The organism is Aureivirga marina, assembly GCF_015767265.1.
Lineage (GTDB): Bacteria > Bacteroidota > Bacteroidia > Flavobacteriales > Flavobacteriaceae > Aureivirga > Aureivirga marina.
This window is the reverse complement of sequence record NZ_JADPIB010000001.1, coordinates 173,014-288,356: the sequence shown is the minus strand read 5'-3', so window position 1 is coordinate 288,356 and position 115,343 is coordinate 173,014. Positions and strand designations below refer to the sequence as shown.

The window sequence follows — 115,343 nt, the reverse complement described above, 5'->3', positions numbered from 1 at the left end:
AAAATCGAATGGAATCTAAATAGTTTTTGAGCATTTGATAAGCTTCTTCATCTATATGAAAGAAAACTCCTCCTAAATTGATATTGACTGTTTTATTCATTTTCGTTTGTTTTTTCTTTGGTTAGGTTATCTACAGCAGTTGTTAATTCTGTCCATGTATTATGTAATTCGTTTAAAAAGTTATTTCCATTTTTAGTTAAAGTATAATACTTTCTTGGTGGTCCAGAAGTTGATTCTTCCCATCTATATGCAAGTAAACCTGCGTTTTTTAATCTTGTCAATAATGGATAAATAGTGCCCTCAACTACAATCATTTTAGCTTCTTTTAATTGTGCCAAAATTTCGGTTGTATATGCGTCGTTGTCTTTTAATAGAGAAAGAATACAATACTCTAAGACTCCTTTACGCATTTGTGCTTTTGTATTTTCAATTTTCATGTGTTCATCATTTTGTTTTATGATTATTTAAAAATGGAAAGCGAAAAAGGATATTTAAAATAATAACCATTATTGGCCTTCATACTTGCGTTTATCATTAATATTCCCACTATTATAAAGGATAAAACAATTGCGATTGTATAAGGAACTACGCCTAATCCAAATGTTAAAAATATTAATGGATATGAAAGAACTCCTGCTACTACATAATAAATAGAAATACTAGCCTGAAAGTTCAAAACATCTTTTCCATGTTGATTAATGAAAAATGATTCATCTCTTTTGATTAACCATAGAACTAAAGGAACTATGATATTTCCAAAAGGAATTATCAAACCTAAAAAGGCTGATAAATGTATAATTCGTGCAAAATTTCGTTCGTTCATAATTTCTTTTTCTTTTATTGTTATACAAATATATATATTTTAAATAGTATTATGCAAAACATAGTACTATAAATTAACATAATATTAACATTTGTTAAGAATTGTATCATCCATATTTTTTAGTTAAATTGTGCTTTAAATCAACGTATTATATGGAATCAGCAGCTTTAGTTAAACAGTATAATAAATTTTTAATGTGGAAAGTACCTTTGGCTTATATTGCCGGAGTTCGTATAAAAACCATTGAAAATTCAAAATGTATCGTAGGAGTGAAGTTTAAATGGTTGAATCAAAATCCATTTAACTCTATTTATTTTGCAGTTTTGTCTATGGCAGCTGAACTTTCTACAGGAGTTTTAGTTTTAAAGAAAACACAAGACACTAAAAAATCAGTTTCTACATTAGTTATTTCTCATCAAGGAGATTTTCTTAAAAAGGCTAAGGGTAGAATTACTTTTGTTTGTGATAATGTGGAGGAATTAGATAAAGCAATTCAAAAAATGATAGACACAAATGAAGCTGTTACAGTGAAAGTGAATACTTGCGGATACAATGAAGAAAACCAAATGGTTGCTTCTTATAGCTTTTTATGGAGCTTAAAAATCCGTTAATTATATGATAAACTTTAATAAAAAAAGCGATGATCTTAATTAGTCATCGCTTTTTTAAATTTATTTTTTTTCTTCTTCTTTAATTTCCTTGATAAAAGATTCTAATTTTTTACCATAAACAGAACTTTGCACTTTTGGATTTAAAGATTTATAAATAGAATCTAACCAAACAGGTTGGGCATCGTATAATTCTGTTAAAACCAAATAAGGAGCTACATCAGAATCTGTATTTTTAAAAGCAAAATTCAAAGTATATTTATATCTTCTTAAAACTAAAGCATCAAAATCTTTATTTAATTGTTTTAATTTTGCTGTATCTTTTTCTTTCTCTGCTTCAAATTTACTTTTGATAAAATCTAATCTTCTATCATTAAATTTCTTTGTAATCTTTTTATAATCATTTAAAATATCTTGCGCTTTAGAACCAGTGATTTTTGCAGAAGTTGCAAAACGGTCTAATTTACTTTTGATATTTATAACTCCATAATCACCAAAAAACTGAATTTTTTCTTCTGGAGCTTCTTTAAGAGTGATAAAGAAAACCTGTGGAGATGTGATATCAGCAGCTAACTGAAATTTCTCTTCTCCTTTTGAAATAGTAGTAGAATCAATATTAACTAAAGCATCATTTTCTATTTTTTGTAAGTACACAGTTCCTTTCTTTAATCCATTAATTTGTGCATTTACAACCATGTTCCCTTCCTTTTTACTACTTCCAGTACAACTAATAATTAGTATACTTAAAAATGCAAGAACAAAAATTACTCTTTTCATGATATTTATATAGTTTATTTTCTAAATTAAAAAATTAAGGTGAAACAATTCGCATTAATTCTGCTGTTAATAATGCTCCATAAGTTCCAACAACATAACCAAAAACGGCTAATAAAACTCCAACAGTTGCTAAAGAAGGGTGAAATGCAGAAGCTACAACAGGTGCAGAAGCTGCTCCACCAACGTTTGCTTGACTTCCTACAGAAAGGAAAAAATATGGAGCTCTGATTAATTTTGCTACAAGAATTAAAAGTCCAGCATGAATTGCCATCCAAATAAATCCAACACCAATTAAACCAGGATTACTAAATACCGTATTTAAATCCATTTTCATACCAATTGTTGCTACTAGAATATAAATAAAAACACTTCCGATTTTACTTGCACCAGCTCCTTCATAATTTCTAGCTTTTGTAAATGATAATGCAATTCCACAAATTGTTGAAATCGTTATCATCCAAAAGAAAGTAGAACCAAAAGAAGATAAAGCAGAACTTTTATCACTGACAGCTTCAAAATTATCTTTCAAGAAAGTTGTGATATTTTCCGCTCCAAAATGTGCCAATCCAACAGAACCAAAAGCAATAGCTAGAATTACCATATAATCAGTTAAAGAAGGATTTCTTGCAATAGAAGCAGCATAATTTGAAACTTTTGTTTTTAAATCTTCAATAGCTGTTGTATCAGCTTTTAACCATTTATCAATTTTATCTGTTTTTCCAATTCCAAGTAAAATAATTGCCATCCAAACATTTGCAACAACAATATCTACTACAACCATTCCACCATATTTCTTAGGATTATATTCATAAATCTCTAACATTGCAGCTTGATTAGCTCCTCCACCAATCCAACTTCCAGCCAATGTTGCTAATCCACGCCAAACAGCATCTGGTCCAGCTCCACCCACGGTTTCAGGACTAAAAAATGAAACGATTAAAATAGCAATTGGTCCACCTATTACAATTCCGATAGTTCCAGTAAAGAACATGATTAATGCTTTTGGACCTAAGTTAGCAATAGCTTTTAAATCGATACTTAATGTCATTAAAACTAAAGAAGCAGGTAATAAATATCTACTAGCAATAAAATAAGTTTGAGAATGTTCAGCAGAAATAATTCCAGAAGTACTTAAAATTGCAGGAATAAAATAGGCCATTAAAAGTGCAGGAATTATTTTATAAAATTTATTCCAAGGACCTTCTTTTTTTGATGAAGTATAGAATATAAATCCTAAAGTAAGCATTAAAATACCAAAGACAATAGCATCATTAGTAATTAAAGGTGTAACAGATTCCGTATTTTCCATTTTTGTTATTGAAATTTAGGCGAAAATATAAAAAAAGTAGTAAGTTGCAAGGATTCTTTGCCGTTATATATGTTAAATAGTTGGTTTAGAATTGTTTTTTTAAAAAAAAAGGAATGTATATTTGTACGCACAAAACTCGAGAAAATGAAGATTAAATTACACGTATTATTTTTATTATTTGCAATTCAAGTATCCGCACAACAGGGGGGAATGTGGATTCCATCATTGTTGAATGGATTTAATGAAAAAGAAATGAAATCATTGGGGATGAAGATGAGTATTTCTGATATCTATGATGTAAATCATTCTAGTTTAAAAGATGCAATTGCGCATTTTGGTGGAGGATGTACTTCGGAAGTGATTTCTGATCAAGGTTTATTATTAACAAATCATCATTGTGGTTTTGGAGAAATTCAACAACATTCTTCCATTGAAAATGATTATTTAGAAGATGGATTTTGGGCAATGACAAAAGCAGATGAATTACCGAATCCAGATTTAGAAGTTACTTTTATTAAAAGAATTGAAGATGTTACTGCTGAGGTTTTAAAAGGAACGGATGGAATGGCAGATTCAAAAACGAAGACAGAAATTATCAACAAAAATATTGAAAATTTAAGTAAGACTTTTTCTAAAGAAAATTGGCAAACTATTGAAGTAAAGTCTTTTTTTGAAGGAAATCAATATATTTTATTTGTAAAAGAAACATTTACAGATGTTCGTTTAGTTGGAGCTCCACCTTCGTCAATTGGAAAATTTGGTTCGGATACAGACAACTGGGTTTGGCCTCGTCATACTGGAGATTTTGCTTTATTTAGAATTTATGCAGACAAAGACAATAAGCCAGCTGCTTATTCAAAAGACAATGTTCCTTATAGACCAAAACATCATTTACCTGTTTCTTTAAAAGGTGTTCAAGAAAATGATTTTACAATGGTTTTCGGATTTCCAGGAAGAACAAATGAATATTTACCATCTGTTGCAATTGACCAAACGGTTAATGTATTAAATCCTGTAAAAATTGAAATTAGAGAAAACGCACTTAAAATTGTAGATAATTTTATGCGAAATGATAGAGGTATTAAATTAAAATATGCTTCTAAATATGCAAGTATTGCTAATTATTGGAAAAAATGGATTGGTGAAACTCAAGGAATTGAAAAAACTGATGCAATTCATGCAAGAAAACAATTTGAGAAAGAATTCCAAAGAAGAGTAAATGAAAATCCGGAATTAGCTGAATATAAGAATTTACTACACGATTTTAATTTATTATATGCAGATATTCAAAATGTTTCTATCGCTAGAGATTATTGGATCGAAGTTGCCTATTGGAATGTTGAATTATTACAAGTTTCTTTTAGGTTATACAGGTTAGAAAAAGCTGCTGAAAGAGGAGAAGAAGCATTTGAAAAATCAAGACAACAAACTTTAAAAAGATTAGAAGGTTTATATAAAAACTATTTGGCAAAAGTAGATCGTCCAGTTTTTGAAAAGTTATTACAACTTTATATTACTAAAATTCCTAAGAAATATTTAAATAAAGAATTAGAAGGGATTAATTATAAAGCATTGTCAGATAAGATTTATGCGCAATCTGCTTTAGTTTCTTATGAATCAATTAAAAAAATGCTTTCTGGAACTTCTGCTGAGGTAATTTCGAAAATAAATAATGATCCTGGATATGAATTAGGAAAGATTTTATCAAAGCAATATTTTGAAGTAATTAATCCTGATTATATTGCTTTAAAGCAACAGATTTCTAATAAACAGAAAGAATATATGAAAGCTTTAATGAAAGCTTTTCCAGATAGACACTTTTATCCAGATGCAAACAGTACATTACGTGTTTCTTATGGACAAGTAAAAGGTTATTCTCCAAGAGATCCTATTTACTATCAACCAGTGACACATTTAAGTGGTGTAATGGAAAAATATGTTCCTGGAGATTATGAGTTTGATGTACCTCAGAAATTACAGAAATTATATAAGGAAAAAGATTATGGAATATACGGTTATGATGATAAAATGCCAGTTTGTTTTATCGGAACTAATCATACAACAGGAGGAAACTCTGGAAGTCCTGCAATTGACGCAGAAGGAAATTTAATTGGATTAAATTTTGACAGAGTTTGGGAAGGAACAATGAGTGATATGAATTTTGATCCTGAAATTTGTAGAAATATTATGGTGGATGTACGTTATGTATTATTCATTATTGATAAATATGCAGGAGCAAAACATTTAGTTGATGAAATGACTTTAGTGAATGTTCCATCAAAATAATTATAAAAAAATACAAATAGAAGAGGCTATCAGAAGATGATAGCCTTTTTTTATTATAAAATCAGTGATATTTTTTAGAAACGCTATAGCTAAACGTTAGTTTTTAGTTGAATCTCGTAATAAGAATTGTAATTTATAAAAACGAGTGTAGGTATTTGTTAAAAAATGACAATAAAATAATCTTTTAAATGAAATATTTTAAATTATTAGCTCGGAATTATTAAAAATATAATTTAAAGTATATTTTTTTAACCTTTTCTTTTATATTTGTCTTGCTTTAACATAAACTTAAAAATGAAAAAACTACTCCTATTATCTTGTTTATTTATTGTTACACAAGTTTCTGCTCAAAGAGGTGGAATGTGGTTGCCTTCTTTATTAGAAGGAATTAATGGAAATGAAATGAAATCTTTAGGAATGAAGATGGAGCTTTCAGACATTTATGATATTAACAATTCGAGTTTAAAAGATGCTGTTGTACAATTTGGTTATGGTTGTACGGGAGAATTTGTATCGGATGAAGGATTATTATTCACAAATCATCATTGTGGACTTGAGCAAATTCAAGATCATAGTACATTGGAGAATAATTATATTGAGGATGGATATTGGGCAAAGAATTTAAATGAGGAACTTCCAAATTCAAATTTATACATCACAATTATTAAAAAAATTGAAGATGTTACTGACAAAGTTTTTCAAGGAATTTCAGATAATGTACCATCACATGAAAGAGAAAAACTTGTTAGACAAAATATAGCGAAAGTTAAGAGTGCAACAAAAGTAGAATCTTGGCAAACTATTGAAGTAAAACCTTTTTTTGAAGGAAATCAATATATTTTATTTGTTAAAGAAACTTTTGAAGATGTTCGTTTAGTTGGAGCTCCACCTTCATCAATAGCAGAGTTTGGAAAAGATACAGATAACTGGACATGGCCAAGACATTCAGGAGATTTTGCATTATTTAGAGTTTATGCTGATAAAAACAATAGACCAGCAAAATATTCAAAAGATAATGTTCCTTATAAACCAAATCATTTCTTACCAGTTTCAAGTGGAGGAGTGGAACAAGGAGATTTTACAATGGTATTAGGTTTTCCTGGTAGAACGAATGAATATTTAACTGCAAGAACAATTGATCTTACAGTAAATAAATTAAATCCAATGAGAATTGCTATTAGAGAAGATGTAATTAAAATTTTAGATTATGAAATGCATCAAGATCCAAGATTAAAAATAAAATATTTATCTTCTTTTAATAGTATTACCAATGATTGGAAAAAAATGGTAGGAGAAAGTCAAGGTATTGAAAATACTGAAACCATTAAAAAAAGATTAGAAGAGGAAAAACTATATGTTGAAACAGTTAAGAAAAAAGGACTAAATGAATATGCTAATTATATTCCAGAAATCAATAAGATTATGGATAAGGATGAAAAGTATTTAGTTACAAGATATGCTTTTTTGGAAAGTATGATTTATACAAATAGTCAATTTGCATTTTTATATAGAATAATCAATTTCGAAAAATTAATGCTACATGAAAATGAAGAGAATATTTCAAGAACGAAAGAGAACTTAATTCAAAGTGCAAAATATTTCTATAAGAATTATGATCCAAGAATAGGGAAAATGATTTCGGAGAAGTCGATTAGAAATTATATAAAATATACTCCAAAAGAATTTTTACCACCTATGTATGAAAATTTAGACATTGATAAGACATTGGATGAGATGTTTAATAACTCTAAATTTCATAGTTATGATGGATTTAAAGAAGTTATGACTGGAAATTCAACTGAAATAATCTCTAAATTAAGAAAAGATCCAATTTATGCACATTTTAGAGCTGCTTTTGATTTTTATTTCGCAAATATTGTGATTGAAACAAGAAAAAACAGAGATGAATTATTAAAAGTGAAAAGAAAATATGTGAAATCACTTAAAGAAGTATTCCCTAACGATCGTTTTTCTCCAGATGCAAATAGCACTTTACGTATTGCCTATGGTCAAGTACAAGGATATTCGCCAATTCCTGTTTTTACATATGAGCCATTTTCTTATTTAAAAGAAGCTGTTAGAAAATATGTTCCTAATGATTATGAATTTACTTTACCAAAGAAATTATTAGATTTATATAAATCTAAAAGTTATGGTGAATATGCTGATGCTTCTGGTCAATTGCCAATTTGTTTCTTAGCATCAAACCATACTACACAAGGTAATTCTGGTTCTCCAGTTGTAGATTCAAAAGGAAATTTAATTGGAATTAACTTCGATAGAGTTTGGGAAGGAACAATGAGTGATATTGAATATTCTCCTGATTTATGTAGAAATATTTCTGTAGATATGCGTTACGTTTTATTCGTAATTGATAAATATGCAGGAGCAAAAAGAATTATGGATGAATTAACAATTGTTAATCCGAAAAAATAATAAACGAAATATTTAGTGTTCAATAAAAAAGCTCAGTTCATTTATGACTGAGCTTTTTTAGTTTTAATTATTTAAAACATTATCTTTTAAAGAACTTAGTTTTTGTGTGATATTCTTTTTAGCTTCTTGAATCATTTTTCTTTTAGAAGGAAGCTTTTTACTTTCAAACTTTATCCTTCCTGATTTTGTAGAAAAATATTCGAAATCAGTTATGAAATATGAAATTTTATTATCTGAAATTGTAAAAGTAACTTGATGCCCAATCATTCCTTTTTTAATCAGTAAATCTGTTCTATAATTTCCTTTTATTTTAATAATTCCAGCTTCTGAATTTCTCCTTTTTACTTCATGTCTTAAATCTTTATAACCATTTTTAATCCACTTCGAAGCGATTTCAAAAAGTTTTTCTTTAGGAACATTTTCAAAAACAATTTCTCCTTTTTGTTCATATTTTTTTGTTTTAGGATTTAAATTGAAATTTTGTCCAAATGAAACAAAAAAGACAAGTGAAAATAATAATGTAAATACTGTTTTCATACGTTAAATTTTATAATGATTTTTCTCAAACTTAAATCATTATAATTTGATTAACAAAAAAACACTTAAAAAATTAAAATTCTAATGCTAAATTCATTTGTGTATTAACCATTTTCTTTTGAAATAAAAGTAATGGATTTGGGCAGATATTTTTCCATGTAGACCTCTCATTTTTAAAGGCTACTCCAGGAAAATTTGTAGTATTTCCTAATAAATCTAAAATGACTTGAAAGTGCAAATGTGGAATCCAATTTCCATTTTCATTATCATGTCCAACATAACCAACAATTTCTCCTTTTCTTATTCGTTTTCCAATTCTCAAAAAGTTTAAAGAATCTCTAGTCATGTGTCCATACAAAGTATAAAAAACAAAATTACGGTCAGCTCTATGTTCTAAAACAATTGTAGGTCCATAATCTTTTTCTGCTGCATTGTTATGTAGAATTACAACTTTTCCATCAAAAAGTGCATGTACTGGTGTATCTTCTTTAACCCAAAAATCTAAACCAAGATGAATTGAACGATAGGAATTATCATTAGAATTTTTATATGCTTTTGTATCATAAACACATCTTTCTTCTAAATAACCTCCCGTTATAATTGAGTCTGGAAATTTCTTTTTATACTTTGTTAATTCAGTTTTAGCAACTCGCTTATTATTATATCTTTTTACATCCCAATTGCTATTAACACTCATGTCAATAAAAGCATAATCATTTTTATTTAGCGTAGGAAATAAGTCGCTAATTTCTTGACTATTTTTTAAAGCCCATTTTTTAAATTTATAATAATTAGGGTGTGCTGGGAAATCGCATTTTTTTCTGAAACTGTAAATAACAAAATTTGGATTTAATTCATAAATCGATTTTAAAGCAATCCAAATAGATTCTACTATTTCTTGTAGTTCTTTATTATTAGGATTTTGTTCTAAATCAATTTTAACTTTAACCAAATTTATAATTAATCGCATGCTTATTAAAGAAGGTAAGTGATTGATTTCATTTTCTTGAATTAAAAGCTTTTTATGAAATCCTTCAATCATTGGTAAAGCTATTCGCAATACATCTTTTTTACCATAAACTGCATATGCAATAGCGACTGCTAATTCATTTATAAGTGTAGAATAAATTGCATTTTTATAATTTACAACTGCAAAAATGCTTGGTTTTTCATCAATATTTTCAACTAAGATATTTTCATCATGAATATTGTTATGAATTATACCTTTTCGAAGTTTTTGAATTTCTTCTAATTCTCCATTGAAATTCTCTAAAAAATGAACCAATTTTTTTTGTTCACTTTTATTAAATAAAGAGAAAAAATTTTTTGTCCAATTTGCTTCTAAAATATCTAAATCAAACTTTCGATGCGCTTTTATATGATCAAACCCAGATAAAGCTTTAATAGATAAAGCACATTGTTTTCCTAGTTTTTGATATAATTCTACACTTTTTTCAGAAATATCTGACCAACTATTTCCTTCTAAATAAGTTAAAAGACGAACTTTATGTTCATTTGCAAAATCATCTATAAAACTACTAATCGGACTTCCATTCACATCTAAAATTGCAATTGGCGTATTTAGCTTTTTATTTGTTGCTTGAAAATATTGTAGAAGTTGTTGTTGATAATCCAAATAACCATTATCAACTGTAGTTTTACTGATTTTTAAAAGATATGTTTCATAATTTTCCGTAGTGATTTTAAAATTGAAATCGATATCCTCATACAATTTGGTAGCATGACCAATGACTCCATATAAAGTATATAGAATTTGTTCAGCATATCTTGTATCAATTTGAAACTCTGTGTAATCAGTATTCATTTTTCACTACCATTTTGAGTGCTCTAAAATAATGGGAAAGTTTAATAATAGCAAATGATTATAATTCTATTTTTCATATAAAATGATAATCTTTTCAAAATTTATTTTCTTTAAATGATACTTCTAAATATCTATTTAATTTCAAATAAAAAGAGGAAACTTTTGATATGTTTCCCCTTTTATAGAATTTAGTTAAAGATTTCTTTAAAATAGTGAATTTAAGTTGAAGATATTAATTCACAATGTACGAAAGTCTAATTTAAATGTTCCATCTTTAACAAATAAACTTCAACAAGTCTATTATTTTTCATAATTCTCTTCAAAGATAAAATTACAAAACGTCAAAACACGTCGATACAAAATTCTAGAATCAAAATAAAAAATTGTAAAACTTAATGGAAAGAATTACTTTTGTTCAACTTTTAAAATAATTAATATAACACAGTTTCAAGAATAACTGTTTTAGATAAACTACATACTTAGAAATGGGAAGAGCATTTGAATTTAGAAAAGCAAGAAAAATGAAACGTTGGTCTGCTATGGCTAAAACTTTTACAAGAATCGGTAAAGATATCGTAATGGCTGTAAAAGAAGGAGGACCAAATCCAGAGACAAACTCTCGTTTAAGAGCTGTGATGCAAAATGCCAAGGCAGCAAACATGCCTAAGGATAATGTAGAACGTGCAATTAAAAAAGCAACAGATAAAGATACTGCAAACTATAAAGAGGTTTTATTTGAAGGATATGCTCCTCATGGAATTGCAATTGTTGTAGAAACTGCAACGGATAATAATAATAGAACTGTAGCAAATGTTCGTGCTGCTTTTAATAAATGTAATGGAACTTTCGGAACTTCAGGTTCTGTAATCTTTATGTTTGATCACACTTGTAATTTCCGTGTGAAAGCTGAAGATATTAAAATGGATTTAGAAGAATTCGAATTGGAAGTTATCGATTTTGATGTTGAAGAAGTTTTTGCTGATGAAGATGGTGTAATGATTTATGCGCCATTCGAGAAATTTGGTGCAATTCAAAAATATTTAGAAGAAAATGAAATTGAAATCGTTTCTTCTGGATTTGAAAGAATTCCAACAACAACGAAAAAACTTTCTGAAGAAGAGCAAGCTGATGTTGAAAAGCTTTTAGAAAAATTAGAAGATGATGATGATGTACAAAATGTATATCACTCAATGGAAATGTAATTTATAATTTCTTGAATATATTATAAAAAATCTCCTTTTTTTGAGGAGATTTTTTTATTTATTTAATGTTTTGGAATAATCTTTGTTTATTAATTAGCAAATTGATTTAAATTCAAACAACTAAATGTTTATTAAATCCAACGTGTTTTTGCGTTGGATTTTTTTTGTTTCTGTTTCTATAAATTGTGAAATAAAATATATTTCTTTTGGTTTTTCAAATCGATTTAAAGATTCTAAAGATTTTATTTTTAAACTTATTTCTTGTTTTAATTTTTCTGAAAATTCTGCTTCAATTATTAAAACTAATTTTTCTCCTAATTTTTGATCAAAAACTCCAGAAACAAAAAATCTTACATTGATAAATTCAGATAATTTTGCTTCAATTTGTTCTGGAATTAATTTTATTCCTCCGCTATTTATTACAGAATCAAATCTACCTAACCATTCAAAATACGAATCGTCTATAATATTTACTAAATCATTTGTAATAACAATTTCATCAGAGATTTTTGGTGCATCAATAACCAAACAATTTCTTTCATCTGTTTTAATTTGAATATTCGGTAAAACTTGATAAAAAGAATCTTTTTCAGTCTTTAGATTATTTAATTTTTTTGCAGCAATGTGTGTAATTGTTTCCGTCATTCCATAAGTTGCATAAATTTCTGAAGAAATTCCTTGAATTTTTTTCTGTAATTCAGGAGAAACTGCTCCGCCACCAATAATTATTTTTTTAATTCTTGAAATGTCTTGTAAACTTTCATGAAGTTGTAACGGAACCATTGCCCCGAAATCAAAAATTTCAGTTGTATTTTTTAAAGGATTTGCTTCTGGAGAAACAATTGTCAAATCCCAACCTAAAACCATTGTTCGAACAAGCATCATTTTTCCTGCGATATAATCGGCAGAAAGATTTAATAAAGCTTTTGTATTTTCTGGTAAATCAAAGAAAAGCCCTGTTGCTTTCGCACTTTCAATCATTTGTTTTTTCTTTAAAGGAATTAATTTTGGAACTCCAGTAGAACCAGAAGTTTTTACTGTAATTATATCTGAAGAATCAAACCAATTTTTTAAAAAATTAGAAATATCTTTAGGTAAGTTTTCTGAAAAAAGTAAAAGTTCTTCAATGGAATGGAATTGTTTTCCTTGAATTTTAAATTTTAAATTGGAAGGATGAAACATAAGCTTTTCTTTGAAATTTTTCCAAAGATAAAAAGAGTTGTTTTATTATTTATAAAGTTAATGTTAGAAAGTTGGAACTTAGACTTCGTTTAGTTGCTTGATTTTATTTCGGAGATTGAGCTGAGTCGAAATCAGATTGTAATATATTGAGATTTTTTGAATTTTATTTGGGACTTCGACTTCGCTCAGTCACCTTAGTTTGAGATGTAATTAAAATTTCTCTCTTGAGAATTTTTTTGGATATGATAGTATTTTTAAGAAAAAAGATTTTTATAAAATCGTTTGTAATTATAAAATCTTCGGCTTAGGGATTGCAGCGACATCCTTTTGCTGCTTGCAGATTTGCAGCAAAAGATATAGCGGAAAGCCCGACCTTTTCTTAGACGAAGTAGAAGAAAAGGGAAGCTTCAAAAAAGAAAAATTCAAATTAATCTCTTGGGCCGTTATTTCCTCCGTTTGTATCTTCAAAAAATCCAAAATCCATATTATCTGGCTCAATAAATAGACGTAATCCATTGTTTTCACAACGAATTCTATACATATCTTCTTCATTTAATTCAAAATCAAAAAGACGAATATTTTCCACAATTCTATTTGGATTTTTAGAGCGAGGAATAACAATAATTTCTCGTTGAATCATCCAGCGAAGTGCAATTTGTACAGGAGTTTTTTGATATTTTTTAGCTAAATCATTTAGTGTTTTATTTTCTAATAAATCTTTTACTTTCCAGCTCATTAAAGGAGCGTATGCAGCAAGTAAAATATCATGTTTTTGGCAATATTCATTTAGAAAAATATTTTGATAACCAGGATGGCATTCCACTTGATTGACAGTTGGTTTTATAGAAGTATGTTTTAAAAGAAGGTTAATATGATGAATATTAAAATTAGAAACACCAATTGCTCTAATTCTACCTTCTTGATATAAATGTTCCATTGCACGCCAAACTTCAAGAATCCTCTCATAAGTTCCAGGCCAATGAATTAGATATAAATCGATATAATTTGTTTGTAAATTTTCGAGAGATTGCTCAAAAGCTCTTAATGCATCATTATAAGTTTGATTTGAATTCCAAAGTTTTGTGGTTAAAAACAATTCATTTCGTGGAAGTTCTAAATCTTTGATTGTTTTTCCGACAACATCTTCAATTTCATAAATAGTTGCTGTATCAATATGTCGATAACCAGCAGCATAAGCATTTTCAATAACATCATGAATTGTATTTCCTTCCAATTGCCAAGTTCCTGTTGCAACAGAAGGAATTTTTACACCATTATTCAAAGAAAAATTTGTAATCTCCATAACTTGAGTTATTTATAATTGGTTAAAGGTAAGGAAAACAGAAACTTAAATAAATTTGAAAATGATAAAGGTTTGTAAAAATTCTTTTTAAAACTTAGCTAAAAAGAAAAAAGACCACTCTGAAAAGAACGGTCTTTAAATTAGAATATGATAAAATAAACTTATTATTTTTTGATTCTCGCATTTTCCATTTGAATAACGTAAGCTTCAATATATTTTGAAAAAAATGAACTATTCATTTTAGGTGAATATATTTTATTCTCTTTTCTATCTTTTATAAAATAGCTTGAAGTAGGCAAAGCTGTTGCTGTAGAAGTTCCATCTGCATTTTGTCTCCATGTATCAACACTATTTGCATTATAATCAAATAAAAATCTATAGATATTAACATCTTTGTATTTGTCAGAATTTAAATCCGATTCAAGAACAAAAACATATTTTCCATGATATTTCTTTTTTACATGTTTTTTCATGTATTTATCTCTACTAGATCGTCCTTTTAATACACAAATAAGAGTTGTTCCTTCTTGTCCTATTTCCTCAGGAATAGAACCATTTTCTACACTAATATCTTTTTGAATATTACTTCTAACTAATGCTCCACAAGAACTAAAAGTTAAAGATATTAATAAGATGAATGTAAAATACTTTGTGAATTTTGTAATCTTTTTCATAGTTTAATTATTTTCATTAAAAGCGCGAATATATTAAAATTCTTATATAAAAGAAAAAAGACCGCTCTTTTCAGAACAGTCTTTTTTACAACTAACTCAATTATAAAAAATACAATACTTACTTGATATCGATGACAGTTTTATCAAGTGGTTTGCGAACTTTCTTTAAGTCTTTCATAAAATCATCTTCAGCTCTAAATCCGATAGGTAAGATTAAAGCAGATTTTAAGTTTTGAGCTTTTAAGTTTAATAATTCGTCATATTTCTCAGGAACAAAGCCTTCCATCGGACAAGAATCGATTTTCTCGATTGCACAAACATTTAAAAGATTTCCTAAAGCAATGTATGCTTGATTTTTAAATGAAGTATGCATTTCATCTCTTGTTTTCTTTGAGAAAGCATCAACTAAATAATCTTTAAAAGGATTTAAAACTTCATCAGGAGTTTGGCGAACTTCTTTTACTAATGAAAAATAAGTTTCGATATCTTCTGTTGTAAATTCATCCTGAAAACAGATAACTAATAAGTGAGAAGCATCTGCAACTTGTCTTTGATTAAAACTATGTTCAACTAAGGATTCTTGGATTTCTTTATTTTCAATAACAACTAATTTAATCGGTTGTAAACCAAAAGAAGTAGCAGTTAGGCTAAAAGCATTTTTTAAAACTTCAATTTGCTCTGAAGTAAGTTTTTTCGTAGCGTCAAACTTTTTAGTTGCATAACGCCATTGTAAACTTTCAATAATGTGCATAATGTTTTCTTTTAGGTTTCAAAAATAAGATAAACTGTAAGTGAAAAAAGGAATTTCTAATTGAATTTTTTTATGAAACTATAATTAGAAGAAATGATTGTTAAAATTTTATAGAATTGTTAATGTAATCTATTGATTGTTAGAAGTAAAATTAAAATTCGTATCTTCTGAGCTATAAAATTAAAACTATGAAAGAAGATTTTTTACATTACGTTTGGAAGTATAAGTTGTTTAATAACCTCATTTTAGAAACAACGGAAAAAGAAAATATTAAGATTGAATTTGTTGGAACACAAAATTTTGATAGTGGTCCAGATTTTTTCAATGCAAAAATGGAAATCAACCAACAACTTTGGGCAGGTAATGTTGAGATTCATTTAAATTCTTCCGATTGGTATTCGCACAATCATGAAACGGATACAAGTTATGATAATGTGATTTTGCATGTTGTTTGGAATCATGATGCAGAAATTTTCAGAGAAAATAATACCAAGATTCCAACTTTAGAATTAAAAGAAATTGTAGCAAAAGAATTAGTAGAAAATTATCAGAAAATTCAATTAAAAAAAGATAAATGGATTGTTTGTGAAAATGAAATTTCTACTGTTTCGGATTTTACATTTTCTAATTGGTTGGAAAGATTGTTTTTTGAAAGATTGGAACAAAAATCATTTGTGATTAGAGAATATTTAGAAAGAACAAAATACGATTGGGAAGCAGTTTTATTTAAAATGTTAGCTAAAAATTTTGGGTTAAAAGCAAATGCAGATGCTTTTTTAAACTTAGCAAACTCATTTGATTTTTCTATTTTAAGAAAAGAAAGTGCAAAACAAGAATGTTTAGAAGCTTTGTTTTTTGGTCAAGCAGGTTTGTTACAAGGCGAATTAGAAGACGCGAATTATAAAAAAATGCAAAAAGAATATGCTTATTTAAGAACAAAATATGGAATCCAACCAATTTTTGAAGGACAAGTGAAATTTTTTCGTTTACGACCTGTGAATTTTCCTACAATTCGACTTTCACAATTGGCAAATTTATATCATACAGAGCAAAACTTATTTTCCAAATTAATGGATTTTACAGAAATTGAAGAATATTATAATATTTTTACAGTAGAAACTTCAGCTTATTGGAAATCACATTATACTTTTAAAACTACTTCCAAAACTCAAATAAAAAGATTGTCAAAATCGTTTATAGATTTACTTTTGATAAATACGATTATTCCTTTCAAATTTGTTTATTTAAATCATGTTGGGAAATTTGACGAAGATGAAATTCTACATTTGGCAAAAAATATTAAAGCTGAGAAAAATTCCATTATTTCAAAATTTGAAGATTTTAATATTGATGCGCAAAACTCTTATGAATCACAAGCTTTATTACAAATGAAAAATTATTATTGTGAAAATCAACGTTGCTTACATTGTCAAGTTGGAGATTCTTTGTTACGAAGGAAATAAGGAATAAAATAAAAATAAAAAGTTCGGAAAATAACCGAACTTTTTTGTTTTAATTTTTAAGTTGATAATTTAAAGGTAACATTTCTCCAATTCGTTTTTCGCTCATATCACCTCCAAAAAAAACTTTATTAGGTGGAGAAATATTTCCGAAAATATCTACAGAGAATGTTTTGTCTTTATCCAAAATTTGAATTACAGATTGTTTGTCATTTTTATACAAAATAGCAATTCTTTTTTCTTGTAATTCGAAAATTGTTTCTTCTTTTGTTTGCTTTTTAGTTTGAATAAAATTTTCAGGATTTTGAAATGTAAATCCATTATGAATAAATTTAAATTTTTGATCTACAAAATTGCCACGAACCAAACTTCGTATGAAATGTAGTTTAGAACCTAAATAATTTTTTTTACGTTTTTTTATGTGTTTTTTCCTTACATTTTGAATATCTGAGAAGAAAGAAGTTCCTGTATAAAGAACTTTTCGAATGTATTTTTTTCCTTTATAACCATTTTCTAACTGAATTTCAAAAGAGATTAAATTGTATTTAAGTTGATAACCAAGAATATTATTCACAATAATAATTGGCTCTTCACAAGAAGCGGAAATTGTATTTTCATCTGAAAAATAGCGAAGAACAATTTTATCTTCATTTAGAATTTTTAAAGAAGAAGAGGAGAAGTTTTTTCCAAGAAATTCTTTTTTAAAAAACCGCATTTTTTCTTCTCTAGACATATTATCAGCATCTAAATTTAATTCGCCTAACTCAAAAGAAGATTCTTCAAGATAAATGTTCATTTCTTTTTTGATGTTTTCAAAAGAAATATAAGAAGTTTGATATCCGAGAATGGAAATAATTAAAGTTGTTTCAACATTTGAAGTATTTGGAATTTCAAAATATCCATTCAAATCTGTAGCATCTCCTAAAGTTGTTCCATCCAAATATGCTGTTGCACTTTCTAAAGGTTTTTTAGTTTTAGCATCAAATACAAAACCTGTGATATTTTGACCATAAATTCCAAAAGAAAATAAGAGGAATAGCAATAATATGTTTTTTTTCATTTCATATTTATTTTACACAAAGATGTTTAAAAAAGAAATGTGTTACAACAAAAATTAATCTAATTCTAGTTTTAAATTGTTTTTAATTTCAGTTAAAACAAAAGAGCTTTGGACATTGGAAATATTTTCAATAGAAGCCAATTTAAACATGATAAATTGTTGGTATTCTTCCATGTCAGAAACAATTAATTTCAATAAATAATCATAATTTCCAGCAATATGATAACATTCCATTACTTGTGGAATTTTTCGAATTTCTCTTTCAAATACTTCTAAGAATCGTTTGGAATGTTGTTGTAAAGAAACTTGACAAAAAACTTCCAATTTTTTTCCGATAAGTTTTTTATCAACAATTGCAATGTATTTTTTGATAAAACCAGTTTTTTCTAAGCGTTTAATTCGTTCATAAGTTGGTGTAGTTGAAAGCCCGATTTTATTAGCAATTTCTTTACTATTTAATTTTGCATTTTCCTGTAAAAGCATCAAAATTTTTTTATCAATAGCGTCCATATAGATTTATTTTCTGTTTTTTAAGAAATTTAAGAATTTTAAAAGTAAATATATTCTTTTATTGTAAAGTAAAATAGGTTTATATTCTAAAAAAAGATATAAATTTTAGTTGATATTCTAAAAAGAATAGATTTGTAGAAAATAAATCTAAGATGTTAGAGCAGAAAGAAGCTAAGAATCAGTTATCTGAGTTATATAAAGAAATAAATGAAACAACGGAAAATTTTATTGGTTATCCAGTTTCAAAAGATTTTGATTATTCGGAATTACTACCTTTTCTACAATTTCCAATGAATAATATTGGAGATCCATTTGGAAAATCAACCTATAAAGTTGATTCCAGAGCAATGGAAAGAGAAGTAGTTCGATTTTTCGCAGAATTATTTCGAATTCGACCAGAAGATTCTTGGGGATATGTAACGAATGGAGGTTCAGAAGGAAATCTTTATGGATTGTATTTAGCAAGAGAATTATATCCAAAAGGAATTGTTTATTTTTCAGAAGATACACATTATAGTGTACAAAAGAATGTAACATTATTAAATATTGATTATGTAATCATTAAATCTCAAGAAAATGGAGAAATCGATTATGATGATTTAAAGAATATGTTACAATATAATAGACATCGCCCTGCGATTGTTGTTGCAAATATTGGAACGACAATGACAGAAGCAAAAGATGATACAAAAATTATTAAAGGATTGATGGAGGAATTAGCAATTCAAAAACATTATATTCATGGAGATGCTGCTTTAGCGGGAGGTTTTGCACCTTTTATTTATCCGCGTCCACATTTTGATTTTGTAGATGGAGTGGATAGTATTTCTGTAAGTGGACATAAATTTATTGGTTCTCCGATTCCTTGTGGTGTTGTAATTGTTAGAAAAGAAAATAGAGATAGAATTGCGAGAAATATTGCATATATCGGAAGTTCGGATGCAACAATTACAGGTTCTAGAAATGGACATAGTCCGTTATTTATTTGGTATGCGATTAAAAAATTAGGATTAGAAGGATTTGAAGATCGAACAATTCATAGTTTGAAAATTGCAGAATATGCTTGTGAACGATTAAATGAAATTGGAATCAAAGCTTGGAGAAATAAAAATGCAATTACAGTAGTTTTTCCTTCACCACAAGAATCTGTTTGTGAGAAATGGCAATTAGCAACAGAGAAAGGAAATTCACATATTATTTGTATGCCGAATGTTACGAAGGAACAAATTGATACATTTATTTTTGATATTGAAAATATGAAATAATATTAGTTTTAACTCTACTCTAATTGTTATAAATTAATATTTTAGGGTAGAGTTTCTATTTCATTTTTTAAGATAACTTTAACCTTTTAACTTTTATTAAAGAAAATTGCTTTGCGAATAATGTAAAATTAATTCGTTTCAAGATGTTTAGATTGAATAATATTTAATTATTTAACATACATTAATATTTTAACATCAAAAAATTTGCCCTTACTTCATTTTTTTAGGATATTGCGTGCTTCAAAAATTTAAAAATACACATTATTTATAGAATTATGAAGGAAAAATTTCTACTAATACTTGCAATTTTTGCGCCCTTTTTAGGTTTTTCTCAAGAAGCTGCAACAGGGGATGTATCAACAGCAGATAAAATTAATGCATGGTTTAAAGGAATAGCTGATCCTGTAGCGAGCGCTGTTTTTTATGAAATTCCAATCGATATTTCAGACAAGATCAAAGGTATTCCAATTGTACTAATCATCTTAGTTTTTGGAGCAATCTTTTTTACAGTTTACTTTAAGTTTGCCAATTTTAGATTAATTGGAACTGCGATTAAATTAATTAAAGGAGATTACGATTATGTTGATTCTCAAACGCCAGAAGGAGAAGAAACAAAAGAAGGAAAAGCAGAAGGAGAAGTTTCTCACTTCCAAGCATTAACAGCAGCACTTTCAGCGACAGTAGGTTTAGGAAATATTGCTGGGGTTGCAGTAGCAATCGCACTTGGAGGACCAGGAGCAACTTTTTGGATGATTATTGCAGGATTCCTTGGAATGGCATCTAAATTTGTAGAATGTACATTAGGAGTAAAATATCGTGATGTTGATTCAGATGGAACAGTTTACGGAGGACCAATGTATTATTTAACAAAAGGATTAAAAGAAAAAGGATTTGGTGGATTAGGAAAAGGTTTAGGTATTTTCTTCGCAATAATGTGTATTGGAGGTTCATTTGGTGGAGGAAACATGTTCCAAGCAAACCAAGCTGCATCTCAGTTTACAAAACTTTTCGACATTTCGGATCCTAATGCAACGTTATACTTCGGAATTATAATGGCTGTTTTAGTTGGTATTGTAATTATTGGAGGAATTAAAAGAATTGGAGCAGTAACAGAAAAAGTAGTTCCATTTATGGCTGGAATTTATGTTTTAGCTGCTTTAGTAATTTTAGGAATGAATATAAGTTCAATTCCAAAAGCATTCGGATTAATATTTGAAGGAGCATTTAGCCCAAGTGCAGCATTTGGAGGAATTATTGGTGTATTAATTGTAGGATTTAAACGTTCAGCATTCTCTAATGAAGCTGGAGTTGGATCTGCTGCAATTGCACACTCTGCTGTAAAAACAAATTTCCCAGCATCTGAAGGAATTGTTGCTTTATTAGAGCCATTCATTGATACAGTAATTATTTGTACAATGACAGCTTTAGTATTAATTATTACAAATGATGCAAATGGATTATTTACATATGGAAATATTGATTCGGCTGATAATGTAATTATGAATGTTACTGGAGAGCATTTAGGAGGAGTTGATTTAACTTCTGTTGCATTTGATTCTGTAATTCCACACTTCTCAATTATCTTAACTGTTGCGGTTGTATTATTCGCATTTTCTACAATGTTATCATGGTCTTATTATGGATTACAAGCGTGGAAATTCATTTTTGGTAAAGGAAAAGTATCTGATATTGTTTATAAAGTAATATTTCTTATATTCGTAGTGATTGGTTCAGCTGCAAGTTTAGGTTCAGTTATTAAGTTCTCAGATTCAATGATTTTCGCGATGGTATTCCCGAATATTATAGGTCTTATTATACTTTCGCCTAAAGTTCGAGATGAACTAGCAAAATATAAAAAAGCATTACTAAAAAAATAAGATAAAATGAAATTAAAAAAATCCCATTTCTGGTATAACAAAAATCAAAGAAATGGGATTTTTTATTTATTGGTATTAATCATTTCTATTCAGGCTTTTTATTTTCTTTTTGTGAATTATAAAAATGAAGAAACTAAAATACCATATACAAGTGAACAATTACTTTTAATAAATGAAATAGATTCACTTCAAAAAATAGCAGAAGCTGAATTAGAAAAAAAGAAAAATACATTCAAACCTTTTAATCCAAACTTTATTTCAGAATATAAAGGATATTTATTAGGAATGAGTGTTGAAGAAATAAAGCGTTTACATGAATTCCGTGAAACAAATAAATATGTAAATTCCGCTTTGGAATTTCAAAAAGTTACAAAAGTTCATGATACACTTTTAGCATCCATTCAACAATATTTTAAATTTCCAGAATGGACACAAAAGAAAAAGAAAGATAAGAAAGAGAGTAATTATAAAAACTATTCTAATTATTCAAAGTCCAATAATCTTCCCCTGAAAAATAATTCTGTTACTATTAAAGGAATTAATTCTATAACAAAAGAAGAGTTACAAAGAATTAATGGAATAGGAGAGAAATTAGCCGAAAGAATTCTTACTTATAAAAATAAGTTACAAGGTTATACTTTTAATGACCAGTTACATGAAGTTTGGGGTTTAAAACCAAATGTTGTTTCTAATTTGTTGGAATATTACCGAGTTTTAGAAAAACCAACGATTTCTAAGGTAGATGTAAATAGTGCTACTTTTAAAGAAATCTTAAAACTTCCATATATCGATTACGAATTGACAAAATTAATTGTAAAATATCGAGAATCTGTTTTAAGAGTAAATACAATAGAAGAATTTAAGAAAATTGACGGATTTCCTATTGAAAAGTTTGATAGAATAGCGTTATATTTGGATGCTCAATAAAAAAACTATGATTGAGTTATTAATTCTAAAATAAGAATACTTATTAAAATAAGAGATATATGAATTTTGATTACACTGAAACGCAAGAGATGATTGCACAATCTATTAGAGATTTTGCTGCACAACATATTACTCCGAATATTATGGAATGGGATGAGGCACAACATTTTCCAGTTGATTTATTTAAAAAACTTGGAGAAATGGGGTTTATGGGAGTTCTTGTTCCTGAAGAATATGGTGGTTCAGGTTTAAATTATCACGATTATGTAAGAATCATTGAAGAGATTTCAAAAGTAGATTCTTCTATCGGATTATCTGTGGCAGCACACAACTCATTATGTACTGGACATATCTTGCAGTTTGGTAATGAAGAACAAAAGAAAAGATGGTTACCTAAATTAGCAACAGCTGAATGGATTGGAGCTTGGGGATTAACAGAGCACAATACAGGATCTGATGCAGGAGGGATGAATACAACTGCTGTGAAAGATGGAGATTATTATGTTTTAAATGGAGCAAAAAATTTCATTACACATGCAATTAGTGGAGATATCGCTGTTGTAATTGCTAGAACTGGAGAAAAAGGAGATTCTCATGGAATGTCTGCTTTTGTGATTGAAAAAGGAACTGAAGGATTTACATCTGGAAAGAAAGAGAATAAATTAGGAATGAGAGCTTCTGAAACAGCAGAATTAATCTTTGATAACTGTCGTGTACACAAAGATAATATGTTAGGAAATGAAGGTGAAGGATTCGTTCAAGCATTAAAAGTATTAGACGGAGGAAGAATTTCAATTGGAGCACTTTCTTTAGGAATTGCTAAGGGAGCTTATGAAGCTGCTGTAAAATATGCAAACGAAAGAGAACAATTTGGAAAAGCAATTGGAAAATTCCAAGCAATCGGATTCAAATTAGCAGATATGGCTACGGAAATTGAAGCTTCTGAATTATTAATTCATAAAGCGGCATTTATGAAAAATGAAGGAAGAAGAATGACGAAAATTGGAGCAATGGCTAAGATGTATGCATCTGAAGTTTCTGTAAAAGTTTCAAATGAGGCAATTCAGATTCATGGAGGATACGGATATACAAAAGATTTCCCAGTAGAGAAATTCTATAGAGATGCTAAACTTTGTACAATTGGAGAAGGAACAACAGAAATTCAGAAATTAGTAATTTCAAGAACGATTTTAAATTCATAATTCCTGATTTTCAATAAAATACAAACACCTTTTAGTAATATAAAAGGTGTTTTTTTATGTGTAAATATTTCAATTTTAGTTAATTAAGATAATTTTAGATAATAAAATTGTTTAAAAGTTTTTAGAATAGAAAAATGTTATATATTTGCAAGCTGAAATTAAAACCTAAAGAGGACGACATGAAAGGAGGTGCAAACATATGTTAATCATCCCAGTAAAAGAAGGAGAAAATATCGATAGAGCGTTAAAACGTTATAAGAGAAAATTCGACCGTACGAAAACTATGAAAACTTTACGTGCACGTAAACATTTCGTAAAACCTTCAGTTGCGAACCGTAAACTAAAAATCAAGGCTCAATATATCCAAAGATTAAGAACTGCGGAAGAGCAAGCTTAATATTTTAGAATATTAACAAACTTATATAAAAATTCCGTTAGCGAATAACAAAGCTATATATTATCTTTGTTATCCTAACGGATTTTTTTATGAGTATTCAACCTTTCATTGATTATCTAAAGCACGAAAAGAAATATTCGTTGCATACTCTGACAGCATATGAAAATGATTTAAGAAATTTTCAAGAAATAGCTTCAGAAATATATAATAAAGAACTAAAAAAACTTACTTATACAGAGTTGAGATTTTGTATTGTAAGTATTGTGAATAAAGGTGTAGAAAACCGAACTACAAACAGAAAGATAAGCGCTCTAAAAGCTTATTTTAAATACTTGCTGAAAACTAATCAGATTTCAGAAAATCCACTTCTTAAACATAAAGCATTAAAAGTATCGAAGAAAATACAAGTTCCTTTCTCTAAAAAAGAAATGGATGAAGTTTTGTCGATGCCAATAGATAAAGAAGATTTTGAGAGTGTTCGAAATCATATGATGATTGAATTATTATATGCGACAGGTATACGAAGATCAGAATTAATAAATTTAACTATAGATGCGATAGATTTTTCCCAAAAACAGATTAAAGTTTTAGGAAAAAGAAATAAAGAACGTATAATTCCATTGTTCGATTCTACGTTAAAAAAGCTAACTACTTATTTATTAGAACGTAATAAAATTAGGAGTAAAAACACCTTTTTATTTGTGACAAAAAAAGGTGAAAAAATGTATGAAATGCTTGTGTATCGTACGATAAATACTTACTTTAGGGGAATATCTTCGAAGTTAAAACAAAGTCCACATATTATTCGTCATTCGTTTGCAACACATTTATTAAACGAGGGAGCAGATTTGAATTCTGTAAAAGAATTATTGGGACATGCTAGCCTAGCATCAACACAAGTATATACGAAAACTAGTCTAGGAAAATTAAAAGAATTATATAACCATGCTCACCCAAGGAGCATAAAAAATCGTTAGAATTATGAAAATATTCATTCAGTCAGTTAATTTCAATGCAGACAAAGATTTAGTATCATTCATTGAAAAAAAAGTAGAAGGGTTAGAAAAATATTATGATAGAATTATCGATGCTGAGGTATTTTTAAAGGTTCAACAAACAAGCGAGAAGGAGAACAAAATAGCTGAAGTAAAAGTGAATGTACCTGGAGATGAGTTAATTGTTAAAAAACAATGTAAGAGTTTTGAGGAAGGTGCTGTATTATGTATAGATTCACTGAAGAGACAATTAGAGAAACACAAAGAGAGACAAAGAGGAACTCACGTGTAAAAAAAATCAAAAAAAAATGAAAAAAAGTTTGCAGGATTAATAAAACGTATTACATTTGCAAACCGTTAGCGATAACGAAATATTTAAAGCTAACGAAAAGCCGATATAGCTCAGCTGGCTAGAGCAGCTGATTTGTAATCAGCAGGTCGTGGGTTCGAGTCCCTCTATCGGCTCAAAATCTTTGAAATAGTTGAAAATAATTTTAGATTATAATGCGGGAGTAGCTCAGTTGGTAGAGCGTCAGCCTTCCAAGCTGAATGTCGCCGGTTCGAACCCGGTCTCCCGCTCTAAGATTTCTAATCTAAAAGAATTTAAACGATTTTAAAGAGTTATAAAAATAGTATAAGAACACTAATATATAACTAAGTATAAAAACTAGGTAATCATGGCAAAAGAAACTTTTGATCGCTCGAAACCACACTTAAATATTGGTACTATCGGGCACGTTGACCACGGTAAAACTACATTAACTGCTGCTATTACTACAGTATTAGCAAATAAAGGACTTTCTGAAGTAAAAGATTTCGATCAAATCGATAACGCTCCAGAAGAGAAAGAAAGAGGTATTACAATTAACACTTCTCACGTAGAATATCAAACAGCTAACCGTCACTATGCACACGTTGACTGTCCAGGTCACGCCGATTACGTAAAGAACATGGTAACTGGAGCTGCTCAAATGGATGGAGCTATCTTAGTAGTTGCTGCTACAGATGGACCAATGCCACAAACTCGTGAGCACATCTTATTAGGACGTCAGGTAGGTATTCCACGTATGGTTGTTTTCTTAAACAAAGTGGATATGGTTGATGATGAAGAGTTATTAGAATTAGTAGAAATGGAAGTTAGAGAATTATTAGACTTCTATGACTATGATGGTGATAACACTCCAGTAATCCCAGGATCTGCTTTAGGAGGATTAAACAACGATGAGAAATGGGTTGATTCTATCATGAAATTAATGGATGCTGTTGATTCTTGGATCGAGGAGCCATTAAGAGAAGTAGATAAAGATTTCTTAATGCCAATCGAAGATGTATTCTCAATTACAGGACGTGGTACTGTAGCTACAGGACGTATTGAAACTGGAGTTGCTAACACTGGAGATGCTGTAGATATCATCGGAATGGGAGCTGAGAAATTAACTTCTACAATTACAGGAGTAGAGATGTTCCGTAAAATCTTAGATAGAGGTGAAGCTGGAGATAACGTTGGTTTATTATTAAGAGGTATCGATAAAACTGATATCAAAAGAGGAATGGTAATCTGTAAGCAAGGTTCTGTAACTCCACATGATAAATTCAAAGCAGAGGTTTATATCCTTAAGAAAGAAGAAGGTGGACGTCACACTCCATTCCACAACAACTACCGTCCTCAGTTCTACGTACGTACAACTGATGTAACAGGAAATATTTCTTTACCTGATGGAGTTGAAATGGTAATGCCAGGAGATAACTTAACTATTACTGTTGATTTAATCCAACCAATTGCAATGAACGTAGGATTACGTTTCGCAATCCGTGAAGGAGGAAGAACAGTAGGAGCTGGTCAGGTAACTGAAATCTTATAATCATAAGATATTAAAATAAATATAAGGGTGCTTCCTTTATAAAATGTGAAGCACCTTTTATAAAATACGGGTATAGCTCAGTTGGTAGAGCACTGGTCTCCAAAACCAGGTGTCGTGAGTTCGAGTCTCGCTACCCGTGCAAAAATGATGTAATATGAGTATTGTAAAATATATTAAAGAATCATTTGAAGAACTTAGTACAGAAGTTACATGGATTTCTTGGTCAGAAGCTCAAAAGTCTACAGTAACAGTAGCATTATTCACAGTAATCTTTTCGATTGCTGTTTTTATTGTTGATAAAGTTTTTCAAAATCTTTTAGAAAATTATTTTAATTTATTTTAATAAAAATTGATATGACTGATTCTGTTAAAAAATGGTATGTAGTTAGAGCAATCGGAGGACAAGAAAACAAGGTCAAAAATTATATAGAGAATGAAATATCACGTTTAGAAATTTCTGACTATATTGATCAAGTTTTAGTTCCAACAGAGAAGGTCATACAAGTCCGTAATGGAAAAAAAATCTATAAAGATAGAATTTATTTTCCTGGATATGTAATGATTGAAGCAAATCTTACGGGAGAAATACCTCATATTATCAAGTCTGTTCCTGGAGTAATTGGATTTTTAGGAGAGACAAAAGGCGGAGATCCTGTTCCTTTGCGTAAATCTGAAATTAACAGATTACTAGGTAAAGTAGACGAATTATCTGTTAAAAATGAAAATGTAGCAATTCCTTACGTTGTTGGTGAAATTGTAAAAGTAACTGATGGTGCTTTCAATGGATTCGATGGAACAATTGAAGAGATTAATGAAGAAAAGCGTAAGTTAAAAGTAATGGTTAAGATTTTCGGAAGAAAAACACCATTAGAATTAAGCTACATGCAAGTTGAGAAAATTTCATAATTGTTACATTAAATAATAATGATATTACGACAGCTTCCACCTAATATGTAATATCTCACAAAAGTTTTAAGAAATGGCAAAAGAAGTAAGTAAGGTAGTAAAATTACAAGTGCGTGGAGGAGCAGCTAACCCTTCACCACCAGTAGGACCTGCTTTAGGTGCTGCCGGAGTTAACATTATGGAGTTCTGTAAGCAGTTTAATGCAAGAACTCAAGAGAAGCAAGGTAAAGTTTTACCAGTTGTAATTACAGTTTACACTGATAAATCATTCGACTTCGTAGTAAAAACTCCACCAGCTGCAGTACAATTATTAGAAGCAGCAAAAATTAAAAAAGGTTCTGGAGAGCCAAACCGTAACAAAGTAGCAAGTGTATCTTGGGATCAAATTAGAGTTATCGCAGAGGATAAGATGGCAGATTTAAATGCCTTTACAGTTGAATCTGCAATGTCTATGATTGCTGGAACAGCTCGTTCTATGGGTCTAACAGTAACTGGAGACGCTCCAAACTAATCTTAATAACGTTTATTAGAGATGGCAAAATTAACAAAAAAGCAAAAGGAAGCTGTAAGTAAAGTTGATGCAACAAAAGCATACAGTTTAGAAGATGCTGCTACATTAGTAAAAGATATTACAAGTGTAAACTTTGATGCATCTGTAGATTTAGCTGTAAGATTAGGAGTAGATCCTCGTAAGGCAAATCAAATGGTAAGAGGGGTTGTAACATTACCTCACGGAACTGGTAAAGATGTAAAAGTTTTAGCTTTAGTTACTCCAGATAAGGAAGCTGATGCTAAAGAAGCAGGAGCTGACTACGTTGGTTTAGATGAATATTTACAAAAAATCAAAGGTGGTTGGACAGATGTTGATGTAATCATTACTATGCCAAGTGTAATGGGGAAATTAGGACCATTAGGTAGAATTTTAGGACCTAGAGGTTTAATGCCAAACCCAAAAACTGGTACAGTAACAATGGATATTGCAAAAGCAGTAAAAGATGTAAAAGCTGGTAAAATTGACTTTAAAGTTGATAAAACAGGAATCGTACATGCTGCTATTGGAAAGGTATCTTTTGATGCTCAAAAGATTACTGAAAATGCAAATGAATTAATTCAAACGATTATTAAATTAAAGCCAACTGCAGCTAAAGGTACTTATATTAAGAGTATTTCTATGTCAAGTACTATGAGTCCAGGTGTTGCAATTGATCCTAAAACAGTTTAATGTTCGTTAAAACTCATTAATTATGACTAGAGAAGAAAAATCAGCAATTATAGAAGATTTAACAGCGCAATTAACTGAAGGAAATATTTTTTACTTAGCAGATATTTCAGGATTAAATGCTCAGGATACTTCGGATTTACGTAGAGCTTGTTTTAAAGAAAACGTACAATTAGCAGTTGTTAAAAATACATTGCTTGCTAAAGCAATGGAAAAATCAGATAAAGATTTTGGAGAATTACCTACTACTTTAAAAGGAAGTACTTCTTTAATGTTATCTGAGACTGGAAATGCTCCAGCAAAAGTAATCAAAGAATTCCGTAAAAAATCTGATAAGCCTTTATTAAAAGGTGCTTATGTTGAAGAAGCTGTTTATGTTGGAGATGACCAATTAGACGCATTAGTAAGCATCAAATCTAAAGAAGAAGTTATCGCGGATATCATTGGATTATTACAATCTCCAGCGAAAAATGTTGTTTCAGCATTACAATCAGGAGGTTCAAAACTTTCAGGTATACTTAAGACTTTATCTGAAAAAGAATAACGAAAGCACAAATACACTAAATAATAATTTTTTTAAAACAAAACAAAATGGCAGATTTAAAAGATTTCGCAGAACAACTTGTTAACTTAACAGTAAAAGAAGTAAATGAGTTAGCTGATATTTTAAAAGAAGAGTACGGAATTGAGCCTGCAGCAGCAGCTGTAGCAGTAGCTGGACCAGCAGCAGGTGGTGAAGCAGCAGAAGAGAAAACTGAATTCGACGTAATCTTAAAAGCAGCAGGAGGTTCTAAATTAGCTGTTGTAAAATTAGTTAAAGAATTAACAGGATTAGGATTAAAAGAAGCTAAAGCAGTAGTTGATTCTACACCAGCTCCAGTTAAAGAAGGAGTATCTAAAGATGAGGCAGAAGGTCTTAAAAAATCTTTAGAAGAGGCAGGAGCTGAAGTTGAGCTTAAGTAAGCTTTTAAGTCTAAAAGACATTAAGGTTTAGGTCTTTGGGTGAATAACCTTTAGACCTAAACCATTTTGCGTATATATTCGTTCTTATATTTTAACAAAATTTTAATCAAAACACTTTGTCCATTGGCAACGAAAAATAGCACTGAAAGAATAAACTTTTCATCAGCTAATTTGACTACTGAATATCCTGATTTCTTGGACATTCAGATCAAGTCATTTCAAGATTTCTTTCAATTACAGACAAAAGCTGAAGTGAGAAGTAACGAAGGACTTTTTAAAACCTTCTCTGATAATTTTCCAATTACAGATACTCGTAATCAATTTGTACTAGAGTTTCTTGACTATTTTGTTGACCCCCCTCGTTATACAATTCAAGAATGTATTGAAAGAGGATTAACCTATAGTGTACCTCTAAAAGCTAGATTAAAGCTTTATTGTACAGATCCTGAACATGAAGATTTTGAAACAATTGTACAAGATGTGTATTTAGGAACTATTCCTTATATGACACATAGTGGTACTTTTGTGATAAATGGAGCTGAAAGAGTTGTAGTTTCTCAATTACACCGTTCTCCTGGAGTATTCTTCGGACAGTCATTCCATGCAAATGGAACAAAATTATATTCTGCTAGAATTATTCCTTTTAAAGGTTCATGGATAGAATTTGCTACAGATATTAATCAGGTGATGTATGCTTACATTGATCGTAAGAAAAAATTACCTGTAACTACTCTTTTCAGAGCTATTGGTTTTGAAAGAGATAAAGATATTTTAGAAATTTTTGATCTTGCTGAAGAGATTAAAGTTTCTAAGAGTGGGTTAAAGAAAGTCTTAGGACGTAAATTAGCCGCTCGTGTGCTTAAAACATGGCATGAAGATTTCGTAGATGAAGATACTGGTGAAGTTGTATCAATTGAGCGTAACGAAATTATTTTCGATCGTGATACAATTTTAGAGAAAGAGCATATTGAAGAAATCGTTGATGCTGGAACTAAAACAATTTTATTGCATAAAGAAGACAATGAGTCTGGAGATTATGCGATTATTCATAACACACTTCAAAAAGATCCAACAAACTCTGAAAAAGAGGCCGTTGAACATATTTATAGACAATTACGTAACGCTGAACCGCCAGATTATGAAACTGCAAAAGGTATTATTGATAAATTGTTCTTCTCAGAGCAAAGATATAACCTTGGTGAAGTAGGTCGTTATAGAATGAATACAAAATTAGAATTGGATGTTGATATTGATATCAAAGTTCTTACAAAAGAAGATATCATTACAATCGTTCAAAACTTAATTAAATTAATTAATTCAAAAGCTGAAGTAGATGATATTGATCACTTATCTAACAGACGTGTTCGTACTGTAGGTGAGCAATTAGCTGCACAGTTTGGTGTTGGTTTATCTCGTATGGCAAGAACAATTCGTGAAAGAATGAACGTTCGTGACAATGAGGTATTTACACCTATTGACTTAATTAATGCTAAAACACTTTCTTCTGTAATTAATTCGTTCTTCGGAACAAATCAGCTTTCTCAATTTATGGATCAAACAAATCCATTAGCTGAGATTACGCACAAACGTCGTTTATCTGCCTTAGGACCTGGAGGTCTTTCTCGTGAAAGAGCGGGATTCGAGGTTCGAGACGTTCACTATACACATTACGGAAGATTATGTCCAATTGAAACTCCTGAAGGACCAAATATTGGACTAATTTCATCTTTAGCTGTTTATGCAAAAGTAAATAATTTAGGATTTATCGAAACTCCTTATCATAAAGTGGATGAAGGACAAGTAAACTTCGAAAATGCTCCTATTTACTTAAGTGCAGAAGAGGAAGAAGGAATGAAGATTGCACAATCTAACATTGCTTTAAATGAAGATGGATCTTTTGTTGATAGTAGAGTAATTATTCGTGAAAATGGAGATTTCCCTGTAGTTGAGCCAACTGATGTAAACTATATGGATGTTTCTGCGAACCAAATTGCATCTATTTCAGCTTCTTTAATTCCTTTCTTAGAACATGATGATGCCAACCGTGCGTTAATGGGATCGAACATGATGCGTCAGGCTGTACCATTGTTAAGACCTGAAGCACCAATCGTAGGAACAGGATTAGAAAGAAGAGTTGCAAAAGATTCAAGAGTACTTATCAATGCTGAAGGAAATGGAGTTGTAGAATATGTTGATTCTAATGAGATTCACATTATCTATGACAGAACTGATGATGAAAAAATGGTAAGTTTTGAAGATGAGATTACTAAATATAAGTTAATCAAGTTTAGAAAAACAAACCAAGGTACTTCTATTAACTTAAAACCAATTGTTAGAAAAGGTGATAGAGTTGAAGAAGGACAAGTTCTTTGTGAAGGATATGCTACGCAAAATGGAGAGTTAGCTTTAGGTAGAAATATGAAAGTTGCCTTCATGCCTTGGAAAGGATATAACTTCGAGGATGCGATTGTGATTTCTGAAAGAGTTGTAAGAGAAGATATCTTTACTTCTATTCATATTGATGAATATTCTTTAGATGTTAGAGATACAAAATTAGGAGCTGAAGAACTTACAAATGATATTCCAAATGTAAGTGAAGATGCTACTAAAGATCTTGACGAAAACGGAATGATTCGTATCGGAGCTGAAGTAAAACCTGGTGATATTCTTATTGGTAAGATTACTCCAAAAGGAGAATCTGATCCTACACCAGAAGAAAAACTTTTACGTGCAATCTTTGGTGATAAAGCTGGAGATGTAAAAGATGCTTCATTAAAAGCTTCACCATCTTTAAGAGGAGTTGTTATTGATAAGAAATTATTCAAGAGAGCTGTTAAAGATAAATCGAAGAGAACTAGAGATAAAGAAGATGTTGCAAGATTAGAAGCTAAATATACTGGTAAGTTTGAAGAGTTAAGAGAGATCTTAATTGAAAAATTATTCACACTTATTAGTGGAAAAACTTCTCAAGGAGTTCAAAACGATTTAGGTGAAGATGTATTCCCAAGAGGTAAGAAATTTACTTTAAAAATGTTAAATGCTGTTCAAGATTTTACACATTTAACTAAAGGAGCATGGACAACAGACGAGGATTTAAATGTTCTTGTTACAGAATTAATCCATAACTACAAGATTAAAGTAAGTGATTTACAAGGAGCTTTAAGAAGAGAAAAATTCACTATTTCTGTTGGAGATGAATTACCATCAGGAATTGTAAAACTTGCTAAAATTTACATCGCTAAGAAACGTAAATTGAAAGTAGGAGATAAGATGGCGGGACGTCACGGAAACAAAGGTATTGTTGCTCGTATTGTTCGTCAAGAAGATATGCCATTCTTAGAAGATGGAACACCAGTTGATATTGTATTAAATCCACTAGGGGTACCATCTCGTATGAATATTGGACAGATTTATGAAACAGTACTTGGATGGGCTGGTCAAAAATTAGATAAGAAATATGCTACTCCGATTTTTGATGGTGCATCAATTGACCAAATTACTGAATATACAGATGAAGCTGGTATTCCAAGATTTGGACACTCTTATCTATTTGATGGAGGTACTGGAGAAAGATTCGATCAGCCTGCAACAGTTGGAGTTATTTATATGATTAAACTTGGTCATATGATTGATGATAAGATGCACGCTCGTTCGATTGGACCATACTCATTGATTACGCAACAACCACTTGGAGGTAAAGCACAATTCGGAGGTCAGCGTTTTGGAGAAATGGAGGTTTGGGCACTAGAAGCCTATGGAGCATCATCAACATTAAGAGAGATCTTAACTATTAAATCTGATGATGTAATGGGTAGAGCAAAAGCTTATGAAGCTATTGTGAAAGGTGAAACAATGCCAGAACCAGGTCTTCCAGAATCGTTCAATGTATTAATGCATGAGCTTAAAGGTCTTGGATTAGACGTTAGACTAGAAGAATAATATTATACTAATTGAGAGTATTATGTATGTAATACTCTCAATTTAAATGAAGAATTTTTACATTTCAATTCGAAACCATATATCATGGCAAAAAAGAACGATAAATACACTGTAAAAAAGTTTAATAAAATCTCAATTGGTTTATCTTCACCAGAGTCTATTTTATCTAGCTCTAATGGAGAAGTTTTAAAACCAGAAACTATAAATTATCGTACACACAAACCAGAAAGAGATGGTTTATTTTGTGAACGTATTTTTGGACCAATTAAAGATTACGAATGTGCTTGTGGGAAGTATAAAAGAATTCGTTACAAGGGAATCGTTTGTGATCGATGTGGTGTAGAGGTAACTGAAAAGAAAGTACGTAGAGATAGAGTTGGACACATCAATTTAGTTGTGCCTGTTGCTCACATTTGGTACTTCAGGTCATTACCAAACAAAATGGGATACCTTTTAGGTTTACCTTCGAAAAAGTTAGATATGATTATCTACTATGAAAGATATGTAGTAATCAATCCAGCTGGAGTTAAAAACTTAGATGGTGTACCATTACAAAAAATGGATTTCTTAACAGAAGAAGAGTATTTAGATATTTTAGAAACTCTTCCAATCGAGAATCAGTATTTAGAAGATTCTGATCCTGAGAAATTCGTTGCAAAAATGGGAGCAGAATGTTTAATTGATTTATTAGCAAATATTGATTTAGATCAATTATCTTATGAATTAAGACATAAAGCTAACACTGAAACTTCTAAACAAAGAAAAACAGAAGCTTTAAAGCGTTTGAATGTAGTTCAAGCTTTTAAAGATGCAAATAAAAATAGAGAGAACTTACCTGAGTGGATGATTATGAAGGCTATCCCAGTAATCCCACCAGAATTACGTCCTCTTGTACCTTTAGATGGAGGTAGATTTGCAACTTCTGATTTAAATGATTTATATCGTCGTGTAATTATCCGTAACAATCGTTTAAAACGATTAATGGAAATCAAAGCTCCTGAAGTAATCTTACGTAATGAAAAACGTATGCTTCAAGAATCTGTTGATTCATTATTCGACAACACAAGAAAATCATCTGCTGTTAAGACAGAATCAAACAGACCATTAAAATCTTTATCTGACTCATTAAAAGGTAAACAAGGTCGTTTCCGTCAAAACTTACTTGGTAAACGTGTAGATTATTCTGCTCGTTCTGTAATTGTTGTAGGACCAACTTTAAAATTATATGAGTGTGGTTTACCAAAAGATATGGCAGCTGAGCTTTACAAACCTTTTATTATTCGTAAGTTAATAGAAAGAGGAATTGTAAAAACGGTTAAATCTGCGAAGAAGATTATCGATAAACGCGAACCAGTAGTTTGGGATATTTTAGAAAACGTATTAAAAGGACATCCAGTTCTTCTTAACCGTGCCCCTACACTTCACCGTTTAGGTATTCAGGCTTTCCAACCGAAATTAATTGAAGGAAAAGCAATTCAATTACACCCATTAGTGTGTACTGCCTTCAATGCCGATTTCGATGGGGATCAGATGGCCGTTCACTTACCATTAGGACCAGAAGCTATTTTAGAAGCACAATTATTAATGTTAGCTTCTCATAATATCTTAAACCCTGCAAATGGTGCGCCTATTACTGTACCTTCTCAGGATATGGTTTTAGGATTATATTATATGACAAAAGAAAGAAAGTCTACTCCAGAATATCCAATCAAAGGAGAAGGATTAACTTTCTATTCACCTGAAGAATTAATTATTGCTTTCAACGAAAAAGCTGTTGACTTGAATGCAGGAATTAAGGTGAAAACTTGGGATATTGATGAAAATGGTGATAGAGTACAAAAAATTATTAAAACTACTGTTGGTAGAGTTTTAGTTAATGAAGTTGTACCAGAGAAAGCAGGATTCATCAACGAGGTATTAAATAAAAAATCTTTAAGAGATATCATTGGTAGAATCTTAAAGGTTACGGATATTCCTACAACAGGAAAATTCCTAGATGATATCAAGAACATGGGATATAAATATGCATTCCAAGGAGGATTATCATTTAGTTTAGGAGATATCATTATCCCACCAGAAAAGAAAACAATGATTGCTGAAGCCAATGCTAAAGTTGATGAAATTATCATGAACTATAACATGGGTATGTTGACAAACAAAGAACGTTACAATCAGGTAATTGATATTTGGGGATCAGCAAACAATCGTTTAACTGAGCTTTCAATGAAGCGTCTAAGAGAAGATCAACAAGGATTCAACTCTGTATATATGATGCTTGATTCTGGGGCCAGAGGTTCGAAAGAGCAAATTCGTCAGTTAACTGGTATGCGTGGTCTGATGGCAAAACCTAAGAAATCTACAGCAGGAGGTGGAGAAATTATTGAAAACCCAATTCTTTCTAACTTTAAAGAAGGTCTTTCAATTCTTGAATACTTTATCTCAACGCACGGAGCTCGTAAAGGTCTAGCCGATACTGCCTTAAAAACTGCCGATGCAGGATATTTAACACGTCGTTTAGTAGATGTTGCACAAGATGTAATTATCAACGAAGATGATTGTGGAACTTTAAGAGGATTAAATGTTCAGGCATTAAAGAAAAACGATGAAATCGTTGAAACTCTTGGAGAAAGAATTATTGGACGTGTAGCATTAAATGATGTTGTAGATCCAATTACTAAAGAAGTTTATGCTAAATCTGGAGAAGAAATTACGGAGCAAATTATTGCAAAGATTGAAGAATCTCCAATTGAAAGCGTAGAAGTACGTACAGCATTAACTTGTGAGGCTAAATTAGGAATTTGTGCGAAATGTTATGGACAAAGTCTTTCAACAAGAAAGATGGTTCAAATTGGAGAAGCAGTTGGAGTTATCGCAGCACAATCAATTGGAGAGCCTGGAACACAGCTTACACTGAGAACATTCCACGTTGGAGGGGTAGCAGGAAACATTTCAGAGGACAACCAATTAATTGCTAAATTCCCAGGAAAAGCTATTATTGAAGATTTACATACGGTTGAAGGTGAAGATGCTAAAGGAAACAAAGTAAATATTGTTATTTCTAGAACATCTGAAATTAAGATCATTGATCCTGAAACAGATATCGTATTAAGTACAAATAATATCCCTTATGGTTCTCACATTTTCATTGGAGAAAGTACTACAGTGAAAAAAGGAGATGTAATCTGTCAATGGGATCCATTTAATGGAGTTATCGTTTCTGAGTTTGGAGGAAAAGTTCAATTCGAGAATATCGAATTAGGAGTTAATTACAACGTAGAAATTGATGAAACTACAGGATTCCAAGAGAAAGTAATTACAGAATCTAAGAATAAAAAAGTTATCCCTACATTATTAATCTTAGGAAATGATGGAGAAGTATTAAGATCTTACTCACTTCCTGTAGGTGCTCACTTAATGGTAGAGGATAATGAAAAAATTCAGACTGGTAAAATCTTAGTGAAGATTCCTCGTAAGTCTGGAAAAGCTGGAGATATTACCGGAGGTCTTCCACGTGTAACAGAGTTATTCGAAGCACGTAATCCTTCAAACCCAGCAGTTGTTTCTGAGATTGATGGTGTTGTATCATTCGGAAAAATTAAACGTGGTAACCGTGAGATTATCGTTGAATCTAAATTAGGAGATATTAAAAAGTATTTAGTAAAACTTTCTAATCAAATCTTAGTTCAAGAAAACGATTACGTTAAAGCTGGTATGCCTCTTTCTGATGGAGCAATTACACCAACAGATATTTTGAATATTCAAGGACCTTCTAAAGTTCAAGAATTCTTAGTAAATGAGATTCAAGAAGTATATAGACTTCAAGGGGTAAAAATTAATGATAAACACTTTGAGGTTGTAGTTCGTCAAATGATGCGTAAAGTTAGAATTATCGATTCTGGAGATACATTATTCTTAGAGAATCAATTAGTTCACAAAGATGACTTTATCGAGCAAAATGATGCAATTTACGGAATGAAGATTGTGGAAGATGCTGGAGATTCTGAAAACTTAAAACCAGGTCAATTAGTTACACCACGTGAATTACGTGATGAGAATTCAATCTTAAAACGTAATGATAAAAACTTAGTAATTACTAGAGATGCACAACCTGCAACAGCAGAACAAGTATTACAAGGTATTACTAGAGCTTCGTTACAAACGAAATCATTTATTTCTGCTGCATCGTTCCAGGAAACTACGAAAGTATTAAATGAAGCGGCTGTAAACGGAAAAGTTGATTACTTAGAAGGATTGAAAGAAAATGTAATTGTAGGTAAGAGAATTCCTGCAGGTACAGGTATGAGAATTTATGATAATATTATCGTTGGTTCTAAGGATGAAATGGATTCAAATCTTTAATTTTAATGAATGGAAGATAATAAACCAAAAAACGACGGGCAACAAATTAATATTGAGTTAGACGAAAAAGTTGCTGAAGGAACTTATGCTAACTTAGCTATTATTAATCACTCAATTTCTGAGTTTATAGTAGATTTTATTAGTGTGATGCCTGGAGTACCAAAAGCGAAAGTAAAGTCTAGAGTTATTTTAACTCCGCAACATGCAAAAAGACTTACAAAAGCATTAGCTGAGAATGTTAAAAAATTCGAACAGGCTCATGGTGAAATTAAAGATTATGATCAACCACATATCCCAATGAATTTTGGACCAACTGGTGAAGCATAAAAAAATTAAAAGGCTGTCTTTTTAGACAGCCTTTTTTTATTGCTATATTTTTACTTCATTTTTTAATCAATCGAAAACTTTTTGCTACTTAGATTGATGATTCTATTTTAAATACAAACTATTTTTGATTTTCAGTGTTACATATTGATAATGAGGTATTTAAATATGATGTTTAAAAATAAACTACACTTTTGTGTAGTAATAAATTAAGTAAAAGAGAATAGTTTTATAAAAAGGAAAGTTGATGTGCTTATAATCAAATAGTTATATAGAAACTATTTTAGAAAATGAGTTTTTATTGCTTCTGGATAAGAGAATTTAATGTGAAATAGGAATATATCTTGCGTCTCTTGTGTCAAAATAAATCTTATAGAAATACTGAGATTATGAAACAAGAATTTATTAGTACTTAACAATTTGAAAGTTGATTAAATTTTACTTTTTATTCTTTTTCTAAGCTTACTACTGTTTGAATTGTAAAATATTAATTTTCATAACAATATTCCATGTTGCATTTTTGCGCATGGAATTGTTATATAAAGTATTTTTCAAAAGTAAAATTATACTTAAAAAAAGAATTTTTTTTAGTCATTGATAATTGAAACCATTTTCCTAGTTAATTCTTTTCGATGGTATTTTTCAATATTTTTACTATTAACTTGTAGATTTCCTTTCTGATATTCTTGAAAATAATTTAAAATCAACTCTTTTAAAGCTTTTTTATCTTTAAAACCTACAACTTTTCCACTATTTGTTTCCCGAATTATTTCTGCCAAATCTCCATCTTCTGGCGCAATTCCAATTATTGGACGTTTTGCCATTAAATATTCAAAGATTTTCCCTGTAATTATTGCTTTTGCACTCGGTACATTATTTACAGAAAGTAATAAAACTTGTGAATTTTTCTGATATGAAATCACTTTATCATGAGGTAAATAATCGATGAATTCTACAAATTTTTCTAAATTATATTTTTGAATATCTGAATGAACAGAAGCATCTAATTTTCCTATCAATTTTAATTTAAAATTTTTTGCAAAATCTGTGTTTTCTGAAATTAATTCTTGTAAACTTTCCCAAAGAATTTGATGATTTCTATCTGAATTCATCAGTCCAATATGTGTAATTGAAAAATAAGAATCTAAATTAATATTTTCATCTTTAGAAATTTCGGAATCATAACCATTTTCAATAACAAAAACTTGATTAGAAAATTGCTCAAATTCTTTTTGCATTGTTTTCCCTACAACTAAAACTTTATCAGCTTTTTTCAGAACTTTTTCTTCCAAAAAATGATGTTTTTTCTTTGCTTTTTTAGTTAAAGGTAATTGATGAAAATAATCAATATTCGTCCAAGGGTCTCGAAAATCTGCAATCCATTTTAGATTTAATCTTTCTTTTAAACCCAAACCAATTAAATGCAAACTATGTGGAGGTCCAGTCGTAATAATATAATCGACAGGTTGTTGTTTTAGATATTTTTCTAAATAAGAAATCGATGGTTTAATCCAAAACATTCGAGCATCTGGAATAAAATAATTTGCTCGAATATAGGTCATGATTTTAGAGGAAAATGATTTTTTAGGAGATAAAAAACCAGCATTTGTTTTGACATTTTTCTTTTTTGAAAAAATAGAAGCAAGTTTATAAGGTTCCCAAATAGGCTGTTTTAAAACTTCAATATTTTCAGGAATATCTTGTTGAAGCGAATTATCAGTTAATGGATAATCTGGATTTTCAACGGTATAAATAATTGGTTCAATTCCAAAATCACGAAGATATTTTACGAATTTCAACCAACGTTGTACACCAGACCCTCCAGCTGGAGGCCAATAATAAGTGATAATTAAAGCTTTTTTCATGAATTTGATTCTTCTATACTTTTATATAAATCAATTAATTTCTCCGAAGTTTTCTCCCAACAAAATTCGTTCTCAATGAAATATTTTCCATTTTTTCCAAAAGACTTACAAAGCTCTGGATATTCATACATACTAATTACTCTTTCCGCAAAACTTTCTGGATTTTTCTCTTTATGAATTAAACCAGATTTTGTTCTTTCTACAAGTCTTTTCTGTGCTATTGCATCACTAACTAAAACTGGTTTTGAAAAACTCATATATTGAAATAATTTATTTGCATATGCTACATCGTGTTGAATATTTCGAATTAGCGGTGAAATACAAATATTACTAGCGATAATATAAGAAGGAAATAATTTTACATTTTGCCAACCTTGAAAATCTACAAATTCTTCAATTCCTAAATCGGCAACTTGTTGTTTTAAAACATAATCTGTTGTATTTGTACCAACAATAACCAATTTAATATTTGGAATGATCTCTTTCAGTTTTGGAATTGCAGCAATTGCTGTTTGTAATCCTCGTCGTAAACCTGTATCTCCAAGATAAAGTAATACAAAATCATTTCGATAACGATCTACAATTTCTTGCTCAATTACTGCTTTTTGGTAAAATGATTTTCGTACTGTATTTGGAACTAAAAGAATTTTAGAACTTGGAATTTTTACACGTTGTACAACTTCGTCAATAAACTCTTGTGAAACTGTAATAACTTTCGTCGCTTTTCGAATAAAAAGTTCTTCTTTCTGTTTCCATTTTGTTGGTGAAATAATATATTTTCCAGGAAATTTCTGTAAGTGAGGATAAAATTTCATCACTTCTGGCATATTATCATGTAAGTCTAAAACAGTTGGTAAATTCTTAGAATTTGCTCTAAAAACAGCCTCCGCAATTCGCATATCATGAATATGAATCGCATCTACGTTTGTTTCCTCTAAGAAATGAGCAATTTTTTTACTCATAATATTTGTGTAAAAAGGAACTGTATACGCTAACGCAGAAAGCTTGTAATTTAAAGTGGAAGAAACATATCTATAAACTTGAATTTTATTTATGATTTCATAATCCGGTTCATCATTATATTTAAGAGAAAATAAGCAAACTTCAAATCCATTTTTAATTAAAGAAATTGCTTCGTTTTCTACTCTTGGATCTGGAGGAAAAGTATTGTCCAGAATCATTCCAATCCTCATAAAATATTTATTTTTTTACCTACGACTTTGATAACAAATATAGGTAGAATATCATGAAATAACGAAATTTATATTGCATTGATTTAGATATAGAAACAAAAAAAGTTTTGAAATTATATATCTATAAAAGCGAGATTTTCTGATTTATTTTCTCAATTTCCAATTCTAATTGAATCGTTGTTCCAATTTCTTCGGATGATTTTATCTCTAATTTTGCATCCATTTTTTCACTTCGAATTCGCATATTTTTCAATCCATTTTTACGTTTTAATTCATCTATTTTAAAACCTTTTCCGTCGTCAATACAAGAAATTCTAATAAAATTTTTAGTTGTTTCTGCTAAAAAATAAACATTTTTTGCTTCGCTGTGTTTTAAAACATTGGTCATTGCTTCTTTAAAAATCAACATAATTTGTTTTACTAATGAAATCGAATCATAAGTGAAATTTGTTTCTTCAATTTTTGTATGAAAATCCATTTCTGAATCTTCAAATAAATTTTCTCCAAAATCTTTTAAATAGAAAAAAACTTCATTAAAAGTGTGGTTTTCTTCATTGAAAAGCCAAATCATATTTTTTACATTTTCATATAAATCAGAAGATTCTTCCTTAATTTTTTTTATTTTATTTCGATCTTTATTATTGTCAATTTCCTGTTCTAACATTGAAGAAAGAATTGAAATATTCGCAATTTTATTTCCTAATTCATCATGAAAATCTTGTGCTAAATTCTTACGAACTGAAGAAAGTTCTTCTTTTAATTCGATATTCTGATGAAACGATTTTTTAAGCTTTCTTTTTTTGTGATAATTTAATCCTAAAGCAATAAAAATAAATAAAAGTAAAACAGGAATTGCTTTAAAATAAATAGAAAAATCATTCTGAAATTCAAATTTTTCTCCATATTTCCAATCTCCAGAAATTTCTCGAAAACGAAATAAAATTTTATGCGATCCTGCTTCTAATTTTTTAAAATCAATTTTTGAAAGTTTATTATCAATTGAATTCCATTTTTTAGAATCATCTAATTGATATTGAATAATATAATCATGCTGATTTAAGAAGTTTATTTTTTTAAAATAGAATATATTTTTTTCTTGTTTTATAAACAAATCAAAATTGTTTTTTGGCTGAAATTCTTCGTCATTTTTATATACGAATAATCCTTTGTTTCCTGTAGCGTAAACCTTATTTTGATGAATTAAAATATTAGAAATAATGGAAGATTTTTGCAATGCATTTTCTCCAATTTCATATGTTTTTTCATTTTTAATAACATTTAATCCAGATTGATTTCCAACCCAAACAATTCCAAAAGAATCAATGGTAATATCATTGATATTATCATTTGCTAATCCTTCAATTTTTAAGATTTTTTCTTTTTCAATTTTAAAAAGTCCTTTTGTTGTAGCAATCCAAATTACATTTTCAGAAATAAAAAAATCCACATATTTTATCGTTTCTAAATCATAAAATTGATTCCATTGCTTTTTTATTTTTCTAGAATTTAAATCATAACAAACCAAACCTTCAAATTCATATAAAACATATAAAAAATTGCCTTCTTTTAAAACATGATTTATTCTTTTTTTTCGATTGTTAGACAATATTTGAATTTCTTTTCCGTCTTTTTGAATTGAAATTTGATTTTTTAAAATAACAATTTCATGATCTTTATGTTGAAAATAAAACGATTTGCTTTCTGCGTTTTGAATGATTAAGTTTTTATATTTTTTTCCTTTGTAAGAAATTTGTGAAGTAACAATAAGCTTTTGATTTTTAGCATCAATTTGAATTTTTTCTCCATTATAAGGCAAAGAAATTTTATCTAAAACAGCATCGTTTTTAAATTCATAAAGATTATTTGGAGAAATAATTAGAAATGAATTTTCATAAAAAAGAATTTCTTTTAATTCCTTCTCTGCAAAAACTTCTTTTCCAAAAAAATGATTTTTAGAGTTTTTAAAATAGAAAATTCCTTCTCCATAAGTGGAAATCCAAATATTATCATATTCATCAATCAAAAAGTCAGAAATCATACTTGAAATTCCGATTAAATTAGAAATATTAGAAAGCTTTTTAGAATCTAAATGATAGGAATATAATTTTCGTTCACCAGCTTCAATATCAAAAACTAAAAAGTAAAAGTGATTTTTATAAAACTGTAAATCGTAAATATTTTTATTTTTTAATAAATCAAAAGTAATTTGCTCTTTAATTTCGTTGTTTTCAACTTTTAAAATAGAATTTTTAGAAGACAAATAAATGGTTTCTTTAGATTTAAAAATTGAATGAATTGGTTGTTTAATTTTTGGAAAAAGTGGTGAAATTTTCTTCGTTTCTATATCAAATTGCAAAACTTTATCCAATTCATTTTCATGAAATTTATAATCTGCCAAAAGAATTACTTTTCCATCTAAAATAACTTCTTCTGTTTCCATATGTTGAAAATTTGTTCGTACAATGGTGTCTGTGAAATATTTATTTTCGTGTTTATAAAGATGAAAACGCTCAATTTTTTCTTTAGAATAATTGTATAAACTGAAGTTTGAATTGTAATTATTAATATAAATTAAAGAATCCGAAATTGGTTTAATTCCACTGATTTTTAAAGGTGTATTTTGAAGATTTCGAATCTTTTTTGATTTTATATTTAATTGATGTAAACCACTTCCCCAAGTGCAAAAAACAAGTGAATTTTCTTCGTTTTGAAAAAAATCAATTACATAATTGGAGCCATTTTTATTGTGAATATTTAGAAATGTATTTCCATCAAATTTTGAAATTCCATTGTCAGTTCCGATATAAATGAAACCCAAAGAATCTTTCATCATTTGATAAGTAATATCATGTGCTAAACCTTCTTTTACCGTATAATTTTTACTAAAATTAGTTTGAGAATTTACAGAAAAAATAAAGAAGAAAAAGCTTAAAAAAACAAGATGTTTTTGGAAAGAAGAATTAAAAGTTTGCATACTTATCAATTAAATCGTCTTTACTATTCACTTGCAATTTTTCATAAATATTTCTTGTATGTGTTTTAATTGTATTGATAGAAATATGCAATTCGTTTGCAATCGATTTTGATGTTTTTCCTTTTGCTAAAAGTCTTAAAACATCACTTTCTCTTGAAGAAAGCTCATTTGTCAAAGGATTTCTAAAGGAATTTACCACTTTTCTAGCAATGTTGCTGCTCATTGGCGAACCTCCATTTTTAGCATCAATTAAAGCTTCTAGAAGTTTTTTAGGAGAAGTATTTTTTGTTAAATATCCAATTGCGCCAAAACGTAAAGCATCAAAAATGAAATTCGAGTTTTCATGAACAGAAATCAAAATGATTAACAAGTTAGGAAAGTTTTTTTTCAAGATTTTGACACCTTCAATTCCGTTGGTTTTAGGTAGTTCAATATCCGACAAAACAATTTGAGCCTCTAATGATTTCATTTTAGAAAAAGCAGATTCGAAATCACCAAAAGTTCCCACAACTTCAAATCTTTCATCCGAATTAATAATATTTTCAAAACTTTCTAAAAGGATTTCATTGTCTTCAATTATAACTACTCTTGTCTTCATTTTCTAACAGATTTTATGAAAGCAAAGATATATTTTTTAGAATTTAAGAATTGCGATTTTATTAAAATAAATAAAAGAAAGACAATGAAAAAAGTTTCAGTTTCTATAAAAAATCACCCAAAAAGTATTAGAAAGGAAATGTTGATAGAAACTAATTTTGTCACAAAGAAAAAGAGAAGATTTTTTCTTTTTAAATTTTCTAAAAACTTAAATTTTACCAATTAAAATGAAAAAACAATTCCTGATAAGTAGTTTGATTTTTGCATTTATCGCTTGTAAAAATTCTTCCAAAACAGAAGATACAATTAAAGAAACAGAAGAAATAACTGAAGAATGTTGGATGGGAGCAAAAAAAGCAAATTGTGAATTGGTGAAAAGTTATGAAACAGCTAAAAGTTTGGCTTTAGAGTTTAAAATTGCAAAAATTGGTTCTGATTTTAGTTTTGAAAAAGCAATAAAATATAATGATTCTATTTTTTCTTTAGTAAAACCATTGGAGCAAGATTTATTAAAAATAAAAGAGATTATTGGGGAGAATAATTACGATTTATATTTTGGGAATTTTGTGAAATATCAGGAGAAAAATCAACTTTATAAGAAAAAACTTGCTGTGATTTCCAATATCAAATGGCAAGTAAAATTATTAAATTATAATCATAGAAGAGGCGATCGTGATATTCAAGTTTCTTTGGAAAATAATAATAATAATATTGGAATTGAACTATTCACTTTAAAAACTTCATTATTTGATCAAAACGATAAAAAAATATTTTATACAGAAAATGATGGAGTAGGAGCTTTCGGTTTTGTTCCGAATCCAAAAAGAGATTTTATTCCAGCCAATTATAAAGGAAAAAAAGAAGTGCCAATTCTTTTTGTAGAAGATGAGATTTTGTTGAAAAAAGCTGCAAGAGTTGAACAAGAAATAGTGGATGTAACATTTAAAAGTTTTGAATAAATGACTGAAAGAACTCTTACAAAAGATGAAATTATTCAAAATATTTCAGATGCGATAAATCCATTTTTAAAGGAAAATAAAGTGTATTATTCTTGTCCAATTATAACAAGTTATGGAACATCTGGAGGTTCATTTTTTATCTTAAAAAACGATGAAATTTGCTATGATATTGAAAATGAAACAGAAATAGAACAAGCAGAGAATTCTTTGGATTTTGACGAGAACCTTTTCGCTCTTTCTCAAACTTTTCCTGAGAATACAAAGATTCAATATCGATTTGAAAAAGATAAATTGCTACAAGTGAAAATCTATGATGTTCCTATGTTTTTAAAAGATATAGAAAGAGATTACTTACAAGACGCAAAAACATATGGATTTACTAAAAAAATAGAAGAAATTACTTTTTCTAAAAAAGGAAAAAAAATTAAGACGAGTATTTCTGAGACAATTATATATCCTGAGAAAACACATGAAGGAATAAGTAATTATTGTGATCAAAATATCCTTTGTTTGTATGAAATTTTAGAAACAAAAGTAAAGAAGTTGAAATTTATTTTTGATGGAGAAAAATTACAAGTTGAAGCTTCAGAAGCGTTGGAGAAATATGGTTTTGAAAAGATAAAAGAAAAAGTAGATTTTTCTGATTTTAATGCAAATGAAATAACTTCTATTTATGCTTATTTAGAATCTTTTGAAGAAGTGAAAATCGAAAAAGCTTTAGATGCTTTAAAAGATAATCCAGTTTTAAAATCGATTGCTGAATCACGATATATAGAATTTATAAAAGCAAGATTAAACAATAAAAATGCGACGATTTTCGATTTTTTAAAAGCAGCTCCAACCAAAGCTGAAATTTCTTTTTTTACTTCTAAAAACCGTTGGTTATCTTCAAATAATCAAACACAACTTTCTTTTACGTATTGTGATGAAGATGAATCGAAATTACTTGTTGATTTTATTGGAGCAATTGTGAAGAAAAACACAAGATTATTGAAGTTTTCAGCACAAGCAAAACTAACAATACGAGAAGAAGATTTAGAAGAAATTATTAGAGAACATGAAACGAATTTTCAAGAAAATTTACGAAAAGAAATTGAAAATTATAAAGAAAGTTGGTTTGGTGAAATTTGTAAACATTTACTAGAAATATCACAGATTGATCGGGTTTTATTTGAAAAAACGAGTTTTATAGAAGCAAATAATTCGATTGTTTTTAAAGAGTTTATGTTTTTCTTGATTTTAAAAAGCTATGAAACAGATATTGATTTCGATATTTTTCAATCGGACATTCCAACTTTTACCTATTTATTTTGGATGTTTCGAAATGTTCCAGAAACAAAATGGTCAAATGGTGAAGCTTTTTTACCAAAAAAATCAATGCTGAAATACAAAAGAACTGCACATTATAAACTTGGAGATGGTTCAAGTTGGCAATTAGAAGAAAGATAATCAATTAAAATAAATGCAAATGAAATTTTATGTTTTGATGTTATTTTTAATAATGACAACGATAAATTATGCACAAAGTTTTGAAACAGGATCTTATTTCGTTTCAGGAACAGGAATTAAAAAGCTAGAGATTTTAAAAAGAAAAAATGGAAGTTTAAAAGCTGAAATTAAAACCACAAACGGAAATAAAACAGCAATTTTTAAACCAATTGGCAATCATGAAAATCGATTTGAATCTAAGGAGAATCGATTGGTTTTGACAAAATATAAAGGTGTTTTAGCTCTTTTAGAATTGGATAAAAAAGGAATGATTTCGAATAAATTCGCTTTAGGATTAACTAAAAAAGAGTTGAAAAAAGGGAAAAAAGCTTTAGGAATTAAAAGTGGATTTATGGCAGAAATGAAGAGTTTGTCAAATAAAAAAGAAACCATTGAAAACTCAGAGTTTTTTGTGAAAAATCCAACTTCAAAATTTCATGAAGAAAATGTAGGTAAAATTGTTTTTTTCTCTGAAAAACCAGAAGTAGGAAAAGAAGATATATCAAAAATAAAAACAAAATTTAAAGTTGGTGATGAAATTTGGGCAGTTGCATATTTGCCACTTCCATTGAAAACAAAAGGATATTTATATGATTTGACAAATTCTTTTCAAGATGCTTATGGAGGAATGAATTATTGGGCTTGTATAGGAATGGATAAACATGAAAAAGATTTGTTACCAAAAGAAAATGAGATTTTTAATCAATGTACAGTAAAAGATTTGACGGAGAAAGATTTGGAGAAAAATTATGTTGTGTTTCAAATTTTGACAAATGATGTGGGAAATAATGAAATGAATGCTTTGGGAGCAGAGTTTTTATTAAAAAGAATGAGTGAGCGATTGGATAATGATACATATAAAATTCGAGTTGCATTGACAAATGGAGAAATGAAACAAAAAGAAGAATATTTTTCAGGTTATTTTCAGTTTGATGCTTCTGCTGGAACAGAAATTTATGGGAAAATGTCTAAAGAAATTACACAGAAAATTTTGGAATCGAAACCAGTTCCAACAGCAGTAAAAAAGGATGCGAATTTGGAAGCTGAAATGTTACAGCAAATTCGTTTATGGGCAAGAAATAAAAATTGGTCTGATGTAGATTTTAGAAAGGTAATTATCACTTTAGATTGGCAGATTTTAAAAGATGATTATGGGAATATAGAAGGGAAATATATAGAAGGAAATGTATTGTATAAAAGTGATGAAGGATGTGGACATAGAAATTTTGGATTTATAAGAAAATATCAAGGAGGTGGACAATATGATTCGTATTTAAAACAATATACAACAGGGCCAGTTGGCGCTTTAAGTTGTGATAAGGTAAAGTAATTTTTTTTAGAGTTTTTATTAAAATATTTGTTTCTCTTATTCTTAGAAATCTAGGTCTATACTTTTTAGTATAGGCTTTTTTTGTATTAAAATCACCCATTTTGGATGAAAAAGATGCGGTTGTTAGAAAGTAATTTTGCTAAAAATTAAATAAAAAAATCAAAAGATGAAAAAACTATTATTCTCATTATTTTTTATGCTAATATTGAAAATATCTGCGTGTAATGAGCCAACAAATCTGAATGTAATTAAAACCTACGCTACAGGTTTTGAAGTTGCTTTTCAAGGAGATGGAGACACAGAAGCATTTCAGTTAAGAGTTTTATTAGAAGCAGATTCGAGTCAAAAATTCTACACATTTAATAATTTTTCAAACATGATAAATGGAATTTTTAGTTTTCAGGATTCAAGTTTGCAGCCAAATACAAATTATATTATTCAAGTGCGTCAATGGTGTGGAAATAATGAAAATGTAAGTGATTGGGTAGAAGTTGTTTCAGAAACAAGCAATGTTTATCCATGTGAAGAGCCTACGATTACGGAGAATTTATATTCAAATATTACTACAAATAATGCAACAGTAAATATTGAATTTAATCCATCATGGAATGCTTTAGAATTTCATTTAAAAAATAATGACACAGGAGAAATTTTAATGTTGGGAAGTTCTACAACAGGAACTTTTGATTTAAGTAATTATATTTCCTTAGATCCAAATACAAATTATGGAATCAAATTTAGATCAGAATGTGGAGAGAATAATTTTGGAGTTTATAGTGAATGGACAAATTGGTATCAAAATTTTACTACAGAAGATGTTTGTATGCCACCAGCTGATTTCCAAATTGTAGAATCATTTACAAATGGTTTTTCTGTTTCTTTTGAAGAAGTAGGTTCTTTTCATTTAAATGTAATAGATCTTTCAGATAATTCAGTTGTGGGAAATTATGGAAATCACACAGATAATTTTGTAAATGGCGCTTTTACTTTTTCGAATAATGATATTCAGCCAGGAACAGAATATAAAATAAAAGTGGCGAAAAATTGTAATGGTTCTTACAGTGAACCTTCTGAAATTTTAGGAACGACAATTAGTAATTGTGAAACGCCAGTTGGAGTTACTTTTTCTGATATTACATCGAATTCTGCAACTGCAAATATGAATGCAACGATTTCTGTTTTGGGTTATGAATATAAATTATATAATAATATTACAGGAGAAATGGTTGAGCAATATGTTTTTGATTCTACAGAAGATTCGTTTACGATTCCTTCAAGTTTAAATACATTAGAATCATTTACAGAATATAGAATTAATATCAGAAGAACTTGTGCAACTTCAGAAAATAGTCTTTGGTCAGATGATTTCTATTTTACAACATCTGGAGCTTGCCAAATGCCAACATTTTTGTCTGTTGGAAATATTACACACAATTCTGCTTTTGTATCTTTTGATGCAAGTAACCCAACTTATGGATATGAATATAAATTATTCAAAACAGATACAAATGAATTAATCAAATATCAGTATGTAGAAACTTCCTTGAATAATTTCAATTTACCTTATGGCGGAGAAATGATAGAACCTAATACAAATTATTCTATTCAAGTGAGAAGACAATGCGCAATTCCTGATAATTTTAGTGAATGGACAGCTTTGTATTCTTTTACGACAGATGGTATACCTTGTCAAAAACCTTTAGAGATTTCGTTTTCGAATATTTCACATAATTCTGCTATGGTGAATTTAACTTTAGAAAATGAAGCTTCAAAATTCCATTATTATATTTATAAAAAAGAAACAGAAGAACAAGTAGAAGAAGTTGCAACAAATCATGGAAATACTTCATTTGAAATTCCTGTTTTTACCGAATTGGAAGCAAATACAACTTATCAATTTAAAATTCGTCAAAAATGTCAAAATGAAAATTGGAGTGATTTTACAGAATTATATGAATTTACAACTATTGATGCTTCGGTTGGAATAGAAGAAATAACGATTGATGGATTAACTATTTATCCAAATCCAGCAAATAATTTTGTAAAAATTTCTGCAAAAGAAGAAATTCAAAAGATTGAAATTATAGATGTTTTAGGAAAAAAAGTATTTTCTAAAAAAGGGAATATTTCCGAAGAAAAAATAGACATTTCTACATTGAAATCTGGAGTTTATTTTATTCAAATAACTTCAAATGAAAAAACGAATTTTGTACAGATTTTAAAGAATTAAAAAATAACTTAAAGAAAAATAGTTTTAAGCTTTTTTTCTGATACAATTTTTTATAATGTCTTTATGACAAAAAAAGCACTTCAATAAGAAGTGCTTTTTTATCAAATATTTTTAAGGATTTTATTCATTAAAAAAACTTACACTATGACAAGCCACAACTGCGGCTGTTTCAGTACGAAGTCTAGAATTTCCTAAGCTTACAGGTTTAAAGTTTTTCGAAATTGCCTTTTCAATTTCTTTGGTTGAAAAATCTCCTTCAGGTCCAATAAGAATTAAAGTATCTTTATTTTCTTTCAAAGAATTTTTCAATAAAACTTTTTCTGTTTCTTCACAATGGGCAATGAATTTTTGACTCTCAAAATCATTGTCTAAAAATTGACTTAACTTTATTGGATCATTTAATTTTGGAAGAGTATATTTCAAAGATTGCTTCATTGCAGAAAGAATAATTTTTTCCATTCTTTCTTTTTTAATCACTTTTCTTTCCGAATGATCACAGATAATTGGCGTAATTTCATCCACACCAATTTCTACAGCTTTTTCCAAAAACCATTCATAACGATCATTCAGTTTTGTTGGAGCAACAGCCAAATGTAAATGATAATTCCAAGTTTTTGGTTTTTCGATAATTTCTTCAATAGAAACCATGCAATGTTTATCATTTGCAAAAGTGATTTTACCAACAAAAAGAAAACCATTTCCATTTGTGATATATAATGTATCTCCTTCTTTTTTACGTAAAACACGAACAATATGCTTGCTTTCGTTTTTGTCGAACTCAAACTGCGTAGCATTTTGTTCTAATGTTTCATTATAAAATAACTGCATTATATCTCTTTTTTATACGTTCTTCTTCTTTTGTGTAACTCTGTATCAAAATTTTTCCAAAGAGCTTGTACACTAACGTTATCTTCTAATTCTGGGTTTGTTTCTAAATGTTTAATTCCCTTTTCAATGAAAGTTTTATAGAATTCATAGAAAATAATAGAAGTAACTCCTTTGCTTTGATATTCAGGTTTAATTCCAATTAAATAAAAAGCAGCTTTATCATTATTTTTTTGTGCGTTTAAAATGTGGAAAATTCCGAAAGGAAATAGTTTTCCATTTGCTTTTTGTAGAGCTTTCGAAAAAGAAGGCATTGTAATTCCAAAAGCAATTAGATTTCCATCTTTATCTGCCACACATTTGATAAAACTTGGATGAATAAAACTGATATATTTTTTCTTGTAATGTTCAATTTGTGATTGTGCAATTGGAACATAAGTACTCAAGCTAGAATAAGTATCATTGATTAAACCAAACATTGCATCTACATAAGGAAGCACTTCTTTTGTCGATTTAAAATCAATTAGATTTAATTCTAATTTTTCAGAAATTAACTTAGAGAATCGTTCTAATTTTGGTGTCATGATATCTGTAACATCAAACTTAAACTCAATCCATTCTTCTGCTTTTTCAAAAGAAAGTTGTTCGAAATGTTCTTTGTAATATGGGAAATTATACCATGTTACCATCGTGTTTAATTCCTCATAACCTTTCACTAAAAGCCCAGCTTTATCTAAATTAGAAAAACCTACAGGACCTTCTATAAACTCTAAATTATTTTCTTTTCCTATTTCAGAAACTTTGTTTAAAAGTGCTTCTGTTACAGCAACATCATCAATGGCATCAAACCATCCAAAACGCATTTTCTTTTTCTCTTGTACTTTTACTTCTGTCCAATTGATAATTGCAGCGATTCTACCAACAATTTCTCCATTCTTTTCAGCTACAAAATAGCGAGCTTCAGCATTTTCAAAAACTGGATTTTTAGTTTTATCCAAGCTAGCTAATTCATCATTGATAATTGGCGGAACCCAATAAGCATTATTTTTATATAATTCGAAAGGAAATTTTACAAAATTCTTCATTTCCTTCTTCGTTTTCATTTCTTTAATAGTAATCATCGAAATAATCTAAATTTTTGCGAAGTTATTCAAAATACTATTATTAGTAAAACTTCATCAATTCAACATTCTTAAATCTACTTCTTTTTTTTCTTTTTCTTTTTATTTTTTCGTTTTTCTTTCTTTCGTGCACCCTTTCTTTTCGACTTTTCTCTTTCTCTTTCTTTTTTCTTTTTATCTTTTTCAGCTTGTCGCTGTTCTTTCTTTTTCTTTTTTGCTTCGTCTTTTTTCTTTTGTTCTTCTTCCTTTTTCTTTCTCTTTTCTTCTTCTTCTTTTGTTGGTTTCTTTTCTACGTGTTTATCCAAACGCCAAGCAGCACCTAAACCAATTGTGAAATTTGATCTATTTGTATCGAAATTAGATCTAACATATCCACCAAACTGTAAATTTTCATTAAACAAATAAGCTGCTCCTGTAGAAAATAATAATCTTCCCCCTTTTTTTCTAAAAACACCTTTATTTTCTATAAAATAAGACCATTTAAGATCAATAGCATAAGTCATTGCAATTACATAAAAATATTCTGCATTTTTCGAAGTAATTTTATCACCATATATGTTTGTAATTAAGTTTAATTTGTCATTAAATGTGTTTTGAAGTAAAATACCAATTCGGGGGCTAAGTGCATCTCCTTCTTCTTTAAATTTATTTGCGACAAAATTGGTGTTTAAACCAGCATAAATTCCAATGGAGGGAATCAATCTTGAAAAATCTGTACGAGTTAATTTTTTCCAACTTCGAATCTCTTCATAACGAATATTTTTATATTCTTTTTTATAAACTAAATATTTTGCTCCGATTACTAATTCTCTTAAACCAAACACATTATAATCATCCATATATTGTGTAGGGAATTTTACAGAAGAATGCTGTAAAGTCAGATTTAAATCAAATTCTAAATTCTCTAAAAAACGACCATAACGAACATAAATATTAGAACCAAAGCTATTGGTTTGCTGATAATTACTTTCTGCATAATTATCATAAAACAAATCACCTTCAACTTGTAAAACTTTTGTACCAACGGAATAGGGGCTTTCAGAACTTCCTGGAAACTTTGCATTAATAACCTCAGTGTACTGAGCATTAATTGTTTGTACAATAAATAATAAAAGTAACAAACAAATTTTTTTCATAAATGATGTTTTTTTATTGCGCCAAATATAAGATTTTATATACTTTAAACGGTTTAAGTTCGTTGCAAATTATTACTTTTGAAAATAAATTAAATATTATGATACAAGAAGCATCGGCAGTAGGAGTTGTGAAGGTCATCTTGATTATTATTGTTTTGTATTATGTAATAAAGGTGTTCAAGAGAATTTTCCTTCCAATTTTAGCTAAAAAAGCAATGGAAAAATTACAGGAAAAAATGCGTGAACAGGCTGGACATCCTAGACAACAAAGACACTATCAAGAACATAAAAAATCGAAAGTAGGAGAGACAACTATAGATAAGAAACCAAATAAAAAAGATAAAAAATTGAATGACGACTTCGGTGAATATGTAGATTACGAAGACGTGAAAGACTAAATTTTCTATGAGTACAAAACTAAAAAACTTTTTTCCGTCGATTATCGCAATCATTGTGTTTGTAATCGTTTCCCTGGCTTATTTTTATCCAGTTTTGAGAGGTGAAAAACTCTTCCAAAGTGATATACAACAATTCCAAGGAATGTCTAAAGAAATCTATGATTATAGAGCAAAATATGGTGAAGAACCGTACTGGACAAATTCGAATTTTGGAGGAATGCCTTCTTATCAATTAAGTACGTATTATCCGAATGATTATATTAAAAAATTAGATTCCGTTCTACGTTTTTTACCTCGTCCAGCAGATTATTTATTCCTTTATTTTCTTGGATTTTTTATTCTTTTATCTGCTTTAAAAGTCAATTACAAACTAGCAATTTTAGGAGCACTGTCCTTTGGATTTTCCACATATTTTATCATAATTCTTGGAGTTGGACACAATGCTAAGGCTCACGCTATTGCCTATATGCCAATGGTTTTGGCAGGAATTTTACTCGTTTTTAGGAATAAATTTTTACTCGGTTTTGTCGTAACTGCTTTGGCTATGGCATTGGAAATCAATGCAAGTCACCCACAAATGACTTACTATCTTTTATTTATGGTTCTTATAATGGGAATCGTTTATTTAGTGGATGCATTTAAAGATAATAAGCTTCCAAATTTTGTAAAACAAATCGGAATTTTAATTCCTGCGGTAATTATTGCTGTAGGAGTGAATGCAACAAGTCTTTTAGCAACCCAAGAATATGCGAAGTTTTCAACACGTTCTGCAAGTGAATTAACTGTGGATCCTGAAGGAAATCCTAAAGAAGCAAGTCAAGGTTTATCTAAAGAATATATTACACAATATAGTTACGGTAAATTAGAAACAATGGATTTATTTATTCCTCGATTTATGGGAGGAGCAAATAATGAAAATATTGGTGAAGATTCTAATTTATATAGTTTTTTAAGCCAAAGAATTGATCCAAGACAAGCTAAAGAATTTGCTGCAAACGCACCAACTTATTGGGGAAGTCAACCAATTGTTGCAGCGCCAGCTTATATTGGAGCTGTAATTATTTTCCTTTTTGTTTTAGGAATTTTTATGGTAGATGGAAGAATTAAATACTGGTTGGTTGCAACAAGTATTTTTTCTTTGATTTTGAGTTGGGGAAAGAATTTTGGGTTTGTAACAGATATTTTCATTGATTTTGTGCCATTATATGATAAATTTAGAGCAGTTTCATCAATTCAAGTTATCTTAGAATTAGCTGTTCCTCTTCTTGGAATTTTAGCTTTAAAAGAAATGTTTTCATCAGAAGTTTCTAAAGAAAGAAAACAAAAAGCTTTATTATATAGCGTTTATATTACTGGAGGAATCGCTTTATTTTTCACCTTATTTGGAACAAGTTTCTTTGCATTTGAAAGTGCATTAGACCAAAGATATGATCAAATGTTACCTGGATTTGCAGATGCTGTAATTTCAGATAGAAAAAGTATTTTCTTCCAAGATAGTGTTCGAACTTTAATTTTAGTTTTAATTGCAGCCGCAACACTTTGGTTCTTTGTGAAAGAAAAAATTGGAAAAAATATTGTTTACATCGTTTTCTTCGTAATTGTTTTATTTGATTTAGTAGGTGTAGATTCAAGATATGTAAATGAGCATGATTTCATTGCTGCAAGACAAGTTGAAAAACCTTTTCAACCTTCTGTTGTAGATAAAGAAATTTTAAAAGATAAATCTCATTTTAGAGTTGCGAATTTTATGGTAAATCCAATGAACGATGGAAGTACTTCTTATTTCCATAATTCGATTGGAGGATATCATGCAGCAAAACCTGGAAGATATCAAGAATTATTTGATTATCATATTTCAAAGAACAACGAACAAGTTCTGAATATGTTAAATACAAAATATATTATTTTCCCTTCAGAAGATGGTCGTCCACAAGTTCAAATTAATCCAAATGCAAACGGAAATGCTTGGTTTGTAGACAAAGTTGACTTTGTGAAAGATGCAAATGCAGAAATTTTAGCTTTAACAGATTTTAATTCAAAAACGACAGCAATTGTTGATGAAAGGTTTAAAAAAGATTTAGAAGGAATTCAAATCGTAAAAGACTCTACAGCGACAATTTCTTTGACAAAATACAAAGCGAACGAATTGATTTATGAATCAAATTCTACAAAACCTCAGGTAGCAATTTTCTCAGAAGTTTATTATAAAGATGGATGGAATGCTTATGTAGATGGACAAAAAACACCGATTTTTAGAGCAGATTATGTATTGAGAGGAATTGTAGTTCCTGAAGGAAAACATACGATAGAATTCAAGTTCGAACCGCAAGTTATCAAAACAGGAAATACAATTACATTAAGTTCTTATGCTTTATTAATTTTAATACCACTTGGTTGGTTTTTTGTTGAGAAAAGAAAGAAAAATTAATTGATGGTGTGGACCATTAATTTCAATATTTGTGAAAAGCTCTTTTTGTTTCTAGCCGAAACTAAAAGAGTTTTTTTATTAGATAAAATTATTTTTCCAGTGGATGCATTATAAGATTTTATGTGTTTTAAATTAACTAAAGAAGAACGATGAATTCTATAAAACATATGTTCTTTTAAAATTTCTTCATTCTTTTTTAAGTTAGTAGAACTGATGTGAGTTTTTCCATTTGCTATGTGAAATTTGGTATAACTTCCATCAGCTTCGCAATACAAAATATCTCCAATTTGCTGAATTTCAAATCCGCCATTTACAGGAAGAGAAATTACATTTTTTGATTCAATTTGTTGTTTAAAACTTAAGTATTTTTCTAAATCAAAGGCTGTTTTTCGGTATAAATAATTGTCAATAACTGTTTTAAATTTTTCTTGATCAATTGGTTTATTTAAGTAATAAAATGCAAAATAGTCTAAGGCTTTTTCTTTATAATTTTTTAAGCCTGTAGTAAAAATTACTTCAAAAGACATTTTATTTTTTACATTATCTAAAAGCTCAAAACCAGTTCCGTCTTTTAATTGAATATCTAAAAAAATTAAATCAGGTTTTAAGTCTTCGATTAATAAAATTCCATTTGAAATCGTATCACTTTCTGCTAGAATTTCAATTCTGTCAGAAAAATGATTTTTGATTAAATTGCTGAGATGATTCACGGCGTGTTTCTCATCTTCAATAATAATAGACTTAATCATGTTTTATGTATTATATTGTGAGGTAAGGTATTCTGAGGGTAACTTGCGTTCCCTTTAATTTTTGATTTTTATCATAAATATTTGTGATGTTAATTAAATTTTCGTTTTTCGGGCAATCATTAATGATTTTTAATCGCTCATTGATATTTTGAAGTGAAATTCCTTTTCTTTTATTAAAAAAATTCATCCCGATTCCATTGTCTTTTATTTTACAAATTAGAAAATTGTTTTTTTGTGCTTCAAATGAAATATCAATCTTTCCATTTTCTGGATTTGATTGCATTCCATGAATGATAGAATTTTCAATTAAAGGCTGTAAAATAAGTGGAGGAACTGTGATATCGAATAAATCATGTTTGATTAATTCTTCGGTATTTATTTTATAAGAAAATGCATGGTTGTGACGGATTAATTTTAAATCTAAATAAAGTTGGACGATTTTTAATTCTCGGCTTAATGTAATCAAATTTGACTTTGTAGATTGTAGAATTAAATTCGTTAAATCTGAAAATTTTTGTAAATAATGAATTGCTTCTCTTTTATTTCCATCTTCGATTAATTCTTGAATACAAGACAATAAATTATTGATAAAATGAGGATTCATTTGTGCATTTAAAGCTTGAAATTTTAAGCTATTTAATTTATTTCGAATCAAGATTTTTTTTCTGTTATGATTGTAAAAATAAAGAGCCACAAATAAAATTATACTTCCAACCGCAATGATAAAAGGATAACTTAAATAAAAAGGTTTTTTAATTTTAAAAGCTAATTGTACAATTTTAGTACTAGGAAGTTCACTTTTTGAAATAGCATAAACTTCAAACGTATATTTTCCTGGAGACAAAGCAGGGTAACGAATTTTACTTGAGCTTGTTTCTCGCCATTCATTTTCCAAGCCTAAAAGACGATATTTATATGTGATATTTCCTAAACTATAAAATGAAATTCCTGAAAAATCAAACTCAAAATCGTTTTGATCGAAATTATAAATTTGTTCTGTTTCGAAATCTGTTTCATAATTATTGACCAAAACTTTGTTTAAATGTATTTTAGGCGGAAATTTATTTTGTTCTGGTGTATCAATATTCAAAACACTAAATCCTTCTCCTGTAGCAACATAAAGTTTGTCTTTTGAAATGTAGGTTTTTCGAACATTATTACAATTTAACCCTTCAGAAACAGTGAAATGTTTCACAGATGAAAGATTTAAATTAGAGTCTAAATTTACTTTGTTAATTCCGTTGTTTGTAGAAACCCAAATATTCTTATTTTCATCGACATAAATAGATTTAATAAAGTTATTTACCAAACCTTTATCTTTATCAATGTATTTTATTTTTTCCTTTGTTAAAAGAGCAAAACCACATGAATTCGTTCCAATTATAATCGTAGAATCATTGTATTTCTGAATGTTTGTAATATTACTTGTTTTACGTTTATTAATCAATTCTCCTTTGTCATTAAACAAACTAAAATAAGAAGTTCCACCAATCCAAATAGAATCTTTATTGTGTGCATAAATAGAAGTACTTCGACCTTTTTTGAAAATTTCCATTTTTTTGGATTTCAAATGAAAAGCTCCAACACCATATGTATGTGAAGTATAACAAACATCATTTAAAAAAGATGCATCTTTGATATTTGAAAGTTTACTATAACCTTTTGTGACATCTAAAATTTTCTCAATTTTTCTATTTTTAAATAAAGTATCTGCTTTGTAAATTGAATGCTCACAAATGAAATAAATATCGTTTTTATATTTTTTAATTTGTTGTACTTTATTCTTAATTTTTAAATCGTCTAAATCTACTTCTTTGACAATTTTAAAATTTGTTGTATCTAAAATTTGAATGATACCACTTTCTGTTCCTAAAGCTAAAAATTTATGAAAAGTTGCAATACTATGTAAATTTTGTTTTGCAATATCTTTAAAACGAATTAAGGAAGACTCTGGGTTTGTAACCAAAAGAACACCATTTGCTTTTGTTCCAATCCAAATGTTTCCTTCATTATCTTGGTATGATTTTGTAGTTTGATCTTCTTCTAAATATTTTACTTTTTGAAAAGTTGCTTTATCAATTATAGCAACACCTTCCATAATATTTGTAATCCAATATTTGGAATTTGTTTCTCTTAATTTAAAAAGATGAAATCCTTTTTGTCTTTTATCAATATCCTCTTGAATTGTTTGAAAAACCTTTTGTGAATTTTGATCAAAATCGGTTAATAATGCAGCTTTTTTATCTTGTAGTTTTTTAAAGCTATATTCTTTAATATTTTTAAATTTTTCACTTTTCCAGTAGTGGTGATTTTTTGAAATATTTAGAGAAACAACAGAGTCTCTTCTTGCAGTTGCTAATAAAACATCATCATTTTTATTTTCGATGAAATACATTTTATTTCCAACTTTATTATGAAAGATTTCTTCTGAATAAACTTCTCTTACAATTCCATCAGAAGAAAGTTTTTTTATTCCTTCATCAAATTCTGCAAACCAAATATTTCCTTGACTATCTTCGAACATATCACAAATAAATTCCGAAAAAACCAATTGTTTACAGATGTCATTATTTCTAGAATTATAAAAACAACCGTCTTGGTAATATCCAACTTTTCCATTGAATCCAATCAGCCAAATTTTATTATAAGAATCTTTATAGAAATATAAAATTTCATTGTCAGGAAGTCCGTCATCAATAGTATAATTGACAAATTTTTTACCATCAAATTTACTTAATCCATAATCTGTAGCAAGTAAAATAAAGCCATTCTCATCTTGTACAATATCATATACAGTATTACTTGATAAGCCGTTGTTTGTCGTGTACTTTGTAATGCCTGATATTTGAGAAAACCCCATCTTACTTACACAAAAGAGTAAGGTAATGATGCTGTATAATAACGTTTTCATTTGGTTTGATTATAATTCCTTATAAATCGTATTTGTTGCAATTTTTTGTTTGGACTAATATTATTTTCAGCCTTTAACTTTCCCCATATTTCACATTTTAAAAATAAAATTAGCTAGATATACCCTTAAGGAAAACCAAATATACTAAAACATTGCTTTATATTTAACAAACTAGAAAATAAAATTAAATATATCGTTCTTATAAATTGATTTTAATGAATTATTGATATTATTTTAACTAAAATGAGATGTTAGTGATTTGGAAGAGTTATAAAAATTACTCTTTTTTAAATCTGAAAAAAATCCTCTATATTCACATCAAATTAATTAAGGCACACTTATACACGTTAAAATGAAAATTATAAAAACTTCTTTGGCAATTTTAGCTATTTCTTTGGCGATAACTTCTTGTCAAAATACTGCTGACTCTAAGAAAGATAAAACAACTTTTACAGAAGTTGAAATGAAACAAGAATCAGAGAAATTAAATAATTTCTTTGCAAAAGTAACAGAAGAAAGAATCAAAAAAAGTCCAATGATGCAAACGCGTCTGGGGAAAAAAGATGATTATGATAAATGGGATGATATTTCTTTGAAAGCTAAAGCAGATGAGGTAGAATTATCTAAAAACTATCTAACTTGGTTAAAAGATTCTATTTCTGTGAATGCTTTAGATAAAAAATCGAAATTAAGTTATGATTTATTCAAACAAAGATTAGAAAATACAATTGAAGATCATAAATACGAATTATATCATTATCCGTTAAATCAAATGCATGGAATGCAAGCTGAAATTCCTGCATTTTTGATTAATATGCATCAAGTTTCTGATGTTTCCGATTTAAAAGCATATATTAAAAGATTAGGGAATATGAAACCTTTATTTGATCAATTGATTGAAAATTTAAAGGCAAGTCATGAAAAAGGAATAAAAATTCCAAAGTTTGTTTTTGAGAAAGTAATTAGAGATTCTAAAAATGTAATAACTGGACAACCTTTTACAGATTCTAAAGAAAATAGTGTTCTTTATGAAGATTTTTTAAAGAAATTAAATTCATTAGATTTATCAGAAGAAGATAAGAAACCTTTGATCAAAGTTGCAAAGAAGAATTTAGAACAAGTAAAAGTTGCTTATGTTAATTTAATTGAATTCTTAAATCATGAAGAAAGTACAGCAACAACAGATGATGGAGCTTGGAAATTTCCAAATGGACAAGAATTTTATGCAAATGCTTTACAAAGAACGACTACAACAGATCTTTCCGCTAAAGAAATTCATGAAATTGGTTTAAATGAAGTAAAAAGAATTCATGGAGAAATGAATGTAATTAAAGAAAAAGTTGGTTTCAAAGGAAGCTTACAAGAATTCTTTAAATTCATGAAAAATGATCCACAATTCTATTATCCTGAGACTAAAAAAGGGAAAGAGGATTATGTAACAGATGCTACAAAAATCATCAATACGATGAAAGGTCGTTTGGATGAATTATTTATCACAAAACCAAAAGCAGATTTAGTTACAAAACCTGTTGAAGCCTTTAGAGAAAAATCAGCTGGAAAAGCATTCTATCAAAGAGGTTCTATGGATGGTAAACGTCCAGGAACATATTATGCAAATACATATGATATGAAAAGCATGCCATCATATCAAATGGAAGCTTTAGCATATCACGAAGGGATTCCAGGACATCATATGCAAATTTCAATTGCGCAAGAATTAGATGGAATTCCAATGTTTAGAAAACTAGGAGGATACACTGCATATGTAGAAGGTTGGGCTTTATATTGTGAAAATATTCCAAAAGAATTAGGTTTTTATAAAGATCCATATTCTGATTTTGGACGTCTTGCAATGGAACTTTGGAGAGCATGTCGTTTGGTTGTTGATACAGGAATTCATGAAATGAAATGGACACGTCAAGAAGGAATTGATTTCTATGAAAATAATACGCCAAATAGCTCAGCAGATTGTATCAAAATGGTTGATAGACACATTGTAATGCCATCACAAGCAACAGCGTATAAAATTGGGATGTTGAAAATTATGGAATTAAGAGAAAAATCAAAAAATCAGTTAGGTGATAAATTTGATATTCGTGAGTTCCATGAAGTTGTTCTTTCTAATGGACCAGTTCCTCTAAATATTTTAGAAGATTTAGTTGATGAATATATTCAAGGAAAAAATCCAAATAGTTAATTAGATAAAACAAAAAAGCGATTGAATTTTCAATCGCTTTTTTTATTATTTATGTGTTTTTTCTAGTAGATAAAAATCGGTTAAAACCATTGCTGCCATTGCTTCTACAATTGGAATTGCTCTAGGGACAACACAAGGATCATGTCTTCCTTTTCCCATCATTTTTACTAAATTTCCTTCTTTATCAATTGTATCTTGTTCTTGCATTATTGTTGCAACAGGTTTAAATGCAACTTTAAAGAAAATATCCATTCCATTACTAATTCCTCCTTGAATTCCTCCAGAATAGTTCGTTTTTGTAGAACCATCTGCATTGAACAAATCATTATGTTCACTTCCTTTTAATTCAGTTCCTTCAAAACCACTTCCAAAAGCAAATCCTTTTACGGCATTAATTCCTAACATTGCTTTTCCAAGTTGTGCATGTAATTTATTAAAAATAGGTTCTCCTAATCCAATTGGAACATTTTGAATTACACACTCTACAATTCCTCCAATTGTATCACCTTCTTTTCGAATTTGTTGAATGTAAGAAATCATTTCTTCTGCTTTTTCAAGATCTGGACAACGAACTATATTTTTTTCAATTTGTGAAAAATCTACTTCTTGATAAGTTTTGTTTAAGTGAATTTTCCCAACAGAAGCAGTGTAAGCCGTAATTTTTATTTGTGAAATTACTTGTTTTGCAATTGCTCCTGCAACCACCCAATTTGCAGTTTCTCTTGCTGAGGTTCTTCCTCCTCCACGATAATCTCGATTTCCATATTTTTGAGAATAAGTAAAATCTGCATGTGAAGGTCGAAATTGATCTTTTATATGCGAATAATCATGCGATTTCTGATTTTGATTTTTGATGATAAATCCAATAGAAGCCCCAGTAGTTTTTCCTTCAAAAATTCCTGATAAAAATTGTACTTCGTCTGGTTCTTTTCTTTGGGTTACAATTTTTGATTGACCAGGTTTTCTTCTGTCTAATTCTTTTTGAATTGCTTCTAAATCTAATTCAATTCCAGAAGGACATCCATCAATAATTCCGCCAATTGCTTCTCCATGTGATTCCCCAAAAGAAGTCAATCTAAAAATTTCTCCAAACGAGTTACTTGCCATTTTATTTATTGTTTTTGCAAAAATACGAAAGTATTTTCGATTGCTTTTTAAATTTTCATGTTCTAAAAAATAGATTTTACTTAAAGAAGTGGTATGGTAGAATTCTTTCTCATATTTTTTAAATTAATAACAAAAAGATTATCAATTACTTAAATTTTTTAAGGTGAAAAACTTAAAAAAATATCAAAAAAAACATTGCAAAAATGAGAAAACCCTTTATATTTGCAATCGCAATCAGGAAATGATTGTACCTGGAGAAATGGCAGAGTGGTCGAATGCGGTGGTCTTGAAAACCATTGACTGTAACAGGTCCGGGGGTTCGAATCCCTCTTTCTCCGCAAACAAAACCTCAAACATTATGTTTGAGGTTTTTCTTTTTTATAATATTCCATTTTCTTTTTAACTTTATTCAAAACTTGAATAAAAAACTGATGAAAGAAAAAATCGCAACCTATCTTTTTCCATTATTATTTATCATCTTCTCTTTTATTTTACCAAAAAATGAAGCGCATCCAATGATTTTACCGATGTTGGGAATTCTAATTTGGGTTGTAGGTTGGTGGATTACCGATGTGATTCCAATTGGAATTACTTCTTTATTGCCAATTATTCTTTTTCCTTTAACAGGAATCGCAAGTTCTAAATTGATTGCTGGATTTTATATTAATGAAATTATATTTCTTTTTATGGGTGGATTTATCATGGCACTCGCTCTTGAAAAATGGGATGTTCATAAAAGAATCGCTTTAAAAGCATTGATTTTATTTGGGAAAAGCCCAACGAAAATTATCATTGGATTTATGCTAATTTGTGCTTTTCTTTCTATGTGGATTTCCAATACAGCAACCACTCTTTTAATGTTGCCAATTGCAATGTCTGTTAATTCACACTTAAAAGAAATCTATGGAAAAGACAAATTGAAAAAGTTTCACATTGCTTTATTTTTAGGAATTGCTTATGCTTGTTCAATTGGCGGAATTGCAACTTTAATTGGAACTCCTCCAAATTTAGTTTTTACAAAAATTTTCTCTGATACTTTTCCGATGCATTCGGAAGTTTCTTTTAGTAAATGGTTTTTCTTTTCCTTTCCTATTTCATTTGTAATGTTACTTTTAGCAATGATTGTTTTGATAAAATTATTTGTTCCTAAACTTCCAAAAAAGAAAACTAATAAAGATTTTTTTGAAAATGCTTATAAAAAATTAGGGAAAATTACTTTTGAGCAAAAAGTTGTTTTGATTTTATTTGTTCTTTTTGCTGTCTTATTAATTTTTAGATCTGATATTGAATTTGGAAAAATTATTATTCCCGGTTGGGAACGAATTTTGACATATCCTGAATTGATTTCAGATGCAATGATTGCGCTTTTAGTTGTTTCTTTTTTATATGTAATTCCTACAAAAAAAGATAAAAAACAAAAATTGATGGACTGGAAAACTACTGTTGGAATTCCTTGGGAAATTTTATTTCTTTTTGGTGGAGGTTTTGCGCTTGCAAATGGATTTCAACTTTCAGGTTTATTAGATTGGTTAAGTATTCAAATGCAAGTTTTACAAGGATTTCCAACTTTTTTAATGTTACTAATGATTTCATTATTCATGACTTTTATTACTGAATTTACTTCCAATACAGCTTCTACACAAGCACTTTTACCAGTTGTTGCGGCGCTCGCAATTTCACTTAATATTCATCCACTTTTAGTAATGTTACCTTTGACAATTAGCGCTTCTTTAGCATTTATGTTTCCTGTTGCAACACCACCAAATGCGATTGTTTTTAGTACAAAACAATTTAAAATGAAATCAATGTTAATTCCTGGTTTTATTCTGAATTTATTAGGGACTTTGGTTGTAAGTTTAATTACATATTATTGGGGAAGTTTGCTTTTTGATTTTGGGTTTTAAAAAAAGCTTAAACATAAGTTTAAGCTTTTTAAGAGTTTTATTTCAGTTGTTTTACAAGTTCTTTTGCTAAATCTTTGGAGGAAGCTGGATTTTGACCAGTTACAAGATTTTCATCTACTACAACGTAACTTTCCCAATTTGGTCCATTTGAATAAATACCTCCTCGAAAAATCATACTATCCTCAATTAAAAAAGGAACAACTTCTACAAGTTTTAAAGCAATTTCTTCTGCATTCGAAAAGGCAGTTACTTTTCTTCCTTTTACTAAAGGTTTTCCTTCTTTTGTTTTTGGTCTACGCAACACAGCAGGTCCATGACAAACAAATCCCATCGGTTTTTTTGCATTGTTGAAATCTTCAATCAATTTTATCGAATTTTCATTTTCCACCAAATCCCAAATCAATCCATGTCCACCAGGATAAAAAATAGCATCAAAATCTTTTTCATTCATATCTGCTAATTTTTTAGTGTTCAATAAATTTTCTTGTAAAGTGACATCACGATGGAACCTTTCCACATCTTTTGTAACAGCTTCTGGTTCATTACTTCTTGGATCAAAAGGAACAAATCCACCTTTTGGAGAAGCTAATGTTACTTCAAAACCATTATCGATAAATTCATAATAAGGAGCTGCAAATTCTTCAATCCAATAGCCAGTTTTTTCTCCAGTTTCTCCTAATTTGGAGTTGTTTGTGATTACGATTAAAACTTTTTTTGCTTCCACTTTTTGTTCTTTTTTAAGATTACTTTTCATATCACAACTAATTGCAAATGAAGTAAGTAAAGTGAAAAGTAAAGTTACAATATTTATTTTCATGTTTTTAAAGTTTAAAGTATTTTTAAGACTATAAAAATGATAGTTACAAAATTAATGGTTGTTTTGTATGTTTGCAATAACTATCCAAAAGGATAGTAGATAAATTATGAAGTTAAAGTGTGATTCTGAGCTGATTAAATTAAATGAAAAATTATATCCTTGTAGCACAAGTGTTACGATGGATTTTATTGGAGGAAAATGGAAAACAGTGATTTTGTATCATTTAAAAGATGGAAGTAAACGTTATCATGAATTGCGTAAATCAATGCCAATTGTTACAGAAAGGACTTTAAGCTTACAATTAAAACAATTGGAAAAAGACAAAATTATTAAAAGAAAAGTTTATACTTCTAAACCTCCATTAAAAGTGGAATATTCTTTAACTGAATTTGGAAAAACTTTAATTCCTGTTTTAGAAGTAATTTCAGAATGGGGAAATCGGATTTGTGAAGAAAAGGCAGAAATTGTTAAAGTGTCGAAATAAATATTTTTCTACAAAAAACGAATTTATTTAAATTATACTAATTACAAATTTTAATCGTTTAATTACTTTCACTTATTAAAAATTATAAGAGAAAAAGTGATAAAATATTAAATAAAAAAAGAATTCTTTAAGAATATTTAAATATTTAATGTTAGAAAAAGATAGTAAATTTGTGAAATGGAAAAAGATTTAAGCAACTACCGAAAATCCTACGAGAAAAGTGAGCTTTTGGAAGATAACATTCCAGAGTTCCCAATGGAATTATTTAAGAAATGGTTCCATGAAGCTGAAGAATCTGAAACAGAAGAAGAGGCAAATGCTATGACAATTTCTACAATAGGTTTAGATGGTTTTCCAAAATCCAGAATTGTTTTATTAAAAAGATTTACTTGGGAAGGCTTTATATTTTATACAAATTATAATAGCGATAAAGGAAAAGCAATTGAAAATAACCCAAATGTTTGTTTGTCTTTTTTCTGGCATGGAATGGAACGTCAGATAATTATTAAAGGAAAAGCCGAAAAATTAGCAGAAAATCTTTCAGATGGTTATTTCGAATCAAGACCAGAAGGAAGTAAACTTGGAGCTTGGGCTTCAGATCAAAGTACACCAGTTCCTTCTAGAGAATATTTAGATCACCGTTTAGAAGAATTTGAAGAAAAATATAAAAATAAAGAAATTCCTCGCCCGTCACATTGGGGAGGATATTTAATAAGACCTATATCTGTTGAGTTTTGGCAGGGAAGAGCTAATAGAATGCACGATAGAATATTGTATACAGAATTAGAAAATTACGACTGGAAAAAAGAACGATTAGCTCCTTAACTTTTTAACTTAGAAACCAATGAAAACACTTTATATCGTACGTCACGCAAAATCATCATGGGAATATGAAGGAATTAAAGACATTGATAGACCTTTGAAAAAAAGAGGAATTAACGATGCATATTTAATGTCTAAAATTTTAAATGAAAAAGTTCCTAGACCTGATGTTTTTGTTTCAAGTAGTGCAAATAGAGCTTTACACACAGGGATTATTTTTTGTAGCACCTTTGGATATCCTTTAGCAAATTTAAAGATTAATAAATCACTTTATAGTTTTAGTGATGGTTATTTAATCAAAACCATAAGAGCTTTAGATGATGCTTTTGATTCTGCAATTGTTTTTAGTCATAATCATGGAATAAATGATTTTGTAAATGATTTTGGAAATAAAAGTATTGATAATGTTCCAACTTGTGGAATTGTAGGAATCCGCTTTAAAATTGATCATTGGAAAAATATAAAGAAAGGAAATACATTTTTAACAGAATTTCCGAAGCATTATAAGAATAAATAAAAAATAGAATACCTTGGAGATAAAAAAATATGCAGCGATTGATATTGGTTCGAATGCTATTAGGCTATTAATTTCGAATGTAATTGAAGATGATGGTTATCCAACAAGTTTTAAAAAGTCATCTTTGGTCAGAGTTCCTATTCGTTTAGGTGCTGATACTTTTACATCTGGAGTTATTTCTGAAGAGAACAAACAACGAATGCTTGATGCTATGAACGCATTTAAATTATTGATGAATGTTCATGGTGTTGTAAAATATAAAGCTTGTGCAACTTCTGCAATGCGTGAAGCTAGTAATGGTTTTGAAGTAGCAGATGAAATTTTAGAAAAAGCAAAAATTAAAATTGATATCATTGACGGAAAAGAGGAAGCCGCTATCATTTTTTCTACAGATGTTACAGAATATATAGAAAATGATAAGTCTTACCTTTATGTTGATGTTGGTGGAGGAAGTACAGAATTTACCATTTTCTCAGAAGGAAAAATTGTAAACTCGAAATCTTTTAAAATTGGAACAGTTCGTCTTTTAAGTCCTGAACAAGAATTAAAACCAATTTGGAAATCCATGGAAAAATGGATTAAGAAAAATACGAAAGATTTAGAGAAATTAAGCGTAATTGGTTCTGGTGGAAATATTAATAAAATCCACAAAATGTCTGGAAGAACTCCAGGAAAACCTCTTTCTTATATTTATATGAACGCGCAATATCATTTCTTGAAAGAATTAAGTTATTCTGAGAGAATCTCAGAATTAGGTTTAAATCCTGATCGTGCGGATGTAATTATTCCAGCGATAAAAATTTATCTTTCTGCAATGAAATGGGGAAATGCCCGAAAAATATTTGTTCCTAAAATCGGTCTTTCCGATGGAATTATTAAAGGATTACACTCGAAGAAGTTATAAAAAAACAAAAAGACTATTCCCATCATGAAGAATAGTCTTTTTTATAAAAATCAAATTCAAATTTCTTGTTCGTCAACCCAAAAAATCATCTCATCTTTGATTTCCCCCTTTTTATCTTCGTATAGTTTGAATTGTTCTGGAGAAAGAATTTTTTCTAATTTTTCATCATAATCTGCTTTTACAACTTTTAATTTTCTTGGAATTTTAAATCTTGAAGTATTTTGAAAAATTTCTTTTCTTTTTTTACTAGATTCTAGATTTATTTCTTGTACTTTCACTTCTTGTTCGTCCGTTAAATCTAACTTTTTATCCATAATTTCTGTACGTTGTTTTGCAACGTCTTCTGCTGGAAGTTTTTTCATTTTTTCAAGTGTAGACTGACCAAAACTAAATGTTGTAACCAAAAGAATTAATCCTGTAAATATTGCTTTTTTAAAATTCATTTTTTTCAGTTTTAAATTTCAAAAATAGAAGGGAAGAAATAGTTTTAAAAGCTTTTTAGACCAAAACGGAAATTGTCTAGACGAATCTTTAAAATCTTCTTTTTAATTAATAAAAATACAATTTGTAATTTTGCCTCGAATATGATTTTAACTTATGAATTTTCAAAAACAAATCTTTAAAAAACTAGATGTTTCTTCTGATTTAATTCCAGAAAAATTTACATTTCCTTTTTATTATGAACCGCATGAATTGGCAAAAAAAGCAGCTGAAGATTTACAAAAATATTTGGAAAATCAAACAGATTTTGTGCATCATTTTGGATTTAATTCTTCTTTAGATGGAAAAGCTACAGGAAAAATGTTTGGAGTTTTAGTTGTAGAAAATCAACAAAAGGAAATCGGGTATATCAGTGCGTTTTCTGGAAAATTAGCTGGTTCTAATTCACATTTTAAATTTGTTCCACCTGTTTTTAACATGTTGGAAAATGATGGTTTTTTTAAGAAAGAAGAATTGGTGATTACTGAATTAAATAAAGAAATCGAAAAATTAGAGAATGCTCCTTTTTATTTAAAAATAAAAGAAGAATTTAAACAAGTTTTAAAGAAAGAAAATCAAGAAATAGAGTTTGCAAAAACAAAACTTAAAGAAGGAAAAAAGCATCGAAAAGAAATAAGAAATAAAGCAAAAGAAGAACTTTCAACGAATGATTTAGAAAAACTAATCGAAAAATTGAATAGAGAAAGTCAATTGGCGAAAATTACTTATAAAAAACTTGTAAAAAGCTGGTCTGATAAAGTTTCTATAATTAAAGAGAAAATAGAAGTTTTAGAAAAAGAAATTTTAGATTTAAAACAACTTCGAAAACAGAAATCCGCCGAATTACAAAAACAACTTTTTGAGAATTATACTTTTTTAAATATTGCTAAAAAAGAAAAAAGTTTACAAGCGATTTTTCAAGAAACAAATTTAAAAATTCCACCAGCAGGAGCAGGAGAATGTGCAGCTCCGAAATTATTACAATTTGCATTTTTACATGATTTAAAACCAATTGTAATGGCAGAATTTTGGTGGGGAAAATCGCCTAAAACTGAAATAAGAAACCATAAACAATTTTATCCAGCTTGTCGAGGAAAATGTGAACCTATTTTATCTCATATGTTAGAAGGAATGCAAGTTGCTGAAAATCCATTTTTGGAAAATCAGCTAACAATTGAAGAATTAGAAGTGGTTTTTGAAGATGCTCATTTATTGGTAATTCATAAACCTGCTGGATTTCTTTCTGTTCCTGGGAAAACAAGTTTAGAGTCTGTTTTTACAAAAATTCAAAAAAAATATCCAAAAGCAACAGGACCTTTATTGGTTCATCGTTTGGATATGGCAACTTCTGGATTGCTATTGATTGCGAAAACAAAAGAAATCCATAAAGAGTTGCAGCAGCAATTTTTAAAAAAAATAGTGCGTAAGCGTTATGTTGCTTTATTGGATGGTGTAGTTACTGAAAATAAAGGAATTATTGATTTACCATTACGAGTGGATTTGGAAGATCGTCCGAGACAATTAGTTTGTTTTGAACATGGAAAATCGGCAAGAACTGAGTGGGAAGTTTTAGAAAGAAAAGATGGGAAAACTAGAATTCATTTTTTTCCAATTACAGGAAGAACACATCAATTGCGAGTTCATGCAGCACATTTGAAAGGATTAAATTGTGCAATTATTGGTGATGAATTATATGGAAAACGAGCGAATCGATTGCATTTACATGCAGAAGTTTTGGAGTTTGTTCATCCAATTTCTAAAGAAAAAATAATTGTTAAAAATGAAGCAGAATTTTAAAATAAGATTTCTTTAATACAAAAAACAAAAGCTTATGATTAACTTAAAGAATCAAAATGTTTTAAGATGCGTAAGTTTTTATTTATTCTATTTGTTTTAATTATTTCTTGTAATGAAGATGAGGGAATTTCAATTCCAGATCCGAAAGAAGATCCAGAATTTGGAAGTAAAGAAACTGTGATTACAGGTTTGCAAAATCCTTATGGAATAGCTTTTTATAATAATGAATTATATGTTTCGCAATTGAGCAGCGAGAATATTCTTTCAAAAATTAATTTAAATGAAGAAGTGAAAATGTTGGTTCCAGTAATTACAGGATCGCAAGATTTGAATTATTTAGAATCAAATGGAAGTGAATTATTTATTACAAATATTTTAGGAAATGCAATTTTAGAATTGAATTTGGATAATGAAACACCAAATTTGGAAATTTTCAAAGCAGATGTTGCTTTAGGATTTCCATTTGCAATTGAAATTGTTGAAAATACAATGTTTATCACAGGTTCTCTTACAGATAATATTTTGAAAATTGATTTAACAAATTCTGATTTGACAATCGAAACAGTAACTTCTAATGTAAATTATCCAAAAGGAATTGCTTATTATGAAAATCAACTTTTTATTGCAGAAGAGGGACAAATAACAAAAATTTCTTTAGAAAATCCAGAAGTGAAATCAGAAGTTTTGAGTTTAGAATCAAATCCATATGATATAAAGATTCAAGGAAATTATTTATATATCGCACAATTTGATTTAGGGAAAATAATTAGAATTAATATAACACAAGAAAGTCCATTTTCTGAAGAAGTAAGCTCAGGATTAAATGGACCAGTTGTGCTTCGTTTTTTTCAAAATGAATTGTATGTTGTTGAGCAAGAATCTGGAGAGATTTCTAAGATTAAATTATAAGAAATTATATTTTATATCCTTTTACACCTGTAACGCAACCAAAAAAGAAACTTATATATTCAACTTCAAAATTCTTATTTTTAAAAATATTGTATACTTTTTTTGCATTTTGAAATTCGTTTACATAAATACCAAGCATCTTGTATGAAGTATTATTTTTTAAACAATATTTTCCAATGAAAGGGACGATAGTATTGATATAAAACTTAAAAAAAAATGCAAAAATTTTATTTTGAGGAATAGATATTTCAGTAAAAATAAACTCACCATTTTTCTTTAAAAGTCTATTAGTTTCTGAAGTTAATTGGTTTAATTGTTTTTCACTTAAAGTTTTCAATCCAAAACAAGAAACAATTGTGTTAAATGAGTTTGACTTAATTTTATTAAAAAAGAAATTTTCCTCCAAAATTGTCACATTTACATTCTGAATAAGATGACTTTTTTGTTGTAAGTTTTTTATCATTTTAGGTGAAAAATCTAGAGCAAAAATGCTATTTTTTTCATTTGAAAATTTCTCTAAATATTTTAATGATTCTCCCATTCCAGAGAAAAGATCTAAAATTGTTTTAGGACCTTTTAAGTTTATTTTTTTTAATGTTTTAATTCTCCAAATTTCAGATAAACCAAAAGAAGTAATTATGTTCATAATCTGATAACTAGGAGCCATTTCATCAAATAAATTTTGAATGTATTTTGGATTATAAATCTGATTCATTGTGATTTGTTTTTAGATTTTTTTAAATCTTGCTCTAAACTTTTTAAAACATATTTTTGGATTTGCTTAAAACCTAATTCTTCTAATGGTTTCCAATAAAATCTAGGATAAAGTTCTGTTGTATAACAGATTTTTTCTATTATTTTAGAATTGTTTTTATCGATTTTTTCAATTGAATAAGAATTACTTTTCATACCCAACCATTTTCGTCCAGTTATTTCTAGATTTAAAACATTAAAATGGATCATTTTGTTTTTTTCTATTTCAGTAATTTCTTGTATAAATTTACCTTCATTTGAATAGCAAATTCTAGTTGCTCCAACTTCAACTTTTTCTAAATTACAATTCACAGGAATAGGTAAGTTGAGATACATTAAAAATGATTTTTTATATTCAATTTTTTCCATATTTATCAAACCATCATAAATTTCTTCTGGGGAAAAAGGAAGAATTAATTCTGTAGTTACTTCTGATATTTCATACTTATTTCCTGTCAATTTTTCTTCTATAAAACTAAAAGAAAGAAATATTAAAAAAGGAAAAATACTTGATTTTAAATGTATCTCATCATCTTCTTTTTCTTTAATTTGATTACGAACTCTTTTAATACAAATTCCTAAAAACGTTGCAAAAAATACAATCGGCATTGCCATCAAAACACAAATCATTCCTTCTAAACCTCCACCTATAAGTAGGGAGAAGAAAATAATAAATGAAATAATTAAACCAAAAAGGCTTACTGATTTTACAATTGATTTTCCCAATAAATAACCTAAAATAAATGGAAGAAAAACAAAAAATGAAATCCCATAACCACCTAATCCAATGTGTAATAGAAAAAAACCTGTAAAAAGAAAAGTAAGACTGATTAAGATTGAAATGATAAATTCTTTTTTCATTATTTTTTATTTTAAAAGATTTTCTAAAGCATTTTTTAATTCTGGAAAATGAAATTTGAAACCTTCTTTTTTTAATCTTTTGGGTTTAATAAATCTTCCATAAAGCGCTAATTCAGCATCTGTTTTTAAAATATATTTTGCACCAATTTGTGTCATCCAAATAGGAGAGGAGAATCCAATAGGAATTTTTAAAACATTTCGAAGTGTTTTCATAAACGTTTCATTTTTCGTAGGATTTGGAGAAGAAACATTGTAAATTCCAGAGTAATTTTCATTTTGAATTGCTTCTAAAACTATTCTTTGAAAATCTATTTCATGAATCCAACTCATTCCTTGTTTTCCATTTCCAGTTTTCCCTCCAAAACCAAGTTTTACAATTTTTTTAAGTTGTTTTAATGCTCCTCCATTTTTTCCAATTACAAAACTTGTTCGCAAAACAACATCTCTACAATCTGAAGGTAAATTTTGATAAAAAGTTTTTTCCCATTTTTTTCCAACAAATGGAGCTAATCCATAACCTAAAGTTGTATTTTCAGAACAAATTCTCGAAGAAGAATCTCCATAAATATGAGCTGTAGACATCTGAATCCAAATTTTTGGTGGATTTACAACAGATTTCATTGCTTCCCCAATAATTTTTGTACTATCAATTCTTGAACGTAAAATTTCATCACAATTTTCAGGAGTTTTTAAACAGTTTACATTTTTTCCAGCAAGATTAATTACAGCTTTTGCATTTTCGAATTCTTCTACCCAATTTCCCAAAGAGAAACCATCCCAGTTTGAAACTAGGAAATCCTTAAAATATTCGGGATGGTTTCGTGAAATGATGATTACATCATATTCTTTTTCACTTAAAAAATTAGCAAGACTTTTCCCTAAAAAACCGGTTCCACCAGTAATAATAATTTTTTCTTTTTTCATTTTCTTTTTATATTTATGAAACTTTCAGAAAAAAATGAAAGTTTATGGTTTTAAAAAAACTCAATTTTATAATTGAGCTTATTATCTTTATTTCATTAATTTAATAACCGTTTTATAAAACCAATGTTCATCAGACTTTACAAACTTTTTTACTAAACCATCCAAATTAGAAGTAAAAGATTCTAGTTTTTCGATTGTTTCTTTAAATTCTTTTGCTTCCTCAGATTCTTCTTCCACATTTTTAACTTCATTTAGAATTTTAATTACAGGTTCAACTTCGCGTTTACTTCTTTCTTCTGTAATTCTTCTAGCAACTTCCCAAATATCTTTATCTGCTTTAAAAAAATCTTTTCGTTCTCCAATTTTAATTTCCTTAGTGACAATTCCCCAATCTATTAACCCTCGAAGATTCATATTTGCATTTCCTCTAGAAATTTGTAAATATTCCATGACTTCTTCTGTAGAAAGTGGTTTTTCACTAACTAAAAGTAAAGCATGAATTTGTGCCATTGTTTTATTGATTCCCCAATTAGAACCTAAAACTCCCCAACTGTGAACGAATTTTTGTTTAGCTTCATCTAATTTCATGATTCAAATATATAAAACTTTCAGTAAAAATTGAAAGTTTTGAAAATAATTTTTAAAAAAGTGACAAAGAAGAAAGTTTAAAAATGTAAATATGAAATTAAAACCATCTAATTTTCCCAATTTTACAGTAAAAAATAGACGGAATTAAAAATTTTACCAAGATGTACTAAAATTGTAAAATAATTGTTAATAACTTATCAAGAAGAATTATAATAAATGTAGTAAAAAACCTAGCATTTTATTATATTTGTCTGTTTTAGAATTTACATAAAAAGAGATATACAAAATATGAGCGAAGAAGCTAAAAATAAATATTCCGCTGACAGTATTCAAGCGTTAGAAGGAATGGAGCATGTTCGTATGCGTCCATCGATGTATATTGGAGATGTAGGTGTTCGAGGATTGCATCATTTGGTTTATGAGGTTGTAGATAACTCTATTGATGAAGCAATGGCAGGACACTGTACTGCGATAGATGTTTGGATTAATGAGGATAATTCGATTACTGTAAGAGACAATGGTCGTGGTATTCCAGTTGGAATGCATAAGAAAGAAGGAGTTTCTGCGCTAGAAGTAGTAATGACTAAGATTGGAGCTGGAGGTAAATTCGATAAAGATTCTTATAAAGTTTCAGGAGGTCTTCACGGAGTAGGTGTATCTTGTGTAAATGCATTATCAAATCATTTAAAAGCTACAGTTCACCGTGATGGAAAAATCTGGGAACAAGAATATGAAAGAGGTAAAGCTTTATATCCTGTAAAACAAGTTGGAGAATCTGACACAACAGGTACGGAAGTTACTTTTTTACCAGATGATTCTATTTTTCAACAAACAACAGTATACAATTACGAAACTTTAGCAGCTCGTTTACGTGAGTTATCTTATTTAAATAAAGGAATTCGTATTTCTATTACTGATAAAAGAGAAAAAGACGAAGAAGGAAACTCTTTACATGAAGAGTTTGAAAGCAAAGAAGGTTTAAGAGAGTTTGTAAAATATTTAGATGCAACAAGAGAGCAATTAACTGCTGGTGTGATTTCAATGGAAGGAGAGAAAAACGGAATTCCTGTAGAAGTTGCAATGGTTTATAATACTTCTTATGCTGAAAATTTACATTCTTATGTAAATAATATTAATACACACGAAGGAGGAACACATCTTTCTGGTTTCCGTCGTGGATTGACAAATACATTAAAGAAATATGCAGAAAGTTCTGGAATGTTGGATAAATTAAAATTCGATATTTCTGGAGATGATTTTAGAGAAGGTTTAACTGCAATTGTTTCTGTAAAAGTTTCGGAACCTCAATTCGAAGGACAAACAAAAACGAAATTAGGAAATAGAGAAGTTACCTCTGCTGTTAGTCAAGCAGTTTCTGAAATGTTGACTAATTATTTAGAGGAAAATCCAAATGACGCAAAAACAATCGTTCAAAAAGTAATTCTTGCTGCGCAAGCTCGTCACGCTGCATCTAAAGCTCGTGAAATGGTGCAAAGAAAAACGGTGATGTCAATTGGAGGTCTTCCTGGAAAATTAAGTGATTGTTCAGAAACAGATCCTGAAAAATGTGAAGTATTCTTAGTGGAGGGAGATTCTGCCGGAGGAACTGCAAAGCAAGGTCGTGATAGAGTTTTCCAAGCTATTTTACCTTTAAGAGGAAAAATCTTAAACGTAGAAAAAGCTATGCAACACAAGGTTTTTGAAAATGAAGAAATCAAAAATATCTTTACTGCTTTAGGTGTAACAATTGGTACAGAAGAAGATAGTAAAGCTTTAAATTTAACAAAACTTCGTTATCATAAAATCGTAATTATGTGTGATGCCGATGTGGATGGTAGTCACATTGCAACATTAATTCTAACATTCTTCTTTAGATACATGAAAGAATTAATTGAAAACGGACATATTTATATCGCTACACCTCCTTTATATTTAGTAAAGAAAGGAAGTAAGAAAGAATATGCTTGGAATGACGACCAACGTGATAGAATTGCGATGGGAATGGGTTCAGGAGCATCAATTCAGCGCTATAAAGGTCTTGGAGAGATGAATGCAGAACAACTTTGGGATACAACAATGAATCCTGAATTCAGAACATTAAGAAAAGTTACTATTGATAGTTTATCTGAAGCTGATAGAGTTTTCTCAATGTTGATGGGTGATGATGTTCCGCCAAGAAGAGAATTTATTGAAAAGCATGCTGTATATGCAAATATCGATGCTTAATAGAAAATATAGAAAAATTAACACAATTAAATAGAAATAATGAAAGTAACAGTAGTTGGAGCAGGTGCTGTAGGTGCAAGTTGTGCTGAGTACATTGCGATTAAGAATTTTGCATCTGAAGTAGTAATCGTTGATATTAAAGAAGGATTTGCTGAAGGAAAAGCAATGGATTTAATGCAAACTGCTTCTTTAAACGGTTTCGATACTAAAATCGTTGGAACAACAGGAGATTATGAAAAAACAGCTGGAAGTGATGTAGCTGTAATTACAAGTGGAATTCCTCGTAAGCCAGGAATGACTCGTGAAGAATTAATCGGAATCAATGCTGGAATTGTAAAATCTGTTAGTGAAAGCTTAATTAAGCATTCTCCAAATGTGATTATCATCGTTGTTAGTAATCCAATGGATACAATGACATACTTAACTCACAAAGTAACAGGTTTACCAAAGAATAGAATTATCGGAATGGGTGGTGCTTTAGATAGCGCTCGTTTCAAATATAGATTAAGTGAGGCTTTAGAATGTCCTACTTCTGACGTTGATGGAATGGTAATCGGTGGACACAGTGATACTGGAATGATTCCTTTAACAAGATTAGCTACAAGAAACAGTGTTCGTGTATCAGAGTTCTTATCTGAAGAAAGATTAGAGCAAGTTGCACAAGATACAATGGTTGGTGGAGCTACTTTAACTAAATTATTAGGAACTTCAGCTTGGTATGCTCCAGGTGCAGCAGTTTCTTCTATGGTTCACGCAATTGCTTGTGACCAAAAGAAAATTTTCCCATGTTCTACTTACTTAGAAGGAGAGTATGGATTAAATGACATTTGTATTGGTGTTCCAGTAATCATCGGTAAAAACGGAATCGAAAAAATCGTTCCTATCAACTTAAATGATGCTGAGCAAGAAAAATTAGCTAACTCTGCAGCTGCGGTTGCTAAAACAAATGGATTATTAGAATTATAAGATTCGAAAATATATTCAATAAAAAAACTCCTAACTTTAATTAGTTAGGAGTTTTATTTTTTATCTGTTATAAAGGGGATGATTAGATGCTAGTTCTAATAAATCCCATTGATTTCCATATAAATCTTTAAAAACAGCAACTGTCCCATAATCTGCTTCAAGTGGATCTCGTGTAAATTCAATTCCTTTGGATTTCATATCTTCATAATCTCTCCAAAAATTATCTGTTTTTAAAAATAAGAAAACTCTTCCTCCAGTTTGATTCCCAACTGCTTTTTCTTGTTGTTCATTAGAAGCTTTTGCTAATAAAATAGTAGTTCCCGAAGAATTTGGTGGAGCAATAACAACCCATCTTTTTTTTTGTTCTGGTTGGTAAGTATCTTCAATTAATTCAAAACTTAATTTTTTTGTATAAAATTCAATTGCTTCGTCATAATCTTTTACTACTAAAGCTAAATGAACTATAGACTGTTTCATATTTATAAGGTTTTAAAACAAAATTAAAAATTTTATAGAGCTGTTTAAAATTTATGTCCAAAAGTTGTATAGAATTTTAAAAGCTTTTTTTTCGATTTTTTCATCAACATAGTGCAATGTAATGTACTTTAAACAACCTATAAGGTTAACAACGAAAATAGAGAATGAAACACTTGAGAAAAAAATATAAAAACCAGTACTTTGTTTAAAGTGTTGGTTTTGAATAGCTTTTCTGATGTTCAACAAATTCTGGGTACTAGAACTATTGAGAACTTATTATTAGTTTATCTTTTAATTCTGGGCTACACATAATAATGTTAGGAATTATTAGATGTATCATATTTTCATTAATGACGTGTATGTATAATGGATTTTCTGGGAGCCAAGAAGCTACACTAGGAAAACATAATACTGAAGTTTTTTTTCCAGAAGGCGAAAGTAAATAAACTTTAGAAATGCTTTTGTTTATTAATGATTTTAGTTTAAAATCATTTTCTATTAAAACAGAACGATCATAATCAATCTTAATATCTTTCATATTGATTGTAATCGTATCTTTTGAAACTAAAACAAAATTTAAAGATTTTATTTAATCCTGACTAAAAACATTTGTTGTCACACATATCAGTGCAACCAATAATATCATTTTTTTTATCATTTTACTTATTTTTATTATCATAACCAGATTTATCAAAATTAGACTCTTTAACTTCATTCATTTTGATAAAAGTAATTGCCTTATTCCTGAGTTAAAACTATATGATTATTTTTTTCAACAGTTGGAATCCATTCTGAAATCTTTAGCATCATCTCCGTAGGACAGTATATATAATTAGGTTTGAAAAAATTATAATTATAAGAACTACCAACTTGGTATTTCTTCCGTCATAGGACCTACACTTTGGTAAGTACTCCATTTTGGGTTGTTAATTGATACTACTAAAAAAATAGTGTTACCTAAATCTAGTAAGGAATGAGATTAATAATCGATAATTTTAATTCCATAAATACGCTTAGTATCTATATATTTATATTCCAAAACATTCTTTAAGCTATCTTTGTTTTTAATATAATTTTTTCTACCATTGAAAGATATTGATTTTAAAATTCCATTATATTTAAGTAACGAGTCTGTTCTTTTAAAAACTTTAATATCAGGATTTAAATCAATAGATTTTTCCTTATAATAAATACCTAAATTGTAATAAGAAGAATCATTTGAATTAAAAACTACATTGAATCCTTGATTCTTAGCATAGATGTAATTTTTTTTAGGAAGAAAAGGAGAATAATATTTCCCAGGGATTAAATAAAAATGATGTCCCGTTTTTTTCCAAATAGTAAATACCTTTGATTTATCATCATTATAAATGAAATATCTTTTGTAGAATAATTGATAATAACTGAATAGTATAAATGTTATTAATAACAATTTATATTTCTTTTTCATCTGTTTTAGTAATTTGTTTGAAATATACAATAATATTTTAATTTTTATTATTAAAAAGTCCTGAAAGGATGACATAAGATAACACAGAATGAAGTTCTGTGAAAAGAGCTATAAACTATATAAAAACCAGAACTTTAAATGAATAAAGTACTGGTTCTCTTAGTTTTTTTAGTAGCTATTACAGTACTCGGTAGAGTTGAGCGCTATTGATTATTTATTCGAGCGTCAGTTGAGCTTTAGATTACCAATCTTTTTTATACCCACTCCAATTCAAGGGAATAGACTCTTTTTTATATACAATCTTAATGTATTTTTCCTGCATTATTAAGGTATCTTTTGATTCGCTAAAAATATAATTAGTTGTAACATAGTAACCCTGACCATCTCCATATATAAAACTTTCTATTTGGACATTCTTACCATTAGATGAATAATAATAGCTTTTACTATGATGTTGATTATTAGGGTTTAAGTCGCTTTTTTTTAATTTATTAGGCTTACCAAAAGCATTTTTGACAGGTATAGAAAAAATTAAACACCTACCATTATTATAAAATTTAATAAAATTAGAAACACTGTTTAATTCATTTTCTGAATTATTTAAAGGGTAAATCAACTTACCATTGTTATACATTTCAACCATTTTGTATATTGCAAGTGTATCTATGTCTCCAACCATATTCCCTTGCTTATTTTTTAATTTAAAGTTAGGGTTCTTCGGAACATATTGTCCGTTATGATTTATAAATCCTTTATCCAATATTGTGCAAGCTCCAAAGAATAGACATAAAACTAATATGGTAAAGAAATTAAATATTATTTTAAAAAAAGTCTTCATAGCAATTGGTTTTTTATTTAGAAATCAATAATATAAGGCAAAATATTTAATCCTTGTAAAAAATACTTTTTTCATATTTTTCTACAGAATTTACCCAAAGTTGAGGTATGTTTTTTTCTTCTGAAGATAGTATTGTAATTCCACCAACAATTGCACAAATCGTATCACGATCTCCTAAAATTGAAACTGCTTTCCAAAGTGATTCCTCAAAATTATTTAAATTATGAGCAGCACACCAAATTGAGAAAGGAACGGTATCTTGCGCAATGATTTTTGTGCCATTTCCTAAAATTGATTTCACTGTATCTATTGTATAAGTATAAGGAATTTTAATTCCCTTTCTAATTTTTGAAGTGGTATCTGTATCTGGTAATTCAGCAATAATTTTCTCAATAAATTCTATAGGAGAAATAGATTCCTGATTTAATTTTATTCTTGTTGCAAGTGCTGTAGCAACAGAAACAGCAATCGCTCCCGTAATTCCTTCAATATTAGAATGCGTAATTTCAGCAGATTTAATCGCTTCACTTTTTACTTTTTCTAAATCATCAAAAAAATAAGCACCGATAGATGAAACTCGCATAGAAGCCCCATTTCCCATAGAACCCATTCCTTCAAAAACATTTTGAGAAATTTCTTTCCAATTTCCTCCTTCACCAATTTCTCTTAAAATTCTTCTAGCTGTTGCTCCATAACCTCGATTGACATCCTTTTCATGATTTCTAGAAAAAAGCTTTGCCAATTCATCCTGATTGATTTTTTGAAACCATCTTAATTGTTCAAAAACTGCGATTGCCATCACAGTATCATCTGTAAATTCCCAAGTTGTTTTAGGAATTTTTCGTTCTTGAATGTGTTTCAAAATTAAATCGGTTTCACCAAAGAAGCTTTCACCAAATGCATCTCCTATAGAAGTTCCTAACAAAGACTTTTTTGCTAATTCTAATCTTTTTTCAGTAGTCATTTTTTACATTTAAATTTATTTGCGTAAGATAAACAAAAAATAAAATTGTGTTGGATTAGAATCCATATTCTTTTAATAATTCTTATGTTTTTTTAGATAAAATATTATAAGACCAAATTATATTTGTAACTCCCAAACAAATGGATTCCAACTTTAAAAAAAATGAATTTTGGGAGTCAATTCCTGAAATAGAAATGATAAATATTGCTATAATTGGAATAAAACTTAATATAATTTTTAAATGAACTATTTTAATAAACTCTAAAATTAGAATAAATGCGCAATAAATAAATGAAGAAATAATAATTGGAAAAAAATAATTAACTAGATACATACCTAGAGAACTTAAACTTTTACCTTCTATATTATATGATGTTATTATTAATCCTAAAAAAGATAATGTAAAACTAATTCCGAATAATTTTTCTTGTCTCATAGTTTTTATATTAAATATATAATCGATTTTGCATTATTATGGATAGAAAATCATTTTTAAAATGATTTACATTTTTTCTTTAATAGCTTTTCTCCAGAAATAAATTCCAAAGACAAAAGTTACAATTGCGAACATAATTCCATATTCGCCATACCATAGTCTCATTCCTTCTTTTTCAATTGTTAATTCTGGCAATATTTTTTGAATATATATATTGCTCACTGCATGGAAAATTACTGCTGGCCAAAGACTTTTTGCTTTAAAAGTGTAATAAGTCATCATAAACGACATAGAAATGATTACGATATAAAATGTTGTCAATTCTAAAGCGATATTTCCACCATAATAAACAATTAATGGCCAATGCCAAGTTGCCCAAATGAAACCACTAAATAATGAAACTCCAGTAAATGAAAGAACTTTTCTTAATTCAAAAATAAAAAAGCCTCGCCAACCAATTTCTTCTCCTAAAACTGTTGCAGATGCTCTGATTACACTGATAGTTCCAACTAAAAGAATTCCTATAATTACAATAGAAGTTGTACTTAAAGTTCCGATTCCAATCAGCCCAATTTCTTTTGCCCAACTTTGTAAAGTTTCCGAATTAGCTATGTCTCCAAAGCCTAAAAGCCAAATTAAAAGATAGGTGATTGTTGCATATAGAGCTGGAGTTAGATAGGATAATCGAATATATTTCCAATTTCCCCAATTCCATTTTAAAGAATAAATAGGGCGTTTTTTAATTTTTAAAGTGATGAAAGTTGCAATTGCAGGACACCACATTAATCCGCCAATATAAATCCTGGATGGATATAAATTTACGATTGCATAATGAAAAATTGCGCTTAAAATGGTTACAATAACAAGGAAAATTCCAATAGTTCTCCAAGTTTCTTTAGTTTCAGTAATAGTATTTTGCATTAAAAAGTTGGTTAGATTTTAGAAAAAGCGAATTTCGGAGAATTTTATTATGAATAGCTTTAAATAATGTTAAAAAAGTTCTTAATTGTTACTTTTTAAAGAAAAGTAATTTAAAATAATCTGAAAATTTCATGAGAAATATATAATAGCAATTAATTTGCGAATTTAAATAATTTTTTAGGGTAAAAGCAGCTGTGCAAAATGCAAAAACGTTCGGTGATAATGCAAAAGCAGCTGTGCAAAATGCAAAAACGTTCGGTGATAATGCAAAAGCAGCTGTGCAAAATGTAAAAACGTATGGTAATAATGTAAATGCAGTTGTGCAAAATGCAAAAACGTTTAGAAAGAACAGAAAAGCACCTATTAATTATAAAAAAACCACCTCTAATAATAGAGATGGTTTTCACCTTTAATATGTTGAATATAAAATTATTCTTGGATATTCACTTTTGGATTTAAAATCTCATCGATTCTTTCTACAACATCCATCAAGTGATATTTACTCATTCTGTCAGATGTGATGTTGATTGCTCTTTTTGCATCTTTCTTTAATCTAACTAATTCTCCACGAACAACTGGACGAATATCCGATTGCGAAACATTCACTTTTGTTTGTGTTGCAAAGAATCTCCAGAATCCTTCTAATTCTTTTTGCTTATTAGTCATTAAATAAGACATTCTTTCTAAATAAGCTCTTTGAAGATTTCTTCTATATGTATCAATTTTTCTTCCATATTTGATTTCAGTCCAAACACCATTTCTTAAATCATCCATCATTTCTAATAAAGAATAAGCATCTTTTCCTTTAATTGTTTCAGCTTCAATCAAACGAGCCATTCTTCCGAAATCTAAGATATTTTCTAAAGTATTTACTTGTGTTTTACGAATTCTTTCTACAGCTCCAGCAGATTCGATTCTATCAAAAATATTTTCATCTAAAAGCCAAGTAGGAGTTTTAAATAATTCATCATTGATAAATTTCATACATGCTTTTTGATGCTCTTCAGGAGTAATTACATACACAGGACCTTTTTGATCATACGTTTTTGTGTATTCATAAACTCCTCCAATATTTGAAGAAACATGTCCCATATAACGATTGTATTGACCAACTAATTGACCATACATATCTTTTAAGTTTTGATAATCTTCTCCTTTTTCACCAGTCCAATCAATTAAATTAGGAACGATTCTCTTTAGGTTTGCAATTCCATATTGAGAAGCTTTTACAGCATCATTTCCTAAATCTTCTGTTTGTGCAGTTGGATCAATAATCCAAGAGAATTGTTGTTTTCCAAAACGATACATTGGATCACCAGCATGTTCTAAAATCCAAGCGTCTAAAGTTTCTTTTTCGTCTTTTCCAGTTTTTGCATCTAAAATTGGACGATATCCCCAGCTAATTGAATATTTATCATAAATTCCAATTTCTGGCATTAAAGCAACACCTTTATCTTCTGGTTGTGCAATGTAATTGAAACGAGCATAATCCATAATAGAAGGAGCAGTTCCGAATTTCTTTGTAAACTCAGCAGAACGTAAAGAATCTACTGGGTAAGCATAGCTTGAAGCCATATTGTGAGGTAAACCTAAAGTATGACCAACTTCATGAGAAGAAACAAAACGAATTAAACGTCCCATTACTTCATCTTTAAATTCATTTCCTCTTGCTTCTGGGTTAATAGCAGCAGTTTGGATAAAGAACCAATTGTGTAATAAAGTCATTACATTGTGATACCAGTTGATATCAGATTCTAAAATCTCTCCAGAACGTGGGTCACTTACGTGCGGTCCATTTGCATTTGGAATAGGAGAAGCTAAATAACGAACTACAGAATAACGAACATCTTCTGGGCTCCATTCTGGATCTTCTTCTGGAGTAGGAGGATCTTTAGCGATAATTGCATTTTTAAATCCAGCTGCTTCAAAAGCTACTTGCCAATCTTCAATTCCTTGTTTGATATATTTTTTCCAAACTTCAGGAGTAGCACGATCGATATAATAAACGATTTGCTTTTTAGGTTCTACTAATTCTCCACGTTTGAATTTCTCAATATCTTCATCTTTTACTTCTAATCTCCAACGATCTAAGAAAGTAACTTTTTTACTTTTTTGTGCTTTTAATCCATAATCTGTTTGGCTTGTAGTAAACCACCCAACTCTTTCATCAAAATAACGACGCTTCATTGGTACTTTTGGAAGTAAAACCATAGAATTACTAATTTCTACAGAAACAGAACCTGTACTTGCATTTGAAGGTGGTTTTGCTGAATTATAAGTTTTAATAGTTCTAACTTCAATATTTTGAGGATAACTACTAATTCTTTTAATAAAAGATCTTTCTGGATCTAAATTAGAGATTTTATATTCTTCACGAATACCTTTTGGTAAACCTAAGGCTTTAATGTCTTTTGAGTAAAGTCCTGTTGCATCAATTACAACTCCTGTGCTGTCTTTTGTAATTGCTTCAATTGGAAAATTATAAAGAATTGGTTCAAAGTTTGAATTCACAACAGCTTTGTGAATTGGTAAAGAATCTGCCGCATAATTATTATAAGAAACAACTCTCAATAACACTCTTTTTTCGCCTTGTTTTTCCCAACGAAGAACTTGTGTATTGATTTTTCCTCCACCAAATCCAATTCCATCTGCTGTTTTTGCAATTCTTGAAACAATCAACATTTGACGATTGAACAAAGAATCTGGAATTTCATAGAAATATTTGTCACCAACTTGATGAACAGCAAACATTCCTGCATCTGATTTTGCATCTTTAGTGATAACTTGTTCATAAGATTTCATTCCGCCTTTTTTGGCGTTTTTTTTCTCTTTTTCTTGTGTAATTTCAAGATCGTCTTTATGACGCTTTCTCTTCCTTTTTCTCTGCGCATCCGCTGAGAATACTACTCCAAATGCCAAAGCAAATAAGAGAATATTCTTTCGTAAAGTGATTGCCATATTTATTAAGATTTGTTATTATTTGTAATAGTCGAAAATAGAAAAAGAATCTTAACCTTTTCCCAAAACTTTGTTAAAGCTTTTTTATGTAAAAATCCGTATTTAAAATAGGATTAAATACGGATTTTTATATTTATATATGTTTAATATTAAGATATTTAAATTGGATTTGATTTTATTGAAATATTTGAAACTTCTATCAGTTTTCCTTCTTTCAATTCTTGATTACTATACAATTGCCCTAAAGAATCAATAGAAACTGGTTTGTCAGAATAATAACGAATAAAATCTGAGAACCAAATACCACTAATTTTTTCTTCATCAATTGCAACTCTTAAGATTGGTGTTTTAGCATCCATATCCATAAAACCAATATAATCAATTGTATAATCATCTACATTTATCCAATAAACAACTTCCGCTGGATATGTATTTTCATAGGTTGCTTTAATCTTATAATATTTTTCAAATTTTACTTCTTCTGTTCCCAACAATTCTTTCGTTTTCATCGGTTGTTGTAGACGATAAGGAACTAATCCTTGAAACACAAAATAGTATAATTTCTTTTTATATTTTTCTGTTAAATTTTCTGGAAGATGAAGTGGTTCTCCGTTCATTAATCGAACAAAACCTTGATTGTTTACTTCATCAATAATCGTATTTCCTAAAGTATCTTGAAAAGCACGAGAATATTTAAATTCTCCATATTTTTTATAAACTTCCATTTTATTCTGATCAAAATCAAATGCAACAGTTACATCTTGTAAAAACTCAGTACCAGAATTCTTTAAAGTTTCTTCAATTATTTCATCAACTTTCAACTCTTTTTTCTGTTTACATGAAACAAAAAAGAGTCCTATTAAACCCAAAAAAATGATAGTATTCTTCATAATAAACCTGTTTATTTTTAAAGGTAATAATTTTTAACTAACTAATTTTGAGTTTTTTAAATTTAAAAATCATTTAACTTTTAGTAGGTTTTCTCTTTTTGTTTTAAGAAAAAATATAGACTTGAAGACAAATTTGTTTGTAAATTAAAGCAAGAAAAAAGATTATTTTTGCAAAATGCATTTATTCAAGAAACTTTTTGAGTTTTATATTTACAGTAGTTTACATGTGTCATTGGCAACTTTTTCAATGACAAAAATTACACTTATTTCCAATGGAATTTCAGACAACTGGATTCCGATATTTGTATTTTGTAGTACTTTTATTTCATATAATTTTATTCGTGATATAGAATTTCAAAACGTTGCAAAACATTCTTTTTTAATTTGGTTTATGAAACGTAGAAAGAATCTTTTTCTGATTTCTTTTGTATTTACAATCATAAATACCATTATTTTTTTCTCCCCATTTTTTCATTGGATTTCACTTTTAGTATTAATTCCTTTTGCTTTAATGACAGCTTTTTATGCAATTCCTGTAATTAAAATTAATAACAAAGTTTACAATCTTCGAAATATTCCTTTTTTAAAGATATTTACGATTTCTATTTCTTGGGCTGGAATTACAGTTCTTTTTCCAATTTCCAATTTTCATTTTTCTTTCAGTTTAGATGTTTGGTTAGATTTTTTCCAAAGAATTTTATTTGTATTAATTATCACATTACCTTTTGATATTCGTGATTTAAAACATGATGACATTTCATTACAAACTTTTCCTCAAAAAATAGGAATTAGAAATACAAAATTAGTCGGTGTTTTTTTCGCTATTTTATTTTGTTTTTTACAATTCTTGCATTCTTATGAATTTGATAAGTTTTCTTTGATAAATTATATAATTATTGCTGTTTCTGCTTTATTTTTAATTAAATCTTCAGAAAAACAATCTAAATTTTACGCATCCTTTTTTGTAGAAGCTTTGCCTATTGTTTGGCTTATTTTACTTCTACTTTTATAATTGAAGAATTATAGTATTTTTGGAAAAAACTAACTAAGATATATTAAGAATGCAATTCCAAAATAACCTAGAGTTTGCAAAACAATTAGATGCAAAAGATTCATTAAGAAAGTATAAAAATGAATTCCACTTTCCAAAAGTAAATGACAAAGAAGTAATTTATTTTACAGGAAATAGTCTTGGATTACAACCAAAAAATACACAAGCAATCGTGGATGAAGTAATGACAGATTGGAGAGAGCTTGCTGTAGAAGGACATTTTTATGCAAAAAATCCTTGGATGACATATCATGAAAAATTTGCAGAACCACTTGCAAAAGTTGTAGGAGCATTACCAAAAGAAGTAACTGTGATGAATACACTTACAGTAAATCTTCATATGTTAATGGTTTCTTTTTACCAGCCAACAGCAAAAAGATTCAAGATTTTATGTGAAGCAAAAGCGTTTCCATCAGATCAATATATGTTAGAATCACAAGTGAAATTTCATGGATTCGATCCTAAAGAAGCAATTGTTGAGGTTGCTCCAAGAGAAGGTGAGCATATTATTAGAACAGAAGATGTTTTAGCAAAAATTGAAGAAAATGCTGAGGAATTAGCTTTAGTTTTAATTGGTGGAATCAATTATTATACTGGTCAAGTGATGGATATGAAAACAATCACAAAAGTTGGTCATGATGTTGGAGCAAAAGTAGGTTGGGATTTAGCGCATGCAGCAGGAAATATTAAGTTAGAATTACACGATTGGGATGTGGATTTTGCTGCTTGGTGTTCGTATAAATATATGAATTCAGGACCAGGAAATATGTCTGGAATTTTCGTTCATGAAAAACATGTTGAAAATAAAGATTTACACCGTTTTGCAGGTTGGTATGGACATAATAAAGAAAGAAGATTCTTGATGGAACCTAGCTTTGATCCAATGCCATCAGCAGAAGGTTGGATTGCAAGTAATCCACCAATTTTAGCAATGGCTCCTTATTATACATCTTTAGAAATGTTTGATGAAATTGGAATGGATGCTTTAATTGAAAAAAGAGATCAAATTACTTCTTATTTAGAATTTATCATTTTAGAAATCGCTAAAGAAGTAGGAGGAAATTTTGAAATTATTACTCCAGAATTACCATTTAGAGGAAGTCAATTATCTGTTTTACTTCATGGTGCAGGAAGAGAATTATTTAATTTCTTAATGGAAAAAGGTGTAATAGTTGACTGGAGAGAACCAAGTGTAATTCGTCTTGCTCCAGTTCCTTTATATACTTCTTACGAGGATATGTATCGTTTTGGACAAATCTTGAAAGAAGGATTAAAAAAATCGTAAAAAATAAGATAAAAGTTATTTAAATATTAAATTTTTGTAAAAAGATTCAAGGGTTTTCTTTGAATCTTTTTATCTTTAAGGTCTAAAATAAAAGAGGTTTATTTTCAATTTTAAAAATCACTAGATTTTAGAGTTCACATACAAATTAGTTTCTATTTTTTAATAGAAAACAAGACTCTGTACACTTAGAATGAAATGAAAAACTCTTTTTAAAAGTTTTCACAATAGGCTACAAAAAGACAAAAAACATGCAAATAGCAAAAAATATAGCAATTGTAGGATCAGGTTTAGTAGGAACATTGCTTGGTATTTATCTAAAGAAAAGAGGTCATGATGTGACGATTTTTGATAGAAGACCAGATATTAGAGACGTAGAGTTTTCAGGACGTTCTATTAATATGGCAATGTCTGATAGAGGTTGGAATGCATTGGAAAAAATTGGAATTGCAGAAGAGATTCGTGAAATCGGAATTCCGATGCGACAAAGAGCAATTCATTTAAATGAAAAGCCAGTATTTTTTCAACCTTACGGAAAAGAAGGTGAAGCTATATATTCTATTTCAAGAGGTGTTTTAAATAGAAAAGTAATTGATTTAGCAGAAGCAAAAGGAATTAAATTTTTATTCAATGAAAAAGTTTGGGATGTTGATTTACCAAATGCTATAATTTATACAGGGAAATCAGAAATTGAAAATCTAGAAGCCCATAAATTTGATTTAATATTTGGAGCAGATGGAGCATTTTCAAGAACACGTCATAAAATGCAAAGAAGATCAAGATTTGATTATTCACAAGAATTTATCAATCATGGTTATAAAGAATTGACAATTCCTGCAACAGAAGATAATAAGCATTTAATTGATAAAAATTCTTTACATATTTGGCCAAGAGGTGAATTTATGTTGATTGCACTTCCTAATTTAGATGGAACATTTACTTGTACTTTATTTTTACCATTCGAAGGCGAAACTTCTTTCGATTCTTTGACAGATGAAATAAAAGTGACAAATTTCTTCATGAAATATTTTCCAGATGCTTTGTTATTAATGCCGAATTTACCTCAAGAATTTTTTAAAAATCCGATGAGTGCGTTAGTAACCATTAAATGTTTTCCTTGGGTTTATTGGGATAAAGTTGCGTTGATTGGTGATGCAGCTCACGCAATTGTTCCTTTTTATGGACAAGGGATGAATGCAGGTTTTGAAGATATCACAATTCTAGATGAAATGATGGAAAAGTATGGTGATGATTGGGGAATGATTTTCCAAGAATATCAAAAAGAAAGAAAACCAAATGCAGATGCAATTGCAGAACTTTCTCTTCAGAATTTTATTGAAATGAGAGATAAGACAGCTGATGAGAAATTCCAATTAAGGAAAAAAATTGAGAAGAAATTTTCAGAAAAATATCCAGAATTATGGGTGCCATTATACAGTAGAGTTACATTTAGTTTAAAACCTTATAAAGAAGCTTTAGATGAAGGTAAAAAACAACGAAATATAATGGATGAAATTATGAAAATTCCTCACATAGAACAGATTTGGGATTCACAAAAAATAGAAGATAAACTTTTAGAATTGCTTCAGCAAACAGTAGAAAATTAAGATAAATAATACATTATATAATTGAAAAAAGCATAGAATTTATATTTTATGCTTTTTTTATTTATCAAAATATTAAAAAAAATAGTATATAAAAATATTTTTAATAAAATCTTAATTTATATAGAATAAATCTATATAAAATTCAAAATAATTAAGAAAAAAGATGGTAAATAGTTATATTAATGTTAATTATGCATTTTTTATTAGTATATTGGTGCTCTCAATTTTAAAATTAACTCCATGAAAAAAAGAAAATTACTTTTTACGGGACTTTTAGCTCTATTAAGTTTTAATTCATTTTCGCAAGAAACAGAAGTTGAACGTTGTGCAGCAGTAGAAATTACAGAAGAAAAATTATTGGATGCTGAATACGCAAAACAACATCGAGAAATTCAAGCGAGATTTGAAAGAAAATTAGAATTATTAAAGTCATCAAGACAAATGACTGACGAGAACACACTTTATATTCCAGTAGCTGTTCACTTTCCAACAGGAAGCGAATCAGATAGAGAATGTTTAGTAGAACTTGCTCAGAAGCAAATTGAAATTTTGAATAATGATTTCAATGGTGAGAATGCTGATATTTCTAATTGGGAATCAGTAAAATCTGATTATCCAGGATCAAACACAGGATCTGTAAATGTGCAATTTATTATTGCAACAGAAAATCATCCAAATTTAGATCCTGATGTAGTTGAAGGAGAACCAGCTGTAACTATCGGATATAATTTCGGTGGAGGTGGAGATAGCGACACTAACTGGGCTGGATATTTGAACTTCCTAGTAAAACCTATTAATGCAGGTTTATTAGGTTACTCTCCTGTTGGAGGGAATCCTTTACAAGGAGATGCGATTGTAATGAATACATTTGCATTTGGTGATAATACTTCTGGATGTAGTGGATTTACTCCTGGAGCACCTTATGATTTAGGTAGAACAGTAACACATGAATTAGGTCACCACTTTAATTTAGCTCACATTTGGGGTTATGGTGGATGTGGATCTGATGATGGAATTGCTGACACACCTGATGCTTCAACTTCAACTGGTGGGTGTCCATCATCTATTGTTGAGTGTGGAAGTAAAAATATGACAATGAACTTCATGGATTATTCTAATGATGCATGTATGTATATGTTCTCTGAAGGTCAAACAGATGTTATGAGATCATATATTGAATCTGTGATTGATGATTATCATAATGATAGAATTGATCCAGAATTAATCAATGTTAAGGAATTTGCTGAAGAATTAGCATTTGATGTTTATCCAAATCCAGCTTCAGAACACTTATACATTAAAATGAACAATAAAATCATTAATGATGAATTAACAGTTCAAATGTATGATGTTACAGGAAAAATGGTTTACGAAGTAGGAACAAACGGACAATTTGAAGAAGTTATCAATACTTCAAGTTTAAATGATGGTATCTATTTTATCAAAGTTTTCAGCGGAGATAGATATTATGCTGACAAAGTAGTTATTTCTAAATAATAAAGTTATATGAAGAATTTATTTTCATTATTTATCTTTCTTTTCTTTTTAGTTTCTTGTAAATCAACACAAACTGAAACAAATGATAACACAAGTATTCGTTATCAAGAATCTTATGGTTCTGTTTGTTGTCCTAAAGATATAAATCATGATTATCATATTTATAAATTTGTGGAAGATTTTGAGAAAAATAATGATGTAAACATTAAAGAAGTTTACAAAGTTATTACAGGAAAAGAAGGAGAAGCAACTTATTATTTTACTTTGAATGAATTAAGTCCTGTATTACAAAAAAAGTTTGTTACAGAGCGAATTGCATCTTTAAAAGTGAAAGAGAATCGTTATAAAGATTATTTAAATTCTCCTGAAAATTTAAAAGAATTAATTCCAAATAATTATCTGTATCAAACAGAAAATAAAGACTTAAAGCAATTTAAAGATTCAACTTTTTGGAAATAACTAAGAAAAAAACAATTATTAAATAGTTTCAAAGTTTAAGAAAAGAATTATTCTTTTCGAAAATAAATGAAAAGCAGTATTTATAGAATAAATACTGCTTTTTTTTATACTTTTATTAAGTTCGAAAGATTTTCTAATTGCGAATGTTGTCCTAAAACAATTAATAAATCATCTTTTTGCATAGGCATTTGAGAATCTGGATTTACAATAAAATCTTTATCATTTACTTTATATCCAATTACTGTACAAGAAGTTTCTTCTTGAATTTTTTGGATTGGTTGATTAATCAAATGAGAGGGTAATTTTTTTACAGGAATTTCTACAACATTTGAATGAGATTCTTCTTCAATCGCTAAATTATCAATAAAATGAACCACATTTGGTGTAACAATCAAAGAAGCCATATGATCGCCACCTAATCGATCTGGCATAATTACATTATTTGCACCACCGATTTTAATTTTTCTAGAAGCAGATTCACAACTTGCTCGACTTACAATATTTAATTTATCATTTAATTGTTTTGCAGAAAGAACAATATATAAATTAGAAGCATCTGAAGGAAGGCAAGCAATTAAATTTGCAGCATTTTTTACTTTGGCTTTTTCTAAAACGCTATCTTCTGTTGCATCACCATTAACATAAAGAATTTTTTGTTCTTCCAATTTTTTAATCATTTCAGGATTTTTTTCAATCACTAAAATTGGTTCGTTAAATCGAATTAATTTTTCTACTGCTTGACGACCATTTCTTCCATAACCGCAAACAATTGTATGATTTTCAAGTTGATTAATTTGTTTTTCCACTTTCTTTGTTTTAATGTCTTCTAAAAATTTTCCATTGACAATATATTCTGTCAAAACAGAAATGATATATCCAAAAACAGTTAAACTTAATAAAATTAAAAAGGTAGTAAATAGTTTGTCATCCGCATCCATTGGATGAACTTCTCCGAATCCAACTGTTGAAACAGTTATAATCGTCATGTAAAAGGCATCAATGAAATTATAATTTGCCAAATTCATGTATCCTAAAACACCAATAATTACAACTAAAATTAAAAGGAAAATAGCTTTATGTAATCTCGTTTTGAATATTGCATTCATAGAGAAATTGTTTTAGGTTAAATAATAAATAGAAATCAAAATGCTCTATTATCTTAAAGATAAGAAGAAAATTAAGGATTATAAGTCGAAAACAGATTTTCTTTTCGTGTAAATCATGTCTTTTAATTTTAAAAGAAAAGCTAAGCTTAAATACAGACCAAAAGAAATTCCAAGAGTTACGAAAGAAATATAAATAAAAAACAAACGAACATGTGTTACTTTTAAACCTAATCGATCCGCAAATCGAGTAGAAACATCAAAACCATATTTTTCAAAAAAATGTCTTAATTTATGTATTTGTGTCATTTGTTTTAAATTTTTTGCAAGATACTAATTTAAAGGAAAAGAAATCAAAAGAACTTAACGATACACTTTTCGATTTTCAATAGTTACTAATCCTTTTTTTTCTAGAGATTTAATGGAACGAATTACAGTTTCTACTCGTAAACCAGTTAAATCTGCAATTTGTTGACGAGACATTTTTACTTTATATCTTTCGTTTTCTGGAGTTTTATCAATATGAATTTTAAAATAATCAATAATTTTTAAAATTCGATGTTCTGGATCTTGGGAAGCAATTTCAGATAAAACCATTGATTTATAATGCAATCTTTTTGCTAAAGTACTGGTAACTTCCATGTGAACATTTGGGTTGGAATATAATAAATCGAAAAAATGATCTTTTTTTAAACGCCAAACATAACTATCGATAATCGCTTCAGCATTTGCAGGGTAAATTCGATCACTAAACAAAGGAGGTTCTCCAAAACTTCTTCCATTTTTAAAGATTCCTTGAATGAATTCTTTTCCATCATCATTAAAATTATTCATTTTAATTTCTCCATTTGCAACTTGAAAAAAGTAAGATGCAATTCCATTTGTTTTAAATAAAAATTCTCCTTTTTCTATAAAGATTTTTTCTGCACCAAATTTTTCTAACAAAGCTTCCTCAATCATTTTACCTCATTATTTATGGTTCTAAATTATCAAATTGAAATGAAATAAGCATTATTTTTTCTTCAAATTCTTAAAAATGAAACCAAACAATACTAATATTTTATTAAAAAAAGGCAAGAGAGAAAGTTGAACGAAAGAAATGCTACTTTTTTTTGTAATTTGAAAGAAAATTAGAAGACTAAATAGCTATAATTTTCAAATATTTCCCCAGAGATTCCTAATTATTTGTATGATTTTTGATTAAAAACAATATTTTTTAACCGAATTAAAGTAAATATTGTTTTAAAACGCGATTTATCCATAATAAAACTATTATATTGAAAGTTTTAAACTACAGAATCCTTAATAATATGAAATATATGAAGCATTTTTATATCAAATTTTCTCTTGTTTTTTTGTGTTTATTTTTGATTGTAAATAAAATTAATGCACAAGAAAACAAAATCGATATTAATGCTTTTTTAGATATTGAAACCAAGGAAATTCGTATTCAGCAAACTTTAGATTATTATAATAAAACTTCAGATACATTAACTTCAATTTTCTTTCATAATTGGCCAAATAGTTTTAGTAGTAAAAAAACACCTTTGTCAAAAAGACTTCTAGAAAACTATGAAAAGAAATTTTATTTTGCGAAAGAACCAGATTTGGGTTATACAAAAATCAATAATATTTCTATTGATTATTTAAATGCTTATTGGACTGAAATTAAAGATAATCAAGATATTTTGGAAGTAACACTTACTAGACCGTTATTACCAAATAAAAAGATGACAATTCAGTTTACTTATGTTGTGAAATTACCAAATGCCAAGTTTACAGATTATGGTTGGAGTAAGGATGAGTTTAATTTACGCTATTGGTATTTAGTTCCTGTGGTTTATGAAAATCATGATTGGTTGTTGATGAATAATTTAAATATGGATGATTTGTATATGGATTATGCGGATTATCAAATTGATTTTACACTTCCAAAAAATTATTTTATCAATACAGATTTAGAAGGAACTATTGAAATGCATCCAGAAAATATTACATATCATTTATCTGGAAAAAAACGAATTGATATAGAATTTAATATTATTGAAGTCGAAAAACAAGAATTTAAAGAATACCATACAGATTCTGTAACGATTATAACAGATATGAAGTCGAAATTGGAAGATATGCAATTAAAAACTTCTGTATTGAATCGTTCGATGCTTTTTTTAAAAGAATATTTAGGAGAATTTCCACATGATCGGTTATTGATAAATCGAATTTCTTATCAAAAAAATCCAGTTTATGGTTTTAATCAATTGCCTTCCTTTTTAACACCTTTTTCGAATACTTTTGAATGGGATATTGAAACGTTTAAAATTTTAAGTCAAAAATATATTGAGAATACAATTCTTTATAATAAACGAGATGATTATTGGTTGGCTGATGGTGTTCAAACCTATTTAATGATGGAATATGTTAAAAAATATTATCCAGAAATTAAAGCGATTGGTGAAGTTTCAAAGATTTGGGGAATTCGAAGTTTTAATATTTCTAAATTAGAATTTAATGATAAATATTCTTTTGTATATCAATTTACAATTCGAAAAAACTTAGATCAACCTTTGGAAATGCGCGCGGATTCTTTATCAAATTTCAATCGTAAAATTGTAAATAAATACAAAGCAGGATTAGGTTTACGATATTTGAATAATTATTTAGAGAAAGATATTATTGCAAAAAGTATTAAAGAATATTTTGCTGAAAATCATTTAGAAAAATCAAATTCTAAAGAATTTAAAGAAATTGTTGAAAGTAAAACAACAAAAGATTTAGATTGGTTTTTTAAAACATATATAGAAACGAAAGAAAAGATAGACTTTACAGTTAAAAAGGTAAAAACTGTTGGAGATTCTTTAGAAGTTACCATTAAAAATAAAAGAGAATTTGTTGCACCTTTGGCTTTATATGGTGTAAAAGGAAAAGAAGTCAAATATAAAACATGGGTAACAGGAGTAGATTCTGTAAAAACTGTTCGAATTCCAAAAGGAGATTTTGATAAAATTGCATTGAATTATGAGTTTTTATATCCAGAATTAAATTCGAGAGACAATTGGAAAAATGTAAAACCAAAATTATTTAATCGACCAGTGAAATTTCGTTTGTTCAAAGATATCGAAGATCCTTATTATAATGAGATTTTTTATCGTCCCAACATAAAATATAATTACTATGATGGAATTTCACTTGGAGCATCTTTTAGTAATGGTGCAATTTTGAAAAAGAATTTTATCTATAAATTTTCGCCACTTTATGCAACAAAAAGTAATACTTTGGTAGGTTCTGCTTCGGCTGTTTATCAATCTTATCCTGAAAAAACGAATATTTATCGTTATTCTTTTGGTGTTGGAGGTTCTTCTTTTAATTATGCGCCAAATTTATCTTATCGAAAATTAACGCCTTTTGTGAATGTAGAATTAAAGAGAAAAAGTCTGAGAGATGTTGGAAGTAGAAGTTTTTATTCAAATTATGTAATTGTAGATAAAGAAAGAGGTTTAGTTACGGATGAGAATCCAGAATCTTTTAAATACAATATTTTTAATTTAGGTTTTTCGTATTCAAAACCTGAAATCATAGAGGACTTACGTTATAACATAAATTTACAAATTGCAGATAAATTTGCTAAAACTTCTTTAGACTTACGATATCGAATTCTTTCGGAAAATAACCAACAATTTGATTTCCGTTTTTATGCAGGAGTTTTTCTAAATAATAAAACTAACACAGATTATTTCAGTTTTGCTTTAGATAGACCTACGGATTATTTGTTTCAATATGATTATTTTGGGCGTTCTGAAACAACAGGTTTTTTCAGCCAACAGTACATTACAGCAGAAGGAGGATTTAAATCTAGATTGGAAGAAAACTTCGCAAATCAATGGATTACGGCTATTAATGGAAGTATTGGAATTTGGCGTTGGGTAGAGTTTTACCAAGATATTGGATTTATTAAAAGTAGAAATAAGAAAGTATTTTTTGCACACGATAATGGAATACGATTAAATTTCATTCATAATATCTTAGAAATATATTTTCCTTTATATTCAAATAATGGTTGGGAAGTATCTCAGCCAGGTTATGGAACAAAAATTCGCTATGTTTTAACAATTAAGCCGAATAGAATCATCAATTTTATACGTCGAGGATTTTATTAATACCTAATTACTTGTAAGTATATGTTAAAAAATCTTTACTAAAACTTAATTTTTATTGTATTTAATTTATAAATATCGGGAAAATGTTCTAATTTTTAAACAATTTTTAATTCCGCTTCAAAAATAGTACATTTGCCCTATTCACTAATGCAATTAAAATTATGTCATCAAAATCTTCAACTATAAAAAAAGAACAAATTTCATTTAATGATTTCAAAACAGAGGTTTTAAACGACTATAAAACTGCTCTTATCTCAAGAGAATGTAGTCTTTTAGGGCGTCGTGAAGTTTTAACTGGAAAGGCAAAGTTCGGAATTTTCGGAGACGGAAAAGAAGTGCCTCAGCTTGCAATGGCTAAAGCTTTCAAAAATGGAGACTTCCGTTCTGGTTATTATAGAGATCAAACTTTTATGATGGCAATCGGACAATTAACTCCTCAACAATTTTTCGCTGGATTATATGCTCATGTTGATATTAAAGCAGATCCAATGTCAGCAGGAAGACAAATGGGAGGTCACTTTGCTACACATAGTTTAAATGAAGATGGTTCTTGGAAAGAGCTTACAAGTCAAAAGAATTCTAGTTCAGATATTTCTCCTACAGCAGGACAAATGCCTCGTTTATTAGGATTGGCTCAGGCTTCAAAAATGTATCGTAATATTGATGAATTAAAAGAAGGTTTCACTAAATTCTCTAAAAATGGTGATGAAATTGCATGGGGAACTATCGGAAATGCTAGTACAAGTGAAGGTTTATTCTTTGAAACTATCAATGCTGCTGGTGTTTTACAAGTACCTATGATTATTAATGTTTGGGATGATGAGTATGGAATTTCGGTTCATGCTAAGCACCAAACTACGAAAGAAAATATTTCGGAAATTTTAAAAGGTTTCCAAAGAGATGAGAATGGTGAAGGTTATGAAATCTTTGTAGTTAAAGGATGGGATTATGCTACTTTAGTAGAAACGTATCAAAAAGCTGCTGCTTTTGTTCGTGAAAATCACATTCCTGCAATGATTCACGTTCGTGAATTAACGCAACCACAAGGACATTCAACTTCAGGATCACATGAAAGATATAAATCTACAGAAAGATTAGCTTGGGAAGCAGAGTATGATTGTATTGCACAAATGCGTAAATGGATTCTTGAATTTGAAAAAGCTAACGGAAAGAAAGATGTTCTTAAGTTAGTTGAATCAGAAGAAGAATTAATCGCAATGGAAAAAGAAGCGAAGAAAATCGTTTCTAAAGCAAAAAGAGATGCTTGGGCTGCATTTACAACACCTCAAAAAGATGAAAGAGCTGATGCTGTTGCTTTAATTAACGCTTTAGCAGAAAGTAGTGAAAGTAAAAATTTCATCGCTAAATTAGCTAATGATTTAAATGCAATCAAAGAACCATCAAGAAAAGATATTCTTTCTACTGCAAGAAAAGCTTTACGTTATGTTCGTTCTGAAAATACTGTAGAAAGAACTAATTTAATCAACTGGATTGCAAATTATAAAGCTGTAAATCAAGCAAAATATAGTAGCGAATTATACAACGAAACAGAAACAGGAGCTTTAAACGTAGAAGAGGTTTTACCTACTTATGGAGAAACTAGAGAATCTGTAGATGCTCGTTTAATAATGCGTGATAACTTCGATGCAATTTTTGCAAAACACCCTGAAGTAGTAATCTTCGGAGAGGATTCTGGAAAAATTGGAGATGTAAACCAAGGTTTAGAAGGAATGCAAGAGAAATATGGAGAATTCCGTGTGGCAGATGCAGGAATTCGTGAGGCTACAATTATCGGTCAAGGTATTGGAATGGCAATGAGAGGTTTAAGACCAATTGCTGAGATTCAATACTTAGATTATTTATTATATGGTTTACAAATTATGAGTGATGATTTGGCTACAGTTCGTTATAGAACGGCTGGAAAGCAAAAAGCACCACTTATCGTTAGAACTCGTGGACACCGTTTAGAAGGAATTTGGCATTCAGGTTCTCCAATGGCTACAATTTTAGGATCATTGAGAGGAATGTATGTTTTAACTCCAAGAAACATGACAAAAGCTGCTGGATTCTATAATACTTTATTAGAAACAGATGAACCAGCTTTAATCGTGGAGAACTTAAATGGTTACCGTTTAAAAGAAGATTTACCAACAAACTTAGGAGAGTTAAGAACACCAATCGGAGTTGTAGAAACTGTAAGAGAAGGTTCTGATATTACTTTAGTTTCTTATGGATCTACTTTAAAAATCGTTCAGGAAGCTGCACAAGAATTAGCACAATATGGAATTGAGGCTGAAATTATTGATGCACAATCTTTATTACCATTTGATATCAATCACGATACTGTGAAGAGTGTTGCGAAAACAAACAGATTAATGGTAATTGATGAAGATGTTCCTGGAGGAGCTTCAGCATATTTATTACAAGAAATTTTAGAGAATCAAAATGCTTATAGATTCTTAGATAGTAAGCCAACTACTTTAGCAGCGAAAGCAAATAGACCTGCTTATGGTAGTGATGGGGATTATTTCTGTAAACCATCTCATGAGGATATTTTTGAAGCGGTTTATGCTATCATGAATGAAGCAAATCCAACTGAATATCCTGAATTATTCTAGAATAATTTAATTTATCTTTATAAAAAAAGTAAAAACCACTCTGATTGTAGAGTGGTTTTTTTGTTTTATTTAGTTGCTTTTACATTTTAGTACGTTGCATTTATATTTTATCTAATAGCTTTTGCATTTTAGCACGTTGTATTTATATTTTATCTAATAGCTTTTGCATTTTAGTACGTTGCATTTATATTTTATCTAATAGCTTTTGCATTTTAGCAAATTGCACTTAAGTTTTATCTAATTACTTTTGCGTTTTAGTACGTTGCAATTATGTTATAAAAAAATTAGCGAAATTCTGATAAAATATATTCTTGATATTCCTTAATTTAAAAGTGTCAATTTTAAATCAAATAAAATGAATTATCCAAGAGCATTTTCGCATATAGGAATTACGGTTCCAGATTTAGATAAAGCAATTTCTTTTTACACAAAAGTGATGAATTGGTATCTTTTAATGGGGCCAGAAACGATTAAAAAAGAAACAGAAACAGCAATTGGAAATATGTGTATTGATGTTTTTGGGGAAGATTGGGAGAGCTTTCGTATTGCACATCTTTCTACTTCAGATAAAATAGGAATTGAGCTTTTTGAATTTCCACAAACAAAAGGTAAAGCAGATTTTAATCCTTTTAGAACAGGATTGTTTCATTTTTGTGTTCAAGATCCAAATATTGAAAGTTTAACGCAAAGAATTGTAGAAGCAGGAGGGAAGCAACGAATGCCAATTCGAGAATATTATCCAAATGAAAAGCCTTTTAAAATGGTTTATGTAGAAGATCCATTTGGTGTTGTTTTTGAAATTTACACACATAGTTATGAGTTGACATATTCTTCTGGAGCTTATGTCTAAAAAAGTTTGACGATTCTTAATCGTCAAACTTTTTTATGCTTTTAACCAATCAGCAATATTATTTTCACTAATAATTTCTCCCGATTTTGTGATTAATTTTAATTCATTTGTTTTTATTTCGAAATACAAATCGAATTCTGGATGACAATTTTTAATTCTAAAAGTTAATATTTTCAAGCCTGAAATTAAGCCTTCTTTTTTTGTTTTTTCATATACTATTTTAGAACATGATTTTTTAAAAATACATCTTCTTCTTTTCTTTTTGGGAATTAAAAACCAATAGAGATGAATTATTGTTAAAAGAAGATATTTCATAATTTTGAAAAAACTACCATTTGTCTTGTTGTAGTATATGCTGCTTTTGCACCAAAACCAAAACAACCATTTTCGGGATTTACAATTGTAGAAACACTTTCTAATCTTTCATATTTCCATCCTCTTTCAGAATAATTATTAATAAGTTCTTCTAATTGTTCCGCAACATGCTTTGATGTTCCTTTTATAGGATCAATATTTGCAACAAAAGGGATTACTTTGTATTTCATGATTTTATTTTAAAAGTTATAAAGTCAAATTTTAAAATAAAACATTGAATAAAAATGTGGAATTCCTCAATAAGAGTAAATTATATAAAAAAAGCACTCAAAATAGAGTGCTTTCTTCTTCGTGTATTTATATAAAAAGATGCAAATCTTACACCGCTAGGAATAAGAAAATTGCATAGACAAAAAATCTCACATATCTGAATAATCCTAGGATTAAAAGCCATCTAAAAGAATAACCTGTAATTCCTGAAATTAGAGTTACCATCGAAAATGGGATTGGTAATAATGCAGCAATCACAATAAAGAATCCTCCCCATTTTTTTAAGTTCGTAAATAAATCACTGTACTTGTTTGTAACCCAATAATGTATCTTTGGGATATGCTCAATTTTCATACCAATTCCATAAGCAATCACTCCACCTAAATAAGAAAGTGTTGCTAAAACACCAACAAGAAGCCACGGATTTACACCAATACTTTCTCCTTGTGTTTTACTCCACATAATAAATAAATCAGGTGGAATAAGACCTAAAATCGTTTCGGAAGCGGTGAAAATAACATATACGAATGTATCAGGAACATTATCTACAATTAATTGAAAAATTTCTTTCATTGTGATGACGAATTTTTCAATGATGAAAAATATTCCAACAACAATACCAACAACAATCAAAAGACTTTTTAGGTTTTTTCTCAAAAAAGTAAAAAGCCCAGTTCTTTTTAAATATTCATAGTATAATTTTAAAAATCTCATTTTCTTTTATCTATATTTTTAGGCAAATTCTTCAGGATCCGCTACTACATGATATCGAGGATCATCTACCGCCTCTATAATTATCTCATTAAATTTCGTGTTACTCTTACAAAGAAGCTCTTTACATTCTTCGCTTAAGTGTTTTAATTTTACTTGTTTTCCCGCTTTTTCATACTTTTCAACTAGATTAAAAATTGCTTCAATTCCTGAGTGATCACTGATTCTAGATTCAATAAAATCAATTTCAACTTTCTCTGGATCATTCTTTACATCAAACTTTTCATTAAAAGCTGTAACGGAACCAAAGAAAAGTGGTCCCCAAATTTCATATACCTTAGTACCATCTTTTTTGAAAACCTTACGTGCACGAATTCTTTTTGCATTTTCCCAAGCAAAAACTAATGCAGAAATAATAACTCCAGCAAAAACAGCAATTGCTAAATCGAAAATAACTGTAATTATAGAAACAGCGATTAAAACAAAGGCATCTGCTTTAGGAATTTTACGAATAATACGTAAACTTGACCATGCAAATGTTTCAATTACCATCATAAACATTACACCAACTAAAGCTGCAATTGGAACTTGTTCAATGATTTCATCTGCAAACAAAATAAATGATAACAAAGTAAGTGCCATCATGATTCCTGACAGTCTTCCTCGTCCATTTGAATTGATGTTAATCATCGTTTGTCCAATCATTCCACAACCACCAGTTCCTCCAAAAAGTCCACTAGCCACATTTGCAACACCTTGCGCAACACATTCTTTATTTCCATTTCCTCTAGTTTCTGTCAATTCATCGACTAAATTCATTGTCATTAAAGATTCAATTAATCCTACACAAGCTGCCAAAAAGGCATAAGGAAGAATGAAAAATAAGGTGTCAAAGTTGATTGGTAATTTCTGCCAAAGCTCTGAGTTAAACATCGGAAAAGAACCTTTTAAACCAGTTCCTCCTCCTTCAACAATATAAGAACCAACAGTAGAAACATTGATGTTTCCAAACTTTACAATCAAACTTGTAATGATAATTGCTGTAAGTGCAGCAGGTAATTTTTTTGTGAGTTTAGGTAAGAAATAAATAATCGCCATTGTTAGTAAAACCAAACCAATCATGATATAGAGTTCGCTTCCATGCATCCAAATGTCTTGGAATTTACCTAATACATCTGGATTTGTATTTGGAATTTTATGTGTAAACATTTTTAACTGTGCTAAGAAAATCACAATTGCTAAACCATTTACAAAACCAAGCATTACAGGATGTGGAATTAAACGAACGAATCGTCCTAATTTAAAATATCCAGCAGCTACTTGTATAATTCCCATTAAAATTACAGCTCCAAAAAGATACATGAATCCCATGTCATCAATTGGATTGTCAAAAGCCAAACCTTTTGCATGTCCTTTTGCAATCATATCTACGAAGATTACAGCTACTGCTCCAGCTGCTCCAGAAATTAATCCTGGTCTACCTCCAAGAACTGCTGTAATAATTCCTACGATGAAAGCACCTGTAAGCGCAACAATAGGATCAATTTGTGCCACAAAAGCGAAAGCCACAACTTCTGGAACCATAGCTAAGGAAACTGTAATTCCTGCAAGAACGTCGTCTTTTGTGTTTGGCGTTATTTTTCTAATAAACTCTGTCATACCTTTACTCGAATAATCTTTTTATAAAAAGATTGCAAAAATACAGCTATTATTGTGAATAACAAAAGTATGGTAATATTAAAAGCAGTTATTCATATTTTTAAGAATTAATTTCTACTTTTTTAAAAAATTATTGATTTCTTAACAACTTTAGAATTTTATTCAAATAACAATTGAATGTTTGCATAAGTGTTTTGTAAGGCTTCTTCTATTTCAGTTGAATTTTTAAAAACAACTTCTATGATATCTTCTTCGATTTGTGGTGTTAATTTCCCTTTATAAGTTGTTTTCATATCAAACCAATAACTTATTTTTAAACAAAATTGATTTTTTCTTGGAAAAATATGATACGTTGTTTTGTTTTCAGAAAGCAATTCTAAATTTTCGATTCCACATTCTTCTTCTACCTCACGAATAGCGGCTTCTTCTGTAGTTTCTCCTTTTTCAATTTTACCTTTTGGTAAATCCCATTTTTCAAATCTTTTAATAAATAAAATGTTTTCTTTTTCATCTTTTACAATTCCACCAGCAGCTTTTTGTACATTAAAATAAGATTGAAACAAATTCCAGTCACTTTCTAAGTTTTTGCAATAAAAAGTTGCTTGTGTTACTTTATTGTTAAGCATTTTTTGAATAACTTGATGAACATTATTTTCGTTCATGTTTAACATGTCTGAATTTTCGGAATTTTTTATACTATCCGTCAAAATAATTGGATAGTCATTGACAAAAACTTTATACATTTGCATTATGATTTCGAACAAAGATACAGCAAAAAAAACAGCAGAACTATTATTGCAAATTAAAGCAATAAAATTACAGCCATCAGAGCCTTTTACTTGGGCATCAGGATGGAAATCTCCAATTTATTGTGACAACAGAACAACGCTATCATTTCCCCCAATTCGCAATTACATTAGAGAAAACATCGCTAAGATAATTGAGGATACCTATGGTAAACCAGACGTGATTGCTGGTGTTGCTACAGGTGCAATTGCAATGGGAGTTTTGGTTGCTCAATTCTTAAATATTCCTTTTGTTTATGTTCGTCCTGAGCCTAAAAAGCATGGTCGTAAAAATCAAGTAGAAGGATTTTTAGAAAAAGGAAGTAATGTTGTTGTGATTGAAGACTTAATCAGTACAGGAAAAAGTAGTTTAAATGCCGTGGAAGCTCTAAGAAACGAAGGAGCAAACGTAAAAGGTATGGTCGCTATTTTCTCTTACGGATTTGATATTGCTAAAACTAATTTTGAAGAAGCAAATGTAGAATTATATACATTGAGCGATTATGACACATTATTAGAGTTGGCGAATGATAACCATTATATTACTGCAGAGGAAAAGAGTACACTTTCACAATGGAGACATGAACCAAGTACTTGGAGTAAATAATATTTTAAAAAACACTTATGGAATTAAAAACTAAAAAAGTTACAGCTCAAAAAAGTCAAGAAGAGATTTTTAACTTTTTGACAGATTTGAAAAATTTTGAGCAATTAATGCCAGAAAACATCGAGAAGTTTGAAGTAGATGGAGAATCTTTTCTTTTTTGTTTAAAAGGAATGCCAGAAATTCGTTTAGTATTAAATGAAAAAACTCCAAACGAAAAAATCGTTTTAGGTGCAGCTAGTAGTAAATTATCATTTTCTTTAACTGGAATTATTGAAAATGCAGATGAAAACTCAAGTGATGTACAATTATTTTTCAAAGGAGATTTCAATCCGATGATGGCAATGATGGTGAAAAAACCATTACAAAAGTTTATGGATGTTTTAATCGAAAACATCGAAAAAGTTTAAGTTTGTTATTTTTAATATAAAAAAGAGGTTATTTCGTTATGAGATAACCTCTTTTTGTATAGATAAATATTTGAATGGTAAGGTTCTAAATTTGACTTTTTGGAAATGCTACAAAATTTTGTAACAAATCAGTAGTTCCATCATTTGTAACTTCTAAATAAGGTGGAACAAAAAAGTATTTATCTGATGTTGGTTGAATAATGACTGTTTCACTTTTTTTCATTGGAAAAGATGCTTCCGCAGAAGTAGTTGCAACCACTTCATTTCCGTTATAAGAAGTATCCCATTTCCATGTAATTAATTTCCCATCTTTATCTTTTAAAAGTAAATTTCCATCTCCGTCATGAATTTTTACTTTCAACATTTGGCGTTCATTTACTCTTTTAATTTCTTGATAATAAAAACCATCATTTAAACTTGGAAAATCTACAATTACTCTCCAAGGTTTTTTTCCGTTTAATTTCCAAACTTCGTCTACAAATTTTGGTAATCTACCTTCGCCGTTAAGCCATCTTTGTTGTTTGGAATCTCCATAGCCAAAAGTTTTTGTGATATGATAATATTCTACTGTGAAAAATTTCTTTTCAGAAGGAGAAGATTGTGGTTTATTTTTGTCTTTATCACTATAACCACCACCAAAAGTATGTCTTGGTAAAGCAGATCCTCCATATTCTGAACCGATATCTCTTGTGATAATTACATTTTTTCCTGTTGCAGTAACTTCTTCTGGTTTTGGATAAGGATTACTAGAATTGTAATTATAAATATAATCATCCAAATCTGCTTTGCGTATCTCTTTGTCAATATCACTTCCTGAAACTGTGGTTTCAAATTTTAAATAGACAATTTCATTTGGATTATCTTTTACAAAATCTGTAATTTCTCTTAAAACATAATGCGCCAATCGAGTTCCATTAAAACCATTTGTAGGTTTACCGTGATATACAGAAATATCATCACTTTTAAAAAGATTAATTCTTTTATGAATATCAATTTCAATAGCGCGAATTCCTTTTTTAAATTGGTCTGGTAATCTATCAAATACATTGGATTTTTCGTATTTGTGTGTGTCGTTGTAAGAATTATGTGTAGAAGGATTTGTGATTTCATGGATTCTTCGATCTTCCATTGGAATTTCTTGCAGTGTTAAATCTAATTGAGAATGTAGAAAACCTTCTTTATTAAATTCTCTTTCTAAGCCCGTTTCTGTTTCTGTTTTTTCTTCTAAAACGGGATCATCTTTTTGACAAGCAACAGCCAAAAAGAAGACCATCGCTGTAAATAAGGTTAAGCGTTTCATAATAGATTAATTTTAGAATTAGAATAGCTGAAGTTAGTTTGTTAATTGATTTTGAATGTTATATGAAGTTAATGAGATTATTGTTTTTATCTTAATTATTTCTAAAATAATTCGTTAAGATTTTGGAACTGCCACAAAATTTTGAAGTAAATCTGTTGTTCCATCATTTGTAACTTCTAAAATTGGAGGTACAAAATAATAATCATCAGAATAAGGTTGAATAGTTACAGTTTCTCCTTTTTTCATTGGGAAAGAAGCTTCAGAAGAAGTTTTTGCATCATTTTTATCTCCTCCATAAGTACACATCCATTTCCAAGTGATTAATTGTCCATTATCGTCTTTTGTGAATAAATTCCCATTTTCATCATAAATATGAGCTTTTAACATTTGACGTTCATTGACTCTTTTGATTTCATCATAATAAAAACCATCGTTTATTCCAGGAAAATCTACAATTACTCTCCATGGTTTTTTCCCGTTTAATTTCCATACTTCATCTACAAATTTTGGTAACCTTCCTTCACCATTTAGCCATCTTTGTTGTTTGGAATCACCATAACCAAAAGTTTTTGTAATATGATAATATTCAACAGAAAAGAATTTCTTTTCAGATGGAGAAGTTTGTGGATTATTTTTGTCTTTATCACTGAAACCTCCACCGAATGTATGCCTTGGTAAAGCAGATCCTCCATATTGTAAACCAACATCTCTTGTGATGATTACATTTTTACCAGTTGCAGTAACTTCTTCAGGTTTTGGAAAAGGATTACTTGAATTGTAAGTATAAATGTATTTATCTAATCCTGCTTCTCGAATTTCTTTGTCAATATCACTTCCAGAAACAGTAGTTTCAAATTTTAAAAACACAATTTCATTTGGATTATCTTTTACAAAATCTGTAACTTCTTCTAAAACATAATGTGCTAATCGACTTCCATTTAATCCATTGGAAGCTTTTCCGTGGTATACTGAAATATCATCTGAAGAAAAAATATTTACTTTTTTATGAATATCTATCTCAATTGCACGAATTCCTTTTCTAAATTGATCCGGTAATCTATCAAATACATTGGATTTTTCGTATTTATGTGTATCATTGAAAGAGTTATGAGAAGAAGGATTTGTAATTTCATGAATTCTACGATCTTCAATAGGAATTTCCTGTAAGTCTATATTTAAACCAGAAGAATTTGTAAATCGTTTATTTTCAAAATTTTCATCTGAGTTAGAAAGGTCTGTACCTTCCATTTCAGGGTATTCTTTTTGGCACGAAATAGTCAATAAGAATACGATCGCTGTAAATAAGGTTAAGCGTTTCATAATAGATTAATTTTAGAATTAGAATAGCTGTAAAAGTTTGGTTAGTTGGTTTTGATTATGCTGAATTAGAATATTTGATTATGATTAATTTAAAGCTTTTGGTATCGCAACGAAGTTTTGAAGTAAATCGTCCGTTCCATCATTTTTCACTTCTACAAAAGAAGGAACAAAATAATGCGTATCAGAAATAGGTTGAATAACAACATTTTCTCCTTTGATAATTGGAAGTAAAACAGCATTGTCTTTATCATGAGAACTTACATGCCATTCTAAAGTAATCAGACGATCGTAAAATTTATCTGTATTTACTTTATTTGTTTCAATTTGCGAACTAAAAGAAGAAGGATAAGAAATGTCATTCTTTCTTTTGTCTTCTACAGAAATTTGTTGAAGATCTAGGTTTAAATTTGAATGAATAAAGCCATCATTATTAAAATCGTTTTTCATTTTAGAAGAATTCTTTTCTTCTAGTAGAGGGGTTTCATTTTGAGTAGGTTCAAACAAAAAGAAAACCTTAGCTGTCATATAACTTATACGTTCCATAATAGATATTTTTAAAATTTAATTTTGTTTAAAATGGTCGGTCATCTTTTGGTTTTGTATAAAAATTTATTCAGGTTTCGGAATTGCTACAAAGTTTTGAAGCAAATCGGTAGTTCCATCATTTGTAACTTCTAGAATAGGAGGAACGAAATAATAATCATCAGAATAAGGCTGAATCGTAACTGTTTCTCCTTTTTTCATTGGAAAAGATGCTTCCGCAGATGTTTTCGCATCATTTTTTGCATTATTATATGTACACATCCATTTCCAAGTAATTAATTTTCCATTTTCATCATTCATAAATAAATTTCCATATTTATCATAAACTTGAGCTTTTAGCATTTGTCTAGATTTTAATTCATTTACGATTTGATAAAAATAATCGTTGTGAACAGAAGGGAAGTCAACAATAATTCTCCAAGGCTTTTTACCATTTAACTTCCAAACTTTATCCACAAATTCAGGTAATCTGGCTTCTCCTAATAAATATTTTTGTTCATGTGAATCTCCATATCCAAAAGTAGAAGTGATTGCATAATATTCTACACTAAAGAACTTATTTGCAGAAGGATTTGTTTGTGGATTATGACTACTATTATGTTCGTATCCACCTCCAAATGTATGTCTGTCTAAAGAAACCCCATATTGTGAACCATCGATATGTCTTGTAATTACAACATTTTTTCCTGTTGCAATGATTTCTTCTGGTTTTGGATATGGATTATTTGGATTGTAATCATAAATATATTTATCCAATTCTGCTTCTCGAATTTCTTTATCAATATCTCCACCTGAAACTGTCGTTTCAAATTTTAAATAAATAATTTCGTTTGGGTTGTCTTTGGCAAAATCTGTTATTTCTCTTAAGACATAATGAGCTAATCGACTTCCATTGATTCCGTTTGAAACTTTCCCGTGATATACTGAAATATCGTCTCCTTTAAAAAGGTTTACTTTTTTATGAATATCAATTTCAACACCACGAATTCCTTTGGAAAGTTGTGTCGGAATTCGATCAAATACGTTTGACTTTTCGTATTTGTCATGATCATTATAAGAGTTATGCGTAGAAGGGTTAATGATTTCGTGGATTCTTCTTTCTGAAATAGGGATTCGCTGTAAATCTAAATTTAAATCAGAAGTGGTAAAGCGTTCGTTATTAAAATTTTCTTCAGAATTAGAAATATCTGACGCTTCTAATTCGGGATATTCTTTCTGACAAGCAAAGGCTAAAAAGAATATCATTGCTGTAAAAATATGCAAGCGTTTCATAATAGATAATTTAAAAGATGAATAGAATGGATTTTAAAAATGGTCGGTCATCTTCTTAAATTAAAGATTGATTGCATGAAATTTGCTGATTATGAAATTTTAAAAAATTAATAGAATTTATACTTTAAAGTAATGGTAGTATCATTTGGTAGAATTTAAAAAGATGGTCGGTTGTCTTAATAAAAATAAATAGTTGAGGTTATGAAAAATACTTTTAAATATAAACAAATAGGTTACGACTTGAAAACATATTAATTCACACTTGACAAATGAAAAATATGTTATTGATTATGATAGTTATATTTTAAATATATGACCGACCATCTTAACATGATGTAAAGGTAGAAATAAAAGGGTTATATAGTCAAATCATTGATTGTGTTTAACTTATGTTTAACGTACTTTAAGAATATGTGATGAGAAATGTGTAAAAATTATTAGTATTTTATATATAAAGTTCGATTATTTAAGAATTGTAAGTTTTACACAAAATGATTGAAGAAAAGATAAAAAAACTCCTCTTTCAAGTGAAAAAGGAGTTTAATAATTAATTATTTTTTTCTTTTTGTTCTCGAATTTGAGAAACTTTTATTTCCATAACAGTGGCTATGGAAGTAGCTCGATTTTTGATGACATGTGCATTTTCTCCTTCGAAATTCTCATCAACAGTTTGCTTAAAAAAATCTAACCATTTCTGAAAATGTTTTCTTTCAAAAGGAAATTCTTCATTTTTTTCTAAATGAGGTTGCATTGCATTTTTATGATAGGTATTGGAATAAAAAAGAATATTATCCCAAAAATCTACTAAAACTTGTAAGTGTTCTTCTAAAGAATCATTTGCAACTATTTCCGAAAAAAAATGATGCATTTCTGCATCATTTAATAGTTTTTTATAGAACTCACTTACAATTAAGTATAAATCTTCTCTATTTTGAATATCGTTTTTCATTTTATAAGAAAGATTTTCCAAATGCGATTGGAACTAAATCAGTTAAAGAATTTGTTTTATAAATTTCTCCTTCAGCTCCCATAAAATACACTTCCATTGGAGCATCTTGTTTTTGCTCATACTCTAAAAGTGTTTGCCTGCATCCTCCACAAGGAGCGACTGGTGTTGTATTTTTAGTTTTTCTGGAAGTAGCTGTAAGAACTATTTTTAAAATCTTTTGGTTTGGAAACTCTGAAGATGCTTTCCAAACTGCAACTCTTTCCGCACACATTCCGGAAGGATAAGCTGCATTTTCTTGATTATTTCCAGTAATCACTTCTCCATTTTCTAACAACAAAGCTGCGCCTACTTCGAAATCAGAATAAGGTGCATATGCATTTTTTCTCGCTTCAACTGCCTTATTCATCAATTCTTTTACATCATTTGGTAGCTCTTCTACATTTTCAAAAATCGTTACCGAAGTTGTGATTTCTATTTGTTTCATTATCTATACAATTTATAGAACAAATTTACTAATCTTTTATTAATCTTGGTAAGAGTCACCGAAATTAAATGCTAGAGAAAATCTTAAAGTGTTTTCTAATGGATTTGCAACATCTCCAGCGTTGATTAGATAAGATACATCTAAGTCTGTAGACTTAAATTTAAATCCTAAACCAGTTGTAAAAAATTGTCTAGCTCCTTTTAATTCATTTTCGTGGAAATATCCAGCTCTTAATTTGAATAAATTATCATAAGAATATTCTGCTGCAATTCCATAAGTGATTTCCCTTAATTCTTCACTAAATCCACCTGGAGCATCTCCAAATGATTTGATGATTCCTTCAAAGAAACCTGTATCATCATATTTTGTTGGGTCATTTGGATCTGGAGTTGGAACTAATAATTTATTAGCTTCCACATTAATTCCAATTGTATTATAAGTATCTAAGATAAAGTCAAATCCAACACCTAATTTTAAATTAGCTGGCATAAAACTCTCTTGTCCACCATCTACATAAGAAACTTTTGGTCCAACATCTGAAATATTGAATCCTCCTCTTAAACGTCCGTTGAAATCTCCTAAAAACATTTCGTTTGAACGATAGTATCCAGAAACTCCAACTGTGAAAGTATTTACAGCTTGAATTTCATTTCCTTGAGTTAATTGAACACCAAGGTCTGATCTTACATATTTAAGAGTCACACCCATACTATATTTTTCACTTAATTTCAAAGCGTATGATCCACTAAGTGCAAACTCGTTCATTTTTGTAGTTCCTTGAGGAACTCCAGCATTATCTGTTAATTGAATTTCTCCTAAGTTAAAATATCTTAATCCAGCAGACCAAGCACTTCTTTCATTGATTCTATTTCCAAATGCCACAGCACCAACAAAAATATCATCCGTTAATTCTCTTAACCAAGGTGTATAGTTTACACCAACTGCAAATTGATTTTCTAAAAAAGCATATTTTGCAGGATTATGGAATTGTGATTGTGAGTCTGCTGATGTAGTTGCACCAATATCAGCCATACCTCCAGCACGGGCGTCTGGTGTAATTAATAAGAAAGGTGCTGCTGTTGTGATCGGATTTGGTTCTGAATTCGTATCTATCTCTGTTTGAGCAATTAACTTGCTTCCCCCAATTAATGCGAATGCCGCGAATAATAGTATTTTTTTCATTTAGTAATTTGATTTAATCTTAACAAATATCTTATTTTTTATTGAAGTATCACTAATTTCTCATATTTTTCTGCGGAACTACCATCCACTAGTGATTTAACCTTTAATTTATATACATAGACCCCTTTACCAATCTTATCTCCAAAATCATCAAGACCATCCCAAGTGATCGATCTTGCTAAGAATCCTTCTGTTTGTACAATTTGATTTATTGTTTTAACCAATTTACCTGACACTGTAAATATCTGAACTTGTGTTTCTAATTGTTCGTTTGGTCTGTTATGAGTAAACCAAAATTCTGTGTAATTCACAAAAGGATTTGGATAATTTAAGACATTCGTAAGAGAAAGTCCAATATCTTGTGTTACAAAAAAGTTCAACGTTGCTTCGCTAGAATTATTATATGTATCCCAAACTTTAAGTGTTAAAGTGTGTTGTCCAGTTTTTAAATCTTTAAAAGGATACTTAACTCTACCTTCTTTGTAGCTGTCTAATTCCGTTTCATAAAAATCATTTAATATAATAGGATTGTTTTGATCTCCATCT

102 protein-coding genes and 4 tRNA genes (2 of these 106 only partly in view) are annotated in these 115,343 nt (G+C 29.0%); 53 read left to right on the top strand and 53 right to left on the bottom strand.

Features of this window, described 5'->3' with window-relative positions; genetic code table 11:
- The 3 genes in view from I1A51_RS01330 to I1A51_RS01320 are tightly spaced (at most 23 nt apart) and all read right to left on the bottom strand, a layout consistent with a single transcriptional unit that may run on beyond the window.
- On the bottom strand, nucleotides 1-100 hold the start of the coding sequence (locus I1A51_RS01330) for a PspC domain-containing protein (RefSeq protein WP_196890578.1). Its footprint begins 1,601 nt before the window's first position; 100 of the gene's 1,701 nt are visible here — the first part of the coding sequence; the start codon lies at nucleotides 98-100; the stop codon falls past the left edge of the window.
- Nucleotides 93-437: a PadR family transcriptional regulator gene (locus tag I1A51_RS01325; RefSeq protein ID WP_196890577.1), complete on the bottom strand. Its 345-nt coding sequence runs from the start codon at nucleotides 435-437 to the stop codon at nucleotides 93-95. Before I1A51_RS01325 ends, I1A51_RS01330 begins: the two co-directional genes overlap by 8 nt.
- Nucleotides 438-460: 23 nt before the next feature.
- Nucleotides 461-823: a DUF4870 domain-containing protein gene (locus I1A51_RS01320; protein ID WP_196890576.1), complete on the bottom strand. Its 363-nt coding sequence runs from the start codon at nucleotides 821-823 to the stop codon at nucleotides 461-463.
- A 152-nt stretch (nucleotides 824-975) separates the two neighbouring features.
- On the opposite strand from I1A51_RS01320, the gene I1A51_RS01315 reads away from it, so the two are divergent.
- Nucleotides 976-1,434 (top strand): DUF4442 domain-containing protein, encoded by a 459-nt coding sequence (locus I1A51_RS01315; protein ID WP_196890575.1) that lies wholly within the window; start codon nucleotides 976-978, stop codon nucleotides 1,432-1,434.
- Between the two features lie 60 nt (nucleotides 1,435-1,494).
- On the opposite strand, the gene I1A51_RS01310 is transcribed toward I1A51_RS01315, so the two are convergent.
- Nucleotides 1,495-2,208 (bottom strand): DUF4369 domain-containing protein, encoded by a 714-nt coding sequence (locus I1A51_RS01310; RefSeq protein WP_196890574.1) that lies wholly within the window; start codon nucleotides 2,206-2,208, stop codon nucleotides 1,495-1,497.
- Nucleotides 2,209-2,242: 34 nt separating this feature from the next.
- Nucleotides 2,243-3,517, bottom strand: coding sequence for a DUF819 family protein (locus I1A51_RS01305; protein ID WP_196890573.1), 1,275 nt, complete (start codon nucleotides 3,515-3,517; stop codon nucleotides 2,243-2,245).
- A 144-nt stretch (nucleotides 3,518-3,661) separates the two neighbouring features.
- Between I1A51_RS01305 and I1A51_RS01300 the strand changes: the two genes are divergently transcribed.
- Nucleotides 3,662-5,803, top strand: a complete 2,142-nt coding sequence (locus I1A51_RS01300; RefSeq protein ID WP_196890572.1) for a S46 family peptidase — start codon at nucleotides 3,662-3,664, stop codon at nucleotides 5,801-5,803.
- A 294-nt stretch (nucleotides 5,804-6,097) separates the two neighbouring features.
- Entirely contained in the window at nucleotides 6,098-8,239 is a 2,142-nt protein-coding gene (locus I1A51_RS01295) for a S46 family peptidase (protein ID WP_196890571.1), read from the top strand.
- Between the two features lie 63 nt (nucleotides 8,240-8,302).
- Here I1A51_RS01295 and I1A51_RS01290 read toward each other — a convergent pair whose 3' ends face one another.
- Entirely contained in the window at nucleotides 8,303-8,776 is a 474-nt protein-coding gene (locus I1A51_RS01290) for a DUF4468 domain-containing protein (RefSeq protein WP_196890570.1), read from the bottom strand.
- 73 nt (nucleotides 8,777-8,849) lie between these two features.
- Nucleotides 8,850-10,601, bottom strand: a complete 1,752-nt coding sequence (locus I1A51_RS01285) for a peptidoglycan DD-metalloendopeptidase family protein (RefSeq protein ID WP_196890569.1) — start codon at nucleotides 10,599-10,601, stop codon at nucleotides 8,850-8,852.
- A 485-nt stretch (nucleotides 10,602-11,086) separates the two neighbouring features.
- Between I1A51_RS01285 and I1A51_RS01280 the strand changes: the two genes are divergently transcribed.
- Nucleotides 11,087-11,803 carry a YebC/PmpR family DNA-binding transcriptional regulator gene (locus I1A51_RS01280; RefSeq protein ID WP_196890568.1) on the top strand — a complete coding sequence of 239 codons (717 nt, stop codon included), beginning with the start codon at nucleotides 11,087-11,089 and terminating at the stop codon, nucleotides 11,801-11,803.
- Nucleotides 11,804-11,923: 120 nt separating this feature from the next.
- Here the strand turns inward: I1A51_RS01280 and I1A51_RS01275 are convergent, their stop codons facing one another.
- The 4 genes from I1A51_RS01275 to I1A51_RS01260 form a co-directional block, all read right to left on the bottom strand.
- Nucleotides 11,924-12,985 carry an AMP-binding protein gene (locus I1A51_RS01275; RefSeq protein WP_196890567.1) on the bottom strand — a complete coding sequence of 354 codons (1,062 nt, stop codon included), beginning with the start codon at nucleotides 12,983-12,985 and terminating at the stop codon, nucleotides 11,924-11,926.
- A 427-nt stretch (nucleotides 12,986-13,412) separates the two neighbouring features.
- Complete coding sequence (locus I1A51_RS01270; protein ID WP_196890566.1) at nucleotides 13,413-14,288, bottom strand: aldo/keto reductase; 876 nt, start codon at nucleotides 14,286-14,288, stop codon at nucleotides 13,413-13,415.
- A 164-nt stretch (nucleotides 14,289-14,452) separates the two neighbouring features.
- On the bottom strand, nucleotides 14,453-14,962 hold the full coding sequence (locus I1A51_RS01265) for a hypothetical protein (RefSeq protein ID WP_196890565.1): 510 nt from the start codon (nucleotides 14,960-14,962) through the stop codon (nucleotides 14,453-14,455).
- Nucleotides 14,963-15,080: 118 nt separating this feature from the next.
- Nucleotides 15,081-15,713, bottom strand: a complete 633-nt coding sequence (locus I1A51_RS01260) for an NAD(P)H-dependent oxidoreductase (protein WP_196890564.1) — start codon at nucleotides 15,711-15,713, stop codon at nucleotides 15,081-15,083.
- 188 nt (nucleotides 15,714-15,901) lie between these two features.
- On the opposite strand from I1A51_RS01260, the gene I1A51_RS01255 reads away from it, so the two are divergent.
- Nucleotides 15,902-17,176 carry a DUF2851 family protein gene (locus I1A51_RS01255; protein ID WP_196890563.1) on the top strand — a complete coding sequence of 425 codons (1,275 nt, stop codon included), beginning with the start codon at nucleotides 15,902-15,904 and terminating at the stop codon, nucleotides 17,174-17,176.
- Between the two features lie 49 nt (nucleotides 17,177-17,225).
- Here I1A51_RS01255 and I1A51_RS01250 read toward each other — a convergent pair whose 3' ends face one another.
- Together I1A51_RS01250 and I1A51_RS01245 are read right to left on the bottom strand one after the other, a co-directional pair.
- The gene (locus I1A51_RS01250) at nucleotides 17,226-18,233 is read right to left on the bottom strand and encodes a carboxypeptidase-like regulatory domain-containing protein (RefSeq protein ID WP_196890562.1); all 1,008 of its coding nucleotides are present in this window, start codon (nucleotides 18,231-18,233) and stop codon (nucleotides 17,226-17,228) included.
- 54 nt (nucleotides 18,234-18,287) lie between these two features.
- Nucleotides 18,288-18,743: an Lrp/AsnC family transcriptional regulator gene (locus I1A51_RS01245; RefSeq protein ID WP_196890561.1), complete on the bottom strand. Its 456-nt coding sequence runs from the start codon at nucleotides 18,741-18,743 to the stop codon at nucleotides 18,288-18,290.
- Between the two features lie 152 nt (nucleotides 18,744-18,895).
- Here I1A51_RS01245 and I1A51_RS01240 point away from each other — a divergent pair, with 152 nt between their 5' ends.
- The 20 genes from I1A51_RS01240 (at nucleotide 18,896) to I1A51_RS01145 (ending at nucleotide 38,981) form a co-directional block, all read left to right on the top strand.
- Entirely contained in the window at nucleotides 18,896-20,008 is a 1,113-nt protein-coding gene (locus I1A51_RS01240; protein ID WP_196890560.1) for a histidine decarboxylase, read from the top strand.
- A gap of 275 nt (nucleotides 20,009-20,283) precedes the next feature.
- Complete coding sequence (locus I1A51_RS01235; protein WP_196890559.1) at nucleotides 20,284-21,885, top strand: alanine/glycine:cation symporter family protein; 1,602 nt, start codon at nucleotides 20,284-20,286, stop codon at nucleotides 21,883-21,885.
- Between the two features lie 6 nt (nucleotides 21,886-21,891).
- Complete coding sequence (locus I1A51_RS01230; protein ID WP_196890558.1) at nucleotides 21,892-22,812, top strand: ComEA family DNA-binding protein; 921 nt, start codon at nucleotides 21,892-21,894, stop codon at nucleotides 22,810-22,812.
- Between the two features lie 59 nt (nucleotides 22,813-22,871).
- Nucleotides 22,872-24,014 (top strand): acyl-CoA dehydrogenase family protein, encoded by a 1,143-nt coding sequence (locus I1A51_RS01225; protein WP_196890557.1) that lies wholly within the window; start codon nucleotides 22,872-22,874, stop codon nucleotides 24,012-24,014.
- A gap of 199 nt (nucleotides 24,015-24,213) precedes the next feature.
- Nucleotides 24,214-24,411, top strand: a complete 198-nt coding sequence (gene rpsU, locus I1A51_RS01220) for a 30S ribosomal protein S21 (protein WP_196890556.1) — start codon at nucleotides 24,214-24,216, stop codon at nucleotides 24,409-24,411.
- Between the two features lie 89 nt (nucleotides 24,412-24,500).
- A complete protein-coding gene (locus I1A51_RS01215) occupies nucleotides 24,501-25,388 on the top strand; it encodes a tyrosine-type recombinase/integrase (protein ID WP_196890555.1) in 888 nt (295 codons plus the stop codon).
- Nucleotides 25,389-25,392: 4 nt separating this feature from the next.
- On the top strand, nucleotides 25,393-25,698 hold the full coding sequence (hpf, locus tag I1A51_RS01210) for a ribosome hibernation-promoting factor, HPF/YfiA family (protein ID WP_196890554.1): 306 nt from the start codon (nucleotides 25,393-25,395) through the stop codon (nucleotides 25,696-25,698).
- A gap of 99 nt (nucleotides 25,699-25,797) precedes the next feature.
- Nucleotides 25,798-25,871 (top strand) — tRNA-Thr (locus tag I1A51_RS01205).
- Nucleotides 25,872-25,912: 41 nt separating this feature from the next.
- Nucleotides 25,913-25,985: transfer RNA gene (locus I1A51_RS01200), tRNA-Gly, on the top strand.
- Nucleotides 25,986-26,083: 98 nt separating this feature from the next.
- Nucleotides 26,084-27,268: an elongation factor Tu gene (gene tuf / locus I1A51_RS01195; protein ID WP_196890553.1), complete on the top strand. Its 1,185-nt coding sequence runs from the start codon at nucleotides 26,084-26,086 to the stop codon at nucleotides 27,266-27,268.
- A 66-nt stretch (nucleotides 27,269-27,334) separates the two neighbouring features.
- Nucleotides 27,335-27,407 (top strand) — tRNA-Trp (locus tag I1A51_RS01190).
- 15 nt (nucleotides 27,408-27,422) lie between these two features.
- Entirely contained in the window at nucleotides 27,423-27,611 is a 189-nt protein-coding gene (gene secE / locus I1A51_RS01185; protein WP_196890552.1) for a preprotein translocase subunit SecE, read from the top strand.
- A gap of 11 nt (nucleotides 27,612-27,622) precedes the next feature.
- The gene (gene nusG, locus I1A51_RS01180; protein WP_196890551.1) at nucleotides 27,623-28,174 is read left to right on the top strand and encodes a transcription termination/antitermination protein NusG; all 552 of its coding nucleotides are present in this window, start codon (nucleotides 27,623-27,625) and stop codon (nucleotides 28,172-28,174) included.
- A gap of 73 nt (nucleotides 28,175-28,247) precedes the next feature.
- The gene (rplK, locus tag I1A51_RS01175; protein WP_196890550.1) at nucleotides 28,248-28,685 is read left to right on the top strand and encodes a 50S ribosomal protein L11; all 438 of its coding nucleotides are present in this window, start codon (nucleotides 28,248-28,250) and stop codon (nucleotides 28,683-28,685) included.
- Between the two features lie 21 nt (nucleotides 28,686-28,706).
- Complete coding sequence (gene rplA / locus I1A51_RS01170; RefSeq protein WP_196890549.1) at nucleotides 28,707-29,396, top strand: 50S ribosomal protein L1; 690 nt, start codon at nucleotides 28,707-28,709, stop codon at nucleotides 29,394-29,396.
- A 22-nt stretch (nucleotides 29,397-29,418) separates the two neighbouring features.
- Nucleotides 29,419-29,937: a 50S ribosomal protein L10 gene (gene rplJ, locus I1A51_RS01165; RefSeq protein ID WP_196890548.1), complete on the top strand. Its 519-nt coding sequence runs from the start codon at nucleotides 29,419-29,421 to the stop codon at nucleotides 29,935-29,937.
- A 47-nt stretch (nucleotides 29,938-29,984) separates the two neighbouring features.
- Nucleotides 29,985-30,356, top strand: a complete 372-nt coding sequence (rplL, locus tag I1A51_RS01160; protein ID WP_196890547.1) for a 50S ribosomal protein L7/L12 — start codon at nucleotides 29,985-29,987, stop codon at nucleotides 30,354-30,356.
- Nucleotides 30,357-30,479: 123 nt separating this feature from the next.
- A complete protein-coding gene (gene rpoB, locus I1A51_RS01155; RefSeq protein ID WP_196890546.1) occupies nucleotides 30,480-34,295 on the top strand; it encodes a DNA-directed RNA polymerase subunit beta in 3,816 nt (1,271 codons plus the stop codon).
- A gap of 84 nt (nucleotides 34,296-34,379) precedes the next feature.
- Nucleotides 34,380-38,654 carry a DNA-directed RNA polymerase subunit beta' gene (gene rpoC, locus I1A51_RS01150; protein ID WP_196890545.1) on the top strand — a complete coding sequence of 1,425 codons (4,275 nt, stop codon included), beginning with the start codon at nucleotides 34,380-34,382 and terminating at the stop codon, nucleotides 38,652-38,654.
- 9 nt (nucleotides 38,655-38,663) lie between these two features.
- Nucleotides 38,664-38,981, top strand: a complete 318-nt coding sequence (locus I1A51_RS01145) for a DUF3467 domain-containing protein (protein ID WP_196885172.1) — start codon at nucleotides 38,664-38,666, stop codon at nucleotides 38,979-38,981.
- Nucleotides 38,982-39,565: 584 nt separating this feature from the next.
- Here I1A51_RS01145 and I1A51_RS01140 read toward each other — a convergent pair.
- The 4 genes from I1A51_RS01140 to I1A51_RS01125 all read right to left on the bottom strand — a co-directional run bounded on the left by I1A51_RS01140 (nucleotide 39,566) and on the right by I1A51_RS01125 (nucleotide 45,608).
- Entirely contained in the window at nucleotides 39,566-40,843 is a 1,278-nt protein-coding gene (locus I1A51_RS01140; protein ID WP_196890544.1) for a glycosyltransferase, read from the bottom strand.
- Nucleotides 40,840-42,036: a glycosyltransferase family 4 protein gene (locus tag I1A51_RS01135; RefSeq protein ID WP_196890543.1), complete on the bottom strand. Its 1,197-nt coding sequence runs from the start codon at nucleotides 42,034-42,036 to the stop codon at nucleotides 40,840-40,842. Before I1A51_RS01135 ends, I1A51_RS01140 begins: the two co-directional genes overlap by 4 nt.
- A 121-nt stretch (nucleotides 42,037-42,157) precedes the next feature.
- Nucleotides 42,158-45,010 carry a sensor histidine kinase gene (locus I1A51_RS01130; protein ID WP_196890542.1) on the bottom strand — a complete coding sequence of 951 codons (2,853 nt, stop codon included), beginning with the start codon at nucleotides 45,008-45,010 and terminating at the stop codon, nucleotides 42,158-42,160.
- Nucleotides 44,997-45,608 (bottom strand): response regulator transcription factor, encoded by a 612-nt coding sequence (locus I1A51_RS01125; RefSeq protein ID WP_196890541.1) that lies wholly within the window; start codon nucleotides 45,606-45,608, stop codon nucleotides 44,997-44,999. Before I1A51_RS01125 ends, I1A51_RS01130 begins: the two co-directional genes overlap by 14 nt.
- A gap of 226 nt (nucleotides 45,609-45,834) precedes the next feature.
- Between I1A51_RS01125 and I1A51_RS01120 the strand changes: the two genes are divergently transcribed.
- From I1A51_RS01120 to I1A51_RS01105, 4 genes are all read left to right on the top strand, one after another.
- The gene (locus I1A51_RS01120; protein WP_196890540.1) at nucleotides 45,835-46,566 is read left to right on the top strand and encodes a hypothetical protein; all 732 of its coding nucleotides are present in this window, start codon (nucleotides 45,835-45,837) and stop codon (nucleotides 46,564-46,566) included.
- Entirely contained in the window at nucleotides 46,567-48,015 is a 1,449-nt protein-coding gene (locus I1A51_RS01115) for a hypothetical protein (RefSeq protein ID WP_196890539.1), read from the top strand.
- A 19-nt stretch (nucleotides 48,016-48,034) separates the two neighbouring features.
- Nucleotides 48,035-49,384 (top strand): hypothetical protein, encoded by a 1,350-nt coding sequence (locus I1A51_RS01110; protein ID WP_196890538.1) that lies wholly within the window; start codon nucleotides 48,035-48,037, stop codon nucleotides 49,382-49,384.
- Between the two features lie 166 nt (nucleotides 49,385-49,550).
- Nucleotides 49,551-51,614, top strand: coding sequence for a T9SS type A sorting domain-containing protein (locus I1A51_RS01105; protein WP_196890537.1), 2,064 nt, complete (start codon nucleotides 49,551-49,553; stop codon nucleotides 51,612-51,614).
- Between the two features lie 120 nt (nucleotides 51,615-51,734).
- Here I1A51_RS01105 and I1A51_RS01100 read toward each other — a convergent pair whose 3' ends face one another.
- The 3 genes from I1A51_RS01100 to I1A51_RS01090 form a co-directional block, all read right to left on the bottom strand.
- Complete coding sequence (locus I1A51_RS01100; protein WP_196890536.1) at nucleotides 51,735-52,442, bottom strand: 16S rRNA (uracil(1498)-N(3))-methyltransferase; 708 nt, start codon at nucleotides 52,440-52,442, stop codon at nucleotides 51,735-51,737.
- Complete coding sequence (locus I1A51_RS01095) at nucleotides 52,442-53,560, bottom strand: GNAT family protein (RefSeq protein WP_196890535.1); 1,119 nt, start codon at nucleotides 53,558-53,560, stop codon at nucleotides 52,442-52,444. Before I1A51_RS01095 ends, I1A51_RS01100 begins: the two co-directional genes overlap by 1 nt.
- A gap of 77 nt (nucleotides 53,561-53,637) precedes the next feature.
- Nucleotides 53,638-54,696 carry a transporter gene (locus I1A51_RS01090; protein ID WP_196890534.1) on the bottom strand — a complete coding sequence of 353 codons (1,059 nt, stop codon included), beginning with the start codon at nucleotides 54,694-54,696 and terminating at the stop codon, nucleotides 53,638-53,640.
- 2 nt (nucleotides 54,697-54,698) lie between these two features.
- Between I1A51_RS01090 and I1A51_RS01085 the strand changes: the two genes are divergently transcribed.
- Nucleotides 54,699-55,094 (top strand): DUF4834 family protein, encoded by a 396-nt coding sequence (locus tag I1A51_RS01085; protein WP_196890533.1) that lies wholly within the window; start codon nucleotides 54,699-54,701, stop codon nucleotides 55,092-55,094.
- Between the two features lie 7 nt (nucleotides 55,095-55,101).
- The gene (locus I1A51_RS01080; RefSeq protein ID WP_196890532.1) at nucleotides 55,102-57,522 is read left to right on the top strand and encodes a YfhO family protein; all 2,421 of its coding nucleotides are present in this window, start codon (nucleotides 55,102-55,104) and stop codon (nucleotides 57,520-57,522) included.
- Here the strand turns inward: I1A51_RS01080 and I1A51_RS01075 are convergent.
- Complete coding sequence (locus tag I1A51_RS01075; RefSeq protein WP_196890531.1) at nucleotides 57,519-58,271, bottom strand: LytR/AlgR family response regulator transcription factor; 753 nt, start codon at nucleotides 58,269-58,271, stop codon at nucleotides 57,519-57,521. The genes I1A51_RS01080 and I1A51_RS01075 overlap by 4 nt on opposite strands.
- Before the next feature lie 10 nt (nucleotides 58,272-58,281).
- Nucleotides 58,282-61,182 carry a sensor histidine kinase gene (locus tag I1A51_RS01070; protein ID WP_196890530.1) on the bottom strand — a complete coding sequence of 967 codons (2,901 nt, stop codon included), beginning with the start codon at nucleotides 61,180-61,182 and terminating at the stop codon, nucleotides 58,282-58,284.
- A gap of 352 nt (nucleotides 61,183-61,534) precedes the next feature.
- On the opposite strand from I1A51_RS01070, the gene I1A51_RS01065 reads away from it, so the two are divergent.
- Nucleotides 61,535-63,379: a DUF885 domain-containing protein gene (locus I1A51_RS01065; protein WP_196890529.1), complete on the top strand. Its 1,845-nt coding sequence runs from the start codon at nucleotides 61,535-61,537 to the stop codon at nucleotides 63,377-63,379.
- Between the two features lie 45 nt (nucleotides 63,380-63,424).
- Here the strand turns inward: I1A51_RS01065 and aroC are convergent, their stop codons facing one another.
- Nucleotides 63,425-64,486, bottom strand: coding sequence for a chorismate synthase (aroC, locus tag I1A51_RS01060; RefSeq protein WP_196890528.1), 1,062 nt, complete (start codon nucleotides 64,484-64,486; stop codon nucleotides 63,425-63,427).
- Nucleotides 64,487-64,739: 253 nt separating this feature from the next.
- On the opposite strand from aroC, the gene I1A51_RS01055 reads away from it, so the two are divergent.
- Nucleotides 64,740-64,824 (top strand) — tRNA-Ser (locus I1A51_RS01055).
- Nucleotides 64,825-64,917: 93 nt separating this feature from the next.
- Nucleotides 64,918-66,390, top strand: a complete 1,473-nt coding sequence (locus tag I1A51_RS01050; RefSeq protein WP_196890527.1) for an SLC13 family permease — start codon at nucleotides 64,918-64,920, stop codon at nucleotides 66,388-66,390.
- Nucleotides 66,391-66,427: 37 nt separating this feature from the next.
- Here I1A51_RS01050 and I1A51_RS01045 read toward each other — a convergent pair whose 3' ends face one another.
- On the bottom strand, nucleotides 66,428-67,207 hold the full coding sequence (locus I1A51_RS01045; protein ID WP_196890526.1) for a type 1 glutamine amidotransferase domain-containing protein: 780 nt from the start codon (nucleotides 67,205-67,207) through the stop codon (nucleotides 66,428-66,430).
- 106 nt (nucleotides 67,208-67,313) lie between these two features.
- Here I1A51_RS01045 and I1A51_RS01040 point away from each other — a divergent pair, with 106 nt between their 5' ends.
- From I1A51_RS01040 to I1A51_RS01025, 4 genes are all read left to right on the top strand, one after another.
- A complete protein-coding gene (locus I1A51_RS01040; protein ID WP_196890525.1) occupies nucleotides 67,314-67,691 on the top strand; it encodes a winged helix-turn-helix transcriptional regulator in 378 nt (125 codons plus the stop codon).
- Nucleotides 67,692-67,868: 177 nt separating this feature from the next.
- A complete protein-coding gene (gene pdxH, locus I1A51_RS01035; protein ID WP_196890524.1) occupies nucleotides 67,869-68,516 on the top strand; it encodes a pyridoxamine 5'-phosphate oxidase in 648 nt (215 codons plus the stop codon).
- Between the two features lie 19 nt (nucleotides 68,517-68,535).
- A complete protein-coding gene (locus tag I1A51_RS01030; protein ID WP_196890523.1) occupies nucleotides 68,536-69,030 on the top strand; it encodes a SixA phosphatase family protein in 495 nt (164 codons plus the stop codon).
- 13 nt (nucleotides 69,031-69,043) lie between these two features.
- Nucleotides 69,044-69,934 carry a Ppx/GppA phosphatase family protein gene (locus I1A51_RS01025; RefSeq protein ID WP_196890522.1) on the top strand — a complete coding sequence of 297 codons (891 nt, stop codon included), beginning with the start codon at nucleotides 69,044-69,046 and terminating at the stop codon, nucleotides 69,932-69,934.
- A gap of 56 nt (nucleotides 69,935-69,990) precedes the next feature.
- Here the strand turns inward: I1A51_RS01025 and I1A51_RS01020 are convergent, their stop codons facing one another.
- Complete coding sequence (locus I1A51_RS01020) at nucleotides 69,991-70,377, bottom strand: hypothetical protein (protein WP_196890521.1); 387 nt, start codon at nucleotides 70,375-70,377, stop codon at nucleotides 69,991-69,993.
- A 154-nt stretch (nucleotides 70,378-70,531) separates the two neighbouring features.
- On the opposite strand from I1A51_RS01020, the gene I1A51_RS01015 reads away from it, so the two are divergent.
- Entirely contained in the window at nucleotides 70,532-72,211 is a 1,680-nt protein-coding gene (locus tag I1A51_RS01015; protein ID WP_196890520.1) for an RluA family pseudouridine synthase, read from the top strand.
- Between the two features lie 66 nt (nucleotides 72,212-72,277).
- The gene (locus tag I1A51_RS01010; RefSeq protein ID WP_196890519.1) at nucleotides 72,278-73,120 is read left to right on the top strand and encodes an NHL repeat-containing protein; all 843 of its coding nucleotides are present in this window, start codon (nucleotides 72,278-72,280) and stop codon (nucleotides 73,118-73,120) included.
- A 4-nt stretch (nucleotides 73,121-73,124) separates the two neighbouring features.
- Here I1A51_RS01010 and I1A51_RS01005 read toward each other — a convergent pair whose 3' ends face one another.
- From I1A51_RS01005 to I1A51_RS00990, 4 genes are all read right to left on the bottom strand, one after another.
- Nucleotides 73,125-73,835, bottom strand: a complete 711-nt coding sequence (locus I1A51_RS01005) for a class I SAM-dependent methyltransferase (RefSeq protein ID WP_196890518.1) — start codon at nucleotides 73,833-73,835, stop codon at nucleotides 73,125-73,127.
- Nucleotides 73,832-74,734, bottom strand: coding sequence for a hypothetical protein (locus tag I1A51_RS01000; protein WP_196890517.1), 903 nt, complete (start codon nucleotides 74,732-74,734; stop codon nucleotides 73,832-73,834). Before I1A51_RS01000 ends, I1A51_RS01005 begins: the two co-directional genes overlap by 4 nt.
- 6 nt (nucleotides 74,735-74,740) lie before the next feature.
- Nucleotides 74,741-75,658 carry a TIGR01777 family oxidoreductase gene (locus I1A51_RS00995; protein ID WP_196890516.1) on the bottom strand — a complete coding sequence of 306 codons (918 nt, stop codon included), beginning with the start codon at nucleotides 75,656-75,658 and terminating at the stop codon, nucleotides 74,741-74,743.
- Between the two features lie 87 nt (nucleotides 75,659-75,745).
- Nucleotides 75,746-76,246, bottom strand: a complete 501-nt coding sequence (locus I1A51_RS00990) for a GbsR/MarR family transcriptional regulator (protein ID WP_196890515.1) — start codon at nucleotides 76,244-76,246, stop codon at nucleotides 75,746-75,748.
- 288 nt (nucleotides 76,247-76,534) lie between these two features.
- On the opposite strand from I1A51_RS00990, the gene gyrB reads away from it, so the two are divergent.
- Entirely contained in the window at nucleotides 76,535-78,472 is a 1,938-nt protein-coding gene (gyrB, locus tag I1A51_RS00985) for a DNA topoisomerase (ATP-hydrolyzing) subunit B (RefSeq protein WP_196890514.1), read from the top strand.
- Between the two features lie 39 nt (nucleotides 78,473-78,511).
- Nucleotides 78,512-79,438 (top strand): malate dehydrogenase, encoded by a 927-nt coding sequence (locus I1A51_RS00980; protein ID WP_196890513.1) that lies wholly within the window; start codon nucleotides 78,512-78,514, stop codon nucleotides 79,436-79,438.
- 60 nt (nucleotides 79,439-79,498) lie between these two features.
- On the opposite strand, the gene I1A51_RS00975 is transcribed toward I1A51_RS00980, so the two are convergent.
- The 6 genes from I1A51_RS00975 to I1A51_RS00950 all read right to left on the bottom strand — a co-directional run bounded on the left by I1A51_RS00975 (nucleotide 79,499) and on the right by I1A51_RS00950 (nucleotide 84,524).
- Entirely contained in the window at nucleotides 79,499-79,915 is a 417-nt protein-coding gene (locus tag I1A51_RS00975; protein WP_196890512.1) for a VOC family protein, read from the bottom strand.
- Between the two features lie 262 nt (nucleotides 79,916-80,177).
- Entirely contained in the window at nucleotides 80,178-80,453 is a 276-nt protein-coding gene (locus I1A51_RS00970; protein ID WP_196890511.1) for a hypothetical protein, read from the bottom strand.
- Between the two features lie 441 nt (nucleotides 80,454-80,894).
- On the bottom strand, nucleotides 80,895-81,365 hold the full coding sequence (locus I1A51_RS00965) for a hypothetical protein (RefSeq protein ID WP_196890510.1): 471 nt from the start codon (nucleotides 81,363-81,365) through the stop codon (nucleotides 80,895-80,897).
- Nucleotides 81,366-81,606: 241 nt separating this feature from the next.
- The gene (locus I1A51_RS00960) at nucleotides 81,607-82,203 is read right to left on the bottom strand and encodes a hypothetical protein (protein ID WP_196890509.1); all 597 of its coding nucleotides are present in this window, start codon (nucleotides 82,201-82,203) and stop codon (nucleotides 81,607-81,609) included.
- A 46-nt stretch (nucleotides 82,204-82,249) separates the two neighbouring features.
- Nucleotides 82,250-83,167: an ADP-ribosylglycohydrolase family protein gene (locus I1A51_RS00955; protein WP_196890508.1), complete on the bottom strand. Its 918-nt coding sequence runs from the start codon at nucleotides 83,165-83,167 to the stop codon at nucleotides 82,250-82,252.
- A 502-nt stretch (nucleotides 83,168-83,669) separates the two neighbouring features.
- Entirely contained in the window at nucleotides 83,670-84,524 is an 855-nt protein-coding gene (locus I1A51_RS00950; RefSeq protein WP_231373928.1) for a CPBP family intramembrane glutamic endopeptidase, read from the bottom strand.
- A gap of 194 nt (nucleotides 84,525-84,718) precedes the next feature.
- Between I1A51_RS00950 and I1A51_RS00945 the strand changes: the two genes are divergently transcribed.
- Nucleotides 84,719-84,937 carry a hypothetical protein gene (locus I1A51_RS00945; protein ID WP_196890507.1) on the top strand — a complete coding sequence of 73 codons (219 nt, stop codon included), beginning with the start codon at nucleotides 84,719-84,721 and terminating at the stop codon, nucleotides 84,935-84,937.
- Nucleotides 84,938-84,953: 16 nt separating this feature from the next.
- Here I1A51_RS00945 and I1A51_RS00940 read toward each other — a convergent pair whose 3' ends face one another.
- Complete coding sequence (locus tag I1A51_RS00940; protein ID WP_196890506.1) at nucleotides 84,954-87,482, bottom strand: zinc-dependent metalloprotease; 2,529 nt, start codon at nucleotides 87,480-87,482, stop codon at nucleotides 84,954-84,956.
- A 158-nt stretch (nucleotides 87,483-87,640) separates the two neighbouring features.
- On the bottom strand, nucleotides 87,641-88,372 hold the full coding sequence (locus I1A51_RS00935) for a DUF6503 family protein (RefSeq protein ID WP_196890505.1): 732 nt from the start codon (nucleotides 88,370-88,372) through the stop codon (nucleotides 87,641-87,643).
- A gap of 175 nt (nucleotides 88,373-88,547) precedes the next feature.
- Here I1A51_RS00935 and I1A51_RS00930 point away from each other — a divergent pair, with 175 nt between their 5' ends.
- The 5 genes from I1A51_RS00930 to I1A51_RS00910 all read left to right on the top strand — a co-directional run bounded on the left by I1A51_RS00930 (nucleotide 88,548) and on the right by I1A51_RS00910 (nucleotide 94,268).
- Nucleotides 88,548-89,384 (top strand): UbiA prenyltransferase family protein, encoded by an 837-nt coding sequence (locus I1A51_RS00930; RefSeq protein ID WP_196890504.1) that lies wholly within the window; start codon nucleotides 88,548-88,550, stop codon nucleotides 89,382-89,384.
- A 49-nt stretch (nucleotides 89,385-89,433) separates the two neighbouring features.
- Complete coding sequence (gene kynU / locus I1A51_RS00925) at nucleotides 89,434-90,708, top strand: kynureninase (protein WP_196890503.1); 1,275 nt, start codon at nucleotides 89,434-89,436, stop codon at nucleotides 90,706-90,708.
- A 248-nt stretch (nucleotides 90,709-90,956) separates the two neighbouring features.
- Nucleotides 90,957-92,312 carry an FAD-dependent oxidoreductase gene (locus I1A51_RS00920; protein ID WP_196890502.1) on the top strand — a complete coding sequence of 452 codons (1,356 nt, stop codon included), beginning with the start codon at nucleotides 90,957-90,959 and terminating at the stop codon, nucleotides 92,310-92,312.
- A gap of 240 nt (nucleotides 92,313-92,552) precedes the next feature.
- On the top strand, nucleotides 92,553-93,809 hold the full coding sequence (locus I1A51_RS00915) for a zinc-dependent metalloprotease (protein ID WP_196890501.1): 1,257 nt from the start codon (nucleotides 92,553-92,555) through the stop codon (nucleotides 93,807-93,809).
- 9 nt (nucleotides 93,810-93,818) lie between these two features.
- Nucleotides 93,819-94,268 carry a hypothetical protein gene (locus I1A51_RS00910; protein WP_196890500.1) on the top strand — a complete coding sequence of 150 codons (450 nt, stop codon included), beginning with the start codon at nucleotides 93,819-93,821 and terminating at the stop codon, nucleotides 94,266-94,268.
- 104 nt (nucleotides 94,269-94,372) lie between these two features.
- On the opposite strand, the gene I1A51_RS00905 is transcribed toward I1A51_RS00910, so the two are convergent.
- From I1A51_RS00905 to I1A51_RS00895, 3 genes are all read right to left on the bottom strand, one after another.
- Nucleotides 94,373-95,374: a potassium channel family protein gene (locus I1A51_RS00905; protein WP_196890499.1), complete on the bottom strand. Its 1,002-nt coding sequence runs from the start codon at nucleotides 95,372-95,374 to the stop codon at nucleotides 94,373-94,375.
- 78 nt (nucleotides 95,375-95,452) lie between these two features.
- The gene (locus tag I1A51_RS00900; RefSeq protein WP_196890498.1) at nucleotides 95,453-95,680 is read right to left on the bottom strand and encodes a PspC domain-containing protein; all 228 of its coding nucleotides are present in this window, start codon (nucleotides 95,678-95,680) and stop codon (nucleotides 95,453-95,455) included.
- Nucleotides 95,681-95,734: 54 nt separating this feature from the next.
- Complete coding sequence (locus I1A51_RS00895; protein ID WP_196890497.1) at nucleotides 95,735-96,331, bottom strand: Crp/Fnr family transcriptional regulator; 597 nt, start codon at nucleotides 96,329-96,331, stop codon at nucleotides 95,735-95,737.
- A gap of 350 nt (nucleotides 96,332-96,681) precedes the next feature.
- Here I1A51_RS00895 and I1A51_RS00890 point away from each other — a divergent pair, with 350 nt between their 5' ends.
- The 3 genes from I1A51_RS00890 (at nucleotide 96,682) to I1A51_RS00880 (ending at nucleotide 102,993) form a co-directional block, all read left to right on the top strand.
- On the top strand, nucleotides 96,682-99,525 hold the full coding sequence (locus tag I1A51_RS00890; protein ID WP_196890496.1) for a gluzincin family metallopeptidase: 2,844 nt from the start codon (nucleotides 96,682-96,684) through the stop codon (nucleotides 99,523-99,525).
- A gap of 161 nt (nucleotides 99,526-99,686) precedes the next feature.
- A complete protein-coding gene (locus tag I1A51_RS00885) occupies nucleotides 99,687-102,143 on the top strand; it encodes an alpha-ketoacid dehydrogenase subunit alpha/beta (RefSeq protein WP_196890495.1) in 2,457 nt (818 codons plus the stop codon).
- A 355-nt stretch (nucleotides 102,144-102,498) separates the two neighbouring features.
- Nucleotides 102,499-102,993 (top strand): lactoylglutathione lyase family protein, encoded by a 495-nt coding sequence (locus I1A51_RS00880; protein WP_196890494.1) that lies wholly within the window; start codon nucleotides 102,499-102,501, stop codon nucleotides 102,991-102,993.
- A 33-nt stretch (nucleotides 102,994-103,026) separates the two neighbouring features.
- Here the strand turns inward: I1A51_RS00880 and yidD are convergent, their stop codons facing one another.
- From yidD to I1A51_RS00855, 5 genes are all read right to left on the bottom strand, one after another.
- Nucleotides 103,027-103,308, bottom strand: coding sequence for a membrane protein insertion efficiency factor YidD (yidD, locus tag I1A51_RS00875; protein ID WP_196890493.1), 282 nt, complete (start codon nucleotides 103,306-103,308; stop codon nucleotides 103,027-103,029).
- A complete protein-coding gene (locus I1A51_RS00870; protein ID WP_196890492.1) occupies nucleotides 103,305-103,538 on the bottom strand; it encodes a hypothetical protein in 234 nt (77 codons plus the stop codon). The genes yidD and I1A51_RS00870 overlap by 4 nt, the downstream gene beginning before the upstream one ends.
- A gap of 148 nt (nucleotides 103,539-103,686) precedes the next feature.
- On the bottom strand, nucleotides 103,687-104,292 hold the full coding sequence (locus I1A51_RS00865; protein ID WP_196890491.1) for a YqaA family protein: 606 nt from the start codon (nucleotides 104,290-104,292) through the stop codon (nucleotides 103,687-103,689).
- An 18-nt stretch (nucleotides 104,293-104,310) separates the two neighbouring features.
- A complete protein-coding gene (locus I1A51_RS00860) occupies nucleotides 104,311-105,948 on the bottom strand; it encodes a SulP family inorganic anion transporter (protein WP_196890490.1) in 1,638 nt (545 codons plus the stop codon).
- Between the two features lie 158 nt (nucleotides 105,949-106,106).
- Entirely contained in the window at nucleotides 106,107-106,691 is a 585-nt protein-coding gene (locus I1A51_RS00855; RefSeq protein ID WP_231373927.1) for an NUDIX hydrolase, read from the bottom strand.
- Between the two features lie 7 nt (nucleotides 106,692-106,698).
- Between I1A51_RS00855 and pyrE the strand changes: the two genes are divergently transcribed.
- The gene (gene pyrE / locus I1A51_RS00850) at nucleotides 106,699-107,340 is read left to right on the top strand and encodes an orotate phosphoribosyltransferase (protein ID WP_196890488.1); all 642 of its coding nucleotides are present in this window, start codon (nucleotides 106,699-106,701) and stop codon (nucleotides 107,338-107,340) included.
- 17 nt (nucleotides 107,341-107,357) lie between these two features.
- Nucleotides 107,358-107,747 carry an SRPBCC family protein gene (locus tag I1A51_RS00845; RefSeq protein WP_196890487.1) on the top strand — a complete coding sequence of 130 codons (390 nt, stop codon included), beginning with the start codon at nucleotides 107,358-107,360 and terminating at the stop codon, nucleotides 107,745-107,747.
- Between the two features lie 85 nt (nucleotides 107,748-107,832).
- On the opposite strand, the gene I1A51_RS00840 is transcribed toward I1A51_RS00845, so the two are convergent.
- From I1A51_RS00840 to porU, 8 genes are all read right to left on the bottom strand, one after another.
- A complete protein-coding gene (locus tag I1A51_RS00840) occupies nucleotides 107,833-109,047 on the bottom strand; it encodes a phosphatidylinositol-specific phospholipase C domain-containing protein (RefSeq protein WP_196890486.1) in 1,215 nt (404 codons plus the stop codon).
- Nucleotides 109,048-109,161: 114 nt separating this feature from the next.
- Nucleotides 109,162-110,367 carry a phosphatidylinositol-specific phospholipase C domain-containing protein gene (locus I1A51_RS00835; protein WP_196890485.1) on the bottom strand — a complete coding sequence of 402 codons (1,206 nt, stop codon included), beginning with the start codon at nucleotides 110,365-110,367 and terminating at the stop codon, nucleotides 109,162-109,164.
- Between the two features lie 84 nt (nucleotides 110,368-110,451).
- On the bottom strand, nucleotides 110,452-110,910 hold the full coding sequence (locus tag I1A51_RS00830) for a hypothetical protein (RefSeq protein WP_196890484.1): 459 nt from the start codon (nucleotides 110,908-110,910) through the stop codon (nucleotides 110,452-110,454).
- A 66-nt stretch (nucleotides 110,911-110,976) separates the two neighbouring features.
- Nucleotides 110,977-112,182 (bottom strand): phosphatidylinositol-specific phospholipase C domain-containing protein, encoded by a 1,206-nt coding sequence (locus tag I1A51_RS00825; RefSeq protein WP_196890483.1) that lies wholly within the window; start codon nucleotides 112,180-112,182, stop codon nucleotides 110,977-110,979.
- Nucleotides 112,183-112,729: 547 nt separating this feature from the next.
- Nucleotides 112,730-113,131 carry a group III truncated hemoglobin gene (locus tag I1A51_RS00820; RefSeq protein WP_196890482.1) on the bottom strand — a complete coding sequence of 134 codons (402 nt, stop codon included), beginning with the start codon at nucleotides 113,129-113,131 and terminating at the stop codon, nucleotides 112,730-112,732.
- A gap of 1 nt (nucleotide 113,132) precedes the next feature.
- Nucleotides 113,133-113,615 carry a cytidine deaminase gene (gene cdd, locus I1A51_RS00815; protein WP_196890481.1) on the bottom strand — a complete coding sequence of 161 codons (483 nt, stop codon included), beginning with the start codon at nucleotides 113,613-113,615 and terminating at the stop codon, nucleotides 113,133-113,135.
- Nucleotides 113,616-113,654: 39 nt separating this feature from the next.
- Nucleotides 113,655-114,797: a type IX secretion system outer membrane channel protein PorV gene (porV, locus tag I1A51_RS00810; protein WP_196890480.1), complete on the bottom strand. Its 1,143-nt coding sequence runs from the start codon at nucleotides 114,795-114,797 to the stop codon at nucleotides 113,655-113,657.
- Nucleotides 114,798-114,835: 38 nt separating this feature from the next.
- Nucleotides 114,836-115,343, bottom strand: partial view of a type IX secretion system sortase PorU gene (porU, locus tag I1A51_RS00805; RefSeq protein WP_449500862.1) — the 3' end only. The gene runs 3,317 nt beyond the window's last position; only the last 508 of its 3,825 coding nucleotides appear in the window; its start codon lies off the right edge, out of view; it ends in the stop codon at nucleotides 114,836-114,838.

Coding starts and splice junctions, on each gene's coding strand:
- I1A51_RS01080 (WP_196890532.1), top strand. CDS start 55,102: ATGAGTACAAAACTAAAAAACTTTTTTCCGTCGATTATCGCAATCATT.
- I1A51_RS01000 (WP_196890517.1), bottom strand. CDS start 74,734: ATGAAAAAAGAATTTATCATTTCAATCTTAATCAGTCTTACTTTTCTT.
- I1A51_RS01300 (WP_196890572.1), top strand. CDS start 3,662: ATGAAGATTAAATTACACGTATTATTTTTATTATTTGCAATTCAAGTA.
- I1A51_RS01275 (WP_196890567.1), bottom strand. CDS start 12,985: ATGTTTCATCCTTCCAATTTAAAATTTAAAATTCAAGGAAAACAATTC.
- I1A51_RS01230 (WP_196890558.1), top strand. CDS start 21,892: ATGAAATTAAAAAAATCCCATTTCTGGTATAACAAAAATCAAAGAAAT.
- I1A51_RS01130 (WP_196890542.1), bottom strand. CDS start 45,010: ATGCAAACTTTTAATTCTTCTTTCCAAAAACATCTTGTTTTTTTAAGC.
- I1A51_RS00930 (WP_196890504.1), top strand. CDS start 88,548: ATGCATTTATTCAAGAAACTTTTTGAGTTTTATATTTACAGTAGTTTA.
- I1A51_RS00845 (WP_196890487.1), top strand. CDS start 107,358: ATGGAATTAAAAACTAAAAAAGTTACAGCTCAAAAAAGTCAAGAAGAG.
- I1A51_RS01325 (WP_196890577.1), bottom strand. CDS start 437: ATGAAAATTGAAAATACAAAAGCACAAATGCGTAAAGGAGTCTTAGAG.
- I1A51_RS01290 (WP_196890570.1), bottom strand. CDS start 8,776: ATGAAAACAGTATTTACATTATTATTTTCACTTGTCTTTTTTGTTTCA.
- I1A51_RS01095 (WP_196890535.1), bottom strand. CDS start 53,560: ATGATTACTATTAAAGAAATGAAAACGAAGAAGGAAATGAAGAATTTT.
- I1A51_RS01030 (WP_196890523.1), top strand. CDS start 68,536: ATGAAAACACTTTATATCGTACGTCACGCAAAATCATCATGGGAATAT.
- cdd (WP_196890481.1), bottom strand. CDS start 113,615: ATGAAACAAATAGAAATCACAACTTCGGTAACGATTTTTGAAAATGTA.
- rplL (WP_196890547.1), top strand. CDS start 29,985: ATGGCAGATTTAAAAGATTTCGCAGAACAACTTGTTAACTTAACAGTA.
- I1A51_RS01250 (WP_196890562.1), bottom strand. CDS start 18,233: ATGAAAAAAAACATATTATTGCTATTCCTCTTATTTTCTTTTGGAATT.
- I1A51_RS01235 (WP_196890559.1), top strand. CDS start 20,284: ATGAAGGAAAAATTTCTACTAATACTTGCAATTTTTGCGCCCTTTTTA.
- I1A51_RS00915 (WP_196890501.1), top strand. CDS start 92,553: ATGAAAAAAAGAAAATTACTTTTTACGGGACTTTTAGCTCTATTAAGT.
- I1A51_RS01255 (WP_196890563.1), top strand. CDS start 15,902: ATGAAAGAAGATTTTTTACATTACGTTTGGAAGTATAAGTTGTTTAAT.
- I1A51_RS01110 (WP_196890538.1), top strand. CDS start 48,035: ATGAAATTTTATGTTTTGATGTTATTTTTAATAATGACAACGATAAAT.
- rpsU (WP_196890556.1), top strand. CDS start 24,214: ATGTTAATCATCCCAGTAAAAGAAGGAGAAAATATCGATAGAGCGTTA.
- I1A51_RS01090 (WP_196890534.1), bottom strand. CDS start 54,696: ATGAAAAAAATTTGTTTGTTACTTTTATTATTTATTGTACAAACAATT.
- I1A51_RS01295 (WP_196890571.1), top strand. CDS start 6,098: ATGAAAAAACTACTCCTATTATCTTGTTTATTTATTGTTACACAAGTT.
- I1A51_RS01265 (WP_196890565.1), bottom strand. CDS start 14,962: ATGAAAAAGATTACAAAATTCACAAAGTATTTTACATTCATCTTATTA.
- I1A51_RS00955 (WP_196890508.1), bottom strand. CDS start 83,167: ATGACTACTGAAAAAAGATTAGAATTAGCAAAAAAGTCTTTGTTAGGA.
- rplJ (WP_196890548.1), top strand. CDS start 29,419: ATGACTAGAGAAGAAAAATCAGCAATTATAGAAGATTTAACAGCGCAA.
- I1A51_RS00990 (WP_196890515.1), bottom strand. CDS start 76,246: ATGAAATTAGATGAAGCTAAACAAAAATTCGTTCACAGTTGGGGAGTT.
- pdxH (WP_196890524.1), top strand. CDS start 67,869: ATGGAAAAAGATTTAAGCAACTACCGAAAATCCTACGAGAAAAGTGAG.
- nusG (WP_196890551.1), top strand. CDS start 27,623: ATGACTGATTCTGTTAAAAAATGGTATGTAGTTAGAGCAATCGGAGGA.
- yidD (WP_196890493.1), bottom strand. CDS start 103,308: ATGAAATATCTTCTTTTAACAATAATTCATCTCTATTGGTTTTTAATT.
- I1A51_RS00975 (WP_196890512.1), bottom strand. CDS start 79,915: ATGAAACAGTCTATAGTTCATTTAGCTTTAGTAGTAAAAGATTATGAC.
- I1A51_RS00840 (WP_196890486.1), bottom strand. CDS start 109,047: ATGAAACGCTTAACCTTATTTACAGCGATGGTCTTCTTTTTGGCTGTT.
- I1A51_RS01215 (WP_196890555.1), top strand. CDS start 24,501: ATGAGTATTCAACCTTTCATTGATTATCTAAAGCACGAAAAGAAATAT.
- I1A51_RS01100 (WP_196890536.1), bottom strand. CDS start 52,442: ATGCAGTTATTTTATAATGAAACATTAGAACAAAATGCTACGCAGTTT.
- I1A51_RS01115 (WP_196890539.1), top strand. CDS start 46,567: ATGACTGAAAGAACTCTTACAAAAGATGAAATTATTCAAAATATTTCA.
- I1A51_RS01040 (WP_196890525.1), top strand. CDS start 67,314: ATGAAGTTAAAGTGTGATTCTGAGCTGATTAAATTAAATGAAAAATTA.
- I1A51_RS01065 (WP_196890529.1), top strand. CDS start 61,535: ATGAAAATTATAAAAACTTCTTTGGCAATTTTAGCTATTTCTTTGGCG.
- rpoC (WP_196890545.1), top strand. CDS start 34,380: ATGGCAAAAAAGAACGATAAATACACTGTAAAAAAGTTTAATAAAATC.
- I1A51_RS00920 (WP_196890502.1), top strand. CDS start 90,957: ATGCAAATAGCAAAAAATATAGCAATTGTAGGATCAGGTTTAGTAGGA.
- I1A51_RS01045 (WP_196890526.1), bottom strand. CDS start 67,207: ATGAAAATAAATATTGTAACTTTACTTTTCACTTTACTTACTTCATTT.
- I1A51_RS01285 (WP_196890569.1), bottom strand. CDS start 10,601: ATGAATACTGATTACACAGAGTTTCAAATTGATACAAGATATGCTGAA.
- I1A51_RS01075 (WP_196890531.1), bottom strand. CDS start 58,271: ATGATTAAGTCTATTATTATTGAAGATGAGAAACACGCCGTGAATCAT.
- I1A51_RS01085 (WP_196890533.1), top strand. CDS start 54,699: ATGATGTTTTTTTATTGCGCCAAATATAAGATTTTATATACTTTAAAC.
- I1A51_RS01225 (WP_196890557.1), top strand. CDS start 22,872: ATGAATTTTGATTACACTGAAACGCAAGAGATGATTGCACAATCTATT.
- I1A51_RS00825 (WP_196890483.1), bottom strand. CDS start 112,182: ATGAAACGCTTGCATATTTTTACAGCAATGATATTCTTTTTAGCCTTT.
- I1A51_RS00940 (WP_196890506.1), bottom strand. CDS start 87,482: ATGGCAATCACTTTACGAAAGAATATTCTCTTATTTGCTTTGGCATTT.
- I1A51_RS00830 (WP_196890484.1), bottom strand. CDS start 110,910: ATGGAACGTATAAGTTATATGACAGCTAAGGTTTTCTTTTTGTTTGAA.
- I1A51_RS01320 (WP_196890576.1), bottom strand. CDS start 823: ATGAACGAACGAAATTTTGCACGAATTATACATTTATCAGCCTTTTTA.
- I1A51_RS00995 (WP_196890516.1), bottom strand. CDS start 75,658: ATGAAAAAAGAAAAAATTATTATTACTGGTGGAACCGGTTTTTTAGGG.
- rplK (WP_196890550.1), top strand. CDS start 28,248: ATGGCAAAAGAAGTAAGTAAGGTAGTAAAATTACAAGTGCGTGGAGGA.
- I1A51_RS01140 (WP_196890544.1), bottom strand. CDS start 40,843: ATGAAAAAAGCTTTAATTATCACTTATTATTGGCCTCCAGCTGGAGGG.
- I1A51_RS00860 (WP_196890490.1), bottom strand. CDS start 105,948: ATGACAGAGTTTATTAGAAAAATAACGCCAAACACAAAAGACGACGTT.
- rplA (WP_196890549.1), top strand. CDS start 28,707: ATGGCAAAATTAACAAAAAAGCAAAAGGAAGCTGTAAGTAAAGTTGAT.
- aroC (WP_196890528.1), bottom strand. CDS start 64,486: ATGGCAAGTAACTCGTTTGGAGAAATTTTTAGATTGACTTCTTTTGGG.
- I1A51_RS01015 (WP_196890520.1), top strand. CDS start 70,532: ATGAATTTTCAAAAACAAATCTTTAAAAAACTAGATGTTTCTTCTGAT.
- I1A51_RS00895 (WP_196890497.1), bottom strand. CDS start 96,331: ATGATTGAGGAAGCTTTGTTAGAAAAATTTGGTGCAGAAAAAATCTTT.
- I1A51_RS01135 (WP_196890543.1), bottom strand. CDS start 42,036: ATGAGGATTGGAATGATTCTGGACAATACTTTTCCTCCAGATCCAAGA.
- I1A51_RS00960 (WP_196890509.1), bottom strand. CDS start 82,203: ATGAAGACTTTTTTTAAAATAATATTTAATTTCTTTACCATATTAGTT.
- I1A51_RS00855 (WP_231373927.1), bottom strand. CDS start 106,691: ATGTATAAAGTTTTTGTCAATGACTATCCAATTATTTTGACGGATAGT.
- I1A51_RS00885 (WP_196890495.1), top strand. CDS start 99,687: ATGTCATCAAAATCTTCAACTATAAAAAAAGAACAAATTTCATTTAAT.
- I1A51_RS00905 (WP_196890499.1), bottom strand. CDS start 95,374: ATGAATGCAATATTCAAAACGAGATTACATAAAGCTATTTTCCTTTTA.
- I1A51_RS01125 (WP_196890541.1), bottom strand. CDS start 45,608: ATGAAGACAAGAGTAGTTATAATTGAAGACAATGAAATCCTTTTAGAA.
- I1A51_RS00910 (WP_196890500.1), top strand. CDS start 93,819: ATGAAGAATTTATTTTCATTATTTATCTTTCTTTTCTTTTTAGTTTCT.
- I1A51_RS01005 (WP_196890518.1), bottom strand. CDS start 73,835: ATGAATCAGATTTATAATCCAAAATACATTCAAAATTTATTTGATGAA.
- kynU (WP_196890503.1), top strand. CDS start 89,434: ATGCAATTCCAAAATAACCTAGAGTTTGCAAAACAATTAGATGCAAAA.
- I1A51_RS01105 (WP_196890537.1), top strand. CDS start 49,551: ATGAAAAAACTATTATTCTCATTATTTTTTATGCTAATATTGAAAATA.
- I1A51_RS01305 (WP_196890573.1), bottom strand. CDS start 3,517: ATGGAAAATACGGAATCTGTTACACCTTTAATTACTAATGATGCTATT.
- I1A51_RS00820 (WP_196890482.1), bottom strand. CDS start 113,131: ATGAAAAACGATATTCAAAATAGAGAAGATTTATACTTAATTGTAAGT.
- I1A51_RS01280 (WP_196890568.1), top strand. CDS start 11,087: ATGGGAAGAGCATTTGAATTTAGAAAAGCAAGAAAAATGAAACGTTGG.
- gyrB (WP_196890514.1), top strand. CDS start 76,535: ATGAGCGAAGAAGCTAAAAATAAATATTCCGCTGACAGTATTCAAGCG.
- porV (WP_196890480.1), bottom strand. CDS start 114,797: ATGAAAAAAATACTATTATTCGCGGCATTCGCATTAATTGGGGGAAGC.
- I1A51_RS01315 (WP_196890575.1), top strand. CDS start 976: ATGGAATCAGCAGCTTTAGTTAAACAGTATAATAAATTTTTAATGTGG.
- hpf (WP_196890554.1), top strand. CDS start 25,393: ATGAAAATATTCATTCAGTCAGTTAATTTCAATGCAGACAAAGATTTA.
- I1A51_RS01020 (WP_196890521.1), bottom strand. CDS start 70,377: ATGAATTTTAAAAAAGCAATATTTACAGGATTAATTCTTTTGGTTACA.
- pyrE (WP_196890488.1), top strand. CDS start 106,699: ATGATTTCGAACAAAGATACAGCAAAAAAAACAGCAGAACTATTATTG.
- I1A51_RS01245 (WP_196890561.1), bottom strand. CDS start 18,743: ATGGACGCTATTGATAAAAAAATTTTGATGCTTTTACAGGAAAATGCA.
- I1A51_RS00970 (WP_196890511.1), bottom strand. CDS start 80,453: ATGAAAGATATTAAGATTGATTATGATCGTTCTGTTTTAATAGAAAAT.
- I1A51_RS00950 (WP_231373928.1), bottom strand. CDS start 84,524: ATGCAAAATACTATTACTGAAACTAAAGAAACTTGGAGAACTATTGGA.
- I1A51_RS01145 (WP_196885172.1), top strand. CDS start 38,664: ATGGAAGATAATAAACCAAAAAACGACGGGCAACAAATTAATATTGAG.
- secE (WP_196890552.1), top strand. CDS start 27,423: ATGAGTATTGTAAAATATATTAAAGAATCATTTGAAGAACTTAGTACA.
- I1A51_RS00900 (WP_196890498.1), bottom strand. CDS start 95,680: ATGACACAAATACATAAATTAAGACATTTTTTTGAAAAATATGGTTTT.
- I1A51_RS01240 (WP_196890560.1), top strand. CDS start 18,896: ATGTTAGAGCAGAAAGAAGCTAAGAATCAGTTATCTGAGTTATATAAA.
- I1A51_RS00935 (WP_196890505.1), bottom strand. CDS start 88,372: ATGAAGAATACTATCATTTTTTTGGGTTTAATAGGACTCTTTTTTGTT.
- I1A51_RS00980 (WP_196890513.1), top strand. CDS start 78,512: ATGAAAGTAACAGTAGTTGGAGCAGGTGCTGTAGGTGCAAGTTGTGCT.
- I1A51_RS00835 (WP_196890485.1), bottom strand. CDS start 110,367: ATGAAACGCTTAACCTTATTTACAGCGATCGTATTCTTATTGACTATT.
- I1A51_RS00890 (WP_196890496.1), top strand. CDS start 96,682: ATGAAATATATGAAGCATTTTTATATCAAATTTTCTCTTGTTTTTTTG.
- I1A51_RS01310 (WP_196890574.1), bottom strand. CDS start 2,208: ATGAAAAGAGTAATTTTTGTTCTTGCATTTTTAAGTATACTAATTATT.
- I1A51_RS01260 (WP_196890564.1), bottom strand. CDS start 15,713: ATGCACATTATTGAAAGTTTACAATGGCGTTATGCAACTAAAAAGTTT.
- I1A51_RS00880 (WP_196890494.1), top strand. CDS start 102,499: ATGAATTATCCAAGAGCATTTTCGCATATAGGAATTACGGTTCCAGAT.
- I1A51_RS01010 (WP_196890519.1), top strand. CDS start 72,278: ATGCGTAAGTTTTTATTTATTCTATTTGTTTTAATTATTTCTTGTAAT.
- I1A51_RS01050 (WP_196890527.1), top strand. CDS start 64,918: ATGAAAGAAAAAATCGCAACCTATCTTTTTCCATTATTATTTATCATC.
- tuf (WP_196890553.1), top strand. CDS start 26,084: ATGGCAAAAGAAACTTTTGATCGCTCGAAACCACACTTAAATATTGGT.
- I1A51_RS01070 (WP_196890530.1), bottom strand. CDS start 61,182: ATGAAAACGTTATTATACAGCATCATTACCTTACTCTTTTGTGTAAGT.
- I1A51_RS00965 (WP_196890510.1), bottom strand. CDS start 81,365: ATGAAAAAGAAATATAAATTGTTATTAATAACATTTATACTATTCAGT.
- I1A51_RS01270 (WP_196890566.1), bottom strand. CDS start 14,288: ATGGAGATTACAAATTTTTCTTTGAATAATGGTGTAAAAATTCCTTCT.
- I1A51_RS01120 (WP_196890540.1), top strand. CDS start 45,835: ATGAAAAAACAATTCCTGATAAGTAGTTTGATTTTTGCATTTATCGCT.
- I1A51_RS00870 (WP_196890492.1), bottom strand. CDS start 103,538: ATGAAATACAAAGTAATCCCTTTTGTTGCAAATATTGATCCTATAAAA.
- I1A51_RS00865 (WP_196890491.1), bottom strand. CDS start 104,292: ATGAGATTTTTAAAATTATACTATGAATATTTAAAAAGAACTGGGCTT.